The sequence below is a fragment of the Anaerocolumna sp. genome (genome assembly GCF_032079385.1).
In the GTDB taxonomy this organism is placed as follows: domain Bacteria; phylum Bacillota; class Clostridia; order Lachnospirales; family Lachnospiraceae; genus Anaerocolumna.
Window position 1 is genome coordinate 1 of sequence record NZ_DAMAUC010000002.1, and the last position, 98773, is coordinate 98773.

89 protein-coding genes and 1 other annotated feature are annotated in these 98773 nt (G+C 34.9%); of the genes, 26 read left to right on the forward strand and 63 right to left on the reverse strand.

The window, feature by feature from the left end; genetic code table 11:
* Positions 1-87: 87 nt before the first annotated feature.
* The 27 genes from RT261_RS01710 to RT261_RS01840 all read right to left on the reverse strand — a co-directional run bounded on the left by RT261_RS01710 (position 88) and on the right by RT261_RS01840 (position 40482).
* Positions 88-1131, reverse strand: coding sequence for a MupG family TIM beta-alpha barrel fold protein (locus RT261_RS01710; RefSeq protein WP_313128563.1), 1044 nt, complete (start codon positions 1129-1131; stop codon positions 88-90).
* Positions 1124-2548: a PTS transporter subunit EIIC gene (locus RT261_RS01715; RefSeq protein ID WP_313128565.1), complete on the reverse strand. Its 1425-nt coding sequence runs from the start codon at positions 2546-2548 to the stop codon at positions 1124-1126. Before RT261_RS01715 ends, RT261_RS01710 begins: the two co-directional genes overlap by 8 nt.
* Before the next feature lie 103 nt (positions 2549-2651).
* Positions 2652-3554: an N-acetylmuramic acid 6-phosphate etherase gene (gene murQ, locus RT261_RS01720; RefSeq protein ID WP_313128567.1), complete on the reverse strand. Its 903-nt coding sequence runs from the start codon at positions 3552-3554 to the stop codon at positions 2652-2654.
* Between the two features lie 29 nt (positions 3555-3583).
* Positions 3584-4459, reverse strand: coding sequence for a MurR/RpiR family transcriptional regulator (locus tag RT261_RS01725; RefSeq protein ID WP_313128569.1), 876 nt, complete (start codon positions 4457-4459; stop codon positions 3584-3586).
* Positions 4460-5240: 781 nt separating this feature from the next.
* Positions 5241-7865: a beta-mannosidase gene (locus RT261_RS01730; protein WP_313128571.1), complete on the reverse strand. Its 2625-nt coding sequence runs from the start codon at positions 7863-7865 to the stop codon at positions 5241-5243.
* Between the two features lie 93 nt (positions 7866-7958).
* On the reverse strand, positions 7959-9449 hold the full coding sequence (locus RT261_RS01735; RefSeq protein WP_313128573.1) for an ABC transporter substrate-binding protein: 1491 nt from the start codon (positions 9447-9449) through the stop codon (positions 7959-7961).
* 171 nt (positions 9450-9620) lie between these two features.
* Complete coding sequence (locus RT261_RS01740) at positions 9621-10580, reverse strand: carbohydrate ABC transporter permease (RefSeq protein WP_313128575.1); 960 nt, start codon at positions 10578-10580, stop codon at positions 9621-9623.
* 15 nt (positions 10581-10595) lie between these two features.
* Complete coding sequence (locus RT261_RS01745; RefSeq protein WP_313128577.1) at positions 10596-11549, reverse strand: ABC transporter permease; 954 nt, start codon at positions 11547-11549, stop codon at positions 10596-10598.
* Positions 11550-11686: 137 nt separating this feature from the next.
* Positions 11687-13198 (reverse strand): response regulator transcription factor, encoded by a 1512-nt coding sequence (locus RT261_RS01750; RefSeq protein ID WP_313128580.1) that lies wholly within the window; start codon positions 13196-13198, stop codon positions 11687-11689.
* A complete protein-coding gene (locus RT261_RS01755; protein WP_313128582.1) occupies positions 13176-14894 on the reverse strand; it encodes a sensor histidine kinase in 1719 nt (572 codons plus the stop codon). Before RT261_RS01755 ends, RT261_RS01750 begins: the two co-directional genes overlap by 23 nt.
* A gap of 60 nt (positions 14895-14954) precedes the next feature.
* On the reverse strand, positions 14955-15623 hold the full coding sequence (locus RT261_RS01760) for a hypothetical protein (protein ID WP_313128585.1): 669 nt from the start codon (positions 15621-15623) through the stop codon (positions 14955-14957).
* A 121-nt stretch (positions 15624-15744) separates the two neighbouring features.
* Positions 15745-18864, reverse strand: coding sequence for an alpha-mannosidase (locus RT261_RS01765; RefSeq protein ID WP_313128587.1), 3120 nt, complete (start codon positions 18862-18864; stop codon positions 15745-15747).
* A gap of 93 nt (positions 18865-18957) precedes the next feature.
* Positions 18958-20271, reverse strand: a complete 1314-nt coding sequence (locus tag RT261_RS01770) for a glycoside hydrolase family 125 protein (RefSeq protein WP_313128590.1) — start codon at positions 20269-20271, stop codon at positions 18958-18960.
* A gap of 23 nt (positions 20272-20294) precedes the next feature.
* Positions 20295-23075 carry an endo-beta-N-acetylglucosaminidase gene (locus RT261_RS01775; RefSeq protein ID WP_313128591.1) on the reverse strand — a complete coding sequence of 927 codons (2781 nt, stop codon included), beginning with the start codon at positions 23073-23075 and terminating at the stop codon, positions 20295-20297.
* Between the two features lie 222 nt (positions 23076-23297).
* Positions 23298-25805 (reverse strand): ABC transporter permease, encoded by a 2508-nt coding sequence (locus tag RT261_RS01780; RefSeq protein ID WP_313128596.1) that lies wholly within the window; start codon positions 25803-25805, stop codon positions 23298-23300.
* Positions 25798-26484 carry an ABC transporter ATP-binding protein gene (locus RT261_RS01785; RefSeq protein WP_313128598.1) on the reverse strand — a complete coding sequence of 229 codons (687 nt, stop codon included), beginning with the start codon at positions 26482-26484 and terminating at the stop codon, positions 25798-25800. The genes RT261_RS01780 and RT261_RS01785 overlap by 8 nt, the downstream gene beginning before the upstream one ends.
* A 122-nt stretch (positions 26485-26606) precedes the next feature.
* Positions 26607-27638 (reverse strand): sensor histidine kinase, encoded by a 1032-nt coding sequence (locus RT261_RS01790; RefSeq protein ID WP_313128601.1) that lies wholly within the window; start codon positions 27636-27638, stop codon positions 26607-26609.
* The gene (locus tag RT261_RS01795; protein ID WP_313128605.1) at positions 27610-28317 is read right to left on the reverse strand and encodes a response regulator transcription factor; all 708 of its coding nucleotides are present in this window, start codon (positions 28315-28317) and stop codon (positions 27610-27612) included. The genes RT261_RS01790 and RT261_RS01795 overlap by 29 nt, the downstream gene beginning before the upstream one ends.
* A gap of 297 nt (positions 28318-28614) precedes the next feature.
* Positions 28615-29265 (reverse strand): class I SAM-dependent methyltransferase, encoded by a 651-nt coding sequence (locus RT261_RS01800; protein WP_313128607.1) that lies wholly within the window; start codon positions 29263-29265, stop codon positions 28615-28617.
* 133 nt (positions 29266-29398) lie between these two features.
* Complete coding sequence (locus RT261_RS01805) at positions 29399-30382, reverse strand: Gfo/Idh/MocA family protein (RefSeq protein WP_313128611.1); 984 nt, start codon at positions 30380-30382, stop codon at positions 29399-29401.
* Positions 30383-30712: 330 nt separating this feature from the next.
* Positions 30713-32542, reverse strand: a complete 1830-nt coding sequence (locus RT261_RS01810) for a multicopper oxidase family protein (protein ID WP_313128614.1) — start codon at positions 32540-32542, stop codon at positions 30713-30715.
* Positions 32543-32674: 132 nt separating this feature from the next.
* Complete coding sequence (locus RT261_RS01815) at positions 32675-33964, reverse strand: LysM peptidoglycan-binding domain-containing protein (RefSeq protein ID WP_313128617.1); 1290 nt, start codon at positions 33962-33964, stop codon at positions 32675-32677.
* A gap of 82 nt (positions 33965-34046) precedes the next feature.
* Positions 34047-35900: a glycoside hydrolase family 2 protein gene (locus RT261_RS01820; protein ID WP_313128620.1), complete on the reverse strand. Its 1854-nt coding sequence runs from the start codon at positions 35898-35900 to the stop codon at positions 34047-34049.
* Between the two features lie 134 nt (positions 35901-36034).
* Positions 36035-36859 carry an undecaprenyl-diphosphate phosphatase gene (locus RT261_RS01825; RefSeq protein ID WP_313128623.1) on the reverse strand — a complete coding sequence of 275 codons (825 nt, stop codon included), beginning with the start codon at positions 36857-36859 and terminating at the stop codon, positions 36035-36037.
* 170 nt (positions 36860-37029) lie between these two features.
* A complete protein-coding gene (locus RT261_RS01830; RefSeq protein ID WP_313128625.1) occupies positions 37030-38937 on the reverse strand; it encodes an endonuclease MutS2 in 1908 nt (635 codons plus the stop codon).
* Between the two features lie 311 nt (positions 38938-39248).
* Complete coding sequence (locus tag RT261_RS01835) at positions 39249-39428, reverse strand: DUF6472 family protein (protein ID WP_313128627.1); 180 nt, start codon at positions 39426-39428, stop codon at positions 39249-39251.
* Positions 39409-40482 carry an acyltransferase family protein gene (locus RT261_RS01840; protein WP_313128630.1) on the reverse strand — a complete coding sequence of 358 codons (1074 nt, stop codon included), beginning with the start codon at positions 40480-40482 and terminating at the stop codon, positions 39409-39411. Before RT261_RS01840 ends, RT261_RS01835 begins: the two co-directional genes overlap by 20 nt.
* A gap of 271 nt (positions 40483-40753) precedes the next feature.
* Between RT261_RS01840 and RT261_RS01845 the strand changes: the two genes are divergently transcribed.
* The gene (locus tag RT261_RS01845) at positions 40754-42475 is read left to right on the forward strand and encodes a DUF3298 domain-containing protein (RefSeq protein WP_313128633.1); all 1722 of its coding nucleotides are present in this window, start codon (positions 40754-40756) and stop codon (positions 42473-42475) included.
* Positions 42476-42644: 169 nt separating this feature from the next.
* On the opposite strand, the gene RT261_RS01850 is transcribed toward RT261_RS01845, so the two are convergent.
* Positions 42645-43508: a putative bifunctional diguanylate cyclase/phosphodiesterase gene (locus tag RT261_RS01850; RefSeq protein ID WP_313128635.1), complete on the reverse strand. Its 864-nt coding sequence runs from the start codon at positions 43506-43508 to the stop codon at positions 42645-42647.
* A 382-nt stretch (positions 43509-43890) separates the two neighbouring features.
* Here RT261_RS01850 and RT261_RS01855 point away from each other — a divergent pair, with 382 nt between their 5' ends.
* A complete protein-coding gene (locus RT261_RS01855; protein WP_313128638.1) occupies positions 43891-44034 on the forward strand; it encodes a hypothetical protein in 144 nt (47 codons plus the stop codon).
* On the opposite strand, the gene RT261_RS01860 is transcribed toward RT261_RS01855, so the two are convergent.
* The 6 genes from RT261_RS01860 to RT261_RS01885 all read right to left on the reverse strand — a co-directional run bounded on the left by RT261_RS01860 (position 44035) and on the right by RT261_RS01885 (position 49018).
* Entirely contained in the window at positions 44035-45873 is a 1839-nt protein-coding gene (locus tag RT261_RS01860) for a helix-turn-helix domain-containing protein (protein ID WP_313128640.1), read from the reverse strand. It lies immediately after the preceding gene.
* A 198-nt stretch (positions 45874-46071) separates the two neighbouring features.
* Positions 46072-46431: a YccF domain-containing protein gene (locus RT261_RS01865; RefSeq protein WP_313128643.1), complete on the reverse strand. Its 360-nt coding sequence runs from the start codon at positions 46429-46431 to the stop codon at positions 46072-46074.
* A gap of 26 nt (positions 46432-46457) precedes the next feature.
* A complete protein-coding gene (locus RT261_RS01870) occupies positions 46458-46877 on the reverse strand; it encodes a hypothetical protein (protein WP_313128645.1) in 420 nt (139 codons plus the stop codon).
* A gap of 145 nt (positions 46878-47022) precedes the next feature.
* Positions 47023-47475 (reverse strand): CBS domain-containing protein, encoded by a 453-nt coding sequence (locus RT261_RS01875; RefSeq protein WP_313128648.1) that lies wholly within the window; start codon positions 47473-47475, stop codon positions 47023-47025.
* Between the two features lie 408 nt (positions 47476-47883).
* On the reverse strand, positions 47884-48525 hold the full coding sequence (locus RT261_RS01880) for a cytochrome b5 domain-containing protein (RefSeq protein ID WP_313128651.1): 642 nt from the start codon (positions 48523-48525) through the stop codon (positions 47884-47886).
* Positions 48526-48631: 106 nt separating this feature from the next.
* Entirely contained in the window at positions 48632-49018 is a 387-nt protein-coding gene (locus RT261_RS01885; RefSeq protein ID WP_313128653.1) for a LysM peptidoglycan-binding domain-containing protein, read from the reverse strand.
* Positions 49019-49376: 358 nt separating this feature from the next.
* Between RT261_RS01885 and lexA the strand changes: the two genes are divergently transcribed.
* The gene (gene lexA, locus RT261_RS01890; RefSeq protein WP_313128656.1) at positions 49377-49994 is read left to right on the forward strand and encodes a transcriptional repressor LexA; all 618 of its coding nucleotides are present in this window, start codon (positions 49377-49379) and stop codon (positions 49992-49994) included.
* A gap of 143 nt (positions 49995-50137) precedes the next feature.
* Here the strand turns inward: lexA and rsfS are convergent, their stop codons facing one another.
* The 15 genes from rsfS to RT261_RS01965 form a co-directional block, all read right to left on the reverse strand.
* Complete coding sequence (gene rsfS / locus RT261_RS01895) at positions 50138-50497, reverse strand: ribosome silencing factor (protein WP_313128658.1); 360 nt, start codon at positions 50495-50497, stop codon at positions 50138-50140.
* A gap of 123 nt (positions 50498-50620) precedes the next feature.
* Positions 50621-51202 carry a bis(5'-nucleosyl)-tetraphosphatase (symmetrical) YqeK gene (gene yqeK / locus RT261_RS01900; RefSeq protein ID WP_313128661.1) on the reverse strand — a complete coding sequence of 194 codons (582 nt, stop codon included), beginning with the start codon at positions 51200-51202 and terminating at the stop codon, positions 50621-50623.
* Between the two features lie 104 nt (positions 51203-51306).
* On the reverse strand, positions 51307-51912 hold the full coding sequence (gene nadD, locus RT261_RS01905) for a nicotinate-nucleotide adenylyltransferase (protein ID WP_313128663.1): 606 nt from the start codon (positions 51910-51912) through the stop codon (positions 51307-51309).
* A gap of 70 nt (positions 51913-51982) precedes the next feature.
* On the reverse strand, positions 51983-52291 hold the full coding sequence (yhbY, locus tag RT261_RS01910) for a ribosome assembly RNA-binding protein YhbY (RefSeq protein ID WP_313128666.1): 309 nt from the start codon (positions 52289-52291) through the stop codon (positions 51983-51985).
* 63 nt (positions 52292-52354) lie between these two features.
* Positions 52355-53641, reverse strand: a complete 1287-nt coding sequence (gene obgE / locus RT261_RS01915) for a GTPase ObgE (protein WP_313128668.1) — start codon at positions 53639-53641, stop codon at positions 52355-52357.
* Positions 53642-53873: 232 nt separating this feature from the next.
* Positions 53874-54161 (reverse strand): 50S ribosomal protein L27, encoded by a 288-nt coding sequence (gene rpmA / locus RT261_RS01920; protein ID WP_091683602.1) that lies wholly within the window; start codon positions 54159-54161, stop codon positions 53874-53876.
* A 39-nt stretch (positions 54162-54200) separates the two neighbouring features.
* Positions 54201-54530, reverse strand: coding sequence for a ribosomal-processing cysteine protease Prp (locus RT261_RS01925; RefSeq protein ID WP_313128673.1), 330 nt, complete (start codon positions 54528-54530; stop codon positions 54201-54203).
* Between the two features lie 17 nt (positions 54531-54547).
* The gene (gene rplU / locus RT261_RS01930; protein WP_313128677.1) at positions 54548-54856 is read right to left on the reverse strand and encodes a 50S ribosomal protein L21; all 309 of its coding nucleotides are present in this window, start codon (positions 54854-54856) and stop codon (positions 54548-54550) included.
* A 226-nt stretch (positions 54857-55082) separates the two neighbouring features.
* Positions 55083-55553: a Cys-tRNA(Pro) deacylase gene (gene ybaK / locus RT261_RS01935; protein WP_313128680.1), complete on the reverse strand. Its 471-nt coding sequence runs from the start codon at positions 55551-55553 to the stop codon at positions 55083-55085.
* A 114-nt stretch (positions 55554-55667) separates the two neighbouring features.
* Complete coding sequence (locus RT261_RS01940) at positions 55668-56138, reverse strand: hypothetical protein (RefSeq protein WP_313128683.1); 471 nt, start codon at positions 56136-56138, stop codon at positions 55668-55670.
* A gap of 141 nt (positions 56139-56279) precedes the next feature.
* Positions 56280-57464 (reverse strand): ribonuclease E/G, encoded by a 1185-nt coding sequence (locus RT261_RS01945; RefSeq protein ID WP_313128685.1) that lies wholly within the window; start codon positions 57462-57464, stop codon positions 56280-56282.
* Between the two features lie 169 nt (positions 57465-57633).
* Positions 57634-58407, reverse strand: coding sequence for a TIGR03936 family radical SAM-associated protein (locus RT261_RS01950; RefSeq protein WP_313128687.1), 774 nt, complete (start codon positions 58405-58407; stop codon positions 57634-57636).
* Between the two features lie 175 nt (positions 58408-58582).
* Positions 58583-60454 (reverse strand): TIGR03960 family B12-binding radical SAM protein, encoded by a 1872-nt coding sequence (locus RT261_RS01955; protein ID WP_313128690.1) that lies wholly within the window; start codon positions 60452-60454, stop codon positions 58583-58585.
* 255 nt (positions 60455-60709) lie between these two features.
* Positions 60710-61789: a HAMP domain-containing sensor histidine kinase gene (locus RT261_RS01960; protein ID WP_313128692.1), complete on the reverse strand. Its 1080-nt coding sequence runs from the start codon at positions 61787-61789 to the stop codon at positions 60710-60712.
* On the reverse strand, positions 61779-62459 hold the full coding sequence (locus RT261_RS01965; RefSeq protein WP_313128694.1) for a response regulator transcription factor: 681 nt from the start codon (positions 62457-62459) through the stop codon (positions 61779-61781). The genes RT261_RS01960 and RT261_RS01965 overlap by 11 nt, the downstream gene beginning before the upstream one ends.
* Before the next feature lie 155 nt (positions 62460-62614).
* Between RT261_RS01965 and RT261_RS01970 the strand changes: the two genes are divergently transcribed.
* From RT261_RS01970 to atpC, 11 genes are all read left to right on the forward strand, one after another.
* Positions 62615-63220: an HdeD family acid-resistance protein gene (locus tag RT261_RS01970; protein WP_313128697.1), complete on the forward strand. Its 606-nt coding sequence runs from the start codon at positions 62615-62617 to the stop codon at positions 63218-63220.
* Entirely contained in the window at positions 63217-63471 is a 255-nt protein-coding gene (locus tag RT261_RS01975) for an AtpZ/AtpI family protein (protein WP_313128699.1), read from the forward strand. The genes RT261_RS01970 and RT261_RS01975 overlap by 4 nt, the downstream gene beginning before the upstream one ends.
* 36 nt (positions 63472-63507) lie before the next feature.
* Positions 63508-63879 carry an ATP synthase subunit I gene (locus RT261_RS01980; protein WP_313128702.1) on the forward strand — a complete coding sequence of 124 codons (372 nt, stop codon included), beginning with the start codon at positions 63508-63510 and terminating at the stop codon, positions 63877-63879.
* A 34-nt stretch (positions 63880-63913) separates the two neighbouring features.
* Positions 63914-64591 carry a F0F1 ATP synthase subunit A gene (locus tag RT261_RS01985; RefSeq protein WP_313128706.1) on the forward strand — a complete coding sequence of 226 codons (678 nt, stop codon included), beginning with the start codon at positions 63914-63916 and terminating at the stop codon, positions 64589-64591.
* A gap of 41 nt (positions 64592-64632) precedes the next feature.
* Positions 64633-64908 (forward strand): ATP synthase F0 subunit C, encoded by a 276-nt coding sequence (atpE, locus tag RT261_RS01990; protein ID WP_313128709.1) that lies wholly within the window; start codon positions 64633-64635, stop codon positions 64906-64908.
* A 78-nt stretch (positions 64909-64986) separates the two neighbouring features.
* Entirely contained in the window at positions 64987-65541 is a 555-nt protein-coding gene (locus RT261_RS01995; protein ID WP_313128712.1) for an ATP synthase F0 subunit B, read from the forward strand.
* Positions 65529-66065, forward strand: a complete 537-nt coding sequence (gene atpH / locus RT261_RS02000) for an ATP synthase F1 subunit delta (RefSeq protein WP_313128715.1) — start codon at positions 65529-65531, stop codon at positions 66063-66065. Before RT261_RS01995 ends, atpH begins: the two co-directional genes overlap by 13 nt.
* A complete protein-coding gene (atpA, locus tag RT261_RS02005) occupies positions 66066-67577 on the forward strand; it encodes a F0F1 ATP synthase subunit alpha (RefSeq protein WP_313128719.1) in 1512 nt (503 codons plus the stop codon). It begins immediately after the preceding gene.
* Between the two features lie 11 nt (positions 67578-67588).
* Positions 67589-68458, forward strand: a complete 870-nt coding sequence (atpG, locus tag RT261_RS02010) for an ATP synthase F1 subunit gamma (RefSeq protein ID WP_313128722.1) — start codon at positions 67589-67591, stop codon at positions 68456-68458.
* Positions 68448-69845 carry a F0F1 ATP synthase subunit beta gene (atpD, locus tag RT261_RS02015; RefSeq protein WP_313128724.1) on the forward strand — a complete coding sequence of 466 codons (1398 nt, stop codon included), beginning with the start codon at positions 68448-68450 and terminating at the stop codon, positions 69843-69845. Before atpG ends, atpD begins: the two co-directional genes overlap by 11 nt.
* Positions 69846-69914: 69 nt before the next feature.
* On the forward strand, positions 69915-70394 hold the full coding sequence (atpC, locus tag RT261_RS02020; protein ID WP_313128727.1) for an ATP synthase F1 subunit epsilon: 480 nt from the start codon (positions 69915-69917) through the stop codon (positions 70392-70394).
* 122 nt (positions 70395-70516) lie between these two features.
* Here the strand turns inward: atpC and RT261_RS02025 are convergent, their stop codons facing one another.
* Positions 70517-70993 carry a hypothetical protein gene (locus RT261_RS02025; RefSeq protein WP_313128729.1) on the reverse strand — a complete coding sequence of 159 codons (477 nt, stop codon included), beginning with the start codon at positions 70991-70993 and terminating at the stop codon, positions 70517-70519.
* A 317-nt stretch (positions 70994-71310) separates the two neighbouring features.
* On the opposite strand from RT261_RS02025, the gene tyrS reads away from it, so the two are divergent.
* The 9 genes from tyrS (at position 71311) to RT261_RS02070 (ending at position 80588) form a co-directional block, all read left to right on the forward strand.
* A complete protein-coding gene (tyrS, locus tag RT261_RS02030) occupies positions 71311-72543 on the forward strand; it encodes a tyrosine--tRNA ligase (protein WP_313128732.1) in 1233 nt (410 codons plus the stop codon).
* A 31-nt stretch (positions 72544-72574) separates the two neighbouring features.
* Positions 72575-73996, forward strand: a complete 1422-nt coding sequence (locus RT261_RS02035; protein ID WP_313128734.1) for a hypothetical protein — start codon at positions 72575-72577, stop codon at positions 73994-73996.
* Between the two features lie 348 nt (positions 73997-74344).
* Positions 74345-75028: a GTP-binding protein gene (locus tag RT261_RS02040; RefSeq protein ID WP_313128736.1), complete on the forward strand. Its 684-nt coding sequence runs from the start codon at positions 74345-74347 to the stop codon at positions 75026-75028.
* Between the two features lie 4 nt (positions 75029-75032).
* Entirely contained in the window at positions 75033-76055 is a 1023-nt protein-coding gene (locus tag RT261_RS02045) for an ATP-binding cassette domain-containing protein (protein WP_313128738.1), read from the forward strand.
* Positions 76056-76069: 14 nt separating this feature from the next.
* Positions 76070-76834, forward strand: a complete 765-nt coding sequence (locus RT261_RS02050; RefSeq protein WP_313128741.1) for a Rossmann-like domain-containing protein — start codon at positions 76070-76072, stop codon at positions 76832-76834.
* Between the two features lie 11 nt (positions 76835-76845).
* Positions 76846-77547 carry a class I SAM-dependent methyltransferase gene (locus tag RT261_RS02055; RefSeq protein WP_313128743.1) on the forward strand — a complete coding sequence of 234 codons (702 nt, stop codon included), beginning with the start codon at positions 76846-76848 and terminating at the stop codon, positions 77545-77547.
* Positions 77548-77577: 30 nt separating this feature from the next.
* The gene (locus RT261_RS02060) at positions 77578-78591 is read left to right on the forward strand and encodes a FecCD family ABC transporter permease (protein ID WP_313128746.1); all 1014 of its coding nucleotides are present in this window, start codon (positions 77578-77580) and stop codon (positions 78589-78591) included.
* The gene (locus RT261_RS02065; RefSeq protein WP_313128748.1) at positions 78588-79376 is read left to right on the forward strand and encodes an ABC transporter ATP-binding protein; all 789 of its coding nucleotides are present in this window, start codon (positions 78588-78590) and stop codon (positions 79374-79376) included. Before RT261_RS02060 ends, RT261_RS02065 begins: the two co-directional genes overlap by 4 nt.
* A gap of 30 nt (positions 79377-79406) precedes the next feature.
* The gene (locus RT261_RS02070; RefSeq protein ID WP_313128751.1) at positions 79407-80588 is read left to right on the forward strand and encodes an ABC transporter substrate-binding protein; all 1182 of its coding nucleotides are present in this window, start codon (positions 79407-79409) and stop codon (positions 80586-80588) included.
* Positions 80589-80782: 194 nt separating this feature from the next.
* Here RT261_RS02070 and RT261_RS02075 read toward each other — a convergent pair whose 3' ends face one another.
* From RT261_RS02075 to RT261_RS02125, 12 genes are all read right to left on the reverse strand, one after another.
* Complete coding sequence (locus tag RT261_RS02075; protein WP_313128753.1) at positions 80783-81727, reverse strand: helix-turn-helix transcriptional regulator; 945 nt, start codon at positions 81725-81727, stop codon at positions 80783-80785.
* Positions 81728-81818: 91 nt separating this feature from the next.
* On the reverse strand, positions 81819-82451 hold the full coding sequence (locus RT261_RS02080) for an SGNH/GDSL hydrolase family protein (RefSeq protein ID WP_313128756.1): 633 nt from the start codon (positions 82449-82451) through the stop codon (positions 81819-81821).
* 548 nt (positions 82452-82999) lie between these two features.
* Positions 83000-85018, reverse strand: a complete 2019-nt coding sequence (locus tag RT261_RS02085; RefSeq protein ID WP_313128758.1) for a class I tRNA ligase family protein — start codon at positions 85016-85018, stop codon at positions 83000-83002.
* 110 nt (positions 85019-85128) lie between these two features.
* Positions 85129-85367, reverse strand: a binding site (T-box leader).
* A gap of 458 nt (positions 85368-85825) precedes the next feature.
* On the reverse strand, positions 85826-86623 hold the full coding sequence (locus RT261_RS02090; protein WP_313128761.1) for a hypothetical protein: 798 nt from the start codon (positions 86621-86623) through the stop codon (positions 85826-85828).
* A complete protein-coding gene (locus tag RT261_RS21095) occupies positions 86620-87375 on the reverse strand; it encodes an ABC transporter permease (RefSeq protein ID WP_442871756.1) in 756 nt (251 codons plus the stop codon). Before RT261_RS21095 ends, RT261_RS02090 begins: the two co-directional genes overlap by 4 nt.
* Positions 87376-87384: 9 nt before the next feature.
* On the reverse strand, positions 87385-88284 hold the full coding sequence (locus tag RT261_RS02095) for an ABC transporter ATP-binding protein (protein ID WP_313128763.1): 900 nt from the start codon (positions 88282-88284) through the stop codon (positions 87385-87387).
* Between the two features lie 172 nt (positions 88285-88456).
* A complete protein-coding gene (locus RT261_RS02100; RefSeq protein ID WP_313129297.1) occupies positions 88457-88867 on the reverse strand; it encodes an accessory gene regulator ArgB-like protein in 411 nt (136 codons plus the stop codon).
* Positions 88867-89007, reverse strand: coding sequence for an AgrD family cyclic lactone autoinducer peptide (locus RT261_RS02105; protein ID WP_313128766.1), 141 nt, complete (start codon positions 89005-89007; stop codon positions 88867-88869). Before RT261_RS02105 ends, RT261_RS02100 begins: the two co-directional genes overlap by 1 nt.
* A gap of 442 nt (positions 89008-89449) precedes the next feature.
* Positions 89450-90676 (reverse strand): sensor histidine kinase, encoded by a 1227-nt coding sequence (locus RT261_RS02110; RefSeq protein WP_313128768.1) that lies wholly within the window; start codon positions 90674-90676, stop codon positions 89450-89452.
* A 92-nt stretch (positions 90677-90768) separates the two neighbouring features.
* A complete protein-coding gene (locus RT261_RS02115; protein WP_313128771.1) occupies positions 90769-91533 on the reverse strand; it encodes a LytR/AlgR family response regulator transcription factor in 765 nt (254 codons plus the stop codon).
* Between the two features lie 195 nt (positions 91534-91728).
* Positions 91729-92658, reverse strand: a complete 930-nt coding sequence (locus RT261_RS02120) for a nucleoside hydrolase (RefSeq protein WP_313129298.1) — start codon at positions 92656-92658, stop codon at positions 91729-91731.
* 288 nt (positions 92659-92946) lie between these two features.
* Positions 92947-93495 carry a TetR/AcrR family transcriptional regulator gene (locus tag RT261_RS02125; protein WP_313128773.1) on the reverse strand — a complete coding sequence of 183 codons (549 nt, stop codon included), beginning with the start codon at positions 93493-93495 and terminating at the stop codon, positions 92947-92949.
* A gap of 228 nt (positions 93496-93723) precedes the next feature.
* Between RT261_RS02125 and RT261_RS02130 the strand changes: the two genes are divergently transcribed.
* From RT261_RS02130 to RT261_RS02140, 3 genes are read left to right on the forward strand one after another with little or no spacing between them, the layout of a single operon-like run.
* Positions 93724-94659 (forward strand): ABC transporter ATP-binding protein, encoded by a 936-nt coding sequence (locus RT261_RS02130; protein WP_313128775.1) that lies wholly within the window; start codon positions 93724-93726, stop codon positions 94657-94659.
* Positions 94659-95759, forward strand: a complete 1101-nt coding sequence (locus tag RT261_RS02135; RefSeq protein ID WP_313129301.1) for an ABC transporter permease — start codon at positions 94659-94661, stop codon at positions 95757-95759. The genes RT261_RS02130 and RT261_RS02135 overlap by 1 nt, the downstream gene beginning before the upstream one ends.
* A complete protein-coding gene (locus RT261_RS02140) occupies positions 95752-96801 on the forward strand; it encodes an ABC transporter permease (RefSeq protein ID WP_313128779.1) in 1050 nt (349 codons plus the stop codon). The genes RT261_RS02135 and RT261_RS02140 overlap by 8 nt, the downstream gene beginning before the upstream one ends.
* Before the next feature lie 229 nt (positions 96802-97030).
* On the opposite strand, the gene RT261_RS02145 is transcribed toward RT261_RS02140, so the two are convergent.
* Positions 97031-98773: DEAD/DEAH box helicase (locus RT261_RS02145; RefSeq protein WP_313128781.1), on the reverse strand; the 1743-nt coding region annotated here is incomplete at its 5' end.

A 98773-nucleotide genomic window follows, 5' to 3' on the forward strand; every position in this document is an offset into this window, starting at 1 on the left:
CTAGTTAACCTATATTAGGCAAAGCGTACTTTCGTTAATAACCCAAATTTTTATTTAAATTATAGTTCTACTAATATGATATAGATTCTAAAGTTTCACAAATCGTATCTTAGATACATTTACAATATGATTTAATAAAAGATGATATTCTGTTGTCACCTGTGCAATAACGTTTACTCTCTCATCTGCCGGAAGTGATTCTACAATAATTTGAATCTCACCGGAATATCTTTGGTAGCGATAATTGTCAATGGTTATGGAACCAGGTATTCTTTCCTTGCAATGTTCTGGTAAAATCTCTGCTCCTTTGCAGGCATATTCTCTGGATTCTTGTAAACGTTTCAGCCAGCGTGGAGAGTCTGCCCTTATGGTATATACCTGATTATACAGATATTCATAATCTTTCTCAAACATCACCGGTATAGCATAAATACCCGATTCCAGATACTGTGATATCATATCCGCCTGAAACTGACTGATTAATCCATCACCAATAAAAATACCATCAACACCATAGGATATGATATCAATAAATGCTGCATAGGAAGATGCATTTCTATGTGACTCTAATGTAGGTAATCCTTCGTGTATTGGGCCTCTTTTAACTTCATCTCCGGGAATGAATGCAAGAATTTTAAAGCCCTTACTCTTCAATGTATCATTTCGAAGTTGAAATTGTTCTATATCCAATCCGGTTTCCGGTCTTGGATAAAAATTGTGCATTGCATATACATCAAAGGAATGCGAGGCCAATTTATCTATAAAATCGGCTTCAACTGTTGAAGCATTTACACATATAGGAAATTCTTTCGCCAACTCAAATATTTCATCCTCTGAGAATCCATAATCAATTCTTAGTATAGATATACCTAACAGCTTTGCCAAATCTATAAGGGAATCTGTTTCAAACACTTTTAAAGTATTTCTTGAGACATCTGCAATTATCTTATATCCACATGTGGTTAAAAAAGTACACATTTCTTTGACTCTTTGAATGTAGGTAGTATCATATTCTTCACTCACATGCAATGAAGTAAAGATATAATTGCCTTTCTTATATATGGACTCTAGTTTTGATTTTTGTTCTTCAAAAGTAGATAAATATACGGAGTATCCAATTTTATTAAACATTTTCTACATCCTTATCTTTAATAACAAGGTAAGTAATGATAAAGCCTGCTATATAGGATATGAGTAAGCCTAAGAAGAAATTAAACATACTTTCCGGTTTCATAATTGGAATGGCTACTAAACCGGATGGCCCCCAGGAACTTGCCATAACATGTGTTAACATTACAAATGCTCCACCAAATCCGGCGCCTAAACCGGCAGTAATAAATGGTTTAAACATCGGTAGAGTTACACCGTAGATTAATGGTTCTCCTACTCCAAGGAAACCTGCTGGAAGAGCACCTGCAATTACTTTTTGTATACGTTTATTTCCGATACGTTTTGCTTTTAGATAGATTGCTAAGGATGCTCCAACCTGACCCGCTCCAGCCATTGCTAAAACTGGGAATAATGTAACGCCGCCTAAGGTTTCTAATTGAATTGCATAGATTGGTATTAATCCATGATGTAATCCAAGTAAAACCATTGGAAGAAATACTGCTGATAGTATATAACCACTGATTACACTAACAACAGGATTAGAAGAATTAATAATTACACTAAGTGCTGCTACTAATCCATCCGATGCAAAACCTGCTAACGGCATAATAATAAATATAAATACAATTGCAGTAATTAGTAATGATACAAAAGGTGTAACAATTAAGTCTAATACATCCGGAACATGCTTTCTAACAAATTTCTCTACTTTTGATAGAATCCATACTCCAACAATAACGCCTATGATACCGCCTTTACCTGTAGTAAGAATAGAGCTTAATGGAACTTCTTCGTTGTACAAACCAAATATTGTGGACAATGCAACAATATTACTTCCGATAGAAATTGCACCAATCATGCCGCCTAGTGCTTCTGTTGCTCCAAATTGTTTCGCAGAATTAATACCGGTATAAATTGCAAAGTATCCTAAGAATCCGCCGCCAATCAGCGCAAATAATAGTTGTACTACCTGCCAGAAACCTTCTGTACTTAGTACTCCCTGACCTTGCAGAGTGGTGATTAAACTAGCAAGACCATTGAACAAACCTGCTGCAATAATTGCAGGGATTAATGGGATGAATATATCTGCAATTGTCCTGATTGCCTTCTTAAATGGACTTTGTTTTTGTGCAGTCTTCATTGCAGCTTTATTTTCTTTCCAATCTTCTGTTATTGCTTTTACTTTTGGAAGTCCCAACTCATCTGTACAAATGTCAGCAACTTTTTTAGCTTTACCAGGTCCTAATACAATCTGAAGAGAATTACCGTCCACAATATAGCCCATAACCCCTTCTGTGTTCTTGATTTCCTCTGCTTTAACAAGATCAGCATTTTTAACCGTTAAACGCAGTCTTGTCATACAGTTTGTGGCCTTGTCAACGTTATCTTTTCCACCAACTAATTCAACAAGTTTCTTTGCTAATTCTAAATTTGACATATATATTTCCTCCTCCTAATATGTTTTATGTGAATATTATCTCACTTCCAAACTTAATATAGCTTTGCGACATCTTAAATAATAGATTATCATGAACTATAATTTATTTACTTTCTTTTATAGCGTGCCGAATATGTCCATTAGAGTGATCTAATCTTTCAATCGCTTGGTCTTTTGTACACTGTAACAAAATCATAGTGATTGCTGCCTTAACACTTCCATCTGCCAGTTCTAACATATTTTTCGCCAGTTCATGATTGCATCCTGTTGCTGCAATAATAATATTTACAGCACGAATGTTTAACTTCTCATTTGTCTGCATTACGTCCACCATTAAGTTTTGATAGACTTTTCCTATTCCAACCATACTTCCGGTGGATATCATATTAAGTATCATCTTTTGTGCGGTTCCTGATTTCAAACGGGTAGATCCTGTTAATACTTCTGGTCCGGGAATTGGTTCAATTGCAATATCCGAATATTTTGACATCTCGGAGTTCTTATTACATACTAAAACTGCAGTCTTACATCCAATTTCCCTTGCATACTTTAATCCTGATATTACATAAGGCGTACGGCCGCTGGCTGCTATTCCTATTATAATATCATTCTTACTGAGATTTAAATTAACCAGATCTTCTTTTCCAAGAGTGATGCTATCTTCCGCACCTTCCACCGCTTTGATAAATGCTTCATTACCCCCTGCTATCAATCCCACTACAGTATCCGGTGAGGTACCAAAGGTTGGGGGACATTCCACGGCATCTAATAATCCTAACCTTCCGCTTGTTCCTGCACCCATATAGATTATTCTGCCGCCTTTTCTTAAAGAATCGGTACACCATTCAATCACAGTGGCCACTTGAGGTAATACCTCGTGGACTGCGGCAACTACCTTATTATCTTCTTCATTCATAATAGTTGCAATATTTAATGGGGTCATACTATCCAGACTCATTGTTTTTTCATTTCGTGTTTCTGTTGTCAGTTTTGTTAAATCTAGCAACTGCAATTCCTCCTCAATTCTAATTTAGTCTAATTTTTATTATGTTCATCTTGAGTCGTACTTTTATTAGGCTTATCAATGTGTGTATTCTGAAATTGTGCGAGACTTGATTCAAACTGTTTATTTAAAAATCCCGTATAAAGAATATCAATGATATTCAGTTGTGCTATCCTTGAAGACATTGCTCCGCTTCGGAATATGAATTCAGTAGCAGCAACACTTAAGTTATAGTCTGCCATTCTGGATAAAGGTGAATCTTCAAAACGGGTAATAGCAATAATAGGTGTTCCTTTCTGTTTTACAGTAGAGGTGCATTTAAGTACTTCTTCCGTTAAACCAGAATAGCTGATTACAATTGCTAAATCCTCTTTCTTAATGTTCCTTGCCTGAAGCAATTGGGCATGCCAGTCTTCGTTGATCAAGCAAGGCTTGTTCATTCTTAGGAACTTTAGATAGGCATCTTTTGCAACTAAGAGGGATGACCCCATTCCAAATAGACATATTGTGTTAGCACTGTATATTAAGTCAACACAATCCTGTAATATATTAGTATCTATTAATTTTCTGGTGTTCTCCAGAGAGGCAATATTTTTATAAGTTACTTTGTCCACAATGGTTTCAAGAGAATCTTCACGACTGATTTCTTTTCCTTTTTCACGACTTGTGGATTTTCGTAAAGCCATTTCGTAAATAAGAGATTTATGAAAATCCTTATACCCCTGAAAACCTAACTTACGACACAACCTTATGATTGTAGAAGATGATGTATAAGTTTTTTCCGCAAGCTGGTGTATATTATAATTTACACCTTTTTCCGGATTCTTTAATAGAAAATGAACCACACCTTTTTCAGCTCCACTAGCGTGACCTGAATATTCCTGTAAACGTACTAGTACACTTTTCATTGTTCTACTCCATTTCTAATTTGAGTATACTATCCTGAAATTTTATAGTCAATTTTTATATACCATTATGAAACTATGTTTCATATTATGACTAATTTACACTGAAAATCAGCAATCTTATGATAGTTTTTGTTAATATGTAATAATTATTCCTTTAAAAACGTCCAACTGACACAGGCACATGTACAGATGATTTATAAATGAATTTGCACATAAAAAATACGCCTTACTGTTTTTAATATCAGTAAGGCGAATCTTATATGCAGATTATCTCGTTACCCTGGAATAGTTTGTCCGTTCTATGCCTATACCATGAACGCTGGATATAATATCACTAATTATTATAATATATAGTCATATATTTTGCACTTATCATTTTATTCAGGATGTTTAGGGGCATATATTTTGCATTCATAATTTTATTCAGGACGTTTAGGAACATATATTTTGCATTAATTATTTTTTCAGGACGTTTGGGGGCATATAATTTGCACTCATAATTTTATTCAGAACGTTTAGAGGCATATATAATTTGCACCCATCTTTTTTTCAGGATGTTTAGGGACATATATTTTGCATTCATAATTTTATTCAGGTTGTTTAGGGGCATATATTTTGCACCCATCTTTTTCTCAGGATGTTTAGGGACATATATTTTGCATTCATAATTTTATTCAGGATGTTTAGGGGTATATAATTTTCACTCATAATTTATTCAAGAGAATTTAGGGCAGAAAATAGCTGAAAATATTAAATTTTCAGCTATCTCTCTTACTTTTCATTATCTGATATCAAAAACACTGCGTAACCGGAGGTTGGTTGTATTCCCCCGTATAACCGTTACACGCTTCTCTCCTCCATTCATATCAAAGTAATTATCAGATAAAATCAAATCTTCACTATCATTTTGAATCTCCACGCTCTTTGCGTAAGCCTGGGCTTTTATTATAATTTCATTGCCTGATACAGAATAGCTTAACTTTGGATCCTTATATTTAAAATATTTTGGATATGAAAAAATAACGGTACCGTCAGAAACCATATTCCCCTCTGAATAAAGGGAATAACTAACATATTCAGTAAAGATATCAATATCTGGCAGTAGTTTCTTATCTAACCATACGCTGGATAACGCCGGCACAAATATTTCCATGGTTTCCTCATGGATTACTTCTGCATCGGCATTTCTCACTGCCCAATGAACCGTCGAATTTTCATCCTTTCGGCTTTCATTTGCCACACTTAGCCGGATGGATTTTTCAAATTCAAAATGTTCCCGATTCATATCTGCCTTCTGTGACATCATTCCTTCCTCCTGGCAGCTGAGCATTAGAGGTGCAAAGAAGCGTTTTGCATAATAATGCAAAGCTTTCCATCTTCCCGTATAGTCAATGGAGGACCAAGAAATAACCGGCCAGCAGTCATTTAACTGCCAATAAATAGCCCCCATACAGCGGCCCCGGTTTCTCCTAAAATGCTCCACTCCATAACGGATTGCCTCAGCTTGCAGCAACTGTGAAGCATATAGGAATATATCAAAGCTAGTAGGATAAAGATAGGTCTGCTGAAGATAATTCATAATCTTTCCGTTTGCTCCGTAATTTCTCTGGTGTTTTTCCATAATATAAGAGAATATGTTATAATCAGCCGGGTCGTCAGTAAATGTCTCAATGGTCTTTTTAAAAGGGAAAGACTGAAATCCGAATTCAGATGCATATCTGAAAAAATATTGCCGGTATTCAGAAAAAGGCTTATTTCCATGCCATACTTCCCAATAATGTACATCTCCTCTGTCAGGATCATTTGGCTTATCGAAGGAACCACCGGAAGAAGGACTTGCAGGCCAATAAAAGGTCTGGGGATCGTACTCACTTAAAATATCAGGTATTAGTTCCTCATACATGATTAAATAATCACGTACTTCCGAGTGTTTTGTTACCCAGTGATGATTTTCACCCACAAACTGCTCCATTTCATTATTTCCGCACCATAATCCAAGGGAGGCATGATGGCGTATTCTTTTAATATTATCAATAAACTCCTGTCTAATATTGGCTTTAAATTCTTTTGTTAACTCATATACTGCACAGGCAAACATAAAATCCTGCCATACAATTAGTCCTAACTCGTCACACAAATCGAAAAACCAATCTTCGGGATAATATCCTCCACCCCATACACGGACCGCATTAAAGTTCGCAAGTTTTGCGTCTTCAAGAAGGCGCCTGGTACGTTCTTTCGTTGTACGCCCGATTAAATGGTCTTCTGGAATATAATCCGCACCCATTGCAAAGACGGTAATTCCATTTACCTGATGGGCAAAGCTTTCTCCCCATTGGTCCTTTTCTATTCTCATAGTCATTGTACGCAGTCCAATGCGTCTTTCCCAGGTACTTATTTCTTTTCCTTCTGCATATAAAGTGAATTTAATGTTATAAAGATGTTGTTCACCATATCCATTGGGCCACCAGAGCATTGGATTTAAAATAGTGATTTTATCCGGGGAACCATCATAAACAGCAGTTACACCTAAGGGATTTTCAACTTCTACTTTGTATTCATAATAAGCTTTTTCATGTCCTTTATGGCATTCAAAATCTTCATAGCGTTCAATATTCTTACAATGTTCTATATTCTCACGATGTTCTATATCCTCACAGTGTTCAATATTCTCGCAATATTCTATATTCTCACAGTGTTCTACATTTCCACAGCGTTCAATATTCTCACAGTGTTCTACATTCCCACAGTGTTCAATATTCTCACAGTATTCAATCTCCGGTTCAAAGTAAAGTGAAACTGCATCTTCTTTGTGCTCCTGCTTAATATACACACTTTCAATCCTTGCTTTCTCAATTCCCACCAGAGAAACCGCTCTGAAAATACCCGCATCCGGAAGATGTGCCCCCCAGTCCCATCCAAACATACAGTGAGCCTTTCTAATATGTACAAAGCCGTCCATTGCATCTTCCGAACCAAGTGTCCTGCATTTTTTGAAGGCTTCCCCTATATATTGGGTTGGTGAGTGTAAAATTACCCTTAGTGTATTTTCTGTTTCCTGTAATTTACCGGTTACATCAAATCTCCATGTACGGTGCATATTATAGGTATTTCCTAAGTTCTCTCCATTTAGATATACATCGGCTATAGTGTCTAACCCTTCAAAGTAAAGCCATACTTTATCCACCTTAAAAAAATCATTTCCAACATCAAAATAGCTTTCATATTCATAATCGTAATCCATTAATTCCAGTGCAGTATTTTCATTGTCTTTCCAAAACGGATCATCCATACTGCCATTTCTTAATAAATCTGTATACACGCTGCCGGGAACTATGGCAGGATTCCACTGGGACTCTCCTGCTTTTCTCATGTTCCAGTTCGAGTTTAAGCTTTGATGTAACATAAATCATCCCTCCTATTATTAGTAGTCCTTAGTTTCAAAAAGGGGCGTTGCAATTGCATTGCAACAGCCCCTTTCAAGCTATTTATTAAGCTATTATTTGGTTGCCTTCCACTCATCAATCTGTCTTTGCATTTCATCAATAACATCCTGAATACCTGTTGCTTCTAATTTCTTATTCAACTGTGGCAGATATTCATCAGGATCAACACTTCCTGTATATAAGGATTTTCCAAATTCGTCCAATACATTTCTAAAGCCTGCCACTTGCGTACTTACAGGATCTAAATTGAAGTCAAATCCAAAGGAAGGTGCTTCTTTGGAAGCATCATTAAACTCTTTAAAAACAGCCCATTTATCTAAAGGTTCATTTACCATTACATAGGTGTTAAATAAACCACCCTGTACCCAGTAAGGAACAGAATAATCTTTTCTCTTTTCTTCATTATATTTAAGTTTTACATCATAAATATAATCTTTGCCTTCACAAGCCTTAATTTCTTCCTCAGTAGCTTTCTCTTTTTCATAATGAACACCTTCAATACCATAATTTAATAAGTTTCTTAAGTATTCATCGGTGTTGATTAAGTTTAATAGTTCCATTGCTTTTTCCGGATGATCGGAATTCTTATTAATAGCGGTCATTGCTCCACGTGCAGATACGTTTGTAACCTGTGTATCCATAATTGCTGATGTTACAACTTCATATCCTAAATCTTTTCCCCAGATAAGTTCTGCATATGGCTGTCCATCGCCTTTTGTTACAAATCTCTTAACGGACTTATCATCGGATGCAGTTGCTGCATCTTTATTAATATAGCCTTCTAAATAATATTTTCTCATTGTTTTTAAAGTAGACTTCATCTTATCTGTCTCAAAAACATTCTTTACAGTTAAAGTATCATCTTCATATTCGATACCAACAGGATCCTGAATCTTATCCATATAAGTAGGTGCAGAATAATCCTTTGTCAAATAAAAAGGTACAACATCAGGTTCTTTTTCCTTAATTAACTTAAGCCATGGCTCTAAATCTTCAAGGCTATGAATATCCTCATAAGGAATATTATACTTATCAACATACTCTTTTGTAAATACCCACATCGGACAGCTTCCGATTTCTTTTTCACTTGGAACTGCATAGGTCACTCCACCAACTTTTGCTGCATTCCAGAAACGCTGGTCAATTTTCTCATACATTTCTTTGCCTTCTTTTTTCAGCATATCATCTAATTCAAGGAAAGCACCTTTTTGCGAATTCTGAAGATAATCATTTGCCCAAGAACAGGTAAAGCATAAATCCCATTTATCTCCTGTATTGATTACAACCTGCATCTTCTGATTATAATCTCCCCAGCCAACGTTAATTACATTAAGTTTAACACCGATTTTTTCAGCAGTATATTTATTTACTTCATCAATTACCGTCCCTGCATCTTTTTGTGCATCCCCAATCTGATACCAGGTCAGTTCAACAACTTCATTATCATTCTTACTTGTTGCTGTTTCCTTAGCTTTACAAGCGGACAAACTGCCCACTGTCATTGCAGCAACCAATCCTAACATAACCAACTTCTTAAGTTTCATTTTTCCACCCATTGCATATCACATTTGTTTACAATATGTTCGCATTTACAAATGTGATATTGCCACAAAAATCAAGTTGAAAGAATGGTTTGTGGCATCCTTTCTTTATTTTATTTTCTTTCAACCTTCTCCTCCATGCATATGTAAATAATATAATGATACTGTTACTACTTACTCCTTAACCGCTCCCACTGTCAGACCATTTACAAAATATCTTTGGAAAAATGGGTAAGCAAAAATAATCGGTAATGTAGATATAGTGACAATTGCCATTTTTATTGTTTCTTTTGGTAAATTAAGTGCAATTATAACACCATCCACTCCCATCATCGACTTATTGCTTGCCAGCCAGTCAATAGAACTCTCAATCTGAATAAGCAAATATTGCAACGGTACCCACTTTTTACTATCCATGTACATCATTGCATTAAACCAGTCATTCCAGTACCCTAATGTCAAAAACAAACCGATTGTAGCAAGTCCCGGCAAAGCCATGGGTACCACAATTTGAAAAAACAAACGCCACTCAGATGCACCATCTATTTTAGCCGATTCAACTACTGCGTCCGGTATACTTGTTTTAAAAAAGGTACGCAGAACAATAACATTAAAAGAGTTCATAGCAAGAGGAAGTATTAAAGCCCAAACGCTTTCCTTTAGCATAAGAACTTTTGTCATAATTAAATAATTAGCGATCATACCACCACTAAACAACATTGGAATCGTTATTACCTTAGTGAAAAACTTCCTATATGCATAAGTCTTTCTTGATAATGCATAAGCGTAAGTACCAATGAGAAATAATCCAAGTAAGGTACCTACTACTGTAACTAATATAGTAACACCATAGCTTCGTAAAATATTCTCCCCTGCTTTTACTATGTACTCATAAGCATATAAACTGACCTTCTCAGGGATAAAACGATAGCCATTCCTGACCAATACATTTTCATCTGTAAATGAAATAATAACAACAAATAAGAATGGAATAATACTGAGCAGAGATAAGATTCCTAAAATCACATTAAACAAGAAATTGGTAGGCTTCTTAATTTTATTGAACTTCGATTGTTTTTTTTCACGTTTTGCTATTTCTTTTTCAGAAACAACCGTCTTTCCTTTTTTGTGCATTTCCTTATCTCCTTCCTAGAACAATGCATTGTCGCTGTCAACCTTTGAAACTATTTTATTGGCAATCATAATCATGACAAATCCTACCGTAGACTGAAACAATGCCGCTGCCGAACTCATTCCGATTTCACCATTGGTCTTTAGTGCTCTATAAATATAGGTATCCAATACATTTGTCATCGGATATAATGGTCCGCTGTCTTTTGGAAGATGATAAAACAGTCCAAAATCCGCTCTAAAAATTCCGCCAACTGACATAATCAGTAAAATTGTAATAACCGGTTTTAACATCGGCATAGTTATGTATTTTATCTGCTGCCATTTGGAAGCACCATCAAGTACCGCAGCTTCATAATAAGTCCTGTCAATTCCACATATGGAAGCCAGATATACAACTGTATTATATCCGATTCCCTTCCACTGGCTCATAAATATAATAATAAAGGGCCAATACTTCTTCTCACTATACCAGGAAACCGGATCAGATCCAAAATGCTGCAAAACTGTATTAAAATAGCCTTTTTCCGGATTTAAAAAAGCAAATAAGCAGTAACTTACAACTACCCAAGAAAGGAAATAAGGTAGAAACAATGAACTTTGATAAATCTTAGCCATTCCCTTGTTATGAATCTCGTTTAACATCAGCGCAACTATGACGGGAAGCACAATACCTAAAATGATAAATGCGGCATTATATAATACTGTGTTTCTCACAATAATCCATGCATCTCCGCTGCTAAACAAAAATTTAAAATTATCAAATCCAACAAATTCACTTTTTATCAGACTAGTCAAAAAACTACCAGAAAAGCGAAACTTCTTAAATGCAATGACTACACCAAATAAAGGTAAATAAGCAAACAGAAGAAACCATATACCTCCCGGTATGCTTAAAATCAACAACTCTTTATTTGCTTTCAGTCGATTTAGAAATTTTCCTTTCTGTACATTTGTATTTCGTGAACTCAATTTCCAACCTCCCTTTCCTAAAATCAATAACTGCTAGCTAGTTAATTGACCTTATAGATATATTATATAAAAAAGCCATAAACATGGATAGTTGAAAACTTTTAGTTTTCCTGTACATATTCTAGGGAGTTAAAAATTTAGTATTTTTTCATTTCCCGCAGGGATGCTGGGGACACCCCATAGCATTTTTTAAACTTTCTATAAAAATAACTGGTGTCCTGATATCCCACTTCCTTTGCAATATCATTAATCTTCATATTCGTATTTAAGATCAAATCTTTTGCTGCTCCATTCTTTTTATTGCTTAGATACTGTGCAAAAGAGCAGCCCACTTCCTTTTGAAATATCTGTCCAAGGTAGGAGGCATTCATATTATATTTATAGGACAACATTTTAAGATTCATGTCCTCTTTATATTTCTTCTCCACCTCCGCCATAATCTGTTTTACAACCGGTGTATACTGTGAATCATCTTCATGAAGATAATCAATGATTTGTATAATTTCACTAATAAAAATGGTCTTTATAGCGAACAAATCCTCCGCATGATAAATTCTTTCAATGATTTCTATTAGATTCTGCATGTTCTTACGATCATTTAAGTTATATTCAGACTTTATATTCTGTAAAATCATTGCTATTTGTAAAGCCATCTGAAAGATATCCTCAACGGCTGCATTCTTCTTAACATTGTTAATAAATAAATCTTCAATATAACTTAAAGCTGCTTCTTTGTCTTTTTTAAAAATCATTTTTCTTAAAGTACCGTCATCAATTGATATATCTTTCGATTTGCGATTTTTAATTGTTCCTGGAGTTACGCAGCTTCCGTAACCTTCAATAATCTGATATTTCTGTAATTTCATTATCTCACGGTAGCATGCCGGTAAGGACTGGTAGTCCGTAAAGGGACTTGCCAGACTTATGAATGTGAATACGTCGTATGTACTTTCAATCTTATTCTGTAAGGATAGGAAGAATTTATATACTTCCGTCTCATCACGATCCGTATACAGGAGCATAAACAAGCTGTCGGAAGACAGATAAATAATGCGCAGATTCTTTTCCGCTTTTTGAAGTTCAACTAATAAATCCGATATCTTTACTGTTTGGAGACTTTCTATTTCAATTTTCATAACCGCACTATATACAAACTGTCCGGCACTTATCTTGGGAAGTATTTCAAGGTATTTCCCTTCTTCTTCTTTTTCCAGGGAACCTCGAAAGAAACAAAGCCATCCTGCCTCATCATCAATATTAACTTTCCGGTCCATTTCATCCAGCTTTTCGTAGGCACTTCTTAAGGTTAATTCTAATTTTTCTTCATCAATAGGTTTTAGAATATAGTCTTCTACGTCCAGATGAATAGCTTTTCGTGCATATTCAAACTCATCATACCCCGTTAAGATAATAAAACGTACCCGTTTATCCATGTTCCTGATTTCATGTAATAAATCAAGCCCACCCATAACAGGCATCTCTATATCCGTTACCACAATATCAACCGGCTGTGATTTCCAGCATCTTAGAGCCTCCTCCCCATTATGTGCTTTGTGAACCACTTCCATATTCAGGTCCTGCCAATCTAAAATATTAGTAAGTCCCTCTAATATCAGTTCTTCATCCTCAATTAACATGACTTTTTTCATTCCCATTTTCCTCACCCATTCCAACTCTTAAAATAATATGCATACCACCGCTGTCACTACGCTTTAGCTGTACTCCATACTCCTCTCCATAAACTGCTTTAATCCTTCCGTTTACATTTATCAAGCCAATGCTCTTTTTAGTGTCTCTTTTATTCTCCATTAACTCCTTATTCTTTACCTGTATTTCCTCATCGCTCATTCCTCTGCCGTTATCTATTACATTAATAATTAATGCATCGTTATCACTCTCTACAAGAATACATATTTCATTTCCTTCGCTTTCTCCGCGAATTCCGTGTACAAAGTAATTTTCAATCACCGGCTGCAATATGAATTTGATTATGGGATAATTCATATATTCTTCGGGACATATAACCGTGGAAGTAAACTTTCCCTGATAGCGGAATTCAAACAATTCCAGATACTTTTTACAATAATGAATTTCCTGAATTACTGTAATAACATCCGATTCCTTTAACTGGCTCCTAAAAATCACCGCCATACTATAAAGCATTTTTGCAACGTCTTTATCACCATTACAGATAGCCTTCATACGAATGGATTCCAGTGTGTTGTACAAAAAATGCGGATTAATTTGATCTTGTAATGCTTCAAGTTCTGCATTTTTTTGTTCAATTTCAGCAAGATAACTTCTTTGTATGTACCGGTCAAGCTTGACACACATATCATTGAAATTCTTTGAGATTAAGTCCAGCTCATCTCCGTTATTATCAACCTTTAAGCGTACCGTTAAATCTCCGGTTGTAATTTTATTCATTCCATCCAAGATATAATTCAACCGACCTGTTAATTTCTGCAGATATATATTAATACACATCTCTCCCAGAATAATCATAGTTGCCCCTATACCAAAGATAGTAAGGAGTAATGACATTGGCAGCTGTCTTGCCTGATTTTTATCAATAAAGGTATAAATTACATAATCTCTTACCGTCTTTTTGATGGAATATTCATTTTCATTCTCAAGATTGATTAAATCTTTTGTAGTGTAATCATCTAAGGAATTAAATACAGCGGTTCCCTCCATATTGTACACTGCCAGCTCTGCTTTGGAGTAATAGTTCTGCATTTTATCAAAAACATCTGCCTTAAAGATTACAATCATGCAGCCCACACTTTCCATGGTATCCGGATCTCTTAATTCTTTTAGAAATGAAAATCTTCCTCTGCCTGCCAGATCTCCATCTCTAATCTGGTCTATTTTATCCTTTGGAATTGTTGTCCTGTTTTTAATTCCTTCTTTGTAACAGGATGTACTTTCAAGTCTTGGATAGGAAATAAGATCAATTTGTAAGATACTAGAATAAGTCTCCATGTTTTTAATAATAAAACTTTCAAATCCATTGTATTTTAGAGTAGGGGAAGCAATATATTTCTCAAGACGCTTAACCTGATAATTTTCTTCATCATACCTAAGGTAATTCAATAGATCCTCGGAAATAACAGGCGACTGATAAAGATCTCCTTTTATATATCCTACGTCGTTTGAACATTCCTCCATATAAGATACGGCTTCTTCACTGAGCATCTTCATATAATCAAGGTTTGTATCAAATATTCTAGCTCTGTTGGAGGAAATAAAATAAACCATAAGTACCCCCACTGTAAAAACCAAAATGGCGGTATAAATAAAAAAGAATTTGTAATACAATTGTTTATAGTTCTTCTTATGCATAAAATTTCCCCCAATAATTTTAATATTTCCTAACAAATTATAACACAGAAAGAGCCAGTGTCACTGACTCTTTTCTAAAAATTTTAACATAGACCGGCTCATAAAGGCTACCAGAAAGCCATAACCGCTTATCATAAATAAAACTGTCGTTCCCGCACTAAGCTCAAATAGCATCAGCATAAATCCAAATGCGGCTATATAACCAAGTGTACAGACAGGATGGGTTATTGTTATGATAACTGCAACCCTGACTATATCTAAAAACTTCATTTCATACCTGGATGCAAGTAAATACAAATTAGGTGTCAATATAATTGTAAAAATAAAACCTACAAAGAACAGCATGGATATAAGGCTCAATCCATATTCCGACAAATACTTTGTATTAGTCCAGAGAACAAATAAGGCAAATAGCTGAACGGTACCCAGTTTTAGTTTTAAAAGAATATCATTTCGGTATCCCTTTCTATAATCCCTAAAAGCACCGACTTCCGTTCCTCTTAACTGCCTTCCCATACAATACAGTACTGCTGAAAATGCTGGCGGCACTGGCAGCAGGGTTATCATGAATAAAGGAAGATAGGTGGGAATCTGCTTTATACCAACAAAAACCAAGAAACAGATTAATGGTATATTAGATAGCCAGAATAAAGCATTTACTATAAGAAAGTAGCATACCTTTTCGCAAAACCCATAAATTCTCTCTACACTAAATAGTTCATTCAGCAATTTTATTCACCTCTTTTTCTTCTACTAATCCCAATAATAAAATCTCCAAAAATCAGGCAATATCCCTGAATATATGGATTATTGCACTGATCTTTTGGAAAGTTTTAATGAGAAAGTTGTATTACAATTCTATCAGAATGGTTTTAATCTCATAAGGCCTTACTTCAAATGTTAAGTCTTCGGCCCCCTTCTTTTCTCCAATCGGGCGCTCTCTTAAATCTGCTTCTACAAAGGATTTAAATCGGAATCCCAACTTCATATTAACAGTCTGTCTTGATCCTGCAAATTCATGGAAACGAATCACAATATACTTGCCGTCTTCTGACTTTTTAACTGCATCCACTTCAATCTGATCATTATCTAAACTTAAGAAGCTTTCAGTTTCCAGTTTAAGCTGTCCCTTAACCACCTTCATAGGCTCATTTAAAAGAAAGGCTTCCTGTACTGTTTTTCCTTCAATAAAATCACCACCATGGGGCAAAAGTGCATACGTAAAGATGTGTTCGCCCTGATCCTGTAAATGATCCGGATGAGTCGCAGCTTTAATAAGGCTGATCCTCATAATATTATCTTTAATGTCATGACCATATTTGCAATCATTTAATAAACTTACTCCATAATTTCTCTCTGACAAATCTGCAAAGCGATGTGCCACTGTTTCAAATCTTGCCTGATCCCAGCTGGTATTCCAATGATTTGGCCGTCTTACATTGCCATACTGAATATCATAGGTAGCATAGGTTGAACGTACATCCACCGGGAATGCAGCTTTAAGCAGCTGGTGAGTTTCATGATAATCTACTTTTGTTTCAAAATCAATGCGCCTGCTTCTGGAATAAAGAATCATATCCTGCGCAATACATGAGTTCATATATTTCCATTCCATATGCACTACCATACGCAGATTGCCCTGTTCCGTAACTTTAAATTCAACAAGTTCCGTTACCTCACGCATCTTCTGCTGATAGAAGATATCAATATCCCATGCATCATTTCCTAAAGGTTTATCTTCAAACATCTGTAAGACATTTGCTCTTTCTCCTACAGGAAGTACTTCACGTTCAAAAATCTTATCATATAAACCTTCAATCTGTCCAAATTCATTTAAAGAAATATTATAAAATGGTGTCTCAATATTTCTTTCCTCTATTCTGAAGCATGAATTTGTTTCATTCACTTTTCCTGGTTCAAATTCAATGGTTACCCCACCCATGGAGGGTACATTGTTCAAAAACACATAAGAGCCATCCTTTTCCTGTTGTGTTTCAAGGATATCACCCTGTTCATTTTTATAGATTCCTGCCTCTGTATTGGGGATTTTGACTATACCGCTCATGGTCCATGCTGAACTGTTTAATACACTATATTTGTTATCTTCGTTCACAGCCGCATAATCCAGGAAATCCTTCTCTACTTCTATTCCAATCTTTTCGATATACTCATAATCTTTTTTGGAATCTTCGTATACCTCATGAATAGAAGAACCCGGAATAATATCATGGAACTGATTGGTAAGAATGTGTTTCCAGCCTTTTGTCAGATCTTCCTGTCTTGCATTTTGCAAAGAGCCGGTAAGTATTCCCTTCATTACAGCCATCCACTCTGCTCTTCGGTAAAGAAGCTCCATCTTTCGATTCATCCGCTTATTGTGTCCATGACTGGTATAAGTACCTCTATGATATTCCAGATAAAGTTCTCCATCCCAGGTATTCACAAACTGTTCTGAATTTCCAACTGTTTCTTTCAGATTTCTAAAGTACTCTTTTGCTGTAGCAGTTTTCAGATTAGGCAGCCCCGGAATTTTGTCAATGCATCTTCTTTGCTCCAGGTTATCCCTGTTAACACCGCCGCCTCCATCACCAAATCCATAAGATATGAGAAGTTCTTTATTCATTTCCTTTTCACTGTAGGCTTCCCAGGTACCTTTTACTGTCTTAGGGGTTAGTTTTCCGTTATAGGTATAGAACCAGGATCCCGGTTCACTCCATGGATCCGGTGTGGTAATAAAATGAGTTATGACTTCACTGCCATCAATTCCTTTCCACTTAAAGGTATCATGAGGCATACGGTTATATTGATTCCAGCTAATCTTCGTTGTCATAAAGGTATCAATGCCGGATTTTTTAAGAATCTGTGGCAATGCCCAGGAATATCCAAATACATCCGGAAGCCATAAATATTCTACATCTTTACCAAATTCATCTTTAATGAATTTACTTCCAATTAATATCTGTCTGGTAAGGGATTCTCCGCTGGTTAAATTGCAATCTGCTTCTACCCACATACCCCCATCGCATTCCCATCTGCCTTCGTCTATCTTTTTCTTTATCTCACTATAAATCTCCGGGAAATCTTCTTTGATATACTCATAAAGCTGGGGCTGTGTCTGTAAGAATATATATTCCGGATACAGTTCCATAAGCCTTAAAACCGTTGAAAAAGAGCGGGATGCTTTTTCTCTGGTATGCTTTAGTCTCCATAACCAGGCAACATCAATATGTGTATGACCAACACACTTTATATTAACTTCCGAATGTTTCTCCATAGCCTCCACTTTATTATTTAAAACTTCATTAGCCTGATGCACGGAATTATAGAATTCCTCACTTCCCGGATATGACCAATCAATGCACCAGCAGGCAGCATCCAATGCATTCCTTAAGTCATACTTAACCGGATTACCATCCTCCAGGTTTTTTAATGTATCCACAATCATAATTCCCATATAGTAGAAATTATCCACTGCTTCGTCAAGCCAGGCTAAATCTGCACGATTTATGCAATGTTCCTGGGGTTTAGGCACTCCGCCGCCTTCCAGACCGGACCATAGGCGAAAAGTCAGACTGACACCGGTACCTGCAAGTTCTGGTTTTATAAATACTTCCTTATGGTTAACGTCAACACCCTGATATGGCATACCATTTATGTAACACATTGACTCAAATCCCGAATTATTCCCGGCTCCCGTATTACCATAATCAAATACACCTACAACCCGTTTATTTTTCCACTCTTCTGGTATTATAACATCCTTGTGCATCCATAGATACAAATCTCTTCCGGTCCATTTATCACCCACACATATCCTATCCCAATTATCAAAATTATCAGGTACTTTCGGATTAACTGCACCTTGGGTATCTTCTTTTACCAGAAACTCTTTTAGAGGTTGTACCTCACGATATCTATACTCAGCCAGTTCCTGAATACGGCTTTCTAATTTTCTTTCTGTCAAAAACATATCTTATATCTCCTTTTTTATACTTATATCGATTATAAAACCTCTAAAAAAGCCTTGGAATAACCTTTGACGGATGAACTTTTGCAAGGTTTTTTAGTAAGGTTTCAATGAGAGATTCGTATTACATATGGTGTATCCGCAGTACTCCAGAGCAAGCTCGCAAAATAATGCATTGGCCCATGAAAACCATTCTCTTGTATATTCCTTTGGATTATCCGGATGAAAACTCTCGTGCATAAATCCGGTATCTCCATCCGTCTCCACCATTTTTTTAAGAATACTTAACTTTTTGTTTTTATCCTTTGTTGTAAGTCCCTCCATTGCAAGTGAAATATGCCATATGTAACCCACAGGTGTATGATTGCTTCCAATTCCTGCTGCTTTACTTCCCACATAATAATAGGGATTTGCTCCACTTAAGATGAGTCTTCTGGTATTATCTGCAACTTCTTTTCTTTCCGGTTTATATCCCAAATACTCCATAGACAGCAGACTTGGAACATTGGCATCGTCCATTAGATTAAATTGGCCAAAACCGTCTGCTTCATATGCATATACATCTCCATAACCTTCTTTTGTTGTAATTCCAAATGTTTCAATACCAGCCTTGATTTCTCTTTTTAATTCTTTCGCCTCTTGCATTAATGCAGTATCCTTATAAATCACTTCTGCAATTTCTTCTATATATCCAAGAATAACTACTGCAAACATATTAGAGGGAATTAGATAGCCATATGTGCAGGCATCGTCACTTGGCCGGAATCCGGACCAAGTTAAACCAATATCCGGTTTAACCAATGCCCCTTTTCCATCTCTTGAAAGAGTATCTGTAAAGTATGTATTCTTCCGTACAAAATGATATTCTGAGTTTTCCTCATGATTTTGTTCTATACGAAATACTTGTATAATTTTTTCAAGTGCCTGTTTCAGTGAATAATCAAAAAACTCCGTCCGTTTTGTTACCTTCCAGAAAAAATACATCAATTGAACCGGATAACATAAAGAATCTATTTCATATTTACGTTCCCATACCCAGTCATTTCTTAAGGTTTCATCCTGTTCCCAGCAGGCACCATTGGCTTCCTTGTTAAATGCATTTGCATAAGGGTCAATATGGATACAGGCTACCTGTCTTTTTATCAATCCCTCTATTATGTCCGCCATTTCCTCATTACCTGCTGCCAGAATAAGGTATGGACGCATCTGGGCAGTTGAATCCCTAAGCCACATTGCCGGTATATCTCCGGTTATTACATATGTTGTTCCATCTTCCAGCCTTTCCACCGTTTTTTGTATGGTATTGCGATAACATGTATCAAATACTTCTGCTATTTCCCGGTGACTGCTTAACTTCTCTTTCACCTCCCGGATAAGTGATTCCAGGGATTCTTCTACCCGCTGCTTCATAAATACCTTTTACTCCTTACTTATTACTTATTAATTCCATATACTTCTACTTCATATATTCTTGCTGCTGTATCGCCGCCCTGTGTAGGTTTTACTATAACCAGGCGTACATATCTGGCATCAACAGCTTTAAATGTATCCATTGTCATGCCTGCTTTATTCTTTGTTATATTTACAATCTCAGTAAATTCATTGCCATCAGTACTTACTTCAAATTTATATTTCTGTGTATTCATATCCGGGCTTTCATTTCCTTTTTCAGCATGAGCGATTGCTACCTGGCTGATAGTTTTTACTTCGCCCAGATCAATAGTAAGTGTATGAGGAGGATTTCCGGTAGCACACCATTTTTTAGAGTAATCTCCGTCAACAGCAAATTGAGGCGCTTCATTTTCATTTACATAAGCGGAGGCTTCTGTGTTCTGATTTAATGCCAGATTCACAAGACCGTCTTTCGCCTTGTTATTTACAGTTATGAAACCTTCTATTTCCTTTTTATCTTCACCTTTGGCATTTTTAGCAGTCAATGATACTTTGTAGGTACCTTCTTTCTGATAAACAACAGTAGGAGAAGCCTCTTCACTGGTTGTTACATCAGCACCTTCAAATTCCCATAAAAGTCCTTCTGTATTCTGGGTACTTGTACTTTCAAAAGTTACAGAACCACCCTCAGGAATCAATGTAGTGGATGCTGTAAAGTCTGCTCTTGGTATACTGTTATCTTTCCATTCTATTGAAGTTGTGGCACCTTTACCCCGAACACCTTCCTGATTCACTGCGACCACTTCAAATGTAGTAGTTAAGGATTCACCGCTTCTATCAAGACGGTCAATATAGATGCAGGCGTTCGTTGTAACTGCTAATAAAGATTTACTGTTATCCTGGTTTATTCTGTATATTTCATAGTTCTTAACATGTTCAGTTCCTGGTAGTTCATAGGATAGGCGAACACCGGCATACATATTTTCTTCATCAAAAACGCATCCATCTGCGTCTACCTTAGCAGATGTTACATCCGTTGTTTCCAAAGGTCCATTTAAAATTGACAGATTTCCTAAGAATAATTCATAACCGGAAGCTTTCTCTTTTGCTGCAATGGAAACAGAAATGTTACGTACTGTTTTTCCTGCTAATTTTGAAACATCAAAACCTACTACCGTCCAGTCAGTAGATACTGCTTTATCCCCGTTCACAACTTTAGTTGAACCATCCTCCATTGTTAATACCAGATTGGCAGTTGTTTTATGGGAAGCCTTTAATGCCATGGAAACTGTCATGGATTTCTCAATAGCTAAATCCGATGCAAATAATTTTATATCTGTTTTCTTATTGGCGTCCATATTACCATAGAAACGGAAGGAATTTCCGCCATAATATGCATTTGCATAATCTGTATAAACCTTTAAATCATTATTACCTTCTGAATCCATGATCCAGCGGTAGGTTGGCATTACATCCGCCATACTGCGGTTATTCCAGTCACGGTTTGAAACTTTTTCACCATTGATAAAGAAACTGTATCCATTACCCATGCTGAAATTAGTTACAAAAGGTGCTTTTTTAACAACACTGCGTTCAACTATATATGTAGAAATACCTTTCCATGTACTTCCGCTTACCTTTGTATCAATGGCAGGGTTACCATGCTCATTAACCCACAAACGGCTTTCATTTTTATCATATCCATCTATAGTTTCAGCTGCAAAATAAGACCAGCTTGGACAATACAGCCCCAATGATGTATAGGTGGCAGATGTAGAGCTGTTCTCAAAATTCTTCCACTCTATCGGTGTCATAACTCCGTTTGCCTGAACATCAACTCCTGCATATAATTCATAGGGATCAATTCCAAGCTGTTCTGCTCTTTCTCTGGAATTTTTAAGTTCACTGCTTCCCCACCAGAAGTTAAGGAACATGCTGTCTGCAACTTTATTCTTCTCAGAATCGATCATAAAGTAATCATTTTCCTGTGTCAGTGCATTCTGCCAGTTCATTTCTCCATCTTTTGTCATGGAATCATACCATACAATATGGAAGCCTTCCGGAGCTTTTTCTTTGCATTGTTTTATAAACTCCTGCATCAGTACTGCATGATTCTTTGTTAAGGAATCCTGTGTTTCCTGGTTGATAAACCATCCATCGAAACCATATTTATCTGCAACTTCTATTAGTTTATCCGCCATTGGGAAATTACCGGCGGTATCTTTCCTAAGAAAATCATCTAGCCATTCTATTTTTCCACCATGTTCAAGCATTGGAAAAAATACTGTTCCAAGAACCGGAACACCGTTTTTATGGGCCGCATCCGTTACATCCGGACTTGGCGGTACAATAATCCCTTCTCCTGCAGATCCTCCCCAATAAACCAACGTATCTACATATTGCCAGTAAGAAAAGGTATTGGCTGAAAATTTGCTTTTTCCATGAGGTGAATTTCCGCTTGTACTGCTGTTCATAATAGAAATAGCCATAACCTTTGTGTCCTTATTCTGAGTGGTATTAATTGTACTTAACTTATCTTTTTCCACACGTTCCTGTAAGGGTACCGTGCTTACATTATAGGCAAAATCAGGATCTTCATCCGAATTCCATGTCAAAAGTTCCGCCGGAAACCAGAATGAAGATATGGGTGAATTGGGTAATTCAATTTCTTGATTTGCTTCTTCTGTGAGGGTATAGCTGATTTTGTCACTGACCGCACTTTTACTGTCGTCTTTCCCTTTGCATCCTGCCATACCCAGGGCCAATGCGCAAGTCATAACGACAGCAATTATTCTTGTTTTTGCTTTTAAAATTTTTTTCATTTTAAATCCCCCTTTGTTATTGTAATTTTAGTGTAACAAAAGCGAATTGATCCCGATAGTGAAAAAATCTTAGATATACTGTAAAAAAAATATTTTTAGCTTTCTTATAAAGCCTTATTCCTAATTATTCACATTAGGAGCTGCAGAATGATTTTTAAGCATCACAGCCTTGTGACCTCAAAAGGGCCGCCCTTTTAGGACGGCCCCTTGAATAGCAGGCTGCTATTCCGTTATTCTCAAACGCTCAACGACTGTTTGCTGTGCCATCTTCTTATAGCACAGCAAAGGTATAAGAACCGTAATCACAATTAGGGGAATTACGCAAAGGACAACAGGGAGTAATGTAAAATTCCATGTAAAATAGCTTAATTCAGCCCCCATCATCCGTACCACTGTCACGCTGGCAATGATTGAAAGAACTAGCGAACAGAATAGCCCCAGCAATGAGTAACCAATCCCCTCAAAAATCAACATTTCCTTTACCTGCCCCCCGGTCATGCCCACAGATTGCAACATGGCAATTTCTTTGTGCCGGGAAAGAATCGAGGTTTTCATAGAGTTTATGAAATTCAAAATGCCAATCAGAGCAAGGAGTGCACAAAGTGCACCACCTACAAGACGGAACATATCTATCATGGTCTGAAATATCTGCCGCAGGGTAACTTTTGAATAGTAGTCCAGACTGCTGTCCGTGTTGGTAGTATAATTTTTCAGCCAGTTTTCCGTAGGAATGATGTGTTCATCGTCTACATTAAAAACAGTTTTCATCGGCAGATAGTCTGCAGAGTCAATATCCTTCAGAAACTCCCCGGAGGGCAATACAAATTCCACACCCATATCAAGATTCAAAGGAGTGGATAAAGCACTGGGTATAGTTACAACAGCGAGGACATTATAAGTCTTGCTCATCCCATTCCCACAGATGATTGTAACCTGATCTCCCGGATGGTATAGTGACAGCGTACCGTCACCTACCATCCGCATGGGAGTAACATAGATACCTTTACCCGCCTGCCATTGTTCGGTGTCCAAACTCCCCTCAATCACTTGCAAATATTCGGCAGGCCATTCATCCAGACCGTAGAGGTTTACACCATGTTCCTTTCGTATCAAATAATTACCGTACTCAACAGCCTCGGACTGTTCCGAAAGCTCTTTTAACTTTTCCAGTGATACATCATCAAGAGGCTGTGGGGCAGCCTGTAAATAAATGTTCCCTATGTTTTCCAATCCCGCCAGACTTTCAGCCTGATCGGTAAAATCCTTATTTACATTTGCTGTATTAAACGGACTATTGCTGTTGATAATGGATGCATCAGCAACCGTAAAGTCAGTGAGACTGAAATCGGACACAAACTTATCAAAATCAAAAGAATTGATATAGGTATATACGCTGTTGAGCAACACGATACTCAATGCAAAGGAAAGTGTAACAATTACAACTTTTTTCTTATTGCGCCCAAGATTTTCTTTTGCCATCATGGTAGTGCTGATATGCCTGCTGCGCTTATGTTTCTTCTTGCCTGACGGCTGTTCCACATAGCGCAGGGCTTCAATGGGTGAAACCTTTGCTGCCATTTTTGCAGGCTTTCTGCAGCTTATAAATACGGTTATCAGTGCAAATACAACCGCTGTAAGAAAGATAAGAGGGTTTACGGTAGTTACTACCCGCATATCTTCACCCAGCATTCCTATAATGGACGGAAGTAATACCCGGCCCACAGGCCAGCCCAAAGCCAGACCGAGGGGAATACCGATTAAAGACAGCCGTATTGCCTTTTTGTATACAATTTTACGAATTTGCTTTGCTGTTGTCCCCAGGGTTTTCAGCATACCATAAAAACGTATGTCCTGTGCAATGGAGATATAAAACACATTATAAATCAACAGGTAGCCAGCTATAAAGATTACAAAAACACCTGCCAGTACCGGGAGTATGGTTGATAAATTTATTTCCGCAGTGCTATATGCTGTGTTAATGTTCACCCTGTCACTTAAACCGCTCTGTTCTGTAATTTTTTCTGCCTGTTTTTCAATATTCCATGGGGAAGGAAGCATAAAAACACAGTCGATATACCCGGTAGATTCTGTTACCGTATTATCCGATGTACCGCGAACAGCAGGAGCCACTTTTTCGGTGTAGGGTTCAGAAAGCAGGATGGTTTGCCGATATGCCACAGAATCCCCCTCCCAAATGCCACATAGCGTAAAAGTGTCTGTTATAGTATCTGTATCGGTGGTATAGGTCAATTCAAACTGTGTACCGACCTCTGCCGGAATACCCATAGCTGCCAGCACAATCCTGCTGGTAGCAAGTTCGTTTTCTTCTTTCGGTAATCGTCCCTCATCAGGATAGTTAAATGTCCACTTTGCATAATTTGTATCAGCCCATCGTACTTCTGTGGGTGTCTTGTTGAAGTAATCCCCAACAGCATATCCAAATATGACAGAGCGTCCTGCTTCTTTGATTCTATTATCTGAACTCAGTGCCTCATATTCATCCAATGTAATGTGCTTAATACCCCCATGGGCAGATGTACCAATTGTCCGCATGTTACTGTCCTGCATGGATGTCTGTAAACTGACAGCAATTGTAAACAGGCTGGTAAACAATAGAGTTGAGAGCATGATGGCCATAATTGCGATATAGTTTTTTTGAGATTTCAGGGAGCGTTTTGTTAACTTGTTCAATGCCCCATTGTTGTTGTTTCCAAACAGAATATCATTCACGGTTCCCACCCCCTTGTGGGCGAACCCGGCCATCCTCAATTCGGATAATGCGGTGGGCAAGCTGGGCAATTTCATTATTGTGCGTAATCATTACAATGGTTTGATTGAATTTCTGACTGGTCCTTTTAAGCAGCCCTAAAACATCACTGCTTGTTCGGCTGTCCAGATTACCCGTCGGCTCGTCGGCCAGGATAATTGCAGGTTTTGATACTAATGCCCGGGCAATCGCCACACGTTGTTGCTGACCACCGGAAAGATTGTTCGGCATACTGTTAAGCTTATCTTGCAACGCAAGCATATGCACCACTTCACTCATAAATGCTTTATCCACAGTATCACCGTCCAACTCTACCGGCAGGACGATATTCTCATACACATTGAGAACGGGAACCAGATTATAGTTTTGGAACACAAAGCCGATATTGCGCCTGCGGAAAATAGTAAGCTGTTCGTCTTTCATGTGGGAAAGCTCTTTCTCTTTTACTTTAACGCTTCCGGAAGTTGGCACATCCAGACCGCCCATCATATTAAGCAACGTGGATTTTCCGCTGCCGGAAGTCCCAACAATGGCAACAAATTCTCCCTGTTCAATAGAAAGCGTCACGCCGTCCAGCGCCTTTGTAATGTTAGGTCTGACACCGTAATACTTTTTCAGATCAATTGTTTGTAAAATACTCATAGTAAACACCATCCTTTCGTATTGGTGACACCATTGTAAAAAGCAAACCTCACAGAAATGTCACGAACGTTCCGCCCTATACCCCCTGAAATGTCACGATCCTGTGATATTTCAAAAAAGCCTTATTCCTGGGGTAACAGCACAGAAAAGGTAGCGCCCTGCCCAACCTCCGAAGATACTTTGATGTAGCCTCCTTGCATGGTAATGATCTCGCGGGTCAGATATAAACCGATACCAATTCCCTCAATATCGTGAACATCTTCTTCACGATAAAACCGCTTAAAAATTGCTCCCTGGTGCTGTTCTGGAATACCTTTTCCACTGTCGGTTATATCGATTCTAAAATACATTCCCCAATTTTTGGCTGCTACATGGATAGTTCCATTCTTCGGCGTATATTTCACAGCATTGTCCAAAATGTTAAACAGGGCTTCACCCGTCCATTTACGGTCATGGGACACTTCCAAATTTTCCGAACACTCTATGCGGACTTCAATATGTTTCTTTTCCGCATTAAGCAAGATACCGCCCAATGCTGCTGCGAGGGTATCATAAATTGGCTGTCGTCGTTTCTCTAATGAGATAACTCCTGTTTCAAGCCTCGATGTTTTAATCATGGTCTGCATGAGAAAATCCAGCTTGTCAAGCTGGTTCCCCATGGCACACAAAAATTCCTGCTGCTTTTCCTGAGGAACGGGCTGCTCTAGCAGGGTAGCATCTATCATTTTCAAGTTGGCAATCGGGGTTTTTACCTGATGGGAAATATCTGAAATAAGCTCTTGCAGGTCAGCACGTTCTTTGGCAATACTTCGCCGGTTTTCCCGCATGACCTCATATAGACGCACCAGCCTATGATTGATTTTGTAAAATAGACTTTCTTCCTCAATAACCTGTGGCGGTTCAATTTCTTCTGTCAGCATATCATCCAACAACTTGCACATAGTATCGGAGAATGCAGTGAGCTTCCGGCGTATAAGGGCAACAAAAACCATCACGCAGGAAACTACAAGTAGGATATACAGCAGACCGCATAAAATCACCGTCATATTTTCTGTCAGACAGAACAGTACCCCAAGCAGTAACAGGGAAACTGTTGCAAGAAAAATTCCAGCCACGGCGCATGCTTTATTGATGGAGAGTTTTTCGACTGTCATTTGCTGTTCCTCCAATCCACATATAACCCATGCCGTATACTGTTTTGATGTATTGCAATCCATTTTCTTCAATTTTATTGCGAATCCGGCTGATGGCAGCGGTTAAGGCGTGTTCATCCACAAAATTACCCTCCGCATCCCACAGTTTCTCCAAAAGCACTTGGCGGGTTAAAACGATTTGTGAGTTTTTTGTCAGCACCTTTAACAGACGATACTCCAATGGAGTAAAAGAAATCGTCTGTCCTGTAAGTGTAGCCGTCATTTCAGAAAAATTGATAAGCAGGGTTCCATCATTGTAACAATCGCCGCCAGTTTGTTTTTGAATACGGGCCAGCAGCGCAGAAACCTTTTTACGGAATACACTAATGGGAAATGGCTTTGTCACATAATCATCTGCACCCAATTCAAATCCCCGAAGCATATCGCTTTCCATATCGTTTGCGGTAAGGAAAATTACTGCGGTATCCGGGCGGCGCTCCTTGATTTCACGGCAGAAGTCAAAACCGCTTCCATCTGGTAAATTGATGTCCAGAACGATTAGATCATAATCCCCGGCTTCACATAATTTCATTGCCGCCGCTTTTGTCATGGCCCCATCCACCACATAACCTGTGGTGGTAAGGTTATAACAAAGTGTGTTATTCAAAAGGCGGTCATCCTCAACCACTAATAATTTCATGTAATCACTCCTTTTTTCTTTTTAGAATACCAGTTAAATGTCATCGAAATCTCACAGACAGAAACTTTATTCTTTTATTATGGAACACTTTCTACAGGCTACAGTCTTTGTACCCATAGCAGGGATGATGATAGGCTGGCAACGGTAACAGAGCAGGGACATTGTTATAAAAAACAATATCCCTGCTCTCTATTATAATGAACCCCATTGTCCGTTGTTGTCTGTAAAGTTACATCTACACTCAACTCTGATACAATTGCAAAGTAAGTGGGTAGAACCATTCGATTTTCGACAATATTACTTTTGAGCTATTATTATTGTAGTATTTCCCTCCCGCCAAATCATTTTCACATTCTGAAACCCAGCTTTTAAAAACAGATCAATTTGATTAGAAATCGTACATGGAGTATCATAATGATAAAACTCCCCATCCTTAATACCGTTTTCATTACGCAGTCTCTTATTTTCATTAAAATAAAAGTCTTCCTCCTCCTGCTTTTCTACCATATAATCGCATTCTATGTATTGGCCGCCCTCTTTTAAAGCAGTCAGAATCTTTGAATACAATTTAATTTTATCCTCATGTGAAAAATGATGCATTGTTTGAAAAGAAACTACTGCATTGTATTTACAAGCTCCAAAATCATAATCAAAATAACTTTCATTTATTAATACCATATTCTTATCCGGATATTTTTGTTTTAATTGATCAAGCATTGCCTTTGTCAGATCCACACCAGTCACATGAATGGAAGGAAATCTTTTAAATATCTCATCCAGTTCTAATCCAGTGCCACAGCCTAAATCCAGTAATTGACTAACACCTTGAGGCAGTAATTCCGCCATCCTGATATAACCTTCTTTACACCCTTCCACATCATTAAGCATATGGTCATCATATCCGTTCACACGGGCGGTGAAAAAATCACTCATTTTCTCTATCTTCATATGTTCCCATTTCCCCTATTTCTCATCATATTTAGTAATCTCTATCATGTCTTGTAACCATTGATACTTTTTTAAATCAACCTATCATATTCCTATTTCCCCTAACCTGCCACTTTTTTGTTCTTAATATTTATCATATTTCATATTTGATTGTTGTACTATTTTCAAATGTCTCTAATATTTCCTGAGTTCTAAGTCCATATACTCCGCTGGTATCATAGTTATCCTTCCCCAATAGAGTATTCACCACTCTTTTTATTAATGGCAGCTGGACATGCTCCGGTTGTGGAAATTCTATTTCATATGATTTGTCTTCTTTTATTACAGTTAAATTATCATATAACATAATGGGTAACTTTATTGAGCCTTTACTTCCAATTATGGTTAATTCATCCCTTCTTTCATTTCCGTTAAAAGAAAGTTGTATACTTCCCTGAATATTGTTTTTAAATTGAAGAATACCGGAAGTAACATCGTTTACATTTAACGCTTTGCTTTGATTGCAGGATATTCCCGATGCCTGCTTAACATCCCCAAACAAAAAAATCATTGTATCAATCATATGGGAGCCTATATCATATAATAATCCCCCGCCTGCCACCTCTTTGCTTAGAAGCCATGGGCGGTTAGGATCTCCCTTTGGTATACCGGAGGTATAGAAATACTGAAAGGATCTTACTTCACCGATTTCCTTGGATTCCAGCATTTCTTTTACTTTATTAAATTTATCTTGTCCTCTTCTATAATAAGCCACAAACAATGGGACATTATTATCCTTACAAACCTGAATCATTTCTTCGCATTCCGTCACTGTCATAGCCATTGGCTTTTCAACATAAACCGCCTTTCCATATTTAGCAGCTTCCAGAGTATAAAAATGATGCATATTAGGAGGAGTAGCAATATAAACCGCATCAATATCTTTGTCTTTTAATAATTCTAGATAATTTGTTGTGTATTTAGGTACATTATGTCTCTTGGCATAATCTTTTAATTTTTCCTCATCCCGTCTCATAACTGCTAAAAGATTAGCACCTTCAATCTTTTGAAAAGCGGGACCGCTTTTCACCTCAGTTACAGCTCCACAACCTATAATTCCAAAGTTAACTACTTTCATCAATAATCTCCTTAATATATACTGGTTCTACAGTTTTATCATTCATTTATAATAAACATAACAGGATTAATACGCCATTAAAACATATTGATTCTTACTTCTTAGTCTATCATAAACCTGTCTAAAATGTAAGAGAAAACATAAAAGAACTGTTGAAAAAGTGTCCTTCTAAGTACTGATTCATCTTTGCTGAATTATTTTCTTAGAATGACAATTTTTCAACAGCTGCTTTCTATTCGCTAGTTTACATACTTGTTTTACATCTTTACTATTTTATATTTTTACTATTTCATCTCTTTCATTTTATTTTTATCATTTCATCTCTATCTTTTATTGATTTATTACTAACAATGGTCTCATCATATCATTATCCTCATGTTCTAGTATATGGCAATGCCATACATAATCTCCAACATGCTCTTTAAAATGCATGATAACCGATGTTACCTGCCCTGGTTCTGCCCTTGCCACGTCTTTCGGTCCGGTTTCATAACTAAGGGGAGGTGTTAAACTATTTATATCAAATATATAGTTTCCATGTTCATCAAAATCACTCGGTGTAAATACCTTTCTTCCCAATATCTCGAAATGAACCAGATGAACATGCATTGGATGAGGAAAGGCAAAGTTGTTTACAAAATGCCATATTTCAATGGTATCTAATTTTGGCGTTTCAGTAACCGGAGCATCCCACATTCTACCGTTCAGCAGATGCTGTGCTCTTCCATAATGATCTGTGGTTTCAACTAACTGCATTGTTCTCTCTTTAGCAGCTAACTTTGGATCCATTTTGTGAGCAGCCATTAGTTCTTTAGGAATCACACTTGTATCCGGACAAGACAATTCTTTACTTACTTTGAATTTCATTATATTTTCCATGCCAGGACTTGGTGGACCTTGGGCAATGTTTTCTAAGATAATTTCCTGTCCTTTATATTCTGAAAAGTCAACAATGACATCAATTCTTTCAGCCGGTTCCATAATAAAAGAATCAATCTCTACAGGATGATGCAATAATCCTAATTCAGTACCAATCTGATGGAATTTTGCCCCATTACTTAATTTAAGTTCATAAGCTCGTGCATTGGAGCCATTTAATATCCGAAATCTGTATTTACGAGGCTCAACTTCAAAGTATGGCCAAAGCTTACCATTTACCACTACAGTATTTCCAAAGAAAACAGGTGGTATTGACGGAATGGGATTCTCAACAGGTGGTGTTGCATTATCCGGATAGAATAAGGAACCATCCTTATTAAAAGATTTATCCTGTATCAATATTGGTACTTCAAAAGGACCTTTTGGAAGATTTAATCGTCTCTCTAAAAAGTCTCTTATAAAATAAAAGCCGGCTAATCCTGCGTATACATTTAATCTGGTTATTCCTACTGCATGATCATGATACCACAAGATACCTCCAGCTTGATGATTGGTATATTCGTATACTTCCCGGGTATATTTATATCCCACATACTCATTATCTCTTGAAAACCAGGCGTCCGGATGACCATCACTGTCAGCTGCAACATTAGCGCCATGAAGATGCACTACCGTTCTTACATCCGGTGTATCCATAGTTCCATGAAGGGTATGATCTACCGGAAGGATGTGTTTCGTAGGTAATTTATTCTCCCATTTCACTTTAATTGGTATATCTTTTTCAACTTCAAAGGTTGGACCTGGGTAGGTTCCATTATAACCCCAAATGTTTGTTAAAGGAAAATTCTTATGAAATCTATGTTTTCCCTGGCGCATTATAATATTATAAAACAGCTCTTCTTTCTTTGATGAATCACATTGATTAACAGGCTCTGCTACATCTGGTATCGGCATTGGATCCACGAATTTAGGTATGGTAGTGGGATCCGTTGGGTCCACTTTAATTACTTCGGGTTTTTCGTATCTTCCCGATTCTGCATAATCTCCCTGATTTGCATATTCTTTTGATTTATTATATTCTACTGCTTCTTTATTTTCTTCTACTTCTTTATTCTCTTCTACTTCTTTATTCTCTTCTACTTCTTTATTCTCTTCTACTTCTTTATTTTCTTCTATTTCTCTATTTTCTTCTGCTTCTTCATGTTCTTCCAGGCCTTCATATTTTCCCAGTTCTTCATATTCTTCCGGCGCTTTTGACCTACGTATTATATAACTAGCCATATTGACACCTCCATCTATAATTAACATAAATAATCTTAATAAGACTATAATATTATATGTTTCAATTATAGTTTTGTGTTATATTATGGCGTATTATAAGGCATTATGTCGTTATGGATTAAATCATATCTTCTACCTTATTACATCTATAACTTTATCAATTTCAAATTGTGAATTAATCATCAGCCACAATTTATTAAAAAAGTTCATAATATTCCAAACTGCTATACCACCCAATCTGGTTTCTCCAACTAATTGGATATAGGCATTTATACTTCGTGCATCTGCAAATTGTACGAAGTATTCATTATTACCTATTATATATATAAAATAAGCGGATTCTGTTATCGTATCATATTCGATTGGTACATTATGTTCCCGGGCTAAATCGACTGCAGCTCTATTAGACATTGAATGCCCCCTGGTGACACATTCCAGATAGGGAAGCTCCCATATATATCCAATGGTTGATATTCCCACCTGTAATTTTTCGGGTGGTATTAGTGAAATAGCAATATCAATAAACTGCTGGGCCGATTGAAAAGCTATTGTGCTAGGAGGAATTCCAATAGAAAGTCCCAACTCATAAGGTAAAAGAATAGTAAAATCTACATAATCACTTATATTTGCATATTGAAGTTCAGAGTATGCAATTCCTGTTAATAATTCAAATGTACTAGCACCATATGTATTAAATACTTCATATCCTTGTTCCCTAATAATATTTGCAAAATCCACCATAAATTTTATATATAATTCACGGTCTTCCGGAAAAATATATACAATATCGAAATTCACCCCATAATACCCTTTTGTATTTAAAATACGTAAAATAGCATTAACATAACGATTTTGAATCTCCATATTATTAAGTATGCTATGTGTAATATCATTTTCTCTATTATCACTTTCCGGAAATGTAATTAACATAATAGGGGCAACTCCGTATTCTTTAGCGGTCTGAATAATCTCCGTATCATTTATATCAACTAGGTTACCGTCTGGCATAGTAGAATAACTATAGATATTTAAATAAGTTAGAAAAGGTAAGGTCTTTCTAAGAGTGGAACTTTCAATAAAAGGATAAGTATATCCATTCACGGCAATTTTCTTAATTTTTGTATCCGCGTATTTGATAACTAAGGTTTCTCCAACTATTAAATATTCTCTATCTGAAATATGAGGGTTATTTCTTAATAGCTCCATTACAGTTACATCATTGGCTTTTGCAATACCTGCTAAGGTATCTCCTTCTTGAACGGTATAGGTTATCTCAGGATATAATATGACCAGGGTTTCTCCAACTGTAAGATTACTGGGATTTGTTATACCGTTTTCTATAATTAATCTATCTGCAGAAAGTCCATATAGATTTGCTATGGATTCAGCTGTTTCCCCTGGTTGAACTATATGTATCAGCATAATTACCTCTAGGCAAAGTCTTTGATTAAATATATGAATTTATATAGTATATAATGTAAGAAAAGCCGGAGTTCATTCAACTTTATGAACGAATCTTGTTTGGCAGCGGTTTTACTTTACATATTTTACGATCATATGTGAATAATCCGTTTACTTCATCCTCCACATCAGAAAGCTGTGTATATACCGCAGCGCATAATCCGTTCTTCTTAAGTTCTGTAATATCTTCTGCAAATATCTTTTGATAATCCTTATCTAAATCTTCCTCATTCAAATAGATTCGATATCCGTAAATTTGCCAAGAATAAGAATGTTCTTTTATATAACAGGCAAAACCACCGAATTCAGATAATACAATAGGCCGTTTTCCAGACTTTATCTTTAGCTTATGAAAATAATTGTGTATGCTTTTAAAATCTCCGCATTTTTGATCAAACCAGCCGCTTGCATGGTCAATGAGTCTGGTTTTATCCATTTCTTTCAATCTGGCATATATTTTTTTAGCATCAAATTGTCCCCAAGCTTCATTAAACGGAACCCAAACCACAATGGATGGACAATTATATAGATGCTCTACAGTTTCTTCACACTCTTTTGCCCATTCCTTCCGTCCCTCTGCATTTTTTCTGCCAAATAGTCGGTAATGTTTGTCTTTTAGCATCTTTGCAGAACTAGGAAATAAAGTAGGCAGATAACCAACTATTAATTCATTGTATTTTTCTCCTCCATTTACCATGTCCTGCCACACTAAAACGCCTAAACGGTCACAATGATAATACCAGCGAAGCGGCTCTATTTTAATGTGTTTACGTATCATGTTAAAGCCCAGCTCTTTTGCTTTTTGAATATCAAATATAAGTGCTTCATCACTAGGCGCAGTGTATAAACCATCCGGCCAGTATCCCTGATCTAATATACCATTTTGAAAATAGTGCTTATGATTGAGATAGATTCTGGGGATGCCATCACTATCCATTTGTATCTCTACTACCCTCATTGCAAAATAAGTTTCTACCCGGTCGTCCCCCACCTCAATAACCATATCATATAAGAAAGGATTCTCCGGGCTCCAATATTCAAAGTTACTCATAGGAATAACAACATTGGGATACTCACTGGTTTCAGATTTTATTAAAGTTCCTTTCGCATATACATCAATTTGAAATTCTATGTTTTCCACATTTCCGGAAGTCACACTTTCATAAGTATCCCCTGAAGAATTGTTATCTTCCCTATGTATATCTGAACTATTGCTATTAATCAGGATATTTACTTCTACTGCACTTTGCAGTACCAGTGGGGTAATCTTTACTGATTCAATATATATATTAGGAACCCATTCCATCCAGACCGTCTGCCAAATCCCACTTTGGGCAGTATAAAACATACCTCCACGATCCAATTTCTGTTTACCTCTGCTGTGATAAGAAGTATCACTTTTATCAGATACCTTTAGAATAAGTATATTCTCACCTGTTATAATTTCGTTAGTAAGATCCACAGAGAATGGCAGATACCCACCTAAATGTTCCTTTAGCTTTTTATTATTGAAATATACTTCACAGAATTGATCCACTGCTCCAAAATGCAGAATGCACCTTTTATTATAAGGTAAGGTATCAATCTTAATCCTTCTCTCATACCACAGAAATTCTCCTGGCATTAATTGCTTATTCACTCCGGATAAGATACTTTCCGGAGAAAATGGTACTAATATTCTGCCTTGGTATTCTTCAGGCATAGAAGAATCCTTAGTAATACAATAATCCCAATATCCGTTTAATATGGTATAATTATCTCTTCTCAGCTGGGGTCTTGGATACTCCTCCAGAACATGATCCGGATTTAATTGCTCCCCCCAGGTTGTATATAGCTCATGATGGGACTTATTCTTTTCTTTAAATTTCATAGTTCGAATGGCATCTCTTAGTTTCAACCTATCACCTTCCTATTTTAACGTTCATGCAACTGCACCTATCAGCTTCCTAGTATAACCCTATTCATTATATACCTATAATATTATAGCCTCCTATTCGATAAATAATTACCAAATTAAGAGGCTATAAATGACTATTTAAATAAAATAAAAAATGCGATTACAATTACGCCAAGTACAATACGATACCAGCCAAAGGCTTTAAAATCGTTATTTTTAATGTATTTAATAAGAAACTTAATTGCAATAATTGAGACAACAAAAGCCGAAATCATACCTGTTAACAGTATTGCCAGCTCTGCTCCTGTAAAGCTAAAACCAAATTTGATTAATTTTAAAGCACTTGCGCCAAACATTACCGGAATGGCTAAAAAGAAGGAATATTCAGCAGCTATATGACGTGAAGTTCCAAGTATAATGGCTCCAAGAATCGTTGCACCAGAACGTGAAGTACCGGGAACTAATGATAAAACCTGGAATAACCCAATATATAATGCAGTTTTATAGGATAAATCCTTAAAACTATTGATTTGTGTCTTTCTTCCTTTGTTTCGGTTTTCAATAACAATAAAAAGCACACCATAAAGGATTAATGTTATCGCTACTGTTACATCATTATAAAAATGTGCATCAAACCAATCATCAAATAATACACCTAAGATACCTGCTGGAATAACACCAACAATTACTTTAAACCAAATACTCATGGTATCTTTCTTTTCCTGAAGAGATTTCTTAGGAGAAAAAGGATTAAGTTTGTGAAAATAAAGTATTACAACTGCCATAATAGCACCTAACTGAATTACTACTCTCATCATTTCCATAAATTCAGCAGAAACATTTAATGTTAATAAGTTTTCAAATAATATCAAATGTCCTGTACTGCTAATAGGCAGCCACTCTGTAATTCCCTCAACTATACCTAATATTAATGCCTTAATAATTTCTATGAAATCCATTTTTATCCTCCAATATTCCTTACGTAATAATTAGAATTATATAACATTCATATAGAAAAGTACAACATAAAATTCCAAAGATATGAATTGATTTTATTTTTTAAGAATAAAGGTATCTGGTTTCTTGGGTCCTATCATATCTTTCATATTTAATCTTCATGTTTTTATCTTCATATTTTATCTTCATAGTTTATTTCCAAATCACCACAATATTTTCTTTCCATACTATGTCTTGCCTTACGATTCTCTACCGTATCAAAAATAATAGAAAAATCATAGTCTTCCGGATATAACTCTTCCGCAGCCACATGTAATTTAACACGTTTATGGTTGATCCATATCTTTTTATCCGGTAATTGAACCCGCAGAACACCTTTATCATTAACTTTCTCACAAACAATACCGATTTTTTTATCTGGTAAAACCATAACGCTATCACCCAGGTTAAACTTTTCTGTAATACTCTGCTGATTCTTTTTCTCTCTTATCTTAGAAATAATTGGTGCAGATTCCCGTCGTACTTCTTCTTTCGTTAAGCCCAAGAATTCCAACTCTACTTTCCCATAAGCCGCCATACTCGCATTGCGGAGCATGCCACCCGGCATGCCAAGACGTTTTGCTATATAAAGGGCACAACTTTCCCCGGCTTTTCCAATTTCCAGTTGGTATAGTGGTTTTAATGTTTCCCGGTGAAAGGTCATTCGTGCATTCAGAATACTTTCTGTTTTTTCAGCATAATTCTTAACTTCCGGATAATGAGTGGTAACTAGGAAAAGACAATTGGACTTTCTTAGTTCCTCTAATATTGCAATTGCGATTCCCATGCCCTCTGTAGGATCCGTGCCGGAACCCAATTCATCCATAATCACAAGACTGTCTCTGCTGGTTTTCTTTAAGATATCTAACACATTCGTAATATGGGCTGAAAAGGTTGATAAGTTCTCAGATATATTCTGTCCGTCACCAATATCACAAAGCACCTGATTATTCAAGCAAATATCCGCTTCATCACATGGAATGTGAAGCCCGCATTGAGCCATCAAGCAATGTAATCCCACTGTTTTGATTGCAACTGTTTTTCCGCCTGTATTTGGTCCGGTAATAATAACTCCATTGGTATCGCCCCCAAGATTGAAGTTTAATGGTATACAGATATTTTTATCCATTAAAGGATGCTTTCCATTTACAATTTTTATAACCCTATCTGTATTAATATGAGGGGTTTTGCCATCCAGTTCTACACTAAGTTTTCCTTTTGCAAATATATAATCCAGCTTCTCCATGATTTTGGTATTTTGTAAAAAAACCTCTATCTGCTCTGCCACCATAGATGTCAGTGTATATAAAATTCTTCGTTCTTCGTTGTCTTCTTCAATCTTTAACTCCTGCAGTTCTTCATTCAAACTAGCAACTGCTGTTGGTTCTATAAAAAGAGTGGCTCCTGTAGAAGATTTATCAATCACACTTCCATTTATTTTGAACTTACAATCTTTCTTTACCGGCAGGCATATACGCCCATTGCGGATGGTAATAAATTGATCCGATAAACAATCCTTATTAGACTTTAGAATAGACTCTGCCTTCATACGCATCTTGTTATCCAGTCTTTCAATCTCACTGCGGAGATCCTTTAATAACTTGCTGGCATAATCATCTACCCTGTTGTTTCTGATTTTATTATTCAACTCTTCTCTTAATTCATCTAGAGAATCCAACTCTACTTCATAATATGGCAAGCTAAGTTCAAGAACCTTACAGCGGCATAAGAAATCTTTTAATCTTCTTACCGCAGTTAAAGTAATAGCAATATATTCTAATTGCTCCGCAGCAAGGCAGCCCTCTTTCTCTGCAACTAACAAAAGTTCTCCTACTCCTGACAGGGATACAAGAGGGGGATTTCCCATCTTATCCAGAATAATTCTAGCTTCTGTAGTTTCTCTTTGTTTTGCTAACACGTCTCTTTCTGCCATAAATGGTTCTAACTTTCTTATCTCTTCTTTTGCATTCTCTGTATAAGCATATTCCTCTAATTTATTTAGTATCTTATTAAACTCTAATATTTGAAATGAATGATTCATGTTTGTACTCCTTTACAAAAAAAACCTATAAGACCATAGCATCATAGTCTTATAGGTATTATCCTAATCATAATTGTGTATGTGCTACATCTATTACGGAATCAAAACAGGCAAAAAAAACAAACCCTAAGTTTTAAACTTAAAAGGTAAAAAATAAAACTGTCAGCAATTATCTGCGGACACCTGTTTTGCTACATTCAGTTACTTAAATTCCATAAATTGATGCAATTAACAAACACGCACAACCTTTCATTCCAAAATATGTATTCATAATAGCATGGTAAAAATCAAATGTCAATAAAAAGTTTAGCTTACATCTGTTTTCTAACAATTTTATATTCATCATTAAATTGAAAATGTGGGCAATTATGATAAGAATTACTTAAAAACCTTACCATTTCATCTTCATCTAAATTAACATCACATACATAACAATTGTATTCATCATCATATACAAAATTCATACAATACTCACAATTGGTTCCTTTCATAAAATATCCTCCTGTACAATTTTGGCATCATCAATATATCAAACAATTTTTTGAGCCATTTATTTGCAAGTAAAAATGTAAGTCCAACACTACCAAGTATTACAAGAATATCAATATACGCCGGTCCTTCTTTTATCATAACAAAAAATCCAGCATGAACTAATATATTTCGAATCCAAACATGAGTCATGTAGATTGGAAGGGTACGGCTGCCAAGTTCCGAAAAAAACAGTTTACATCTGGGAACAAGGAGCATTACAGCTGCAGACGTTATTATGGCGGCACCATACCATATGCCTCTAAACAGTATTCCATAAGGAGCTAAATTGCCCAACACTTCCGAATATGGTGTCCCGCCATATAGGATGCCATAATCCGCACTTAATTCTTTCCAGAATACCGCAATACAAATGAATTCTACTATAAGGAAAGATAGTGCCAAAAGTCTGAAACGTTTGTTCAAGAATTCTTCCAGTTTTTCTTTAGATAAATAAAACCCTATTGCAAAAAACGGAAAGAATACCAATACTCTGGATAAAGAAAAATCAAATCTTATACTATTAAAATACCCTGCAGCTAATCCCAACAAAACCGTTCCCGGTATGAAATACCTGGGTTTTACACGTTCCATAACCGGAACAAACAGGTACCAGATACATAGGGATATGAGATACCAGGGAGCAGAAGAATCATGAAACAATTCCAATGCAAAATTGCCTGAAAAAATGAACTTTATCATTGCATTACCAATCTTAAAAAGCAGATACATTGAGAAAATGGATAAGACTTTATCAATCCTAAGTCTTCCCCCTGCATTCATATTCTTTGCAAGTAAGCCATTGATAAATATAAAACAAGGCATATGAAAGATATAAATAAAATAAACCAGTTTATCAATTATCTTTATATCACACAATTTAAAGCTAAAATGCCCCACAACAACAAGAGTTATTAAGATAAACTTAAGATTGTCCAAAAAATAACTTCGACTATTTTCTATTGTATTATCACTAACACTATCCGGATAATACCACTTTCTCATAATACTTTTCATAGAATCCTCCGCTTTACAATGATAAATAAAATCCCCTAACCTAATTATCACAATGAGATAGTATATTCCAAAAGTATGAATTCTGCAACATAAATCGTATGCCATAATGTAACAATATTGTCACATAATCTTAATTTGTAAATTTCCTTTGATATTGGTATAATTTTTATGATAATAATACAAATATAAAGAACACCAATAAGATTAAACCTCTGATTTGCTGTTAATATTAGTAGAATTATGTATATTAATTTTTCTTCAGGAGGTAGCTATGAAAAAAGCACTAAAAATTCTATTATTTTCCTTGTCGATTCTTACATTAACCGGATGCGGCAAAAAAGCAGACCAACCTACAGCATGGAATGCAAATCAGGAAAAAGAACAAGGAAAGAACACCCCGTCTCCAATGTCGGAAGAAATCCCCCCGGCAAATGGTGAAACAACTGATGAGAGCTCATCTTTCAGTAAAACATCTGATACTATAAAGGGCAGCCTTTATCCGGTATATATAACAGAAAATAATAAAAGAAAATACGGCTATAGTAATAATAAAGGGGATTTTATAATTCAACCAGCTTATGATGATGCCACTAATTTTACAGAAGGATTCGCCATTGTCAATACTGGGGACACCTATAAAGTAATTGATACAACCGGCAATGTAATATATAAAAGCGATTCCAGCATAGAACCTTTTAAAAATGGCGCTGCTATTATTAATAAATTTACAGATAAACTATTATACGGTTATATTGACACCGCCGGCAATATAATTGCAAATGGAAACTTCTATGAATTTGCAGATAATTTCAATTCTGACAATAAAGCTTTCGTATATTCCGCAGGAAAAAGCAGCATAATCGACAAAACAGGCAATATTTTAGAAAGCTATCCTGTTGATACCAAATATCAGGATGTAATTGATATTCAGGATGGCTATATTCTCTATTCTGACCCTGATACTGGGAATTATGGTGTGATTAACTATAAGGGCGAAGAATTACTTGAGCCTAAAAGTAATCCAACAATAGTCAGGTACCTTGGAAACGATATATTTGAAATTAAACAGAACCAGGAAGATTCTTATCTGCCACCTTCTTATATTCCATCTGCTCTTATGAATATAAAAGGCGAACAACTTACTGATTTTAATATCTATGATTTAAGTGATTTTAATAATGGTTACGCATCTGTTACAGATGACAAGTATACATTTTTTATAGATACCTCCGGTAAAGAAGTTTCTAATATTCCAAAACTGGAAGGACGAGGAACCCTTACCCTGCTTGGAGATGTTATAAAAGCTGAGATTGATAAGGATTTGTTATATATAAAAAAAGAAGGTATCATAGTATGGCATAATAGTAATGAATATAGTCTGTCACCTGATATCCATGTTAAAGAGGTAAAATATAAACCAAGCAAATGCGTCACTGTATATTACCCTGTAATAAATGGACTAAAGTCAAAAGAAGCTGAAAAAAAGATAAATGAAAAATTGCATGAACTCTTTATAGACCACAGAAAGAATATTACTAAAGAAGACCAGCTGTCTGTTGAAGATAGTTTTACAGCTAAATTACAAAACCAATTACTTGTTATTAATCAAACAGGCTATGATTATCCATTTGGTGCTGCTCACGGAATGCCTATTAATAATTACTACTATTTTAGTATAAAGACAGGTGAACTCTATACCTTAAAAGACCTGTTTGAAAAAGATAGGGATTATGTTTCCGCTATTAACGAAATCATAAAAGGAATGATTAAAAAAGAGGAAAAGAACGAAGGTTCTATGTTTTTCCCGGATAGCTTTATAACAATATTAGAAGATCATAATTTCTATCTAACCGAAGAAGGTCTTGTTATATATTTCTATCCTTATGATATAGCTCCGTATGCAGCTGGATTTCCAGAGTTTATAATACCATTTGATAGGTTAAATAATATAATTAATAAACAGGGAACATTTTGGAAAGCTTTTAAGGAATAAACAAATAAGAGACTATCTCTAAACAACAGTCTCTTAAGTGTTAACTATATATATAATAACTTCCCCACCACAATTAATAAGTTGATAACTTTATTTAGTAAAAATACATGTTTTTTGGAAAGAAATAGGCAGCGATAGAAACTGCCTATTCTTTATAGGAGGACACCTACTACAATCTATCAAATAATTCAGTCATTTTCTCTGGTAATATTGGTTCACTAACGTAATATCCCTGAACGATATCACATTCCTGTTGCTTTAAGAAATCATATTGTTCTTTTGTTTCAACACCTTCTGCAATAATAGCTGCATTAATCTTATGTCCTAACAAAATAATCATCTCAATAATGGATTGATTTACTTTTGATTTAAAATCCTCTATAAACGATTTATCTATCTTTAGATTATCAACCTCTATGCTTTGGAGGTAATTTAAGGAATTGTAACCGGTTCCAAAATCATCGATAGAAAACTTAATGCCTTGTCTTTTCAGTCTCATTAAATTCTTAGAGACTATACTGTTATATTCCATATGTACTGTTTCTGTTATTTCAAGTTGAAGGTATTCCGGCGTTAATCCAGTTTCTTCTAGAGTTTTTAAAATCATTCTTGCAAAGCCTTTTTGCTGCAACTGGATAACCGAAACATTGACAGAAATAAAATAATTATTATATCCCATATCATGCCAAGCTTTCAATTGACTGCAGGCTTGTCTCACAACCCATTCTCCGATGGGTATAATGTGCATAGTTTCTTCTGCTATAGGGACGAACTCTTTAGGACTTATGGTACCTCTATGAGGATGATTCCATCTCAATAATGCTTCCATACCAATCATCTTATTTGTCTTAGTATTAATTAACGGCTGATAGCATAAATAAAAGTCTTCATTATCTATTGCATAATTAAGATCTGTTTTAAGATCTGTTATATTATAAACATCATAACACATAAGCAAATTCACTCCTATCCTATGAACATTTATATTGCTCATATTCGCTTTTTGATTTTTCTTTTGTATATCTCCCAACATAACAACCTCACTTAACCTATCTTTAGTAATTCTAACAAATTATATCAATAGTTGAAATACCTTTTTAGAAATATTTTTATTTGCATATGATTTTTTTATAATTTTTGTTTATTTTTCTTAAATCTATTTAATTATTTGAAATAATTGATTAATTTTCCCATTTATTCACCGAAACTTCTCCGGAATCCAAATTCATCCGTTGTCATTTATTATTATAAGTTGTATAAAAAGAAAATGCCATGACGTTTTTAGAGATTTTTATAAATTCTCCAAAAACGTCATGGCTAATGAGTTCAGTATACATTAATATATACTTAATTAGCAAATGTCATTACATAACTAAGAACGAAAAAAATTTAAAAGATAAAAGGAGAGATTGATTATGAAAAATTTAAAGTCTAAAGTTTTAGTGGTTGTTTCATTATTAATGCTTACATTGGTTATCACTGTTAAGGTTGCTCCAGTTACACAAAATAATACTGTTAGTACTCTTAGCCTTGGATATGACATTGATTCAAATTATTAATTAATTTAGCTTTTCATTATAATTCCTATAATAATATTTTTGTATCGTATCTCTAAATTTAAAATCTTTCATTAAGTCACTAATATAAAAAGCCTGTTGTAAATAGTTTATACGGGCTTTTTTATTTTCTTCACTTATATTATTCTTATCAATTTTTTCAAGACAACAAGACTTTTCAGCTAAAAAAACAGCAAGTAAATTTCCGCGTGCACATCTTAATGATAATTTAATACCTTTATCACAGATCTTTTCTCCTTCTTGGGGATTACCATTGTCTTCTAAATACATGGATAAGTTAGCCATTATCATTAAACTGGCTACAGAATGATATTTTTCATCAACTTTACTTTTTTCATAATTTTCCAGGACTTCATTTAAAAGATTAATAGACTTATCTATAAAACCTAAATTTTTATAAATTATTGCCACTCTATTAATTAGAAAGGCTTCTTCTCTTGAAATATAATTATTCTTAATTGAGGTCGTACCGTAGTTTTTCATAGTATATCTTAATGCTTGTTCATATCCAGTCAATGCCTGTTCTGAATTTATTTTTCCCGTTCTGTAATCTAAATAGGTATGATAATGTACTAAAAATTGTTTATTTTCAGGCTTATTATCATCTAATTCTTGTTCCAGATTATTAAATATTATTTCTGCCTCTTCGTATTTATGAAGAGATGCCATTTTTGTAATCTCTCTCTTCTTTTCAAATATTTCAAAATTCTCAGTTGATATAAAACTATTATACATATCTTTATTTATCCCCATACGTGATGTCAATGACTGAAAATTCTTTATACTTGGTGCTCTTTTCCCGGATTCAATACGGGATAACGTTTCTGGTGAGCAGATATTCCCACTTAAGGTTTCCTGGGATAATCCATTGGCAATACGGCAGTTCTTGATAAATTCATTTACTAAATATAACTCACTTTGGGTATTTTCTAGTAATAAAGTGGAAGTTTCATTGGAGGTGGTAAAATTGTATTCCTTATAAAGCTCATTTAAACTATCAAATTGACGGGTTATCCGTTTTAATAGTTCCTGGTTATTCTGATGCCTTAAACCAATCATACAAAGTTGCAGCAGCTCAGACAAGCAGTTAATAACACCATTTGAAACAATTAGATCTATGGTTTTTAAAGATACGGTTACTAATTCATCATATTTTTCATCTTGCAGTAATAACTTTGACAGTAAATATACTGCTTTGGGATATACCTTTACTTTTTCTTCCTCATCCGAATACTTTTGATCAAGGTAATCAATTACATTATGTAATAATTGAAGTGCTTGTCCCTCCTGTTCCGTATTAGAATATGCCTGGGCAAGCATAAGCAAAAGATAAATTTCTTCAATACTCAATAAATATTTTAAGATATTTTCGATTTCGAAGGAAGGCAAAGTCATATTTATTGCCTCCAATAAATATTCAATGTTTTTATTAGTATCATGTTTTAATTCATCGGCCAGTACTGACTTTATTTTATATATGTATTGTTGATGAAGTTTTTCTTCGCATTCCTTTTGTTCCTCATAAGCAATTAATTCTTCTCTAGCTAATTCAAAATTATGTTCAAAAATGGCTTTTTCAATTGCTTGTCTTTTTTCAAACAGAAAATAATCTCTCTCCGATAATATGGTTTCTAATTTATCCGGGGATTTTCCAAGCCTTTGAAGAAGCGCATCCAATAAAAACTTATCCGGAATCCTCTCTCCTAATTCTATTCTTGATAAAGTTGCATCGGAACATAAGCCGCTGCATAACATTTCCTGAGAAATGTTATAGTGCTTTCGAAGCGTAAATATAATTTTTCCAATATCATTTTGTCTCATGTTAAAAACTCCTTTAATCTCGCTAATTACTATATTTATACTTACATGCTCTGAAATTAACTTAGTATTTTCCATAGTTAACCAATTTCTAAGCTTTAATGTATTTTACCACATTGTTTTACAAATTACCAGAATATTGATGTGGTTCTCCACAAAAGAAGAAATATCTTGCAAAATAAAAAAGCAGCTTAAAAACTGCTATTCTATCGTTGCACCAAAAGGCATCAAAGCCAGTTTGGCTATTTTAAAATGTTGTAATCCAAAAGGGATTCCTATAATAGTAATGCATAAGATAACACCAAATGAAGCAGATACAATTGCAAGAGGGATTCCCGTAATGAGAATCCATAAGATATTTAATAACAAAGAGCCCGCCCCGCCTCCATAATGTATTTCTTTTCCAAAGGGAAAGAAACTCAAACCTGCAAACTTAAAGCATTGAATACCAATGGGTACTCCTACAATACTAATACACCATAGACAACCAGCAAGTGCCCATGACAATCCACTAACGAACCCTCCAAAGATAAACCATATTATATTCCCTAAGCAACCCATAAACACACTCCTTATAAAATTCAATATTAATGTTGAAAAACAATATATTCTCCATGATAATTTCCCCATAGAGTACAGGGTTCCTTTGTAAAATAAAAAGTAGAGAATAACATCTCCGTATTATTTAATTTAATTATGATATTAATTAATATCTCATCCAATGGAAATATGATTTCTTCCCAAGAAAAAGAAATGGCTTTTATATAATTTATTTCCTCTTCATTTAGTATAGAATTCACTTTTTTCTTTGCTTCATTGTCTAATCTATAATAATAAAAATCGGCAAAAGAATGCTCCGGACCATTTAATAACCAGAGCTTTCTGATATGTTCACACGTCTCTTCCTGATTCCAAGAAACTACTTTATAGTTATAATACTCAAAACCCTCTTGTATATGTTCCAAGTATATTGCTCCTGCTTCTTTTAATTGTTCAATTGTAAGCATATACCCTCCACTTTTTTGCAATCAGTAGATCATATCCGCGAAACTATCTATATCATTGTTTCAAATTTGTCATTATTTCAAAATTTGTCATGTTTCAAAATTATTTAATTAATGAGCACCCACAACCTTTAGTGATAATATAAGTCTATATACTTTCGCTAAAGCTCAACTTTGCACCTACTTCTGATTTTTCACAAAAATATTTCATTATATCTCTTCTTGTTACGATTCCTATAAAATAATTCCTATCATCAATAACAGGTACAAAATTCTGATCCATGGCTCGAATCATAAGTTCTTCCATCCTGGCTGTTATCCTTACAGGAGGATTTTTGTCTGGTTTTAGTATATCTTTAATTTTTATATTCTCTAAACGCTTCATACATGTTGTTGTCTGTAAGTCCTGATTATCTTGCTCTAAGATATGCCATAAAAAGTCACCCTCACTTACAGTTCCTATATACTTATTACCTTTGGATAATACCGGTATTGCTGCATATCCATGTTGGTGTAATTTTTCTAATCCTTGACGTAATGTACAATCATTATATAAATATGCCACTTCACTTTTTGTAATTAAAAAATACGCTATATTCATAACATTTACTCCTCATGTATATAATCTTTATAATCTAAACTTTTTACATTTGTATCATTTAAATAAATACAATATTACCTCTAACCCACTATTATAACTAATTATACCATACAATTAACAGGAGTAGTTATTAATTTTTAATTAAGTATATCATTCTTTATTTATCCATCAATTTACCCCAAAACTAACTGTCATTCTGAGTCTGCAATTTTCACTGAACCCCATGATCAAGAACTTGTCTATTAATTTTGTCATATGCAGTGTTAATACGACATTGTTTATTAATAAATAAAATAGCAGCCGAAAACACATTGTAGGCAGATACTTACCAAGGATGTGAGTTCGGCTGCTATATAACTTAGATTGAATGCATCGGTTATTCGTAACATACTATACCTATTACCTATATTAAGCTAATCTTCCTACCGGAATTAATTTATCTAAAACTGATTGTGCTCCTCTGTGGCAGTTTATAAATTGAGCAGTCAGATTATTACCTGCCGTTAAACCAAAATGAGTTCCACTTGCCCAAGGTCTAATGTGACTCATATCGTAAACAATTCCATTAATGGCCACATATGGCGGTTTCCCATTAGTGCCGTTATATTCGGCTAATTCCTCCAAAGTGAATTCTTTTTCCTCAAAATTTTCCATATCATATTCAGAATTTATTTCGTTATTATTTTCCGGACTAATTGTAAATTCATTTTTCGTTTCTTGTTCTGCTCGAATATGAAATTGATTTGCCATATTAAATTCCGGATTAATATTGTATTCATGATCTAAATTATATAGGCCTTCTTTTATGGGCCCTTTTTCTCCTTGTTGTCGGCTGACGATGTAATTACTTTCTTCAGAGGGATTATGTACGTTTTTTACTTCCAGCTGTATAACTTCTTCCAGTTCACCAATAAGCACATTCGTTCTTTGCTGTATCTGTTCATAATAGTAATTTTTTTCATAAGTGGACATGGAATAAATCTGCATTTGCTGAAAGTAACAAATATCACTCTCATACTTAGTTATTAGATCACTAATACTCTCTTTCATATTCCCTCCAAAACAAAATCATTTACATTCTATCCTATATAAAGTATGCATATCAGTTTATTTAATGCATATAACTTTTTGAGGGTTAATTAATGTATGTTTTATATTATGGATTCTGGGCTACCTCCATAGTTCCGGAATAGTACGGAACTATGATATATGCTCCTTCGTGAATAACATCGGAAGTCAGTCCGTTGCTTCTTTTGATTTCTTTAATATATGTACGAATATCTGAATACTCTTCTGTTATATGTCTTTCAGCAATACTCCAAAGGGAATCCCCCTCTTCAATTCTAACGCTGGTAACCAGTTTTTCTTTTGCAGATGATTTTTGTGCAAATACTTGAGTTGATATAGTAAAAGTTGAAAGAAGGATTATAGTAAAAATTAACGCACTTAATATAATCATTGTTGGATTTTTCTCAAACATAAGTGCAAGTTTCCCTTGAAATGTACTTCTTTGAATAGTACGTGTACGATACATATGATTCATATTTCATACCTCCCGGTTTTTCTCTATACGTTTACCTTATGTTCCCTATATTCTTGTTTTCAAGTTCTGATATACCAAATTGCCCGAACAAGTGTTGCGAACACACGTTTTCTTTTTCTTGCATTTATTATATTCTCCAAACATTTGTTTGTCAATAGGTTTTTAAAAAAATTACGAACATAAGTTTTGCATTTTGAAAATTTATGTGCTATAATAAGAAAGAAATTAGCGTATTAAGCTATTTGAATCATTAAGATTTATAATGGACGAAAACGAAAGATTTAAATTATTTTTCCGGATAAATATTTTCCTGCAAAGAATTACCGGGTCAAGAAACTATACGATTGGAGGTATAAGAATGAGTTATGGTAAGATAAGTGCCAAACAAAAAGAAATCTTAGAGTATTTGAAATCACAGATTATTAATAAAGGATATCCGCCTGCTGTACGTGAAATATGCGAAGCGGTTAACTTAAAATCAACATCTTCTGTTCATTCACACCTTGAAACACTTGAGAAAAACGGTTACATAAGACGTGACCCTTCCAAACCCCGTGCTATTGAAATTATTGATGATGAGTTTAATTTAACAAGAAGGGAACTTGTGAACGTACCTATAGTTGGTACAATTACAGCAGGTGAACCAATTCTTGCCGTTGAAAACATTGAAGGATACTTTCCTGTTCCTTCCGAATACATGCCTAATGAAGAAACTTTTATGTTAAAAGTAAAAGGGGAGAGTATGGTTAATGCCGGTATACTTGACGGCGACAAAATATTAGTACAAAAACAACCTACTGCTTCCAATGGAGAAATTGTTGTAGCATTAATTGACGATTCTGTTACGGTTAAAACATTTTATAAAGAAAAAGGTTATTACCGATTACAGCCGGAGAATGATACTATGGACCCAATTATAGTTTCCGAAGTAAACATATTGGGTAAAGTTATTGGTTTATTCCGTGTTTTCCATTAATCCAAAGCCCTACATAAAATAATTAAGGCTGTTACTTACTGTCATTCTGAATCTTGAATTGAAACTCCATGATAACCATGATATTTCAAATACGATTTCAGAATATATCGTAATGTAACAGCCATTTTAGTTTTTATATAATCTTATGCTTCCAGTTGTTCTCTACTTACTAATGTGCCATCTCTCCAGATTCTTTCCAAATCATAGAATAGTCTGTCTTCTTTAGAGAATACATGGATTACAACATCGCCATAATCTAATAGAATCCAGCTTGAGGTACGCAAACCTTCCACACGTTTGGGATTGTAACCATTTTTTCCAAGCAGTTCCTGAACATTATCAACCAGTGCCTGTACTTGTGATGTATTGGTACCGTTTGCTATTATAAAATAATCTGCTATTATTGAAATATTACCTATTTCTAATACTTTAATGTCTTCAGCCTTTTTATCTTCTAATGCTTCATATGCTAATCTAGCCATCTCTTTTGCTGTATTGTTCATTGAATATCCCCTTTCAAGGTTTTATTTTAGAATAATATGAAACTGGATTTAGAATCATATTTATTTTTTTAAGGCGGAGCATTTTCATGAATATATCACTTACTGTGAAGTAGAAATCACAGATTATCTGATGATACTTTTATAATATTCATATGCTTCCACTGTTGTACTATCAATTTCTAATCGAATTTTTTTTAAATAATTGAGTGTACTCTCAAGAATCTGATATACTGCAAGATCTAAGTTCTCAAATGCTAAAATTCTAATCTCATGAAGATTGGGTATTCTTTCAGAAGACCGGTTTGGCTCAATATAATCCGCTGTAAAAACAATCTTTTCAAGCAAACTCATATCCGGTTTACCTGTGGTATGATAGCTTATGGCAGATTGAATTTCTTTATCCTCAATACCATATTTGAATTCCGCATAATAAGCTCCCAATTTGCCATGTAATAAATAGGGGCTTTTTTCTTCTGCATCTGAAATGGACAACCCATACTTATGGCACTCAGAAAGAAGTACCGCACCGGACAAACATTTTGCACTATCATGAAGCAGTCCGGCTATTAATGCTTTTTCTTCATCTGCACCGTGTTTTAAAGCCATTGCAAAGCTGGTGGTCTGTACTCCTAATGTATGATAAAATCTTTTCTCCGTTTGGACTTTTGCCATAGCCTGTTGTAAACCAAACAAATCATATTGCATAATTTAAAGCCTTTCCCAATAAACTTTCTTAAAATACTATTCCAGTCTTTTATAAATTCTAGTTTTATAGAAATCCTGTGTTTATAACATTCCTGTGTTTTCTTCTAATCCGCATATAATCCATGATCCCGAATATATTGTTCTACCTGGCTTGGTACATAATACCGAATTGATTTTCCCGATTTTATATACTCCCTTAGCATTTCTGAAGATAAATCCATATTTGGAATCTCCAATACATGGATCTTTCCATGATAAATTTTATTTAAATGATGTACCTGATCTTCTATTTTATCTTTTGAAGAATGATATCTTCCAGCTGCCACAATATGTGCAAGTCTGAAAATAGTATCGGGTTCTCTCCATTTTTCAATCTGCTGCAAGGAATCCCATCCCAGAATAAAATAATATTCATTTTCCGGATAATCTTTGGTTAATTGCTGTAATGTATCTGCCGTATAAGTAATTCCTTCCCGATCCAGCTCCATAGAAGACATTTCAAAATGAGGGTTACCATCTATTGCCAGCCTTACCATTTCCTTTCGATGGTGATCACTGACAATTGGCTCATGAAGTTTATGGGGCGGCTTCTTGGAAGGCATTATTAAGATTTTATCCAACTGTAATTGTTCATAAGCACTTTCTGCAAGTATTAGATGTGCTATATGAATGGGATTAAAAGTTCCTCCCATGATTCCAATCTTATTCATATATACTCCTGCCCTTAGAAACGCTCCCGGATATGTCCTATTTATACAGCGTCTCTATTTTAACTGTTTCTTACTTCGTTGCTTTCTTTTCCTTAGGTAGTTCAATCTTTTTCTTATTCTTAGATTCTCTGTAAAGAACAATCTTTTTCCCAATTACCTGTACAACTTCAGAGTGTGTTCTTTCTCCTAAAATTTGTGCAATCTCCTTTGGATCATCTAAACAATTCTTAAGCACATGGATTTTAACCAATTCTCTTGCTTCTAATGCTTCATTTAGTCCAGTGGTTAATTCCGGTGTAATACTTGATTTTCCAATCTGGTAAATGGGATCTATATTCATAGCTAAGCCTTTTAAATAAGCTCTTTGTTTACTTGTCATAAAATCTCCTCTAATTCATTTATAAGATGTAATTACTCAATTACTCTTTTACCTATATTCCTTTTATTTATAATAATCAAATTGCAAACCGTACATTCTTACCGTGTCGCCTTCTTGAATTCCTAAGTTCTCCAATTCTTCAAGAATTCCGTTGTCCTTTAAGAAACGTTGGAAGAATTCAAATCCACGTTCAGAATCAAGATTTGTATAACCTAACATTCTATCAATACGGGGACCTTCCACAACAAATACATGTTCTCCTTCTCTTTCCACCGTATATGGTTCGTTAGAAAAGGTATTCTCTTCCGGAAAATATTCTCTTTCGAAAATAACCGGTGCAGTATCTACGGAATCCAGCATTTCTCTTACATGATATAGCAGCTCTTTGATACCTTTACCACTTACTGCAGAGATAGGAAATACTTTAATTCCCTGTGGTTCAAAAGTATCTTTTAGCTTCTGAATTACTTCTTCTTCATCCTCACCAAATAAAACATCTAATTTATTGGCCGCTATTACCTGAGGTCTCTTAGTCAGTTCTTCATTATATGCAGCTAATTCACCATTGATTGTTTTAATGTCTTCAATCGGGTCTCTTCCTTCTGTAGAAGCAGCATCCACCATATGAATAATTACTTTTGTTCTTTCAATATGTTTCAAGAATTCATGTCCAAGGCCAATTCCTTCCGATGCGCCTTCAATTAAACCGGGTATATCTGCAATTACAAATCCGTCTGCACCCTCTAAATCCACAACACCTAAATTAGGATTTAATGTTGTAAAATGATAATTTGCAATCTTTGGTCTTGCATTAGTAACTCTGGATAATAGGGTTGACTTACCTACGTTAGGGAATCCAACTAAACCGACATCTGCAATTACCTTTAATTCAAGGGTAACATTTAATTCCCTGCTTGACTGACCGGGCTGAGCGTATTTAGGAACCTGCATGGTTGGCGTAGCATAATGCTGATTACCTTTTCCACCTCTGCCGCCTTTTAATATGGTCTGGCGTTTATTGCCATGGGACATATCCGCAATTACTTTTCCGGTTTCAGTATCTTTTATAACCGTACCTTCCGGAACTTTAATTACCAAATCTTCTCCATCCTTACCATGACAACGTTGTTTACTGCCGCTTTCACCATCTCCGGCACAATATTTTTTGTTGAATCTAAAATCAGACAAGGTATTAAGACCTTCATCCACTTCAAAAATTAAGTCTCCGCCTCTTCCGCCATCACCGCCATCCGGTCCGCCGGCTGCAACAAACATTTCTCTTCGAAAGCTTACATGTCCATCGCCGCCTTTACCAGATCGTATATATATTTTAGCATTATCTGCAAACATAATCTCACCTCTTATTCGTTTCAATATGTATAGTATTTATAAAATTAAGTTTCTTATTACAGAATTTCATCTGACATTTTCTTCATTATTTTCAATGTTTTTATTATAAACATAAAATATAAAAAATACAACAAAAACATTCAGGAAGTAACGTTTAATTGCTGCCTTTCTACACAAATAAACCCCAAATTCATGATTTAATCAAGAATTTGGGGTTTTAAATCATCTCAACCTATTTTGATTCTACAGGATAAACAGAAGCTTGCTTCTTGTCTCTGCCTTTTCTTTCAAAACGAAGAACACCATCTATTAATGCGAATAATGTATCATCTCCGCCACGTCCTACATTAAGACCTGGATGAATTTTAGTTCCACGTTGTCTGTATAGAATGTTTCCAGCTAATACAAACTGTCCGTCTGCTCTTTTCGCACCTAATCTTTTGGATTCGGAATCTCTACCGTTCTTAGTAGAACCAACACCCTTTTTATGAGCGAAAAACTGAAGGTTCATCTTTAACATAACCTACACCTCCTTGAAAGTTTAACACAGAACTTGCATTCACATGTTCTGCGGTACAAATTTAATATATTCTTGACCATATTCTTCTTGTATTCCTTGTAAACCCAGGAACAAAGAATTGAGTAATAAACTTGACTCATTACTTAGTTCTGAAACAATTTTGAAATCTATCATTCCACTCTTCTCGTTTTCCTTATATTCAAAGGTATCACGAGTAAAACTTTCTATAGAATTCATGGTATTGATTACCAGTACGGAAACTGCTGAACATACAATATCCTGTCCGCTTTCTGCAAACCCTGCATGTCCGGAGCAACTGAATCCAATAATCTTACCTTCTGCATTATTATACATAGATACTTTAATCATATCTCTACCAACTTGTATTATGCATTGATTTTTTCGATCTTTACCTTAGTATATGGCTGTCTGTGACCGTTTTTCTTGTGATATCCGGTTTTACTCTTGTATCTGTAGACAACAACTTTCTTGTTTTTGCCTTCTTCAACAACCTTTGCAGTAACGCTAGCCTTAGCAACTGTAGGATTTCCTACTACTAATTCTCCGTTATTTACTACAAGCACTTGATCAAATGTAACAGTTTCACCAGCTTCTACACCAAGCTTTTCTACTTTAATGATATCGCCTTCGGCTACTTTGTACTGTTTACCACCTGTTGCTATAATTGCGTACATATGGCACCTCCTATTATCATTACTCGCCAACTATGGCGTCTGACACTTTTAATTAAAAATGAACAGAACTTTAGACCTCGCTGTGCGGCACACTAAATTATACTAGCATAGTAAGTAGTATTTGTCAATGGATTTCAAATAATTTTTATAATTATTACATTATTACATTAAAAGCAGTAATACCTCATAAAAAGCCAGCATAAAAATCCGTAAATTCACCTAAATATTACTCTGCAATATCGCATACCACAGCATCTACGAATTTGATCAAATCATCAGGACGAAGCACCAGCTGACATCCCCTTATGCCTGCGCTAACGGTTATGGTATCATATAATATAGCCGATTCATCTATATAAGTAGGATATTTTTTCTTCATACCGATTGGTGAACAACCGCCCCTTACATATCCAGTTAAACCCAACAAATCTTTTACATGCACCATCTCTATTTTCTTTTCTCCAACTATAGATGCTGCTTTTTTTAGATTTAACTCCATATTTACCGGTATACAAAAGACCACAATTCCTTTTTTCTCGCCCTTTGCTACTAAGGTTTTAAAGACTTGTTCGACAGGTACACCAATTTGGCCGGCTACATGCTCCCCTGCCAGATTGTTTTCATCCACTTCATATTCTATAGATTGATATTCAATCTTTTCTTGATCTAGTAATCGCATTGCATTTGTTTTTATCATAACTCATCTGTCCTTTTGTGTATGTAGAATTGCTTTTTTAATTGTTTCATAAAGTTATTATAACAAACTCTACTAGTTTTTATCACAACTTGGTTTAATCTTTCCACGATAGCATTACATACCTAATTCATCAAATGTTCCATAATCTATATTTATATCAAATTCTATTTTGGCATTATTCGCTGCTACCAGTCTGATTCTATTCAATCCTTTTTTTACTGGGATTTTATTTACCGCATAATCTTTTAGCTCGGAATTCTTTGATGTTTCTATCATAGTTATTAAACTTTCATCCGGTGTAATCAGTACTAGTTTGGCCTTACCCCTGGTAACTTTAAATAAATACTTCATATCAATTTCCGTATCTTCTTCAGAATTAAATGTCCAAATGGTATCCATTCCCTCAAACTCTACTGTACCTGAAAACTTTTGTTCCTCTATTTTCTGATCAGATTCATTTAAATTATAACTATTCGTTTCACTTACAAGTTTTTCTTCATCATTGTAAATAGAACTCATATAGTTAGAAGAACATCCGGTTAAAACCACTAAAGCAATTACAACAATAGATACTAATTTTTTCATACTACCTCCCATTCCATGCCCATCTGCCTGCAGATTTGACATGCCACAAATTAGTGTTATGCATTCCAATAATCCACACTGCTCTTGATTCCAGAGCTTAAACGCTTTTAAACAATTTCTATTACAATCTTATTATATTCTTTATATTGTCTGTTCGTATAATGGCTTTCTTACCTTTTTTCTTGTTATTTCAACTAGGTTTAAAGCAGTCATATCCACCAAAGTAGTTTTAATAGGATCCTTCCGGAATAACTCCTCCAAAAACTTCATTAATCTTATTTTATATTCCCGCTTACTCATATCAATAAAATCTATTATAATAATACCTGATAAATTCCTTAAACGTATTTGTTTTGCTATTTCCTGGGCTGCTTCCATATTTACCTTGAAGAAAGTGTCTTCCACATTCTTTTTACCACTAATTGCTTTACCGGTATTTACATCAATAACGGTTAAAGCTTCTGTAGGTTGAATGATTAAGGTTGCTCCACTTTTTAACCAGACCTTTTCATTTAAACCTTTTTCTAACTTAGTATTGACACTATAAAGATTTTTTAACGTAATCATATTATCTTCATACAAATGAAGTTTGGCTAAATCTTCTTTTTGATATTTTTCCAAATATTCCTTTATATTCTTATGGATTTCAAAATCATCTGTAACGATTTCATCAATTTGATCCGCATATCCGTCCCGTATATCGCAAATATATCCCGGAGGATTTTGATATAATAAGGTAAATAAACTTTTATGAATCCCATATTGTTTTAGTTCTTCATACTGCTTCTTTAAAACTATGATTTCTTCACGAATCCGTTCTTCATCCATGTTAACCGCATTTGTACGGACAATAAAACCATAGGAATCATCTTTGAAAGCTTTCATCAATTTTTTTAATCGTTTCCGTTCTTCCTCATCTTCTATCTTGGAGGATATGCCAATCATGGATCTGCCATGAATCAAAACCACATATTTACCGGTAAAATTAAGGTTAGTGGTAACAACAGGAGCTTTGGTCTTAATATCTTCCTTGGAAATCTGAACAAGTAATTCATCTCCAACCACCAGTTTTTCCGTTAGTTTAGGTTTTACATAGATAGGATATAAATTCTCAGCCAAAGAAAGATAGCACATTCTACCGTCTCCAATTTCAACAAAGGCAGCATTAATATTTTTAACAATATTCTTAACCTTTCCGATATAGATATTCCCGAGAATACTTATGCTCTCCCTATGATCAATGTTTACCTGAACCATATCGTTGCCTTCATAAATAGCTGATATAATTTGATTTTCCTGTTTTGTAATGATTAATTTATTATTCATACAGACTCCCGTAATATTTTTTTCATGTAAAGAATTTAATACATATAAATTTATAATTACAATACTATTTTTTCTGTGTTCCTCTGAAATATTACACTTTTATTTAAATAACATTAGTATTTTATAATTATTAACTTTTCATTTACATAGTACAATAGTTTTAGGAATATTAATCATCCATTTGATCCAGTGCAGCCAATCTTCGATTCCCTTCGGTACCTAAATCTGCATAAACTTCCATTCGATGTACCTGAAATGCATATTCATTATATTCTATTCCTGCATACTGACAAAATGCCTCCATAACTAATTCAGGCTTTAGGTTGTTGGCACTTCCTGTTGCAACCTGCATAAAAATCTTAATACCATTTTCATATATATCTGCAACACTTTTCTTATCTTTAAAATTTTGTCCAATATTCTTATAGAACTCTTCCCTGTCAAATCCAATATGATAAATCGATGGTTTAATATCCACCTCTTTTTCACTTTTCTTTGACTTTTTAAGAATAACAATACTCTCACGATTAAAAAATTCCTGGAATTTCTGCAAAAACTCCTCAATTCCCATGAATTCATAGCCATCTTTCACAGAAACCATATAATCAGCAGCTGCAACAATGGACATGGCATTCTTACTTTCATCTGTAAGTACCTTAAAACCAACTACCTGAATATCATCTGCCATAGCTTTATTCATCTTTTCTATCATTACCTCAAGTTCATCACAAGTTTTTAGTTGAAGGTCTAAGTATTCACTATCACTGGTAAGTCCAACACCCAAAGGTGCTGCAAAAGACATAAGCTGGTGAGGATTAAATCCCTGAGAATACTCCACCTCTAGTTCTGCACGGCGAAAAGCCTTTTGAAAATACCTCATTACATCCAAGTGACCTACGAATTTTAATGACCCTGCTTTTGTAAATTTAATTCTTGTCTTCATAATATCCTCTATTCTGGCGCCTTAGCCCTCTTTCTTCACACTTCCCGACATGATGCCGCTTTGCGGCATCTCAAATAATAGATGAAGAAGTTCAAAATGAAATTCCAATGGATTTCATTTTGGAGTTCTTCGGAATGGAAGACATGGTCTTCCATTTGTGAAGTATGCTTTTCCTTCACACTTGTCCTCTTTCTTCAAAACATACGCCGCCTTCAAATACTTTAGCACCGCAGTTAGCACAAGCCATTCTACAGTTTGGCGTTACCTTAGCATTCATAGCACGGTCATACTCTCTCCATAAGAAGTCTTTTGTTACTCCTGCATCAATAAAATCCCATGGAAGAATTTCTTCTTTCACTCGTTCTCTACTATTGTAGAATGCCATATCAATCTGATTATCTTCAAAAGCTTTCTCCCACAACTGGTATTTAAAATGTTCTGACCAGGAATCATAAAGACATCCGGCTTTGTAAGCATCATAAATAACTTTACTTACTCTTCTGTCTCCTCTTGCAAATACTCCCTCCAAAACACTAAGCTCTGCTTCATGCCAGTTATACTTGATACTTTTGCGGTTTAATTGTTCATTAAATTTTGCTCTTAAGAATTGTTGTTTCTCCAGATATTCTTCTGCTGTATTCATTCTGGACCATTGAAATGGGGTAAATGGTTTTGGAACAAAGAAGGAAGTACTGGAAACGATACTGACTTTCCCATTCCTTTGTTCCTTTGGAATCGTATAATATTCCCTGGCAATCTGATCAGAAAGAACTGCAATTCCTTCAATATCTTCTTCGTTTTCACTTGGAAGTCCTAACATAAAATATAGCTTTACCCGATTCCAGCCGCTGTTAAAAGCATCCATTGCACCTTTTAGTATGGATTCTTCTGTTAAACCTTTATTGATAACATCACGAAGCCTTTGTGAACCTGCTTCCGGTGCGAATGTTAAACTGCTTTTTCTTACATCTTGCACTTTGCTCATTACATCTAATGCAAAGGCATCAATTCGTAAAGAAGGCAAAGATATATTAACTCCTTTGGAACTAAATTCATCAATTAAAAAATACACTAATTCCTGTAATGAAGAATAATCACTGGAACTTAATGAGCTTAATGAAATTTCTTCATGCCCGGTATTCTTTAGCATCTTATAAGCATATTCTTTTAAGAATTCAAGATCACGTTCACGAATAGGACGGTAAACCATACCAGCCTGACAGAAACGGCAGCCGCGAATGCAGCCTCTCTGGATTTCAAGAACCACTCTGTCCTGTGTCGCTTTAATATAAGGTACTAATGGCTTATTAGGATAATAGGTTTCACTCATGCTCATTTCCACTTGCTTTTTAATAGCATCTTTTCCATGAACATTATTGGACCTAAAGGATTTTATAGTTGCATCTTCATTATATTCCACATCATAGAAAGCAGGCACGTAAACGCCGTCAATCTCCGCTGCTTTCTCAAGAAAATCTCTTCTGGTACCGCCTTTCAATTTATTTTCTTTATATACATCCAAAATTTGATTATAAACTGTTTCCCCTTCCCCTATATAGAAGAAGTCAAAGAAGTCAGCAATTGGTTCCGGATTATAAGTACAGGGGCCACCGCCTAGTACAATGGGATCCTCTTCGGTTCTGTCCTTTGCATAGATTGGAATCTGGGATAATTCCAATACCTGTAATATGTTGGTATAACACATTTCATATTGTACGGTAAATCCTAGAAAGTCAAAGTTCTTTATAGGCTCCTGAGATTCCAAAGCAAATAGAGGAATCTGTTTTTCTCTCATAATCTTGTCCAAATCAACCCAAGGAGAATATACTCTCTCACAATAAGTATCTTCCCGGCGGTTAAACATATCATAAAGTATCTGAATTCCCAAATGTGACATGCCTATTTCATACACATCCGGGAAACACATACAAAAACGAATATCTATGTTATTCAAATCCTTTTTAACCATGTTAATTTCATTTCCGATATATCTGGCGGGTTTTTCTATGGTTAATAAGATTTCATCAGATAGTGCTAATTTTCTCATTAAAGTACCATACCTTTCTTAATGTAGGAATTTATATAATATCTTTGAAAAACACATTGATTAACATAAATTCATTATGTAATCAATGTGTTAACAAATACTATGTTAATATCAATACCAAGCAAACTTGGTATATTTTCATTGCTTTTTCATTATATCTTATCTTTTAAAAAAAGACAAATAGAATTCTTAATCAGAAAGGCCGATTCATCCCCACTTGTAATAGGAAGTAGTATTCTTTTCCAACGTAATTTCTTATCCTTTTATAGGTAAAATAACAGTGAAGCAACTCCCTTCACCTGGTTCACTTTCAACTGTTATTCTACCACCGCAAAGCAGTAAAATCCTTTTTACTAACGAGAGCCCAAGTCCACTTCCCTCCGTGACCCTCGAATCGTCCCCTTGATAGAATTTGTCAAAGATATGTTTTTTTACCTCTCCATCCATACCAATGCCATTGTCGGATATAGATACGTGGGCATAGTTTCCCTTGGCTTTGAGTACCACCCGAATGGCAGTGCCCTCCGGACTAAATTTTACAGCATTCTCCAACAGGTTGATCCACACATGGTTCATCATTTCCTCATTTGCGATAATCTGTATCGTCCTAAGATTGATTTCCAAATTCAGACATTTCTTTTCCAATTGAGGCTCTAAAAGAAGGATTGCCATACGGATCTGCTCATCTAAAAAATAGGCAGACTTTTCAATAGGATTCTCCGTATTTTCAAGATTTGATAAAAGGGTGATATTACTGGACATCCTGGTCAACCGCTCCGTTTCTGCGATTATTATATCTAAGTATTCCTCCCGTTGCTGCTCTGTCAATGTGCTTTTCTTAAGACGTCTTGCAAAACCTCTGATGGAGACAATTGGCGTTTTGAATTCATGTGAAATATTTGTTATAAAATCACTATGGAGCTTTTCAATGCCTGCAAGTTCCGTTGTCATCTCATTAAAGCTAATTGCCAAACGGTTCATCTCGTTGGGTCCGTTAACCGGCACCTTAATATTAAAATTTCCTTCTGCGACCTCCTTCGTAGCCGCCACCAAATCATGAAGGGGGCGTAAGAAATGATTTCCTGCAAGGATTGCCAAAACAGTGCCTATGAACAGGCTGACCAGCAGAAGAAATATTAAGACCACAGGAAAACGTTTTTCCGATAAAGCGGGTAGAATTCTCGCCTTTATAAGAAGATAAGCGATGCCATCCGAGAATAAAATACTAACAAGTAAGATAACAAATACAAAGAGGACAAGTACCAAGAGCGTAGTAAGCCTCCATTTTGTGACTTTCTTGTTGACATTCTTTGTACCTTTCCATTTATATATCATCTTTCTTTACCGCCTTATATCCTAATCCTCTCACCGTCACGATGTCAAACTCCGGCCAGCTGCCAAAGCGTTCCCGCAGTCTGCCAATATGTACGCTTACGGTATGATCATCCGTTTGAGAATCATATCCCCAGATTTCATCCATCAACTGCATCCTGGTGAAAATGGTATCCGGATAACTAAGCAACTTATATAGAAGCATAAATTCCTTTTGAGGAAGTGTAAAATGTTCCGATTCGCGTCTTATGGTAAACGAATCATAATTCAGTGTTACTTTCCCTATGACGATTTTCCGTTCGTTCACAATTTTTGCCCGCCGCAAAAGTGCTTTGACCCGCAGGAGCATTTCTTCCTCGTCAACAGGTTTTACCATATAATCGTCTGCTCCAACAAGAAATCCCCTGCGCTTATCCCTAATCGTTTCTTTTGCTGTCATCATTAATATGGGGAAGTCAAATCCCGCATCCCGAAGCATCTCTGTTAGGTCATAGCCATTCATTCCCGGCATCATGATGTCTGTTATCATCAGATCAATATGCTGGTGGTCTAAAATACCCTGGGCTTCCTGGGCATCTTGCGCCAACACTGGAGTGTAATGTTCGTCTAGCAAAATATCCTCAAGCAGTTTTCTGGTGTGAAAGTCATCTTCGACAACAAGTATATTAAACATGGTGATCACTCCTTCATATAGTAATTTTAATAATCTCAACTGAACTTCAACTTGATTACCGTTTCAGTTGAACTTTAGTTGACATTACTATTATAACATATATATATCTATCGGGTAAAGAAACAACTGTCAGTAAATAACACGCAATCATAACAATGGAAAGTGAGGATGTTTTTATGTTAACCACGTTAAAAAAGATATTTAAATCTATGAAGTGGCTGATGCTCCTATCTGGCATCATGATTGTGATACTTGGCATTACTATGCTATTTACGCCACTTAAAAATTTAGTTACACTTGCTATTTTTATTAGTATCTCCATGTTGATATCAGGCATCTCTGAAATTGCGTCTTTTTACAACGAAGAAAAAGTCCACCGTTCCGGCTGGATGCTGGCAAGCGGCATTATTACCACTTTATTTGCTGTTTGGGCATTGTTTGGGCACGGAATCGAAACGTTGGCCGCAATGATTCCATTTGTCTTTGCCGTATGGGTAATGTCCTCCGGCGTCATGCGTCTTGTAGGATCCGTTTCCCTGAGATCCGAAGGTTCTATTTTATGGGGCTGGATTCTGGCATTTGGCGCTCTTGGAACAGCTTTCGGATTCCTGCTTTTGTTCTCGCCGGTTCTCTCCGAAATGATCATATCCTTTTCAATAGGTTTCATGCTGATTTCATACGGAATTGATAACATCATAATCTTCTTTCGCTTAAAGAAAATCGGAGATTATATTCAAAACTCTTTTGGTGAATTGCCATGAAAAAGATGGATGATACTTTGAGTAAACAGCACAGAAAAGATAAAGATTCCAGTGTCAGTAAAACTTTGCGTGCTTTCGCTTATGTCTCTCAAATTGGAGTAACTATGGCGGCATCCGTATTGGTGGGGGTCTTGTTAGGAAAGTTTCTAGATAGTCTGTTTGGAACAAAACCTTGGCTTCTGCTTATATTTTCACTGTTAGGTGTGGGAGCGGCTATCAAATCTTTATTCGATATATCCCAAAAGAAGTAACTGCAAACCAAAAAATTTAATATGGAGAGGAGTATTATGAAGCTATCTGATTTAGCGAAGAAAATGATTATTTCAATATCAATAATAGCTTTGATATGTATTTTGGGTTCGGTAATCTATTACCATTCTCTGGATTTTCTTCCTTTTATGTACGGAGTCTTCTTGGGCTCTTTCGTCAGTATTATTAAGGTCTTTCTTCTGGAACATGCAGTGGACAAGGCAGTAACAATGGAACAAAAGCGTGCCGGAAACTATGTGGGTATCCAGCACATGCTAAGACTTTTACTTTCTGGTATTGTGTTGGTCTTAGGTGCTCTTGTACCACAGATTAGTCTGTGGGGGGTAGCGGCAGGTATATTAACTTTCCAGCTTGCTACCTATAGCTTAAAATTCACTCTGAAAGGATGAGATTATGAAAATTAAAATAGGAGGTGATTAGTCTATGGGCTTAGAAATAGATAATCTATGGGTTATAAATATTGCAGGCGTTGAAATTTGGATAACAGAAACGATTTTTAATACATGGATTATTATGTTGATCCTTATTATGCTTGCAGTTATCATACGTTTCAAACTTCGAAACTTTAAAATCGTTCCGAAAGGTTCTCAAAGCTTAATAGAAGGAGCTGTGGAAACATTCGATAACTTCGTAGTCAACACTCTAGGGGAAGAACTTTCAAATATAGCGCCTTGGTTTTTTATGGTCTTTGTGTTTATTCTATCTTCTTGTTTGTTCAGTGTCTTTGGTCTCCGAGCACCGACAGCAGACTGGGCAACCACTTTTGCACTGGCCTTTGCCAGCTTCGTAATCATGATTTTCATAGGTATTAAACATCAAAAAGGTAAATATTTGAAAACCTTCTTCGAGCCAAGCTTTATATTTTTCCCATTGAATTTAATTGGGGAATTAGCCAAACCAGTTTCGCTGAGTTTCAGGCTCTTTGGTAACATGCTTTCCGGCACGATTATTCTGACCCTTTATTATGCCCTGACGCCTTTATTTGTTCAGATTGGCATTCCTGCATTGCTACATGCATTTTTTGATGTAATATTTGGTGCTTTGCAAACTTACATATTTGTTATTATCAGCCTTATGTATATCAGAGGTGCAGCGGAGTAAGTCACTGTAAATTCAACGTAAAAAGATTGGAGGAAATTATTATGCAAGATCCATTAGCATTTGTCATCGCTATAGCGCACATCGCAGCTGCATTAGCACTTCTTAACGGAGTAACCACCACATTCGGGCAGGCAAAAATCGCCGCCCAAGCCATTGAATCTATGGGCAGACAGCCTGAAGCTGCTGATTCCATTCGAAGCACAATGTTCATCGGTTTAGCTATGGGTGAGACTTCCGGTATTTATGGCCTTTTGATTGCCATCGTCATGCTATTTGCTAATCCACTAGTAGATATATTACTTAACTATCTGGGTTAAGTGAGAAGAAAAAAGTGGCAAAGCCACATCATATTGGTAATAGTGAATTATAGACAAGAGAAAGGAGGCCGTTAAAAATTGTATAACAAGATAATATTCTTGGCTGAATCTGTGCCCAAAGGTCGTGTTTTCGCTATGGATACACAGACTTTGATAACTATAGGCATCCAACTACTGAACGGGCTTATTCTGGCCATTGCATTGGGTTTTATTCTATATAAGCCTCTCAAAAATTTTATGAAAAATCGTACTGAAAAAATTCAAAATCAGATTGATGATACCGATGCGAAGATGGTCAAAGCAAAGGAGCTTATGGCTGAATATAACAAAAAAATAGATGATATAGACAAAGAACGTATCGAGTTTCTTGAAGATGCCCGTCTTAAGGCTAATAATGAGAGGAAAATAATTCTGGAACAAGCAAGGCAAGAGGCAGATGAGATTAAAAAGCGCTCTTTGGAAAGTGTCCTGGCAGATGAGAAACGTCTTCAGGAAGAAACACGCCTTACTATTATTGAGCTTGCCTCTCTTATGGCCGAAAAATATATTACCCAAACTATTGACCAAAAGACTCAGAATAAGATTTTTGAGGAAACACTAGCTCAGATGGAGGGTGCAAAATGGCAGGGCTAAAGGAACATTATGCTGCAAAACTTTTGGAGCTTTCAGAAAAGGGCAATATCTTGGAAAAGGATTTAGAACAGGCAGTTTTGCTTCGGGACACTCTTGGGGATCCTAAAGTTCAAGCTTTTATTGGAGATCCACATATAATAGATCCTGTCAAGCATCAGCTTTTCACCGATTCTTTTTCAGGAAAAATTTCAGATCATTTGGTAAAATTTCTATATCTAATGATTCATGAAAATCAAGAAGCATTGATTATACCTGTATTAACAGAATATATAGACCGGGCAAACAGGCGCCTGGGTAAAACAGAGGCAAAGGTTGTCGCAGCCTTTACACTTACAGAGGAACAAACTGAATCCATTCGGACTGCATTAATAAAAAAGCTTGGTATGCCAGTTGATATCAGTGTCACAGTTGATCCTGAATTGATAGGTGGATTCTATGTTTTGGCAGATGGTCATATTTTTGACGGTACAGTAAAATCTAGTTTTAATAATATGAAGAGAACGCTTAAAGAGAGGAAGTTATGAATGCAAATTAATACTGATGAAATCAGTAAGATGATAAAACAACAAATTGAGTCTTACTCATCCAGGCTGGATTTTTCTGAAGTCGGTGCAGTCATACAGATCGGGGACGGTATTGCACGAGTAACCGGTTTGAACAATGCTATGAGCGGCGAGCTTCTGGAATTTCCCAATGGAACTTTTGGTATGGCGCTGAATTTGGACGAAGACAGTATAGGTGTTGTGGTTATGGGTTCTGACGCAGATATCAAAGAAGGCGATCCCGTTAAATTGACGGGCAGGATGGCTGAGGTACCCGTGGGGGACGGTCTCCTAGGACGTGTTGTCAATGCCCTTGGCGAACCCATTGATGATAAGGGTGCTATTATGGCAGATGCTTACCGTAAAATAGAGAACCCTGCCCCAAGTGTAATTATGCGTCGCGAAGTAAATCAGCCACTTCAGACAGGTATTAAAGCCATCGACGCACTGGTACCAATTGGAAAAGGTCAGAGAGAATTAATTATTGGTGACCGAGAGACAGGAAAGACTGCTATTGGTATTGATACAATTATTAACCAGAAAGGCAAAGATGTTTATTGTGTATACGTTGCAATCGGACAAAAGGTATCAACGGTTGCCCGTATTATCAAAGTTCTGAATCAGACCGGTGCTATGGATTATACCACAGTGGTTCTGGCCAGTGCTGCTGACTCTGCATCTTTGCAGTATATTTCTCCCTATGCAGGCTGTGCAATTGCTGAGGAATGGATGCTTAAGGGAAAGGATGTTCTAATCATCTATGATGATCTGTCCAAGCACGCAACAGCTTACCGGGCCATTAGTCTGCTTCTTCGCCGTCCGCCTGGTCGTGAAGCCTATCCAGGGGATGTTTTTTACCTACATTCAAGATTATTAGAGCGTGCAGCATGCATGAGTGAAGACTTCGGTGGAGGTACCCTGACAGCTCTGCCCATTGTAGAGACTCAGGAAGGTGACATCTCTGCTTATATTCCCACGAATATTATATCTATCACAGATGGGCAGATTTATCTGGAAGCTGATCTGTTTAATAATGGTATTCGTCCGGCTATTAATCCAGGCTTGTCCGTTTCACGAGTTGGGGGATCCGCCCAGATTCCTGCAATCAAAGAAATGGCTGGTCCACTTCGAATCGAATTTGCTCAGTATAAGGAATTAGCTGCTTTTTCCCAATTTGGTTCCGATCTCAATCAGGATACTTTGGATCGCCTGAATTATGGAGAAAGTATTATGGAAATCTTTAAACAGCCACAATATGCCCCCATGCCAGTTGAAGATCAGGTTCTGATTCTTTTCGCCTTAAGTAACAGGCATATGGCAGATATAAATGTTAGGCACATCCGTAAATTCCAGAAAGACTTCATTGATTATGTAGATAAACATGCTGCTTATATGAAAGAAGAAATCAGGGAAACCGGGAAAATTTCAGAAAAACTTAAGGGAAGTATTAATGCAGTGATTTCTGAGGTCAAAAAAGAGTATGACTACAGTTAGGAGGTATTCATATGAGTTCCATGAGAGATATTAAACAAAGAATATCAAATATCAGTTCTGTAGAACAGATCATTAGAGCCATGGATATGGTCGCCTCCACAAAACTGCTTAAGGCAAGAGCACAGTTGGATGGGGTACGCCCCATTTATTATGAACTAAAACGTATAACAGAGGAACTTGGCAACAACAGCAGTGCAAAATCACACATTTTCTATAAAGAACATAAAGTAAGGAATTCTTTATATATCGTATTAACCAGCGACAGAGGGCTCTCCGGCAGCTATAACGCAAATATTTTGTCAAAAGCTTTAGAGCATATGGAACAGGAGAAAAACGAAAAATTAATCGTTGTGGGTTCCAAAGGCAACGAATATTTTAGAAAGAAAAATAAAAATATTATCCACGCAGTTACTGACGTTACTGACACACAGGTGTATTACAGCAGCGAAAAAGTTGCAAAATGGCTGCTTGATATCTATCTGTCCGGAGAAGTGGATGAAGTGTTTATTGCCTATACTCATTTTAAGACCGTCTTAAGCTATGTGCCCACAGTGGAAAAACTGCTTCCTTTGGCTGCAAATCCGGCAAAGGACACAGACTATAACAGTAAGAACTATGAACCGGACATATACACATTTATCGACAACGTGGTTCCGCTGTATTTGCATATGAACTTATTTCGGGCATATTCGGAATCTCACACCAGCGAACAGGCAGCCCGGATGGTCAATATGGATGCAGCCGGAAAGAATGCTTCGGATCTTATTGATGAGTTAAATCATATGTATAACCGAAAACGACAGGCAGACATCACACAAGAACTCAGCGAGATTGTAGGAAGTGTAAATGTTTTGAATAAAGGTGGTAAAGATGAAAGTTGAAAATAAAGGTAAAATCATTCAAATAGTAGGGGCAGTTATTGATGTTCGTTTTGATGGCGAAGTGCCTTCTTTATATAACGCAATTAAAGTACCCTTCCATGAGGAAACTGTGGTATTGGAGGTCTTGCAGCATCTTGGAAACCACATAGTACGGTGTATTTCCATGCACCCCACAGACGGACTGACCCGGGGCATGGAAGCTGTAGACACGGGAGCTCCAATCACTGTTCCAGTAGGTGAAGAAGTACTGGGCCGTATGGTAAATGTTCTGGGGGAACCTATTGATAACAAGCCGGCTATAGAAGTAAAAGAACGTGCACCCATTCACAGAGATCCACCTAGTCTTGCCCAGCAAAGCAACAAACCGGAGATGCTAGAAACCGGTATCAAAGCTATTGATCTGCTTTGTCCTTTCTCCAAAGGTGGTAAAATAGGTTTGTTTGGCGGTGCCGGAGTAGGAAAAACCGTCCTTATCATGGAACTTATTGACAGTATCGCCAAGGAACATGGTGGTTATTCTGTCTTTGTAGGTGTAGGTGAACGTACTCGTGAGGGCAATGATTTATATTATGATATGAAGAATTCCGGTGTAATCGATAAAACTGCATTAGTTTTCGGTCAAATGAATGAACCGCCGGGAGTCAGGATGAGAGTGGCTCTTTCAGGACTGACTATGGCCGAGTATTTCCGCGATAAAATGCAGCAAAATGTCTTACTTTTCATTGATAATATTTTTCGTTTCGTACAAGCAGGTTCAGAAGTATCCGCTTTGCTGGGACGTACACCAAGTGCTGTGGGATATCAGCCTACTCTGGCCACGGAAATCGGTTCGCTTCAGGAGCGCATCACCTCCACCAAGTCCGGTTCCATCACCTCTGTACAGGCAATTTATGTGCCTGCAGACGATTTTACTGACCCGGCCACAGCTACTACATTTGCTCATCTGGATGCAGTGACGGTTTTGTCCAGATCCATTGTTGAACAAGGCATCTATCCTGCTGTTGATCCCCTGAACTCATCATCACGTATCTTGGATGCCAGTATCGTTGGCTCAGAACATTATCGTGTTGCAAGGGCTGTTCAGAGTATCCTGCAGCGTTATAAAGATCTTCAGGATATTGTTGCTATTCTTGGTATGGATGAACTTTCTGAAGATGAAAAACGAATTGTCAGCAGAGCCAGAAAGATTCAGCGGTTTTTTTCGCAGCCTTTTTATGTGGCTGAAAAATTCACTTCTATCCCTGGGCGGCATGTATCTGTAGATGAAACAATTCGTGGTTTTAAAGAAATAATAGAAGGAAACCATGATGATATACCGGAAGGATATTTTCTAAATGTGGGAACTATTGATGAAGCCGTAGAAAAATATAAAAGTACACAAACTTGATGCATTCTGAAAAGACAAGATTGGTGCTGCCGCCAAATTCGCAGGTTTGCGGCAGAATGGAGGATTATTATGGCAGAACAACAGACTGATTTCCCAAATGAAAAAAAAATTAATCTTAAGATAACTACTCCCCGTGGACTAAAATTCGTTGAAAAAGCAGATATGCTTATCATGCGTTGTGTTGATGGCGATCTGGGTGTTCTTCCGGGTCATATGCCGGTTTCAGCTGTACTTGGTGATGGTATTCTCCATATTTTTAATGATGGAGTTGAAAAACAACTTGCTGTATTCGGTGGTATCGCCCAGATAGAAAGCAGGGATGTGGATATTTTTACTACCATTGCTCAGCATCCGGAAGAGATTGATCTTGAACGTGCCCGAGCAGATCGTGAGAAGGCCGAAGCTGCCATGCAGGAAGAAGCTGAGGTATTACAGATTCAAAATACACAAGCTTTGTTACGCCGTTCTTTGGTCCGTATTGAAGTCAGCTCACATCTGGAGGAAGCTGATTATTACGATGACGGTGGCAGTGAAGATGAAAATAACTGATATAAAAAAGATGGGCATGATAAAACAAGCACCTGTTTCCAGTGTTTGTTTTATCATACCCATCACACATCAGCGGTTCTCTCCTACTAAAGGATGTATTATTTCATTTCCCTGTATTCATTTCACCTTTCCTTATTGCTTTTATTATCTTCATTGTATTCGCTATTTTCTTTGTTTTCCTCATTCTCATTTACTTTTTCTTTATCAAATAGAGATACGAAAAAATTTTCAGCATCTTCCATTCCCTGATTGGAGGATACCGATTCCTTAATAGTGTTACTACTAATCCCTTTAAATTCAATTTTTAACTTATCAATAACAAATACCGTAAGAAACAGCATGAATGCACAAATAGCTCTTATTATAAATATCCTCATAGTACTATTGGGAATATCAAATTCTCCCTGGGAAAAGTCATAGTAATCCGAAGTGTCTTTCTTTTTTAAAAAATTAAATCTTAAATCCTTATTTTCATCCTTCATTTTATTATTGTTCTTACTGTTTAAACTTGGGGCATTTAAATTCCTGGTACAGCTTTCTCTTGCAAGTTTTATGTATTCTGCTCTTGATGGCATTGAAAAATCTTCCTGATGATCCATTACTCTCCTCCTATTCATCTCTATACAGGTTACCATTCCACTTATGTGAAGAATCAAAGTGGATACTCGAAATCTGCTACGCTGCTTCTCTTAACCTTATTGCCACTGCGTACCCTTTCAACAGGAGCTTGGCTCCTGCTGAAACAGGCAAGTCATACCCCTGATGAGGTTAAAATATCTTAAAATATCACTTATTTTAATTATATATACTATTATATTCATTACTTGTTCATAAATATTCGCTTCATTTAGAATGACATTGAAAAATATAATTTTTTCATTTATAATAAACATAATTTATTGAAGGAGGAAACAAAATGTCGACGAATGTTTATGATATTTTACAAGAACGTGGATTTATAGAACAAACAACCCATGAAGAAATCAGGGATTTATTAGGGAAGGAAAAAGTAACTTTTTATATAGGCTTTGATGCAACCGCAGATAGTTTAACAGCAGGGCACTTTTTAACTGTTATGGCCATGATGCATATGCAAAAAGCAGGACACAGACCTATCGCTTTACTTGGTGGTGGAACTACTATGATCGGTGATCCCTCTGGAAAATCCGATATGAGAAATATTATGACCAAAGAAACCATACAGCATAATGCAGATTGTTTCTATAAGCAATTATCCAGATTTATTAACTTCGATAATGACAACGCAATTATTGCAAATAATGCTGATTGGCTGCTAAGTTTGAATTATGTTGATTTCTTAAGAGAAGTTGGAGTTCATTTCTCCGTAAATAAAATGTTAACCGCAGAATGTTATAAACAAAGAATGGAGAAAGGTTTAACCTTCTTTGAATTTAACTATATGCTTATGCAGTCTTATGACTTCTTAAAATTAAATCAATTATATGGCTGTTCCTTACAATTAGGCGGTAATGACCAATGGTCTAATATTCTTGGCGGTGTTGATTTAATTCGTAGAAAAGAGCAAAAACCAGCTTACGGCTTGACTTTTAAACTTCTTACTACCAGCGAAGGCATTAAGATGGGCAAAACAATGAAAGGTGCTGTATGGCTAGATCCTAACAAAACATCACCTTATGAATTCTATCAATATTGGAGAAACATCGAAGATGTTAAGGTAGAAGAATGTTTAGGACTGTTAACTTTCTTGCCTATGGATGAAGTAAGAAGACTTGGTGCCTTAAAAGACGCTGAAATCAATCATGCCAAAGAGGTACTTGCTTACGAGATCACAAAGATCGTACACGGTGAAGAAGAAGCGAAGAAAGCACAGGATGCAGCCAGAGCTTTGTTTGGCGGAAACATGATATCCGATGATATTCCTACTACTACTTATTCCTCTGAGGAATTTAATGCTGGAATTGATTTAATAACTTTATTAGTAGATGCTAAAATGGCAACTTCTCGCTCTGATGCAAGAAGAAATATTCAACAAGGGGGCGTTACTGTAAATGATGTTAAAGTAACTGAATTCGATAAAGCCTTTACACCTAACGATTTTGATTCTGAAGGACGTTTACTTGTAAAAAAGGGTAAAAAAGCTTATCACTGTTTTAAAGTTAGTGAATAACTTATAGTATAAACTGATAGGGGTGAGGATTATGCCAAAATGTCCAAAATGCAACAGACTATTTACTGGTGATGAAACACTTTGCAGCAATTGTGAAGCAGAATTAATTGAATTTGATTCTTCTGCATTAGTTGTCTTTAAAGAAGTGGATAAAAAACCGCAAGCCCAAAAATTTGTGAAATTCCTTCATTATTCTAATGTTGCTTCTGCAGTATATGAATACAATGAGGAAAACGAAACATGGCGCATCCTGATTAAAGAATCCGATTTAAAGCAAACCAAGAAGCTTTACGATGCTTTTTACACCGTTGAGATGGAAAATGCTCAAAATCATACTAAACAGGAAGTGACTATTCAAGGCACTGACTCCACGGAGCTTGAAGCAAAGGTAAATGATTCCACGGAGAATGATTTCGTGGAGGATGTATCTACAGTAAATAATTCTGTAGATAACGCCTCTGGGGAAAACTACTCTTCTGAAAACAATTCTGGGGAAAATGATTCTATAGAAAACAGTTCTGTGGAAAATGATTTTGCAGAAAACAGTTCTGTAGAAAATGATTCCGGGGAAAGCAATTCTGGGGAAAATGATTCTATGGAAAGTGATTCTGGGGAAAATGATTCTATGGAAAACAAGTCTGTAGAAAAGTATGTCAAAGAATATCCTTCTCAAGAGAAAATTTTTGAGGATTATACTTCTGACGAACATTCTCTTGAAAAAGAAACATTTGAGTATGATCACTTAGATACAGATGAATCCTCTGAATCGAATCAAAAGGAAAACAATAGAACACATAATGAAGAACATCCTGAGAATTACAATACAGGACATACCCTTAATTATGAACCGGAAAATGCTGAAATTACTACCCCGGAGGAAGAAAACCACTTAAGGGAAGAATTCAACATATCTGATGCAGAGAAAGAGGAAGAATACTTATTTGATCAAGAGGAAGTACAGGACTTATATAATGATGATCCGAAAAGACCTGAAAAGACACAGACCTATGTAAAAAAGGAAGAACAATATAAAGACTTAATATCTTCTGCTTTCAGTTTTTTAGTCATCTCTATTTTAGGCATTCTCCTACTTATCATTAATGCTGTGGGAATTATAAGCATATTTAATGGTACTATGACTTATATTGTTATGGGTGGTTTATTCTTAGTCTTTTTATATATAGGAATTACTACTTTAATAAAGTCCAATAAAGTGAAAGGCCAAATAGGTGAAGAAAATCAGGTAACCAATGCAATTAACACATGGTTATCTTTGAATGTAACAAAAGAAAGTTTAAACGAACTGGTGAATCCGAAGGATGCGGAAGAAATTCAATTCATACAAAAAATAGAAAGAATGAAAGAACTCATCATAAAACAATTTGGTGAGATGGATGATTTATATTTAGATCGTATTACTGAGGAATATTATAATAACCATTTTGATGAATAGTTCATAAATCCTTAAAAATAGCAAAAGTATTATAATTTTATACTAAATCCAGCGGCTTTGGATATGGAAGATTCTCCATGTATCCAAGGCCGCTTTTTATTATACGTTTAAAAAATAATACTACACTTCTACTTTTAAAGTCTGTTATATTTCAAATTTTTTTTCATAATAGCAACATTATATTGACAACCATACACTACCAATATATACTAAAATAAATTAAACATGATACAAAATTATTTAGTTACTTATTTTCGTCATGTTTTGTATCGTTATGTTTTATATTACTAAGTAACTATTTTTTGTTTTATATAAGTTTCTCATTGACATACTTGAGGAGGAAATGGAATGAAATTCATAACTGTTGCCGGACCGCCTTCTTCCGGAAAGACTTCTGTTATTATTAAACTTGCCCAGTGTCTGGACATTCCAAAAGAAAGTATTGGAGTAGTCAAATTTGATTGCCTCACTTCCTTTGATAATTTAAGTTATAAAGAAGCAGGAATCTCCGTTAAAACAGGCTTTTCAGGGAAAATCTGCCCTGATCATTTTTTTGTAAGCAATGTTGAAAATGCTTTGCAATGGGGCATAAAATCCGATTTTCAAATACTCATTACCGAAAGTGCAGGACTTTGTAATCGCTGTTCTCCCTATATAAAAGGTGTTCTTTCTATTTGTGTAATAGATAATCTATCAGGCATAAATACACCTCGGAAAATAGGACCAATGCTAAAATATGCAGATATTGTAGTGATAACAAAAGGTGATATTGTCTCTCAGGCAGAAAGAGAAGTATTTGCTTTTAATGTAAAACAGGTTAACACCTCGGCAAAAATTATGTTTGTTAACGGTATCACCGGTCAGGGCGTCTTTTTACTTGCGAAATATATACAACAAACCAGAGATATAACATCTCTTAAAGATAGTAAACTTCGATTTACTATGCCCGCCTCGGTTTGCTCTTATTGTACCGGAGAAACAAGAATAGGTGAATCCTTCCAAATGGGGATGATGAAGAAAATGGAGTTTTAGACTAATGAAATCACAAGAATTTATAAACAAACTAAATGCACAGAATTTAAATCAGATCTTAGGAGAATATCCTATCGCTGCTGACTTTTTAGCTAACTTCAGAATAGAACATATTTCAAAAGATTTGCCGGTTCCGGAAGCTTTTAACAATATAAATCCTGAAATTCTTGAAGAGTTTGGTTTGGATTCATACGAATTATTGCAGAACTTATCCCTGTTTCTTGAAAATTTAACAGAAACAGAAACTTCTATACATAAAATATCCTCCATAACCATTCTTGGGGGAGTTAACAAATTAAAAGAACCGGAAAATATCAGTCTTACCATATATCCCGGTGAAGTGATCAGTATTGTTGGTCCTACCGGCTCAGGAAAAAGCAGATTATTAAGTGATATTGAGTGCCTTGCTCAAGGTGACACTCCTACAGTTCGGGAAATTCTAATTAATGGAGAACACATAGAGGAAGAAGAACGCTTTCAATTAGACGGCAAACTGGTGGCAGAGCTTTCACAAAACATGAACTTTGTTATGGATTTAACAGTATCCCAGTTCTTAGAAATGCACGCAAAGTCCAGGCTTACTACTAATGCCAAAGAAGTGATAGAAAAATGCTTTTTGTGCGCTAACCAACTTGCAGGTGAACAATTCTCCAAAGATACAAAGGTAACCCAGTTAAGCGGCGGACAATCACGGGCACTTATGATCTCAGATACTGCTTATATGAGTAACTCTCCCATTGTCTTAATTGATGAAATAGAAAATGCAGGTATTGACAGACGAAAAGCCATTACTCTTTTAGCAAAAAAAGAAAAAATCGTCTTTGTGTCCACCCATGATCCCTTGCTGGCACTTAGTTCAGATAAACGTATTGTTATTAAAAATGGCGGAATACATAAGGTTATTCAAACCTCGGATGAAGAAAAGGAAAGTCTCACATCCATAGAACAGTTTGATAATATTCTGTTAAGATTGCGTAATAACTTACGTTCCGGTGAAATTATTACAAAAGATTTACTAACATTATAAAAGGAGTATTGCCTATGTGGGAACTATATGATGAATTAATACAGGGAATTCCAGATAATTATACCGCTGATGAGATTATTAACGGAAAACATTTTTCCTATGTCCGCAGTGGTAATGGTTCAGGAGTATCCGGTACTCCCTATTCCTATGAAACCAGGATACCCATGTTTTCAAAGAATTTAATTGGATTGCCTCTGCGGGAAGTCGCATCTTGTGTGAAATCATGGAATTTTACGGAAGCTGCTATAGGCGCTGCTGCTATTAACGCCTACTATAATAATCCCGGTATTGCAAAAGAAAATGGAGTAATATTCTCCTATGAAACTTTAGTGGAAGACAGAATATACGATCCTTTTATCATGTCTCAAAATGAAGTAAAAGGTAAAAATGTTGCTATAATCGGTCATTTTCCTTACATTAACCGTTTATTAGAGCCCATATGCAATTTATCAGTTATGGGATTTGAACCGGAAGACGGTGACTATCCTATATTTGCTTCTGAATATATACTTCCTGAAAGTGACTATGTGTATATAAGCAGCAGTTCCATTGCCAGCAAAACCTTGCCAAGATTTCTAGAACTGGCAAAGCATGCAAAAAAGATTGTTCTTGTAGGCAGAGGCGTACCCCTAGCCCCTCTTCTATTTAATTATGGAATAACGGATCTATCAGGCTTCATGATAAAAGACAATGCATGTGCTGCAAGAATAGCTGCTGGTGCTGAAAATAGTCAGATATCTGCAGCGGGACAAAAAGTCTCACTAAAAATTACCCCTTAAGGAGAGATCACGTGAATTTTAATTGGAATTTAGATACCATTCGTTGGTATCAAGATGCAAATAATTATACCGGTTATTTTAAAAATATAGCGAGTCTAATTATTCCAAAACTAGAAGGCTATTCTACCCTTTGTGACATTGGGTGTGGTTTAGGTCTTATAGATATGGAGTTTTGCAAATACATAGAAAATATTACTTGTATTGATATTAACCAAGAAGCAATAAAGGCTCTTGAAAAAAATATAAAAGACAAAAATATTTCCAACATATCTCCTCGCTTGATAAACTGCGATGATATTGAGGAAAATTGGGATATCATTTTTGTCAGTTTTTTTGGCAGCCGTAATCTGAAAAACTTCCTGCCTCGTTGTAAAAAGCTGATTGCTGTTGTAAACAGTGAAAACCCAACGGGTTTATTTCCTGAAAAATATAGACCTTTTCATAAAAACACCTGTCTCAATGTGGGGGAAAATCTTAAAAAGGATGGAATATCTTATGATCTTATGGAAGCATCCTTTGAATTCGGACAACCTTTGGTTTCAATGGAAGATGCAAAAAACTTTGTTAGAATCCATTCACGCAATAACATTACCAATGAAGAATTGGAACTATTTTTATCCCAAAGGCTTATTGAGACTGGAGAAACTCAATATCCTTACTTCATTCCCCGAATGAAATCTGTAGGAATATTTGAAATACAGGGAGAATTGTAAACTTCTTAAGAAAATAGGAGAAAATGAGAAATGAAACAATCAAATAGGAATACCTTTCGGATTTTTATACTGGGAATTGCGCTGCTTTTATCTATAATTATTTCATTTCGCCTTGGACGATACCCGATCCATACAAAAGAGCTATTCGGAATTTTGTTATCTAAAATCTTTCCTATTGAACCCTTCTGGGACAAACAATTGGAAACTGTTTTATTTAATATACGCTTACCAAGGATCTTTTTAGCATGTTTAGTAGGTTGCTGCCTCTCTTCGGCTGGTGCAGCCTATCAGGGAGTTTTTCAAAACCCGATGGCGGCTCCCGATATCTTAGGAGCTTCTTCCGGAGCGGCTTTTGGTGCCGCATTTGCAATATTGAATAATGGAAGCCATTATATGATTACCTTTAGTGCATTTTTCTTTAGTCTTTTAACGGTTATTATTGTTTATTTAATCAGTAAGAGGGCAAAAGGCAATACTATTTTAGGTCTGATACTTTCAGGAATTATGGTTAGTTCCCTATTCTCCGCCGGAACCTCTTTTATTAAATTGGTAGCGGATCCTACTGACCAGCTTCCTGCTATTACATATTGGCTGATGGGAAGTTTATCAGGAGCGAAAAAAAGTGAAGTTTTATTTGCACTTTTCCCAATGTTAATTGGTCTGATTCCCTTACTTTTATTAAGATGGCGTATGAATATTCTGACCTTAGGAGATGACGAGTCAAAAACCATGGGTGTTAATTCAAAGCGGGTTCGATTCATTATCATTGCTTCCTCCACCCTGATTACTTCTGCCAGTGTATCCGTTAGCGGAATGATAGGCTGGGTTGGATTGGTCATCCCCCACCTTGCAAGAAAATTAGTAGGAAACAATTATGTATATTTAATTCCGGCAACTATGCTATCCGGAGCTATCTTCCTTTTAATTGTAGATAATGTATCCAGGAATCTATTTACAACAGAAATTCCTTTAGGCATACTGACAGCCATTATTGGTGCTCCCTTCTTTATCTATTTAATTACCAGAAAGGAGGAGAATTATTGAGTCTTGAAGTTTCAAACCTATGTTTCAGCTACGGAAACAGACTTGTATTAGACAACATTAATTTTACTATACCAAATCAGCAGCTACTATCGGTTTTAGGACCAAATGGTGTAGGAAAAAGTACTTTATTCCGTTGTATTCTTGGCTTGTTAAATGGATATAGTGGTCAAATTAGATTAAATGGAATAGAAAGTAAGAATCTTACCGTTAAAGAAGTAGCAAAATTAGTAGCTTATATACCGCAATCCCACTACCCTTCTTTTAACTTTAGTGTTTTTGATATGGTTTTAATGGGTACAACCGTACAGATTTCTTCCTTTTCGAATCCAGGTAAAAGGCAGATAGCACTGGCAAAGGCGGCCTTAGAAAGGTTAGAAATCGAACACCTTAAAGACCGGGGCTATGCTCAGATTAGCGGCGGAGAACGGCAGCTTGTTTTATTGGCCCGCGCTTTGGTTCAAGAAGCAAAGATTCTCATACTGGATGAACCCACCGCCAATCTCGACTTTGGAAACCAAATCCGGGTTCTGACACAGATTAAGTCCCTTGTAAAAGATGGATATACCGTCATTCAATCCACACATAATCCGGACCAGACCTTTTACTTTTCAGACACGATTATGGCAATGAAAAATGGAAAAATAATTGCTTATGGTGCGCCATCAGAAATATTCACGGAAGATTTAATTCAAAACCTGTATGGAGTTAATGTTCAAATTCAAAGTTTATATGATGATAAGTTTCGAGTTTCAATTCCAAAATCCATTGTTGATTTGGAGTTGTAATATAAATAATAATAAAGGAGTGCATACACTATGAAAAAGAAAATCATACCATTGTTACTTGTAATATGTATGGTTGTAGCATTAACAGGAGGATGCGGCAAGAAAAACGCAAACACTTCCGCCCCATCAACTACGGAAACTGCAGAAACACCCGCAGATTCAGGAAAAGACAATCCAACCAAAGAAACCACCGGTGAAGATACCGATTCTTCTGAACCAAAAGGAAGCACAGAAACTGTTATCTTTACTGACTCAGCAGGCCGTCAGGTAGAGGTTCCCACAAACATTACCCGAATTGCCCCTTCCGGATCCCTTGCTCAAATCGTTCTCTTTGCTTTAGCGCCTGATATGTTCGTAGGCCTTGCAGGCGAATGGGATGCAGAAGCAGAACAATATCTGGACAGCAGCTATTATAATCTTCCTATACTTGGTCAGTTCTATGGAAAAGGCGACTTAAATCTTGAAGAAGTTGTAAAAGCAGATCCTCAGGTAATTATAGACGTTGGTGAATCCAAGTCCACAATTGCTGAAGATATGGATGCCATTGCAGATCAGGTTAATATTCCTACCATACATATTGAAGCAACTACAGAAAGTATGAGTGATGCATACAGAGAATTAGGAAAGCTTTTAGGCAGGGAAGAAGATGCTGAAGTATTAGCAAAGTATTGTGATGAGATCTATGCAAAGACTCAGGATATTATAAATAAAGTTGGAGAAGACGGAAAAGCTAAATTACTTTATTGCACTGGTGACGGACTGAGTGTTCTGGCGAAAGGTTCCTTCCATGCAGAAATACTTGATCAAGTTAGTAATAATTTAGCTGTAGTTGACGATATTTCAAGTAAGGGTTCCGGTAATCCAGTAGATATGGAGCAAATCCTTTTGTGGAATCCGGATGTTATTCTTTTTGCACCGGGAAGCATTTATGATACAGTGGCAACGGATAAAACCTGGCAAGAAGTGTCTGCTGTAAAAAATAACAAATACTTTGAAGTTCCATCCGGCCCTTATAATTGGATGGGTACCCCTCCTTCTGTTAACCGCTATATGGGTATGATATGGATTACACAATTACTATATCCCGATCAGGCTGGATATAATGCTTATGAAGAAGCCGCAAGATACTATGATTTATTCTACCATACCAAATTAACAGAGGATCAATATAATGCTTTAGTTGCTAATTCTCTTATGAAACTTGAAAAGTAATACTAAGAGAAGTAAATACTACATAGTTAAATTACTGTTTTAATGTATCGCATTATAATTTTGCTTTTGTTTTAATATGTCAATTCTATAAATAATTCAGACATACATTAGTTTTTAGCTTAAATGTATGGATGCAAGAAAACCCGGAAATACTGCAACAATTCAAGTCTTTGCAGCATTTCCGGGTTTTAGTTTCAAGTTTCTGCAACTATCTTTCCCATCTCACGAATATCATATCCGCCAATACCTTCGAATTCAATTTTAAATTCATCGGATCTAAGAATATTTAAAACTGTTTTTATTACCGGCAGATCCATGTCCTCTTTCTTTATAACCAACTCATATCTTTCTTTTTGCAGAGGAATAAAGTCAATATCTTTTACCTGATTTGCAATCTTTTCTATTCCTACCGCTACATCAGCCTCCCCCCGTCCAACGGTACTGGCTAATATAAGGTGGGATTGCGCTTCTCTGCTATAACCGTTTATAGCACTACCCCGAATGCCTAATAAGCGAAGTTTTTCATCCAACAGTACACGTGAGCCAGCTCCTTTTTCCCTGTTTATCATAGTAATATCTGACCTTTTTAAATCACTCCATGTAAGAATATTTTTAGGATTTCCCTTTGCCACATAAAATCCCTGCATACGGTAGGTGAGGTGAACAATAACAGCAGGTATTCCCGGCAACAACCTTCTTACGAAGGGAACATTATACTGCCCTGTATCTCCATCCCACATATGGCAAGTGGCTACACTAACATTACCATGATATAATTGACTTAGGCTGTCATAACTTCCTATGTATGAACGAAGTGCCCGGACACCTTTTTCATGCCGTTCAATATAATTGGATAGAATATCAAGCATAAGATCTTGTCCGCAAATTACAAAATTATTTCCTGCCAAATGGTAATTTAGCGGTTTATTTTGATCCGTACTAGATTGGCTAACACTATTCTGTGGTTTTATAGCTTTGGATTGAGCTATATAATTTTCTACATCTTCCACCGAATATCTTAAATTTTTCCCTATTTTATAGGAGTTTAATTCTCCGCGCTTTACTAACTCATAAACAGTATTTTTAGCAATCTTCAATATGTCTGCCACTTCTTGTGTAGTAAGAGCTTTATTATCCACAAAATCACCTCATTCGCTATGTTTAATTATTCTAATTTATTCTACCCTTTAGTTCTACTTAAACTCACAATAAAAAGGATAAAGCAGCCTCTTACATCAATGTTTTTAGATACTCTTGTGCAATAATACCATGTCCAAGAGGGCTTGGATGCACACCATCCGGTGCCAGTTGTTCACAAGAATACTGTTCCACTTCTACTTTTGCAAATATACCATCTAAAGGAACATAGTAATCTGCATACTCTTTTGCAAGCTTTCTCACAACCTGAATCTTAGGATCTAAATCCGCTCTCCATGACTCTCTATCAGGAAGGGAGTTAAGAACAAAGGGTTCTATAATCATAATCTTACATGAAGGCAGATCTGTTTTTATGCGATTTAAAAGCTTTCTATAAGTCATTTCAAATTCTTCCGGCGTAGTTGGATCATTGGAATCGTATTTACGCCAAGTATCATTAATTCCTATTAATATCGAAATAAAATCCGGATGAATTTCTTTTATATCTTCTTCATATCGATTAAGAACATCCTTTACCCGATTACCGGAAATTCCTTTATTAATAAAGGTTACTTCGCTATTGGGAAAGTATAGATTATAAGTTTTTGCAATAATCCCCGGGTATCCATAAGATAAAGATGTAATATCCTCTCTATCCCTTCCGCAATCGGTTACACTATCTCCTTGGAATAACACAACTTGTCCTTTGTTAAAAAATTCTTTCATGATTCCCTCCAATGTATCATATGTTATCAAATAATAATTTATATATCTTGAGTAAAAGGTTGTCCATAACTTGCACCACGCCAGAACCTGCAAGCAAAGTTGCCACCCCTCCACTCATTTTGTACTATATCATGGTCAAAGACCGTGTTCATTTTTATACTTACTAAGAAAATGTAAGTAATATTTTCATTTTCCCATCATCTTCATATTATATCACAAGACAATATAATATGAAGTTCTTTAATAATATTTTCTTTATTATAATTTATTGTTGTTACTGAATCCTTCACACATAGCACTAACGTATAACGAATTATGGATTTATTCTATTTAAGCAATTAGATTCATCTTCTAGTGTTTTCTTGTAAATCATCCACTTGATTTGCTTATTGACATAATCCATAGTTATCCACATTCAAAGTATACTATAAGTGTAGCTATATAGCTATCATAACTTGGGAGTATTTAGATTAAAATATATTTTATAAAGTACATTGGTAAAGGCCTTAGAACACACATTCTAAGACCTTTGCACAAATTCTAATATTTTACATTTGCTCAATCTGACTGGAATGCTTTTTAAAGAAATCCACTTTAGGTTCCAGGAACTTTAGTTTATGCCCGTCAATATCATCTATAATATCATACAAAGTAGAAAAGATATAATCCCAATTCCAAATCCTTTCATCTACATTCAGATATTCTTTTATCATCTCACATCCATTTGGTGCGATTGGATGGAACAAAGCAGCTGCAACTTTAACAACATAAAAGGAATCTAATAATACTTGCTTTCTAAGTTCTTCATTATTAGTTGTTTCAGCTGTCCTCATATTATTAACCCAATATTTATTCATATTTCGTATATAGGTATCCAAAACATAAGTCACGCTATGAAATTCATGATTGTACATATGTCTCTCATAGGTTAAAACTGCTTCCTTTGTTTCTTCCAGAATAGCTTCACTTATTGTGCTCATAGGTATTTTTGAGTCATAATAGCTTTGTGCGGTATAAAAACAGGACCTGACTAACCGATTGAATACATTCGTTAACAGATTACCCTCTTTTAACACCATATCCGCTCCCGCTCTCTCTTCTTCCGGCATATATACCTGAGGCTGGAAGCTGACACTTTTTGTTGATAAGCCAAGACTTAGAAAATGCATTCTTAATTGTTCAGAAGTATAATACTCCAACAAATCCTTTGCCATAGGTGGTTTCACATTACTGCTGCTGCTTGCCTTTTTATCCATAAACAGAATATGTCTGTTTGCGATGATGTGAGGAAGTGGTATTTCTTTCATATCAGGTACTTCCTCTTTGGTGTATTCGAGAGCTGTAAATAATGCCATCTCTGCGATTCCATAAAAGTAAACATTATCCTCACCTATAAATTGATATACAACAGAATCTTTTGAGTTCCACCACTTACCCCATTCGCTGCTATCCTTTGAACTCTCCTTTAGATAAGCTCTTGTAAATGATATAGGTGCCCAAAGGGATTCCGGCCAAACCCAGAAAGTTAAGTCTTTTAAATCTTCTTTTTCAGGAACTTTTACACCCCATGAAATATTACCGGAGAGACGGAATGGAACTAAGGTTTTCCCTGTCCGATAACGAATTCCCTTTTGTGCAAAAACTTCTCTTGCCATATCTCTATCTTTCAATGTTTCAAAAACAAAGGTTACGGAAGCTTTCTTTTCTTCCGCGAGAATACTGTGCTTTGGAAGTGATTTTCTTAAATCCTCTAATTCATTCTCCTCCCCCAATAATTCTTTCTTTACATAGATATAAGGGGGCTTTAGAAATTCTTCAATCGTATTAATAATATATTTGCGGGTATTAGAATCGGATTTCAGATAATCCATCCTTTCCCTCAGCATATCCACACAATCATCTAAATCAAAATACCAGTTTACAACATCCTTTAATTCAGGCAGTTTACCGGATAAAGTACTTTTTGGGCCAATCAACTCACTTGGCATATACTGATGCCCTAAGGAACACTCATCTGCATAGCCTTTATCAGAATTACAGCCATCTATGGGACATCTGCCCTCCACCTGTCTGCCGTTCAAAAACACATGAAAATCGGGATCATAAAACTGTGGATTGGACATCTTGGTCAGATACCCATTTTCATAAAGCTTTTCAAAGACCTCATTAGATACTTCCTGATGTACCCTTCCTCCTTCATCCAGTGCAGAAGCACCATAAAGATTCAGACTGATATCGTATTCATCTAAAGTTTCTTTTTGGAAATCATGATTCATGAGGACATATTCTTCAATAGACCCGTTAAACTCTCCTTTTTCCGTAAGTTTACGGTAACTTTCCAGTATGGGAGAACCATAGCAATCGGTTCCGGATACGAAGATTACATTTTCTTTACCAATTCTATCACGCAAAAATCTGGCAAATGTATCCGCATGTATAAACACACCGCCAATATGTCCAAAATGAAGTTCTTTATTACCGTAAGGCATACCGGCTGTAACCACTGCTCTTTTAGGAAATTCCGGTCTCTCATAACTGCTAAAATCTCTTTTATTGCCTTTTTTCATATTTTCACTAAACCTTTCTTTTAAAATACTAACTTTGGATATTGTCAAATCATTTTACAGAAAAATTTTAAGATAAAAAGTATAAAAAAAACACCTCCTACAATTTAATTAGTAGGGGCGAGTTCGTTCGCGGTACCACCCTATTTTATTAATATGTCGCCATATTAACCTTGCAGAGTACAAATCATACTCCTGTTCTGTAACGTGAACTCACGTCATAGCATCACTTTATAAAAAGATCCGTATGCAGCTCCGAGGCTTGTTTCATCATAAATCTGCTACTCCTTCTCAGCAACCGGAGTTCTCTGTAAACTTCATATAAGATTACTCTTCTCTTCATAGCCTTTATTTTTTCATAGTATATGGTAATAGTATACCTTTGTCAAGAGAAATTTATTTATAAACAAATACAGAGAAATTAATCTTATACTAATTATTAATTAAAAACATATAACTCTGTCCGATTTTTGATAATGTCTTTATATACCACACATGATTATGTCCCATAATATTTTATATGGTATACTTAAAAGAAAGACATCATTTCTATTTACAACAATAAGTACTGGGATATGAACTTTACTCATTGTTGTAAATTACTCGAAAAGGTAAAACAGTGAAGCAAATTATTCTTGAACTCCTACATAAAAAGAATACAACGCAAAATTTTCGCTTTCTATACATCATAACAAATCTATATTCATTCAGCAGCCAGAATTTCTAAAACATCTTCCGTATGATTTTGTTTCAGAATCAATGCTGACTGCATAATAAACAGAATATATCCTAATGTCTATTAGCCCCGTTTTAGATAAATAAATCTTCTTTCTTTATTTTATTATAATATAGAATTAAAGTAAGAATGAAATAAGTAAATGAAGTAACTGCACAAATAAATATGTTGCTATCAATAAAAGACATTGGTGCATCATTAGTGAATAAAGAAAGCATTCCTGTAGGAGATATATATTTTGATTTTGTAAAACTATCACATATTCCTAATGTAATAATTAGGATTATAGATCCAATAGTTAAAATTGCTTTAGTATGTATTGCAGTAGAAAAAATAGCAATAATACCTGTTAAAGCCATCATCGGGAATATAGTCATCAGATAAATACCAAGTACCTCCAGTAGGTTTACAATTGTCACACCCTTAGTACCAAAAACGATGGAGCCCAAAACCAATCCAAGTATAAACATCCATAGAATAAACATTAGATTTATACAAAATGAATAGATAAACTTACCTAAAGCATACTGTTTTCGCTGAATCCCTGTTAACAAAAGATACTTATAATTTCCAGTTAAAATATCATCAGTAAATATATTTATTATATTAAGAGCCACAACAATTAACGAAAACTGTGTTGTTCCTCCATATACTAAATCTGTACTTGCTAATTTCAAATAATTAACAACATTTAAATTATTAATTAAATATTTCATATTATTAGGAAAATCATCCCTATTAACGAAACTTCCACTATACGCTTTAATAGATATGATACAAAACAAGATTCCATAGATTAACATAATAAAGCCTGTTTTATGTGCTGTAAATTTTAAATTCTCATTTTTAATTAGATTTTTTTGATATTTCATATCCAGAATTCCTTTCTTTTAAAATAAAAGAGGCTTAAAAAATACATAATAATACTATATAAGCTAACTGTAATTAAAGATAAAGTGCGTTGGACTTTGCTACCATATAAATACATCAGATGTATAATAGGATTTGAAATACTAAAAAAGCTAAATTTCATTAAAATATTATCAACGATATAAAAAACAATAAAAACAACTAAAGATATTGCAACTACCTTATCAAATTTATTAAATAAAATCGATAAAAGTCCAACTAAAAATACAAAGGGTAAAATGCCCAAATTACAATATAAATACCTTAAGTATATCCGTAAATATTCAAGAGTAAATACTCCATGAAAGTTTCTTGCGAGTATTCCACTTAATATAGTTGTACATATAAAAAATGTAATACTATTTATAATAATTACAAAAAAACAAAACAAAACTTTAGATGTTATAAATTTCCATCTTTTAATATTACTAATTAATATATATTTATCTATACCTGACTCTTGTTCCTCACAAAAAATGTTACTACATATAACAATAGAAATTATAGGTATTAATATCGACATTAAACCAGATAAAACACCTATGGGATTTATATATACGTTTATTAGTTCAAGAAATGTAATATTTGAAGGAACATTTGAAGAAACATACATCAATATATTTAACGAAATTGTACTAAAGAAAATGATAAAAGTGTATATCAGCCATTTCTTTAAAAAAAATTTACTACTTTCATTCTTTAATAATCCTATCATATTACACACCTATAATACACTTAGAAAAAAGGATTCTAAGTTTCTTTCTGTTTTACTAATAGATTGTATTTCAATATTGTTATTGATTAATTCTTTATTTATGATTCCTATAGTTCCTTTGTCAATTTGAACATGTATTTCATTATTATTTATTTCTATATATCTTACAATCATTAACTTCTCAAGGATGCTTTTAACTTCTAAGGCAGATTTTACCTTAATAATATATTCATCGTATTTACTTTCTAATAAATCTGATACTTCTCCTTGAGCTACCAATTTACCTTTATTAATAATTGCAACTTTATCACACATTTCCTGAATTTCACTTAAATTATGAGAGGAAATAATAAATGTTTTTTTGTTTACTTGAGACAACTTTTTTATCAAATTTCTAATCTCAACTACACCTATAGGATCTAGTCCATTAGTTGGTTCGTCAAGGATTACTATTTCAGGATCATTAATAAAAGCTCTAGCTATCGCTAATCTTTGCTTCATGCCTAAAGAATATTGACTTACCTTTTTATTTGCAGCTTTTTCTAGACCCACAAGCGTCATTACTTCATTAATTCTAGTTTTAGGAAGATTATACAAATTTATATATATTTCAAGATTTTTATATCCTGACATATAATCATAAAAACATGGTGCCTCTATCATGGCTCCCATTTTATCTAATATTTTATTTTTTTCTATACTTATATCATTTCCGTATATTTGTACTCTACCGGAAGTTGGTGAAACAAGTCCTAATATCATTTTTATAGTAGTACTTTTACCAGCTCCATTAGGACCTAATAGCCCATATATATCTCCATTTCCAACATTAAAATTTAAATGATCTACAATTGTCTGCTGCTTGATTTTCTTGGTTAAATCTTCTACTAAAATTATATTAGTGTCCATTTTTATTCGCCCCTTTTTTTAAGTCTAGATTTTATTCTTGTAATTATAATTATTATATTATATAATAAGTAAATTTTAATCTCCATGAGTCCATCCCATAGATTGTTATTAGATGAAAAACCAACATAAAAATTGTAAGTAATTTGTGATAATTGAGATACCACTAAATATCCTAGCGTAAGTCATGTCGTTTTTTCTCTGTATCAACAGGAGCGAATTTACCTACAACAAAAAGGGATATAATTAATAAGCTTATGCTGTATATATTAGAAACTTCAATACGGGTTAAATAATAACTAGTAAGTACTACAGTAAAAGAAATTATTATCGAAAACAAAAAGCATTTTCTTAATGAATTAGCATGGTATCCACCTGCATAAGTTCTTAATAAGCTATATGCCATTAAGAAAATAATGGTATTAGGAAATGTATCTGTTAATAACCCTATTGCCAGAAATATACAAGTATGTATTATCTTTAAAATATAACATTCCAGTCCATACATATAAATCTCTTTATTCTCTTCCTCAATTATCTGATATTGTATTAACTTGGATATATATTTTTCAGTAATTATATTCATCAAAACTTTCTTAATTCCTTTATTTTATTTGGAAGCTTTTTTTGATAAGCATAAAATATACATTCTGAGTTAGCTACTTTCTCTGCTGTTTTATAAGCCCTTTCCGCAATGTGTTCTAATACCTTTTTTTCTATATTCATCTAATCACTTCCTCCTTTGTTTGTATCTGTATACTAATACTTATTATTTAAATATTCAATACGATATGTATAACACAAAAAATTAATAGCCTAACACACAAAATTTTCATGATTTAGTCATATTTTACATGTATAGCTTCCAATAGATGATATTTACCAGGCTCTAAATGAAGAACAGGGCATGCTAGCATGAAGCTGTTACCAAGAAATATGAAAAGGCAAATTTTCCAAATGCGTTGAAACTGGAATGCAATAAAAGCCTTATATTGGGCAACATTTGAAGCAGTGAATAAACGGACGACCGCTATAAGAAACTGCTGTAAATTTTAGAAAAAACTGTCCATCATGTATAAAGGACGATTACACGAATAGAAAAAAAGCATGTCAGAAATCCTGAAAATCCAGGGTTTTATTGACATACCTAAATTTAAAAGTTATAGTTTTAGCAAGGCAAAGGTAAAACTATATTCACATAAAATTGATTAGTTTCATTGGATATTGACATATATCCTCTATACTTTTTAACTATTTCATTAACATTTACCAAGCCTAATCCTTGGTGGTTACCCTTGGTTCTTTTTTTTTTCTCTTTATTATCTGTAATTGGAGTTTTAGTATTACAAATATTAATTATTATATTCTCATTGAATTCTTTCATTTGTATAAGAATTTCAGGTCGCATACCGGGGCTTAATTTGAGACATTCTTCAAACGCATTGTCTAATAAATTATGAAATATAACAGTTATATCTATATCTGTTATAAAACTTATATTGCAGTCCATAATCTTAACTTTAAAAGAAATTTGATTTTCTGTAGCAATCCTAAATTTATCATTTAATATTATATTTAATATTTTGTTTTTTGTAAATATTTTAACAGCATTATTATCAATTAATTCGGTAAGATTATTTTCATATTTCTTAGCAGTAATATAATCATTTTTCTTATATAAACTTTCTATTACAGCCAAATGTTTTTTCACATCATGTAACATTTTTCTTGAATCCGTAAATTTTACTTCTAAATTTCTATAATAGTTATATTGAATTTTTACTTGATTCTCAAGTATATCTAATTTGTATTTTGTTAAATTTGATTGAGACATTATGTCTAATAACTCGACAAAAAATATATTTAATAATACCGTAAATAGAATACATAAAAAACCAAGGATGTTAAGCATGTCTACTTTTTCATTCATTAATAATTGCATTATTGTATAAATATTCAGTATGCTAAATGTTGGTAAGGCAATATATAAGTAGCCCATCCTACTGCTCAACCAATTGGTATCTTTATCAATAAATAGGTTTATTACAATTCGGTATATTAATAAAATTATAATAGCTGAAATTAAATTATACAACAAATGATTATTTTTATAATTTATAGAGGAATTGATTTCAGAGAAAATAAGGTCAAGAGCAATAATGGTAATCTCTTCTATTATCCCTAGAATAACAATAAATGAAACATTATAAATATATTTCCACTTATTATCACTTGCAAAAAAGGCATCACCTATACATATTGTAATACAAATAAAAAAAACCATGTTTAAAAAAGGAACTTGAAAATAATTAATAAATGCAGCGAAAAAACTGCAGGCAATTCCCATTACCGAACATCTTTTACTGTTGTACTTTGGGGTATACATCTTATTCATGAAGTTAAATATAATGTAAACAGTTGTTATACACGATAACAACTGTACAATAAACAATTTTAAATTTTCCATTATTTTTGCTCCGATAAATATTATTGAAATATAATTTTTCTTAAAAAGTTATCCCACTCAGCCCTAAATATTTTAGAATACTTTTGAGATAAAGGGATTATACTCCCATTCATTAGTGTAATATCGTAACCTTTTATTAATTTTACGTGATACAAATTTACGACAAAACTTTTATGAGACATACAAAAATCATATTCACTCATGTTTTCTGCTATCATAGAAATTTTTTCATTATGTATTATAAATATTTTATTATTTGTTGTATGGAAAGTAACTTTTCTATTTACAAATTCAAAATATAAAATGTCGTTTGTATAGAAAGATTCTAATCCATCAATGAGTAAAAATCTCACCTCATGATATTGCGTATCTATAATACTTGGTGTATATAAAATTGATTCTTTCAATATTTTTTGTACCATTTCCTTCTTTATCGGTTTAACAAGATAGGCAAAAGCGTGTACTAAAAAAGCTATATCCTTATATTCTGTATAATATGTTAGATATATAATTTTTACATTAGTATCTACTTTGCGTATTAATTTTGCCAATTCTAGTCCATTAATTATTGGCATCTCAATATCTAAAAATAAAATATCAAATCTTATATCTTCTTTTAATAACTGTTTTCCATTACTATATGTATGAATGTCAATTTGCTCATTTGTAGATTCAAGAATTATATTTTTTAATTTTCTAATAATCTTGGTATCATCATCGCATATACCAATGGTAAGCATGTATTCACCTTGTATAATGAAAGCATAGGGAAATCCAGTATACATTTTCCTTCCTAGATTATTTTCTATATAATCTAAAATAGAAGCTGTTGATTAGTTTTATCACCTACAACAGCTTCACTTAACAGCTGATGTTTCCTTGAAAGGTTCACAATACTTCTTAGAAAATAACATCAATAATTTAGAACACTATTGGTGCCATGATAAGTAATTTATAAACATATATTGGTGTTATACCACTTAATACAGTTTTATTCCATTCTCGATAATATCCCAAAACTTATCTACATCAATATCTATGCCAACATAGCTATTAGGCTCTTTTTTCAGATACCCAAAATAATCGCAATTAGTACGTCCATAACTTTGCGTACTGCGAATATCAATCTCCGTATGCATGGCTTTGGTAGTTACCACAGATGGGTCAACTAAATAGGCAATAGTTACCGGATCATGCAAAGGACCGCCATCCAATCCAAACACTTTTTTTTGTGATTGATTATAAAAACTCATTAAATCTACAAATAATTTAGACGCTTTGTTTTCCGCTTTTCCCATTCTTTCTACTACACTTGGATAGCAAAGCACTTTTCTAGTAACATCCAGACCAAACATAATGACTTTTCTTCCCGATGTAAATACAACATGAGCAGCATCGGCATCGGCTATAATGTTAAATTCTGCAGCAGGTGTTACATTTCCTAACTGATAGGAACCACCCATAAGGACAAATTGTTTTATTTTAGTTGTTATTGCAGGTTCCAATCTAAGTGCCATAGCATAATTAGTTAATGGTCCAGTAGATACCAAAGTAATATCCCCATCGGAGGCCATTAAAGTATCTATTATAAATTGAACTGCATGCTTATTCTCCACCTTTTTGGCAAGAGGATCAAAATGAGTTCCATCTAGGCCTGTCTCTCCATGAATATCATCTGCTATTTTTCGCTCTCGTATCATGGGCCTGTCACAACCTTGATATACAGGTATATCAAGTCCCAGGTGCTGGCATAGATTTAAAGCATTAATTGTTGTTTTCTCTAACGTTTGATTCCCAGCTACAATGGTAATTCCCAATATATCTATAGCAGGACTGCTTCCCGCTAACATAATGGCTACTGCATCATCATGACCGGGGTCGCAATCAAGTATGATTTTTTGTTTTTTCATGTTATCTTTATATATTGGATTTAATGGCATATGTATCATATCTCCTTTTCTAAGCATTGGGGTACATGTTTAATATGTTATGCTATATTCTTTATCATATATTTTTTGAAATAATAGTAACTATAATATACCATATATTAGAAAATATGGCTACCATTAACTCTTATCTCTTTTACTTCATTTGATACAACAGTTGTATTTTCATACTTATTCTCAAAATATATTACTAATATAAACATCGTTTTAAGGATAATTTATCTTATAGCCAAGGCTATTTTTATAGATAATTTATTTTACCATCGAAACTATCAGCTCACTCATTTCTTCTGGTGTCTTTCTTGGATTTTCTGAACACCAAACAAGTGTTACTTTCCAAAAACCTGCAAGCTTAAAAGCAAATTCATATTTATGCTGATTATATTTGCTCATCACGTCTTCATAATTCATATTCTGAGGTATATGTCCTACTTTTAATGCAACTTCATAGATAAGCTCAAGTAAATTATCCTCTATATAATAAAGTAAATGTGCCTTGTTCAATAAAAGCAGTAGTTCAATATAATTTTCCCAAAATTCAAAATACGATTTAGTGATAGTTGCCAAAGTATCTGCATGATTTATCATTACCGTATTTGCAAATTGATTCATTAGAAAATTCGTTGTATATTCCATAACTTCATCTTTTGTTTTGAAATAACGGTAAAATGTTCTTCTTCCCAGTCCTGCTTTATTTACGATTTGGGCTATTGTTATGTCCTGATATTCTTTATATTTTAATAATTCGATTAGTGCTTCAATGATCCATTTTTTCGTTTTATTTTCTTCTAATATTTCCATCCATACAGCTCCCATCTGTGGCACAAAAGCAAATATTTGTATCACTTTCCTGTGTGCCATTGTATTGTGGTTTTAAGAGTATTATACTAAAAACATTATCAATGCACAAGTGTGTCATTTACCTAAAACTATCTTAAACTATATGGATTTACAGATAGTTTATATTTTAAATTACTGGTTAGTTTTACCTAACCCAAAAGGATGTGCATATCAGAAGGGAGAAACAGTATGAACTTATTAAGCGTAAAAAATTTAACTAAAAAATATGACGATATGATCGCTGTTGATAATATCAGCTTTCATGTAGAGAAGGGAGATATTCTAGGACTTGTAGGCCCAAATGGCGCAGGTAAAAGTACGGCAATTAACATGATCTCCGGGTTGTTAATACCTAATGAGGGAGAAATTTTCTTTGAGGACAATATAGCTTTTAAAAACTGGCACCCTAATATTGGATTAGTACCACAGGACTTGGCCATTTATCCCGATTTGTCCGCGGAAGAAAATGTATCTTTTTTTGCAGCACTATACGGATTAAGCAATGCCGAATTAAAATTCCGTGTACATGAAGCATTAAAAACGGTAGGACTTGAGAATCATAAAAACAAACGGGTAGATAAATTTTCCGGCGGAATGAAACGTCGCATTAATATTGCTTGTGCAATTGCTCATAACCCTAAACTTATCATTATGGATGAACCAACAGTAGGAATTGACCCCCAATCTAGAAATTTTATTTTAGATAGTATAAGGAAGTTACAACAAAAGGGTACAACTATTATATACACTTCTCATTACATGGAAGAAGTGGAGGAAATATGCAACAAAATATTACTTATAGACCACGGTAAAATTGTTTTAACCGGAACGATTGATGAAATTAAATCCAAATATAAAAAAGGAAAAGTACTGGTTATCAGCATAGATACGAAAGAATTTGACTTTACAAATCTAAAAGAAAAGCTACAAGATATATTAGGGATTAATGAAGTAATTAAGAAAGCTAATATAATTACCTTATATTGCAATGAAAACATGAATGATTATGCTTCTATATTCCAGATTCTCAAACAATCTAAAATTAACATAATTGGGATTGAAAATAAAACACCCAAACTGGAAGAAGTATTTTTATCATTGACCGGAAAGGGGCTTAGAGATTGATGTTTGCCAAAATGTACATAAAAGAAATAAAGCAATTCTTCAGAAAACCATTTAATATTTTGTTTATGTTAGTAGTACCGATTTGCCTTATTCTGCTTATGGGTTATGCAATGTCGAATATTGTCGGCAGAACTGAATCAAACATAAATACTGACAGCACTGTTCTTTATATTGTGGAAAGTGGTAGTAATGAACAATATCAACAAAATTTTAAGCAATTTAAAAGCTATGTTAATAAAAGCATGAATATAAAGTTTATAGAAATACATGATTTCAATAGTGGCTGTGAGGATGTAAATAAACAAAATGCTATTGCTTTGATACAGTTGTCAGATAACGGATTTTACTATTATCGTTCTCCATATAATGAGCCAGCAGAAAGTAAAATACTAAGAGCTGCTTATAAGAATATCTTAGGTAGAACAGAAAATTTAGAATCTAATTCCATTGAAATGGTGGAAGTCAAACAAAAAACCATCAATTCTTATACCTATTTTACATTTGCAGAATTAGGTCTCATTATAATGTATTTAAGCCTTATTGTAGGTCAAAGTATCTTTATAGAAAAAGAAACAAAAACGTTTGAACGAATTTATATTTCAAAAGCAAATATAAATAAAACACTTATTAGCAAAGTAGCTTTGGGATGTACCATAGGCTTATTGCAAATTCTTCTGGTTTACTTAGTTTCATCTTTGATTTTGAATATAAGTTGGGGAAAATACTTTATATTGATATATGCCCTTTATCTATTACTTTCACTACTTAGTTCTACATTAGGAGCCATCATGGGGCTATTTATCCAAAAGAAAGCTGTACTGAATGATAGTATACTTATTATTTCAATTTCTTTCGGGCTGTTAGGTGGCGGTTTAACACCTTTATCATTTTTGGATTCTATAAAAATAGTGTCTTTCATTTGCAAACTCAGTCCTTTATATTGGATTACCAACTCTGCCATTTCTCTATCAAGTGGAAAAATCAATACAGAATTTGTGATTGCTGTCATTCTTTGCTTACTTATTATCATTTTCATGGTACTTATCTATTCTATTTTAAAAAAGGCAGAAAAGATAAAGGGGGTATATCTCTATGAATAATATCTTAAAAAATTCGTGGACATTATTCACACGAAATAAAGAATACTTTTCAACTATTGTTTTAACACCTATATTTATGTTGTTGATTTTCTCCTTTGTTTTGTCCTTCCGTTCAAAAGTCAATATTGCATTTATCAATCTAGACAAAGGAGAATTGGGGGAATTAATAGAAAATACGATATATGATATGGATTTTTTAAATCCTTTTACTATTGATTTAGATGCGATTGAACAGAATATTATCAATGATAAAATTGACTTGGCTATTATAGTTGAAAAAAACGCCTCAGAATCTGATTCTGAAAAAGATATTCCAGTAAGAATTATAAAAGCAAAAGATTCTACTCTGGCTGATTTTATAGGAGTAGTTTTAAATTCTAAAATTCAGCAGTATAAAATGAATACTACTAATAATATTGTACTCTCTCAAAATGATGTCCCACGAAAAGGTGTACCTGTTACTAACGCACTTGGAATTATTATTTTTAAAATGATTGGATCTGGTTCCTTATTAGCTGGTTTAATAATCGCTGAAAAGAATACTGGAATACGAAATAGAATCTATATGAGCAAAACAAAACTTTCAACTTACTTATTTGGACGTGGTAGTGTATTTTTTGTTCATTTATTATTATTTTCATTGATTTACTTTGTAACTGGGAAATTATTTCACTTTGATTTTGGAATGAAGTATCCGACACAAATTATTGTAATATTCGGGATTCTGGGGATATTCACAACTGCCGTTGGATTAATGCTGGCAGCATTTATTAATGATGAAAATATGGTATGGAATTTTGGGGTCCTGATACTGCTTCCAACTTCTATATTATCAGGAGCCTTATTCCCATTTTCTTCAATGCCTAAATCACTTCAAATACTTGGTAATATATTTCCTCAAAGGTGGATTATGATATCCATTGAAAAACTGCAAAAAGGAGGAATGCTAACAGATACACTATTTCCATTGTCAGGTGTATTCGCATTATCAATTATTATGTTTATAGTAGCAAGTATTCGCATAAACAAAAGCAAAGCTTAATTAAAAATGTAGAACATTACATTTTTGGCAACAAGCTACGACAACAGCCTACAAAAGAAAATAGAATCCACCCCAGACTGTATCCGCACAGCCGGGGTGGATTCTATACAATATTATAATGCTTATAAAGAAATAATTTTCTAAAAAAGAGCTGCTATCCTATTAACCCAAACACAGCCAACAACAGCCCGAATCCGGTAGTAGCAATGCTGCATACATCACTACTCACCTATCCTAAGATTTCTTCCAATTCCTCACGGGTTAAAGTATTAATAAATACTTCCTTAGACTGAATAACAGAATCGGATAAATTTTTCTTCTTCTTTTGCAATTTATAAATCTTTTCTTCAATAGTACTTTTGGTAATCAGCTTAATTACATGGACGGATTTCATTTGACCTATACGGTAAGCTCTGTCGGTGGCTTGGTCTTCTACTGCCGGATTCCACCATGGATCATAATGGATAACCGTATCTGCACCGGTTAAGTTAAGACCGGTTCCGCCTGCCTTTAGAGAGATTAAGAACACTTTCCCTTCTCCCTGGTTAAAGCGTTTAACATAGTCATTTCGATCCTGTATTTTTGTTGAGCCTGCCAGATAAAAGCATCCGATATCTTCTTTTTGTAATTCCGTCTCAATAATAGAAAGCATGGACGTAAATTGAGAAAATACAAGTATTCGGTGTTCATTGGCAATAGCATCCGTTATAATCTCCATTAACAATTCTAGTTTTCCGCTTCCACCGGTATAGTTATTGATAAAAGTACTTGGATGACAGCATATTTGACGAAGTCTGGTTAAAGCAGCAAGTATTTTCATCTTACTCTTTTCAAAGCCATTTTCTTTAATTTCTGTATTGATTTCACTTTTAACATTCTCCATAAAGGATACATATATCTTCTTCTGTTCCTCTACCATATCTGTAAGCATCTTTTCTTCCACTTTATCAGGAAGCTCATGCAATACGTCTTTTTTCATTCTTCTTAATATGAAAGGGGTAATGCGTCTGTTTAAATCTTTTAATTTATCTTCTTCCTCTTTCATAATAGGTTTTTCATATATATTTACGAATTTAGAATGACTAAACAAGTAATTTGGCATGATAAAGTCAAAGATGGACCATAATTCGGACAAGGAATTCTCAATTGGCGTACCTGTTAGAGCAAATTTGTGCTTTGCCCTTATGAGTTTAACAGACTTTGCATTGAGAGAATCGGCATTCTTAATATATTGAGCCTCATCAATAAATACGGTATGAAATTGTATTTTCTCATATAATTCTATATCTCTTCGTATTAAGGGATAGGAAGTGATGATTATATCTGCTTTCCTGTCCGATTCAATCAGCTCTTGTCTTTCTTTTGGCGAACCGGTAATCACTTCTGTTGTCAAATGAGGAGCGAAATTATCTACTTCATCCTGCCAGTTGTATATAAGTGATGAAGGACAAACAATTAAAAACCTTACTTGTACAGGTTCTTCCTCCAAAGGTACTTCCTTCGAAGATGCTTCCTTTGCAGATTCTTTCTTTGTGCTTACACCTATTTCAGATTCCTTCTTTTTAACATTGCTATTTTTCTTCTTAGATTCCTCAAGAAGAGAAGCCATATATACAATAGATTGTAATGTCTTACCAAGACCCATATCATCTGCAAGAATTCCACCCAGGTTATTATTTGCTAAAGTTCTAAGCCACTTATATCCGGTCATCTGATAAGGGCGCAGAGTAGCCTCGATTCCGTCGGGTACCAGATACTTTGTTATGCTGGGATTTAAGATACTATCTACCAAAGCAGAAAAATCTGCATTTTTTTCCACTTCCAAATCTAATTCTGAAAATGCATTATTTAAATATACTGCAGCATTCTTGGATACTTCTATTTTTTCTTTATCCAGTTCTTTACCCGAAACATTCAGCTTACTTAAAATATCCCATACATTCTTAATACTCTCATCTTCCAGATTAATAAA

Coding starts and splice junctions, on each gene's coding strand:
- RT261_RS01710 (WP_313128563.1), bottom strand. CDS start 1,131: ATGTTTAATAAAATTGGATACTCCGTATATTTATCTACTTTTGAAGAA.
- RT261_RS01715 (WP_313128565.1), bottom strand. CDS start 2,548: ATGTCAAATTTAGAATTAGCAAAGAAACTTGTTGAATTAGTTGGTGGA.
- RT261_RS01725 (WP_313128569.1), bottom strand. CDS start 4,459: ATGAAAAGTGTACTAGTACGTTTACAGGAATATTCAGGTCACGCTAGT.
- RT261_RS01730 (WP_313128571.1), bottom strand. CDS start 7,865: ATGTTACATCAAAGCTTAAACTCGAACTGGAACATGAGAAAAGCAGGA.
- RT261_RS01735 (WP_313128573.1), bottom strand. CDS start 9,449: ATGAAACTTAAGAAGTTGGTTATGTTAGGATTGGTTGCTGCAATGACA.
- RT261_RS01740 (WP_313128575.1), bottom strand. CDS start 10,580: ATGCACAAAAAAGGAAAGACGGTTGTTTCTGAAAAAGAAATAGCAAAA.
- RT261_RS01750 (WP_313128580.1), bottom strand. CDS start 13,198: ATGAAAAAAGTCATGTTAATTGAGGATGAAGAACTGATATTAGAGGGA.
- RT261_RS01755 (WP_313128582.1), bottom strand. CDS start 14,894: ATGCATAAGAAGAACTATAAACAATTGTATTACAAATTCTTTTTTATT.
- RT261_RS01765 (WP_313128587.1), bottom strand. CDS start 18,864: ATGTTTTTGACAGAAAGAAAATTAGAAAGCCGTATTCAGGAACTGGCT.
- RT261_RS01770 (WP_313128590.1), bottom strand. CDS start 20,271: ATGAAGCAGCGGGTAGAAGAATCCCTGGAATCACTTATCCGGGAGGTG.
- RT261_RS01775 (WP_313128591.1), bottom strand. CDS start 23,075: ATGAAAAAAATTTTAAAAGCAAAAACAAGAATAATTGCTGTCGTTATG.
- RT261_RS01785 (WP_313128598.1), bottom strand. CDS start 26,484: ATGAGTATTTTACAAACAATTGATCTGAAAAAGTATTACGGTGTCAGA.
- RT261_RS01790 (WP_313128601.1), bottom strand. CDS start 27,638: ATGACAGTCGAAAAACTCTCCATCAATAAAGCATGCGCCGTGGCTGGA.
- RT261_RS01795 (WP_313128605.1), bottom strand. CDS start 28,317: ATGAAATTATTAGTGGTTGAGGATGACCGCCTTTTGAATAACACACTT.
- RT261_RS01800 (WP_313128607.1), bottom strand. CDS start 29,265: ATGAAGATAGAGAAAATGAGTGATTTTTTCACCGCCCGTGTGAACGGA.
- RT261_RS01805 (WP_313128611.1), bottom strand. CDS start 30,382: ATGAAAGTAGTTAACTTTGGAATTATAGGTTGTGGAGCTGTAACTGAG.
- RT261_RS01810 (WP_313128614.1), bottom strand. CDS start 32,542: ATGGCTAGTTATATAATACGTAGGTCAAAAGCGCCGGAAGAATATGAA.
- RT261_RS01815 (WP_313128617.1), bottom strand. CDS start 33,964: ATGCTGATACATATAGTTCAACCAGGGGAAACAGCTGAATCCATAGCA.
- RT261_RS01825 (WP_313128623.1), bottom strand. CDS start 36,859: ATGGATTTCATAGAAATTATTAAGGCATTAATATTAGGTATAGTTGAG.
- RT261_RS01830 (WP_313128625.1), bottom strand. CDS start 38,937: ATGAATCATTCATTTCAAATATTAGAGTTTAATAAGATACTAAATAAA.
- RT261_RS01835 (WP_313128627.1), bottom strand. CDS start 39,428: ATGAAAGGAACCAATTGTGAGTATTGTATGAATTTTGTATATGATGAT.
- RT261_RS01840 (WP_313128630.1), bottom strand. CDS start 40,482: ATGAAAAGTATTATGAGAAAGTGGTATTATCCGGATAGTGTTAGTGAT.
- RT261_RS01845 (WP_313128633.1), top strand. CDS start 40,754: ATGAAAAAAGCACTAAAAATTCTATTATTTTCCTTGTCGATTCTTACA.
- RT261_RS01850 (WP_313128635.1), bottom strand. CDS start 43,508: ATGTTGGGAGATATACAAAAGAAAAATCAAAAAGCGAATATGAGCAAT.
- RT261_RS01855 (WP_313128638.1), top strand. CDS start 43,891: ATGAAAAATTTAAAGTCTAAAGTTTTAGTGGTTGTTTCATTATTAATG.
- RT261_RS01860 (WP_313128640.1), bottom strand. CDS start 45,873: ATGAGACAAAATGATATTGGAAAAATTATATTTACGCTTCGAAAGCAC.
- RT261_RS01865 (WP_313128643.1), bottom strand. CDS start 46,431: ATGGGTTGCTTAGGGAATATAATATGGTTTATCTTTGGAGGGTTCGTT.
- RT261_RS01870 (WP_313128645.1), bottom strand. CDS start 46,877: ATGCTTACAATTGAACAATTAAAAGAAGCAGGAGCAATATACTTGGAA.
- RT261_RS01875 (WP_313128648.1), bottom strand. CDS start 47,475: ATGAATATAGCGTATTTTTTAATTACAAAAAGTGAAGTGGCATATTTA.
- RT261_RS01880 (WP_313128651.1), bottom strand. CDS start 48,525: ATGAAAGAGAGTATTAGTGATCTAATAACTAAGTATGAGAGTGATATT.
- RT261_RS01885 (WP_313128653.1), bottom strand. CDS start 49,018: ATGAATCATATGTATCGTACACGTACTATTCAAAGAAGTACATTTCAA.
- lexA (WP_313128656.1), top strand. CDS start 49,377: ATGAGTTATGGTAAGATAAGTGCCAAACAAAAAGAAATCTTAGAGTAT.
- rsfS (WP_313128658.1), bottom strand. CDS start 50,497: ATGAACAATACAGCAAAAGAGATGGCTAGATTAGCATATGAAGCATTA.
- yqeK (WP_313128661.1), bottom strand. CDS start 51,202: ATGCAATATGATTTGTTTGGTTTACAACAGGCTATGGCAAAAGTCCAA.
- nadD (WP_313128663.1), bottom strand. CDS start 51,912: ATGAATAAGATTGGAATCATGGGAGGAACTTTTAATCCCATTCATATA.
- yhbY (WP_313128666.1), bottom strand. CDS start 52,291: ATGACAAGTAAACAAAGAGCTTATTTAAAAGGCTTAGCTATGAATATA.
- obgE (WP_313128668.1), bottom strand. CDS start 53,641: ATGTTTGCAGATAATGCTAAAATATATATACGATCTGGTAAAGGCGGC.
- rpmA (WP_091683602.1), bottom strand. CDS start 54,161: ATGTTAAAGATGAACCTTCAGTTTTTCGCTCATAAAAAGGGTGTTGGT.
- RT261_RS01925 (WP_313128673.1), bottom strand. CDS start 54,530: ATGATTAAAGTATCTATGTATAATAATGCAGAAGGTAAGATTATTGGA.
- rplU (WP_313128677.1), bottom strand. CDS start 54,856: ATGTACGCAATTATAGCAACAGGTGGTAAACAGTACAAAGTAGCCGAA.
- ybaK (WP_313128680.1), bottom strand. CDS start 55,553: ATGATAAAAACAAATGCAATGCGATTACTAGATCAAGAAAAGATTGAA.
- RT261_RS01940 (WP_313128683.1), bottom strand. CDS start 56,138: ATGAAAAAATTAGTATCTATTGTTGTAATTGCTTTAGTGGTTTTAACC.
- RT261_RS01945 (WP_313128685.1), bottom strand. CDS start 57,464: ATGAATAATAAATTAATCATTACAAAACAGGAAAATCAAATTATATCA.
- RT261_RS01950 (WP_313128687.1), bottom strand. CDS start 58,407: ATGAAGACAAGAATTAAATTTACAAAAGCAGGGTCATTAAAATTCGTA.
- RT261_RS01955 (WP_313128690.1), bottom strand. CDS start 60,454: ATGAGAAAATTAGCACTATCTGATGAAATCTTATTAACCATAGAAAAA.
- RT261_RS01960 (WP_313128692.1), bottom strand. CDS start 61,789: ATGATATATAAATGGAAAGGTACAAAGAATGTCAACAAGAAAGTCACA.
- RT261_RS01965 (WP_313128694.1), bottom strand. CDS start 62,459: ATGTTTAATATACTTGTTGTCGAAGATGACTTTCACACCAGAAAACTG.
- RT261_RS01970 (WP_313128697.1), top strand. CDS start 62,615: ATGGAAAGTGAGGATGTTTTTATGTTAACCACGTTAAAAAAGATATTT.
- RT261_RS01975 (WP_313128699.1), top strand. CDS start 63,217: ATGAAAAAGATGGATGATACTTTGAGTAAACAGCACAGAAAAGATAAA.
- RT261_RS01980 (WP_313128702.1), top strand. CDS start 63,508: ATGAAGCTATCTGATTTAGCGAAGAAAATGATTATTTCAATATCAATA.
- RT261_RS01985 (WP_313128706.1), top strand. CDS start 63,914: ATGGGCTTAGAAATAGATAATCTATGGGTTATAAATATTGCAGGCGTT.
- atpE (WP_313128709.1), top strand. CDS start 64,633: ATGCAAGATCCATTAGCATTTGTCATCGCTATAGCGCACATCGCAGCT.
- atpH (WP_313128715.1), top strand. CDS start 65,529: ATGGCAGGGCTAAAGGAACATTATGCTGCAAAACTTTTGGAGCTTTCA.
- atpA (WP_313128719.1), top strand. CDS start 66,066: ATGCAAATTAATACTGATGAAATCAGTAAGATGATAAAACAACAAATT.
- atpG (WP_313128722.1), top strand. CDS start 67,589: ATGAGTTCCATGAGAGATATTAAACAAAGAATATCAAATATCAGTTCT.
- atpD (WP_313128724.1), top strand. CDS start 68,448: ATGAAAGTTGAAAATAAAGGTAAAATCATTCAAATAGTAGGGGCAGTT.
- atpC (WP_313128727.1), top strand. CDS start 69,915: ATGGCAGAACAACAGACTGATTTCCCAAATGAAAAAAAAATTAATCTT.
- RT261_RS02025 (WP_313128729.1), bottom strand. CDS start 70,993: ATGGATCATCAGGAAGATTTTTCAATGCCATCAAGAGCAGAATACATA.
- tyrS (WP_313128732.1), top strand. CDS start 71,311: ATGTCGACGAATGTTTATGATATTTTACAAGAACGTGGATTTATAGAA.
- RT261_RS02035 (WP_313128734.1), top strand. CDS start 72,575: ATGCCAAAATGTCCAAAATGCAACAGACTATTTACTGGTGATGAAACA.
- RT261_RS02040 (WP_313128736.1), top strand. CDS start 74,345: ATGAAATTCATAACTGTTGCCGGACCGCCTTCTTCCGGAAAGACTTCT.
- RT261_RS02045 (WP_313128738.1), top strand. CDS start 75,033: ATGAAATCACAAGAATTTATAAACAAACTAAATGCACAGAATTTAAAT.
- RT261_RS02050 (WP_313128741.1), top strand. CDS start 76,070: ATGTGGGAACTATATGATGAATTAATACAGGGAATTCCAGATAATTAT.
- RT261_RS02060 (WP_313128746.1), top strand. CDS start 77,578: ATGAAACAATCAAATAGGAATACCTTTCGGATTTTTATACTGGGAATT.
- RT261_RS02070 (WP_313128751.1), top strand. CDS start 79,407: ATGAAAAAGAAAATCATACCATTGTTACTTGTAATATGTATGGTTGTA.
- RT261_RS02080 (WP_313128756.1), bottom strand. CDS start 82,451: ATGAAAGAATTTTTTAACAAAGGACAAGTTGTGTTATTCCAAGGAGAT.
- RT261_RS02085 (WP_313128758.1), bottom strand. CDS start 85,018: ATGAAAAAAGGCAATAAAAGAGATTTTAGCAGTTATGAGAGACCGGAA.
- RT261_RS02090 (WP_313128761.1), bottom strand. CDS start 86,623: ATGAAATATCAAAAAAATCTAATTAAAAATGAGAATTTAAAATTTACA.
- RT261_RS21095 (WP_442871756.1), bottom strand. CDS start 87,375: ATGATAGGATTATTAAAGAATGAAAGTAGTAAATTTTTTTTAAAGAAA.
- RT261_RS02095 (WP_313128763.1), bottom strand. CDS start 88,284: ATGGACACTAATATAATTTTAGTAGAAGATTTAACCAAGAAAATCAAG.
- RT261_RS02100 (WP_313129297.1), bottom strand. CDS start 88,867: ATGAATATAATTACTGAAAAATATATATCCAAGTTAATACAATATCAG.
- RT261_RS02105 (WP_313128766.1), bottom strand. CDS start 89,007: ATGAATATAGAAAAAAAGGTATTAGAACACATTGCGGAAAGGGCTTAT.
- RT261_RS02110 (WP_313128768.1), bottom strand. CDS start 90,676: ATGAATAAGATGTATACCCCAAAGTACAACAGTAAAAGATGTTCGGTA.
- RT261_RS02115 (WP_313128771.1), bottom strand. CDS start 91,533: ATGTATACTGGATTTCCCTATGCTTTCATTATACAAGGTGAATACATG.
- RT261_RS02120 (WP_313129298.1), bottom strand. CDS start 92,658: ATGAAAAAACAAAAAATCATACTTGATTGCGACCCCGGTCATGATGAT.
- RT261_RS02125 (WP_313128773.1), bottom strand. CDS start 93,495: ATGGAAATATTAGAAGAAAATAAAACGAAAAAATGGATCATTGAAGCA.
- RT261_RS02130 (WP_313128775.1), top strand. CDS start 93,724: ATGAACTTATTAAGCGTAAAAAATTTAACTAAAAAATATGACGATATG.
- RT261_RS02135 (WP_313129301.1), top strand. CDS start 94,659: ATGTTTGCCAAAATGTACATAAAAGAAATAAAGCAATTCTTCAGAAAA.
- RT261_RS02140 (WP_313128779.1), top strand. CDS start 95,752: ATGAATAATATCTTAAAAAATTCGTGGACATTATTCACACGAAATAAA.